This window comes from Psychromonas sp. L1A2 (assembly GCF_009828855.1).
In the GTDB taxonomy this organism is placed as follows: Bacteria; Pseudomonadota; Gammaproteobacteria; order Enterobacterales; family Psychromonadaceae; genus Psychromonas.
Genome location: NZ_WUAG01000001.1, coordinates 1,787,814 through 1,903,156, shown reverse-complemented (window position 1 = coordinate 1,903,156; position 115,343 = coordinate 1,787,814). Strand labels below are relative to the sequence as shown.

The window sequence follows — 115,343 nt, the reverse complement described above, 5'->3', positions numbered from 1 at the left end:
TCTTAGTAAATTTCTGCTTTGATCATATCTTATTCTTCTTGATGCTTACCTTTCGTCAACGCAAAATACCGCTATTAGATACGCTTCTCATAATAGATATGGCTTGAACTATTTACTAATTCACTTGATATTTTGCAGGAGTTACTCAAGGATTATAAAGAGTAGAAATTAAAGACAATTTTTAAATTATTAGAAATATCCCCATCTCCGATAATAATTAAGTTGTTAAAGCCATTACCAATAAACCTACTTTCAGAAAAAGGCGATGCTCCTAGTGATTATATTGAACACATACTTTGCTTAGCAACGAAACTTTGAGAAATTATAAGCTACCAAATAAACTATTAAACACCGAAATTCGTTATAAATAAAAGGGCGCTTGTTTCACATTTTCATCGTGCACTGCAAAAAGCACATTATTACGGGCCTTACAACAATACTGGTTAAATACGCAGTTGTTATAGGTGTTTAAACATAAGGGTACTTGTTATAATTTTTATATACACAGTCTGTATTCAATAAGCTATGAAATCTAGCCTTATTAAACTTTAACAACCAGTAACAATCCAATTCTTAATAATTTATTTTACTATTCTTAACCTACTTGAATAGTTAAATAACTGACTTGTCAGAATCTCGCTCAATTTAAGTCTAATATAATCCCTAGATAATTGTCTGCTAACAAATCAATGAATTGGAAACTAATAAACATATTGGATTAAAGAGAATCTTAAGCACCCATTAAATAATTTAATAAATAGTTGGTTAGGATATAAATTTCAGGTAAAAATTATAAGTGCTTAGTAGATAACTAAGTGAAGTTTTAAATATTGTTGGCTGGTTATATTTCAGTTGGTTAACAGATAAGTAACAAACCCAATTAAGTAAGTTAACAAAGTTAATAATATTTAATTAACTGTAAGTAAGAGGCAAAATGTTTAATGGTAACTTAGATTTAGAGATGAGTTTTCTGTGTAAAATCTACGGGTAATATCAACCACAAAAGTCTCAGATTTTACGTGACAGCATATAGTAACGAACCTACAAGTTAGCTCTGTGAAATCTATGGGTAATAACAGCTGTAACAAGCTTAGATTTTACGTAGAGGCGGAAAAGTTAATTATATGAAGATTAATTAACTTACAGAGATATGAATGTGGAAAGTAATCATTTATTTTAGAAAAAAAACTGCTAACTTTTCTGATTAAGAGAGCAATAAATACGAATAGAATTATTATTTCCACTTTAAAACAATGAGTAAGCAACAATGTTAAAAATCTCACGGTTGACGACAATCTCATATTGAATGATTTTTACCACACAGACCATGAATAAATAAATATTACACATAACTGCGCATAATGTATATTATGTTAAATAGAATATTTAAATAAGGAATCTTCTTTGCTATCTACCAAAATAACCTATCGTATTGAACATAATTCTATTTAACATAAAATGTATAATATACTATTATCCTTATTCGGCGGTTTTGCGTTAAATACAAAGTTATAACGCTTAGACAGATTGTTTGTTAAAGCTTATTTATTAAGTTATATAGATAAACTTATATCATATTTCAAAATATTAACGATTAAATGGATTTTACAAGCTATTGAATAAGCCAATAAAACAGAATATACCAGTGAATAAATAAAATATGACTACATTTTCATCATTATAGAGTTCAACACAAGGAATTTAAGTTCATTCGTTTTATATGAAAACACTCTGAATCCCTTGCTACATATGAGGTTTACGTAATTTTTAATTTAAAATAATCGCTGTACATTAAAATCTGTAAGCTTATTAAGGTAATCTAGCTTAAATATTAAAACTGGGTACGATTTTTTCTAAAAATATTACTAAATGTTAAAATAAAATATAAATATAACTTAAAAATGAATATAATTATAAATTCATATGGCAGATTAAACCTGAAGTGCCCTATTAAAAAGTATAATTCATTCACTAAGCAGTTTAATATATTTAGGATGTTTTTTTAAAATCTAATTTAAAGAGAGTTTCTTTTTTATCTTCTCTTTCCATTCAGGTGCAAGTTCTTTTAAGCAGTAAGCTTCAGACAAAACACTTTTATAATCTATATAACCTTTATCAAAGTAAGCTTGAAAAAGTTTTCTAATTGAGATGTTATGTGCAGCTTCTTTTTCAAGAATAACTTCGTCACCTGTCTTTGCTACTCCTGGCTCTATCACTCGAAAATAAATACCAGTACAATAATATTGAGTAAAAAGTTTTAAGATACTTTTATTATCGAGAGCTATACCAAGTTTAAAACAAGGCACTCTAGGTTGACTAACTTCAAGTAGTGCAGTACCTATCCTAAATTGATCTCCGATATAAATATATTCTTCAGATAAATTAGAAATAGTAAAATTCTCTCCAAACATACCAAATGATATATTTTGATTTTTAAGTTCTTTTTTCCAATGTTCATAATGGCCAGAAGAAAAAGCATAAACCGCTTTGTGTTCTCCACCATGGTTAATAAGATCAGCTTGTTCATCGCCAATGATATTAAGCTTAGTAATAGCAATTTCATTAAAGGTTGGAGATTTAAAAATACCTGTTTTAATTTCTTTTTTATTATGAAATATTGTTTTTGTTGTTGAAATGTTAGTGGAAATTATTTTCATTCTAAATACCTTGTGAGAATAAAGGTGTAAAAAAGACAAATAAAATTATTAACTAAAATAGTTTAAATGATCGAACCACCCTTTTAAATTTTATTGATTATTGGAAAGCATTCTAATTCTTTCAGCAGGTACTCTTAACTGCGTCATTAAATAAAGTTTAAAAGTATCTTCATAAGGTTGATTATCGACAGATTTTTTCATACATAAGAGCCATGCTTCAGTTTCTTCAATACCAACTTTTAAATGTTTATGCGCCATAGGAATGTTAATGCTTCCAAAGTGCTTAGCATATAGTTTAGGACCACCTAGCCAGCCAGATAAGAAATAAGATAACTTTATTTTAGAATCGGATAAGTCTTTTGAATGCATACTTCTTATATTTTTTGCTTTTGATAGCGTATCCATATTCATATAAAAATCATTCACCAGTTTTATAATGCCTGGCAATTCACCCGCCAATTTATAAGAGCGATCACCTACACCATATATTGTATTGTTAACTTCCACCATATCCCTCAACTTACACCTGAAACTAAGTCACTTATTCTACTAAAAATTAGATAGCTTATTTAATTTAATTGGTTTGGGTATTTTTAAAATACACCAAAGGCTATTTATTTATTATTTATTATTTATTATTTATTATTTGAATCCAAGTAATAAAACTAGTGAGTTATTCGATGCTATTTTTAATTTCTTGTTGTCTCATCGGCATGCTATCAACCTCTTCGAAAATGAAATTCAAATTAAGCTCGGCTCCTTTGGCTTTTATACCACCATCTTTACCGATCAGCAGTACTTTATTTCTTTCTATTGGAAACCTATTTTTAGTGTTACTTATAAACTCATTTGATAGTTTATTTGGGTAATTTGTCATTATTTCTGACTCTTTTATTATAAACCAAATGAGTTCTCGTTCATTTATTTGAGCTTTATATTTAGTTAATAACCTTTTATTTTCAATATCGTCGCCGTTATCTTCATTACTTAAATAAATTAATATAATTCTATTTTCCCAAAGTAATTGTTCAATGTTTAGAAGTTCCTCCTGGTCAGAGTAAACAAATGTAGAAAGTAAAAAACTCATTACTAATGTTATATATTTAAAATATTTTGCTTCAATCTTTAACATAAGTATCACACCTTACCAATATAAGTTTATAAATGAATTTTGGTTTAAAAGATCAATTAAAGAATATATAAAGGTCTAACAATACGTCTAACTATCACAGAATAAATAGATAAACCTCCATAATTTCTTCAAACTTACTACATATTTCACTTCTATAGTGTACTCATTGAAACGAAATCTTAAATAATAATTTAAAAGTGAGAAAATACAGATGAAAAATAAATTAACATTAGTAGCATCAATATTAGTACTAAGCTTTACGTTCACGTCACAAGCTAATGCAAATAACTATAATCATAACGACAACCATAACCAGAGTCATAAGCATTCACAAAATCACTCAAATCATTATTCAAAAAGCGCACATATAAATTCATATAAGCACCAACAAAATAATAAAAACCGAATTACGCATAAAAAAGTTATTCATCGAGTAGTAGATCAAAAATATCAAAATGTAAAATACAGGTCTTCAAATACAATAATCAAAATTGAAAAAACGCATAGCCCATTATTTACTATAGTACTTTGGTAAATAACTATAATAATAAGCTAAAGAAAAATGTTTAACTTAGTTGGCATATCCAAAATCATCACTAAAATGATTGTAGATATACCATTTTCTTTTATTGTTACCTGTTGTGATGGGTTATGGTGTTAAGAATATGATTATAGATTTAAAAGATAATGCAATGGCAATACTTATTAAGTAATAGAATTTTTACTAAGATTAAGCATCTTCTCTTGTCGTAATTTTTGTTGATTGGGATCGCATAATGAGTTTTTTAAATCTTCCCAAGATATTGGTTTGCAGAATAAATAACCTTGGATCATATCGCAGCCTTGTTCTAACAAAAATGAATATTGCTCATAATATTCAACACCCTCTCCTACTGTTTTTAATTTATATGACTCTGCAATCGAAAGAATAGCTTTGATCATCGTAGACTTAGTTTTGTCTGCTGAACTTAAGTTATCAATAAAAGTTTTATCTATTTTTAAACAACTCACGGGATAGTTTATCAACTGAGAAAATGCTGTATACCCAGTACCAAAATCATCTAATGTAAGATTAATACCTAATGCATTAATTTCTTGAAGTGTTGAGACACTCATTAAATCAGCTTCTACTAAACTAGTTTCAGTGACTTCTAGTTCAATTTGTTGAGGCTTTATTTGATATAATTCTAATAATTCTGTTAATCTCTTAACAAAATTAGGGTTATGTAATTCTACTGATGAAATATTAATACAGAATATTAAAGGTATTAAATTTAATAAAGAGAACTCATTTTTTATTTGCTTAAAAGTGGTTTCAATAACCCATAAGTCTATGTTTTTTATTAAGTTATATTCTTCTGCTATTGGAATGAACACTTCGGGCCCGATAGATTGTAATGTCTGATCGTTAGCCCGTAACAACACTTCAACACTGACCATATTCAAACTTTTAGCATCAAATATTGGCATGAAATTTAAATAAAACTTATCTTGTATGATGGCGTTTTTGATTTTTTCAGCAGTTTGTTTACGAAAAAATATATCTTGAGATACTGTTTGGTTAAAAACCTTAAATCGATTTTTCCCATCTTTTTTTGCATAATACATTGCTGAGTCAGCTCTTGCTAATAACTCATCAAATGTATTAATCTCTTCACTTAATTGTGCAATGCCTAAACTTGCTCGAGCATAGGTTTCATGTTCTTCAAGTAAAATGGGTGAGTCCCAAACACACAGTAAACTGGCGGCAAAGTTTTTTATTTGGCTTTCTTTTAAACCTAAAATAACTAATGCAAATTCATCTCCAGATAATCTAGCAAATGAGTATTGAATATTTTCAATACTGTCTAAATAGCTCTGAATATGTTGGGAAAATCCTATAAGTAATTGGTCTCCTACTTTATGACCATAGGTATCATTTACTTTTTTGAAATCGTCTAAGTCTAAATAAAACATGTATAGTTTTTGACGATTAACACGGTATGATATTTTTTTGTTAGTCCAATTGCTTATGCCTTGACGGTTAAATAACCCCGTTAAAGAGTCTGTAATTGACATACGTTTTAAAATATTATGCTGAAAAGTGACTAGAAATATAACAGTGATTAACCAAATTAATAATATAAGTTTAAGCAAATTTGCTTCTGTTATGAGTTGACCATATAAAACAATACTTTGTATTTCAATATGATAGTCACCAATAGTGTGCATGCCATCGGTTAATATTTCTAAATATGAAACGTTTGATAATTCGACTTGGCTGTTGCCAAAGCCAACTTTATATTGCTCTACCCACCAATTATCAACTTGTAGTGCATCGAAAGGAATTACAACAGGTAATTCATGTAAGCCAGGGGCATAGGCAATACTATTAAACTTGAGTGATACAGGATCTGTTAAATTAGAATAGGTATCATTAAAATTTCTAAATGTAATTTTTAATTTGGCTTTATCAGAAGGTGTTGTGTATGTGATTCTAGCAGCTAATCGGTTGAATTTATTTAAGTCTAAACCATTACTTCTGGTTCCATCAGTCAGTGGGATACCAATGCCGCAAAAGTTGTATCCCTCTTGTTTAGTTAATTTACACTGTATCGATATGCCCTGTTTTTCATCTACATCTGCATCTACGTACATGCTATTTATCAGGATTTTAGGCTTTTCGTTAGTGTTAATTAAAATGGGATATGAAGTATCTACTATGCCTAATCGATGTGATAAAAATGCCATGATAGATAAGCAGAATAAACCAATAATAACTTTAACATTTATATCTGAGAACACAGCCAATCCTTTTGCGATAATTGAATAAACTCTAAGATGGATCCATTCCTATACAGCTGCCATACAATAATAGTATTAAAGTAACATATTTATCAATATACATGAACTAAGATATTTTTAATATCAAACAGGTACTTATAAGGGAGTGTTTGTATTTCTACTTATTCTCAGTAGCGAAAAATAGTAATATAGATGAAGATAAATAAATGAAAGGAAAATATACAATACAATTAAGGTCTTGTGATATGTACAAAAACGGTGGATGAAATTTATATTGCTTGGTTTATAACTTGAATAATATAGTGTTTATATTTAGGACGTCTCACTTAAAAAGTATCTTATACTGAACCTTTAATAGCGACCTTTTATTATTTATAAAATCTCAGCAGTTGAATATTTATTTTTTGACTTTTTACAGGCTATTATTAGATATAATTTTACTTATAATATACATTCCATAAATATTAGCAGATACAAAAACAGCTATAGACAATAGTTTTTTTACGATTACTTCCAGGTGTCCAACGGTTATTTGATTCTGAAAAGATTGTTTAAATCTATTTTTATTACAAAAAGAGATGCCAATAACAACAAATATTAACCCAGCTCCAATAGTGATTAAAACAGTTTCTTCAGTTTCTCTACCTATTTTAAAAAACAGTAAGCTCATTGCCAATATTAACAAAGAAGTTCTAAACCAAGACATTAACGTACGTTCTGACTGCAAACCTGGATCTTTATTTATGGGTTTCATAAGAAAATAACAACAATAACGATTAAGCTAAATAAACAGATGAGAACACTCATTATTTGAATAAAACTTGTATAGTTAAGTTCTTCTTTATTCCTCATTGAGGCTTCATTGGATGCCCACCGACGATAAGCGAATATAGACAACACACCAGAACAAAGACATAAAAAAGCAGATAGAAAATGCCTTATCAATAAATTGCCTAAATCAGGTGTAAATTGGTCTAAGGCAACGGCTCCAGCTAATAAAGCAAGAGCGGTTCTAATCCATGCCAAATAAGTTCGTTCATTGGCTAAAGAAAATCGGTAATCTGGTGCTTCACCTACCTTTCTCCAATTAATATTACGTTTTGTTAATCTATTGCTCATTATTGCATCTGATATTTTATGAAAAAAAGTGAACGTAAACATAATTTAACATATAACTATTTAGCAGCCCTTACCTTATTTAACCTATTTGTTGATCATGGTATTTGTCTATATTGAGTAGTAGAAGTATCTAATTTAAGAAAATGTAAAGCCCTAACAATAACAATTTATTGTTAGGGCTAATATCATAGATTAAAGGAACTTTTACAATTTAAAAATTTAAAAAAATCAACATATTCAATGTATATTTAATAAAAGTATTAAGTATCTACATTTATTTACGCGTAAAATTAAATTTTTTATCTACCGTTTAAATAAAATGAAATTTAACTCAAATAAGACAAACTGTGACATTGTTTTATTAAAGACTAAAAAAACATTTATCGTGTAATTGACAACTATAATTATAACATTTCTTACAATTCAACTTACTATATGTATCTATCTTGATTTGTTTTATGACATCATAAAAAAGTCTTATTGTTCATTTATAAAAAAAACTTTTTGTTTAATGAAGTCATCAACTGGTTCACCAAAATTCATCGTTACGCTTATCCGACAAGGATTAATCTCTGTATTAACGTTTATTATTAAGAAATTGTTTTTACCTGCTAAACTAAATACCGTTTCTACTAATGCAGTATCATGTTTATATAATGGACCATCCCCTTCAATTAATTTATCCAGATAACTTGGCGCTGGTTTTCTAGAAATACCACTTGATGTAATATTCATTAATTTTGCATTAGGTTTGTCTTTAAGGTGTATTTTGAAAGCGCTTGCGCAATGCACATCTCCACTTAAAAAAGTAACCGGTATTTTATGTTTATCTGAAAAAGTCCCTAAATAACCTAGTAAAAGATTCCTTTCAGTAATGTTGGTATCGTTCCCCCATTCATCTTGTGCATCATCTTTTGTACCGCCTACAGCCAATAATAAATCGATACTATTCATTATTTTATCGTTCCAATGTACAACAGGAACTGGCGATACGACAAAAACAGCTTTCAGAGCAATCGTTTCTGGTTTTTTTAACCAAGCGATTAATCTAGCCATTTGTTGTTTACCTAATAAACGTTCACCATCATTATTTTCAACATCATGATGGCCTCGCATATCCAGCACATAAAAGCCTGTTTCACCTTTTATGAAACTATAATCCCATTGGTCAGTAGGTGTACTAGGATTATGGTTGTGTTGATACTCTAAATACACCTCACTTGCCGCTTTGAAAGCTAGTTGGCAAATTTTTTCATTTAGTTGATGATTATCCCATTGGAAAATATGGTCTAACTTATTTGCTCTTTCTGATTTAGTTAATGACCCCCAACCATCCATAATTTCATGATCGTCCCAAATCATATATTGAGGAAATTTCCTAAAAGTTTCTAACATAGCAGGTGTATTCCAATAAATTCTGTAATAGGTGCGATAAAGCTGTTTAAGATATTGTTTTATGCCATCTTCATCGATCGATTCATTACTCGCTGTATCTATATTAAATGCAGATGCCAATGTTTTTTTATGCTTAGCTAACCAATCCCATAAATCTTCTATTTGAGGCTTATTTTGTTGGTGACTAGATTGTTTATAGCGGCCATGCGTATCGCAATAAATTTGGTCTCCGCCTCCGATCACAAAGCTTGCATTTCGTTCTCTTAATTGTTCATCAAAATGTGGCCATAAACCTTCCGAAAAAGATCGATGTCCAAAGGGATCATGGCAGCTATAAAAGCCAAATGAAAATTGGGATAAATCAACAAGATCAGTTTTAAATACATAAGAAGTACGTATACCTAACTCTATTTTTCGCTCTATTGAAAAGTAGAGTTCACCAACAGCCATTAAATAATAATAATATTTTTTACCTGCTAGTAAATTATCAAACTTGAACGTATGTGTTTGTCCGGTGTCAGAAGAAATGAATTTGTCTTGGTACTGTACTGATGAGTTGCTACTAAATATAGGATCAGAAGGTTGAATACTATAAGGATCTATATCGAGGGGAATATCAGATATAAAAAGTCGCCAATCACCCTCTCTATAAACTCGAACCCATATATTTACTTCAGTAGTCGTTACATGGCCGACGAAAGAAGCTGAGCCTAATTTAGATTGCATTGATTCAAAGTTATCCGGATTAGCAAGTTTACTCATCGTTAAGTCCTTATAAAATATTTATTAATAGAAAAAATTAAATAAGTTCAGGATATATTACTTGTCATTTATTTTATATTTAAACTGCATTTTAAATACTTAAAGTGGGTAGCAACTCAAAAAACTATTTTATATCAATTTTATAGGGGAAATATAAGTCATTGTATATTAATAGTTTATTATGCCTTTATGAAGTAAGACTTATGGATTAACTAATTCATTAATAAGCCTATTTGTTTGGAGGTATTAACGGTAGACTGCATCTATTGTATGCCTCCTATTTTTTACGTCGACATCATTCAACCAACTATTTTAGGCTCCCTCTTAATTAGGATTAACAAATATGGCAGGTTTAAGCTTATTAGCATTACTAGATGATATTGTCGCTGTACTAGATGATGTTGCACTAATGAGTAAAATTGCAGCTAAAAAAACAGCAGGTGTATTGGGTGATGATTTAGCATTGAACGCACAGCAAGTCTCTGGCGTGCGAGCAGAACGAGAAATACCTGTAGTTTGGGCTGTTGCTAAAGGATCTTTTTTAAATAAAGCGATTATTGTCCCTATTGCATTAGTATTAAGTGCTTTTTTGCCAACGGCTATTACTTTTTTGCTTGTCATTGGAGGATTATATTTATGCTTTGAAGGAGCTGAAAAAATAATTCATTCGTTGTTTTCGAAGCATGATAATCAACAAGTTAAACAAGCGCGTAAAGAAGCTAATGCAAATCAGGATATTGATTTAGTTACCTTAGAGCAAAGTAAAATAAAAGGAGCCATTCGAACTGATTTTATATTATCTGCTGAAATTGTAGTTATCGCTTTGGGCACTATTTCGCAAGCTAGCTTTTTAACTCAAATATTGGTGTTATCTACTATTGCGATTGGCTTAACCATCTTTGTATATGGTCTAGTTGCGGTTATTGTAAAGCTAGACGATTTAGGGTTATATTTAATCTCTTCAGCGCAAAAAAATAATAATAAATTTAAAAGCATAGTTGGTGAGTTTCTTATCAAGACAGCACCACTATTGATGAAATTTCTGGTCATTGTTGGCACTGTTGCGATGTTCTTAGTGGGAGGAGGAATCATAGTTCACAATATTCCTTTAGTAACAGATTTCATACATTATATAGAGCAACCCTTCTTCAAATTAGGCGCTTCATTCGAGTACATTACATCAACAGTATTAACGGGATTAGTTGGTATTGCTGCAGGTGTCTTATGTTTTTTATCAGTAAAGTTAGCTTCAAATTTACTTTTGTCGTTGAAAAAATAATGAGTAAATAATGAAAACCTTACGAAAATTTCATAGAGCACCAATACGTGTTTATCGTATTAAAAGACTATCAACCAAGTTAAGAGCAAAGAGAACGATGCTCAAGCTAAAATTAGCCTTAGCGCAAGAGAAACAAGAAACAAAGGCGATGTTAGTGATATATAAAAAATATACACAAGGTCAAGCGACTAAAGAGGAAATGAAAATAGCTAACGAACAATTTGTCGATGTATTAAAAGGCATAGGGTTAGGTGTATTCGCTGTATTACCTTTTGCACCTATTACAATACCAGTGATCATTAAGCTAGGAAGATTAGTAGGCGTTGAAGTCATGCCAAGTGCATTCACTACTAAAAGGGACAATAGACGTATTATTAAAGAGGAAGACAAACAATAACAGTGTTTACCTTCCATCAACGTCTACTATCCTAAACCATTCCTTAATGTTAGTTAGCATCAATGAAAGTTTTTATTATAATATTTGGTATAAAAATAAACTTTGCCCAGAAATTATCTAAGCTTGTTTATTCAACCTATCATTAAGATGTCGTCAACAATATTGCCTGTATAAGAATCAAAAAATGCTATGCAAAATAGAAGAGACCATAGTATCTATAAGTTCTTTCTGTATAATGAACGAGTGTTCCATTAAAACTATTAAGATAAACAGATGAGTAAAGTTGCAAAATTCAATCGTGAAGAAGTCATAGATAAAGCCACTAATTTATATTGGAGTAAGGGCTATCATGGTACTTCTATGCGTAATTTACAGACTGCAATCGATCTTCGACCTGGCAGTATTTACGCTACTTTTGGTAGTAAAGATAATTTATTTAAAGAATCTATCAATTATTATGCAGACCAAACGGGTGAATTATTACAAACATGCTTAGCGCAATCTGCGAGTCCTCTGACAGGTCTTAAGTTATTTATCAGAAAACTTGTTATTGATAATTTGGATGGTAAGCCAAGTTGTATGTGCATGATCGTTAAGTCAATATCTGAACTAACAGAAGCTGATAATAAAGAATTATTAGATGAAGCAAAAAGACTACTGGCTAACGTAGAAAATAAATTTTCAGAAATCATAACTGAAGCGATGGGACAAGGTGAGATAGATTCTGAAAAAGATGCACCTGAACTCGCCAGTTATATACAAGTACAAATCATTGGCTTACGTACTTATGCCCGAGTTAACAATAATGAAGAGACGATCAATAAATTTATTGATGAAATTTTCATAGGCTCACCTTTCCATTAATCTATTGTTTTATTTTCAAAAAATAATCTTACCTAATTTAGCTTATTGCTCGTTTCTTCTATGAATCGAGCTTTCTGATCCCTCTAGTTATTTAGTTGTTAATATCTAAGTTTGTAAGTATCTATTTAAATACCTTTAAAATAATAATTAAACGAATTTTTTCATCGATTCTAAGCATTTAGCTGTTTAATATTTTTTCCCATTTCCTAATTTTATTTTGTGTAAAAATACAACCTTATATATTAAAAACTATTAACAACGTTAATTGAACGAATGTTCCAAAATAACTTGAACAATCGTTCATAATTAGTTATAGTAAATTCACTTAATGAGAAAGAGCTTCTCATTTCATGGCTAAATTAGAGAGAGTAATAATGAGCGAATTTAAAATCCATACAGTAGAAACAGCTCCTGAAGGTAGTAAACAGATTCTTGAAGGCGCAGTAAAACAAATGGGTGTTGTACCAAACCTTTTTGGAACAATGGCTGAATCTCCAAGTATTTTAAAAGCCTATACTCAACTTCATGAGCTTTTTACTAACACATCTTTTAATGCTGAAGAATTAACCGTTGTATGGCAAACAATCAATGTGGAGCATGAATGTCACTATTGTGTTCCTGCACATACTGGTATTGCACACTCAATGAAAGTAGACCCTGCTATCACAGAAGCATTACGTAACGACACGGCTTTACCTACAGTTAAACTACAAGCATTAAAAGACTTCACATTAAGCATGGTCCGTGAGCGTGGTAATGTTCCAGCAAAAGAAATGGAAGCATTCTTTGCAGCTGGTTACGGCCAACAACAAGTACTTGAAGTTATTCTAGGTTTGTCTCAAAAAGTGATCAGTAACTATGTAAACCATGTAGCTCAAACACCTGTTGATCCAATGTTTGAATCATTTGCTTGGAAAAAATAATTATTAATATTGATGCTGATTGAGTCCTGCAAAAATATTGTTTTAGGGCGGTTGTTAATATTAACAACCGCCCTTTTTTTATTTTTAAATTGACTAAAAGTTAGGTTACATTTTACCAGGTAATATTTCTATAAGCCTACTCATACCCATTACCATTCAGTTAGCTTGAAAACTAACTCTGCGTTGCAATCTTCGATGAGGACTCGTGATTGTCTTCATGTTTCGCTTCATGTCGAGTCCAAGCTAATGACTGAACAAGCACATTGAAAGGTAACGAGTATAGAATGTTAACCCTTCAAACTAGTCTATTAAAATCACATAGATAAATTTCATTACTATTTTCATATTATTTAACCTTAGTTCTTGATAAGCAAAGCGATACAACACCGCTATTTCCACGGATTTCTACGATAAATCACCTTTCAATAACCAGTTACCACCCCAATAATTCGCCTCACATTACGTAAAACTAATGACATATAGAGAAAAATATAACCTTATTATTATAAATGTATTTCCACTTTCATTAACCAGCATTAAGGTTATTTAGTATCAATACAGTATTGCATCGTATTGATGGAATATCCTTTTAATAAATAATGACCTGTATCGGCCGTCACTATATGTTAACTTAATGAATATATTTATTAGGCATATAGCCACTTTTAAAGCACTACAACCAAGTTAATTGTTTTGAAATGATTAATAAAGAAACGATTGCACTTATCACTTGAATTCAAGAAAGAATAAAATTGAAGGTTTATGATAAAAAATAATAAGCCAGTGAAAATAACATTGGCACATATAAATGATACACACTCTTACTTTGAACCCCAACCCCTGCAATTACAGCTTAATATTGATGGAATTAATTTCTCTCCCTATGTTAGTAATGGTGGATTTTCACGCATTGCAACAAGAGTTAAGCAACTTAAGGCTTTTGCTATACAAAATAATCGTGAGTTTATATTTGCACATGCAGGTGATTGTTTTCAAGGTACGCTGTTTTTTTCGTTGTTCAAGGGTAAAGCTAATTCGGATATGCTCAATGCATTAGGCATTGATTTGATGACCATTGGTAATCATGAATTAGATATGGGTAATGAACCTGTTGCCACTTTTCTAGATCGAATAAAATTTCCTTTATTAGCGGGTAACTGGGATTTATCTAATGAACTGAACACAAAATCACATCAGTTAAGTGGTCGTTCAAACTTATTTTCTTATCAGTCAAACGAACAAACTGCACGTTGGATGACACGTATTGTTGATAATGAACCTGTTGCCATCTTTGGACTTTCAATCGATAAAATGGCAGATATTGCAAACGTAGATATAGACACTCCTTTTGTGGACGCTTTTAATACCGCCATAAATACCGTTAAATCAATTCAAAAAACAGGTATTAACAAAATAATATTAATTAGCCATCTAGGGTTTGAAGGTGATTGTGATTTAGCCAATAAAGTAGACGGTATTAGCTTAATCGTCGGTGGTCATACACATGTTCTTCAAGGAGACTTTACAGACTTAGGGATTAAAAAAGAGTCTGAATATGGCCTAAGAATCAATGATACCTATATTGTTCAAGCTGGTTGTCATTCACAAGCATTAGGCCATTGCGACATTGACTTTAATGCAGATGGGTCAGTCAGTACTTTCAATGGTAAAAATGAACTTCTTATTGGCAGACGACTATGTGTTGATAAAACCTTATTAACGACTCACGATGATCAAGACTTTCAGAAAGCTAGACTTTATCTAGCCGAACATGACAATGTAATTGTTTGTAAAAAAGATCCTCAATTACAAAGTTTACTATTGGATAAATATATTCCAAAAGTACGGCAACTTCAAAAAACAGTCATTGCAACTATCACAGAAAATATGCGGCACATTCGTATACCAGATGTTAAAGGAGGCAGTGAAATTGCACCTTTAGTTGCTGAATCATTTGTACATATGATGAATAACAGTGGCCATCAAATAGACTTTGCAATACATAATGCAGGAGGTGTGAGGACGTCACTAAACACTGGTAATATTACTGTGGCAGATATTGCGGGTAAGTTACTGCCCTTCGTTGTTCCCATTGGGGTTTATCGCCTTAAAGGAAAACATATTGCTCAGGCTTTAGAAGGCGCGATTAATAACGCAACAAATAATGGAGTGATTGGAAGTGGCTCAGGGAGCTACCCTTATACACATAACCTGAAGTTTCATTATCAGGATGACCACCCTATTGGTAAACGTATTGTTGAACTTAGTATTTATACGAAAAATAATGGTTGGCAAAGTATTGATGATGAAACAGTATATTGCGGTAGCTCTTCGGCTTATACCATGAAAGGCAAAGAAGGTTATGATGCAATAACAATGATGGAAGATGAAGGTGTTATTACTCAACATTCAATGGCAGATTGTTTTATATATTTTATAAAAAATATTCCAAATAACTTGATCCTTAAAGTTTAAAGATAATAATAAATTAACGATTATCGTAAACAGGCAACACTAATAAGGCGTGAATTGTAGGAGATAGTTGTTCTCACTTCAAAACTCACAACGCAGTTAGGGGGGATTTTAACCAACAAGAATGATCACCTTATTAATTCTTTTGGTATTAGTAATATATAAAAAAGCCAAGTAGGATTAACACTTACTTGGCTTTTAGTTATTACTCTTAAATTGTAACCTATAAAATAGGTTAAATAACTTTAACTTATTTTGGTTTCTTCGCTAATACCACATCGATATCAGCAGCACAGTGTCGCTCTGGTGCTTGTTCCCACTCTTCACCAAAAGAGCGGTTTACAATGCGCCCACGTTGAACACCTTCACGTTGTTCTAACAATTTAGCCCAACGAACTACGTTTGTATAAGTATCAACTTGTAGAAATTCTGCTGCATCGTATAACTTACCAAGTACTAAATTTCCGTACCATGGCCATATAGCAATATCAGCAATAGTGAGCTCTTCACCAGCAACAAATGTATTGTTAGCTAATTGCTTGTCTAAAACATCTAATTGACGTTTAGCTTCCATCGCAAATCGATTGATTGGATATTCGAATTTTTCATCTGCATATGCGTAGAAATGACCAAAGCCACCGCCTAGAAATGGAGCAGAACCTTGCGCCCAAAACAACCAATTGAATGTTGTTGTACGAGCCGCCCCTTTTTCAGGTAAAAAGTGACCAAATTTTTCAGCTAAATGAACAAGAATCGATGCAGATTCAAATACATTAACATCTTCATCACCCGATTTATCGACTAAAGCAGGAATTTTTGAGTTTGGATTAACACCAACGAACCCAGATGAAAATTGATTGCCTTCACCTATATTAATTAAGTAAGCATCATATTCAGCTTCTTTAACACCTGCTGCTAATAACTCTTCTAAAAGGATCGTTACTTTTTGGCCATTCGGCGTGCCAAGTGAATAAAGTTGTAAATCGTGTTCACCAACAGGGAGTTCTTTATCATGTGTTGAACCAGAAACAGGTCGATTAATACTCGCCCATTTGTTTCCGCCATTAGTATCATGAACCCATACTTTAGGTGGTACATATTGCTCAGTCATTTTAATTCCTTACGCAAATAAAAAGTTAAACTTTAGGGTAGTTAGATGGGAAGAATGCGCGTTTTGCTTCTTCATCAAACTCTTTCTTGAAAGTTATATCTTGACCTATATTGCGAGCACGTTCAACTGCTGGTCGGCTATTAATACTATCAAACCAACGTTGAAGATTTGGATAAGGTGTCAAACCTTCTTCACCTAATACAACCGGTGCTTTATCTATCCAACCCCAAGCTGAAACATCAGCAATAGTGTATGAATCACCAACAATAAATTCACGTCCTTCAAGATGCGTATCTAATACTTCATAATGACGCTGTGCTTCACGTAAATAACGATTTACCGCATAATCTAGGTTAGCGGGAGCTGCATGTCTAAAATGAACTGATTGACCTGAATATGGACCCAGACCTGATGCGATAAACATTAACCAAGATAGCATTTCAGCACGATCTTCAGGTTTACCTGCTAACTCCCCTGTTTTTTCTGAAAGGTACATAAGAATCGCATTCGAATCAAATACACGTGTTTCGCCATCAACAATTGCTGGTGCTTTAGCATTTGGATTGATTGCACGATATTCAGGAGTATGTTGCTCACCTTTTAGAGTGTCTAATGGAATGAGTTCAAAAGGAAGCCCTGTCTCTTCTAGGAAAAGAGCAATTTTCATTGGGTTAGGTGTATGGTGAAAATAAAATTTGATCATATGACACTCCTTGTTAATTGAACACTTATTCAAACACGAAAGTAACGATCGTTCAAGTAAGTTTTTAAATAAACTTCGGAAATTCAATTATTGTGCTTCTAGGATGATTTTTTATTAGTCGTTTTTATTAATGGATTTGTCTAGTCGGCAAAATAAAATAAGAAAAAATTTTATTAATAGCCTAACTAACAGTAAACATTGAAGTGCCCTCTTTGCAATTGTTAGAATGCCCCCTTATTACTTTCTAAAAGAGAAACAATGGCAAACTTTAACGTTCACCTCAATACAGCCATCATTACCACCGGACTTGGCTCAGCATCTTTACTGTCCGCAGAACATATTGACCTTAACAGTGCACTTTGGTTATGGTTTTTAGGCACCATGGGCGGCTTACTACCTGATATTGATTCAGATAACTCTACATCATTAGATATGATTTTTAATTTGTTCGCGTTAAGTGCTGTTCTCATCGTGCTCAGTTTTCTTACCACTAACTTACTGATCCAAATTAGCTTCATTGAAATTATTCTGCTGCCGTTGATGGTTTATTGTTTTATGAGATACATAGTGAGACCTATCTTTGAAAAGATAACAGTGCATCGCGGTAGTTGTCATTCATTGTTCTTTCTCTTGTTTTCGGCATTATTAACCACACAGATAACATGGCAACTTAATGAACAAGAAACATTAACATCTGCCACTTTTGCTTGGCTTTCTGGTGGATTTATTTTATTTGGGGGCTTGGTGCATCTATTATTAGATGAAATGTATAGTGTCGACTTGAGTAATATTAGAATTAAACGATCTTTTGGAACGGCATTAAAATTAGCGGACTTTAATAATAAAATATTAACCTTGATAACCATAATAGCGATTGCTGGATTAGTTTATATTGCTCCACCCACAAACGAAGTTATCATTGCATTAAGTGATTGGTCTAAGTTTAAATTGTATGCTCTCAACTTTACCGTTTGAGTCTTAAAAATGTAGATAAGAATTTATATGACGAAAGATCAGAATAAAAACTTGAAACAATAAAACGGTAAACAACAAAAAAGCGAACCAATTAGATTCGCTTTTTTAATTATTGGTACTGATGTGGCTTATTTAAATTTAATCATCTCGTTTTAATAAGCTAAGTCATTGTCTATATAAGCTTTTATAGACTCATAAAAGCTTATAACCCTTCAAATTTAACTAGTATGTATCAGACACCAATATAAGTGAACACGCTGATTCTTTATACTAGCTCAGTCAGCATCTCATCACTGTATTCAACCAGTGTATCACCGCTTGTTACTTTACTAATGTAGTCTGGGTTAGCAATAAGAGGACGTCCAATCGCAATTAAGTCAAATTTATCTGCTTCAATTGCTGCTTTTGCACTGTCATAGCTATAACTACCAACACCCACTAGTGTCCCCGTGTAATTAGCACGTAGATATTCAGACGTTGTTTTACCTTCTAGCGAATCGAATTTTAAGCTGTCATCAAAAATCCCGCCATGAACGTAGGCAAGCTTTCTCTCTGTTAATTGCGGCAATAGGTAATCAAATACGGCTTTATCACGAGCATCTTCAGTCATATTGAAGTACGCGCCCGGTGATAATCTAATTGATGTGCGATCATTACCTACCGCTGCAATAACTGCATCAACAATCTCTAATGCAAAACGAGCCATATTTTCAGGTGTTTGCCCGTATTGGTCAGTACGCTCATTCGCTGCATAATGTAAGAACTGATCAATTAAGTAGCCATTTGCACCGTGAATTTCTACACCGTCAAACCCTGCTTCGATTGCGTTTTCTGCCGCTTTTGCAAAATCAGTGATTAATGATTTAATATCATCCAATGTTGCTGGTTTAGGCGTAATGTAAGTTAATTCACGCATACGCGGTACTGAACCTTCAACACCAATAGCCGATGGTGCTAATACATCGCCATCAAAAAAATGAGGATGTGCAACACGCCCTACATGCCAAAGTTGTGCAAATATTTTACCTTTTTTTGCATGAACGGCTTCAGTGACTTTTTTCCAACCTTGTATTTGTTTTTGTGTAAATAATCCCGGTGTGTTCGGGTAACCTTGGCCATCTGGTCTGATAATGGTTGCTTCAGTAATAATTAATCCTGTATCGGCACGGCGTGCATAGTAGTCTACAGAGGCCTGTGTCGGTACTAAATCTTCATCGCTCATACAACGAGTTAAAGGCGCCATCAATATACGGTTATTAAGAGTAATTATGTCATTCAGTTTAAATGGAGAAAGTAATGCGTTAGTCATTTTATAAATCCTTGATTGGTAGAAAATCAAATTGCTTTATCGTACTTCAATCGGCTTGTATTTGTGCAACTGAGGATATAGAACTGAGGACTAATTTTTTTAATTCAAGGCTTATTAGACCGATCGTTCAAATAAAAGTAATTTAACTGTATTTTGCAGCTATCACTTTAATTCAAAAACACAAAAGAATGAACGAAAGACATTTATTGATAGCAAGGTTGTTCAAGTCATAGTATAAGACAGGCAAATTTCTTTTGTTAGTCACTAAGTGGTGCGTCTATGTGAAAAAATATATTTTTAAAATCAGTGAGATAAAAGTTATTTTAAAAATAATAGGCATCAATAATAAAATGCCCATCTACTTTTTAGCAAATGGGCATAAGATATTTTTTGATATAGTGCTCGTTGTGCGCTTATTAATTAAGAGCCTACAACATCAAATGATAATGACTTGTAACGAATTACAGCTGTGCCTGCATCTTGAATATAGGACCCTGATTTAAAGAAGAAGCCATCTTCTGGCCAGTCACTATCAATTTCATGATCACCATCGCTATTAGTATGCTCTTTATCTCCACTGTCGCAATTAGCAGCAGCATATTCACCACTTTTTTGGCACATTAACGTGCCACTTAATCCATCCATTTTCATTTCTATTACACTGTCTTTTACTTGTACATAGAAAGAACGAAATTGATTTGTACTCACAGTAGGATTTCCACTACTGTCTAACCATCGATAAGTATCATACTCCGCATCACATGTATCTTTATCACAAGCGGATAACCTGACCTTAGCTTCATAGAATTTAGTACCCTCTTCTACTATTTGAGCAATACGCATTAACGGTGCTCCAATATTTTCACTATCTGAATTATGAACTTGCAATACGGTTACTTCGTCTAAACCATCCGTTGTTGAATTTACTTTTATAATCCCTTCCATAGTATTCGTATCTGAACGATTAAAATCAGTTAAATGACGAAATTCAGTTCGTGAAGATTTGACTCCTTCATGGGTAATTTGCATATAATTTTCACCACTAGGCACTCTAAAATCATCTGTTACGTAACCATCAAAAGAAAGATCAGGATCGCTCGAACTAGCATCAGCAAGCTTTTTAGACCCATCAGGCGATGTTAATTTAACTTGGTCAAGAGCAGATTGGAATATGGCTGTACCTGAGCTATTTTTATAGTTATAAGGCGCTGTATCTGCAGCAAGTACACTGCCACTGAATACAGATAATGCTAGAACAATTGATTTATTGAGAGTAGTTAATTGCATTGATTTATTTCCTTAATTTTAGAATTACTATTAATTGGTTGTAAAGTAAGTAAAAAAGGAAGTTATAAATATTTGAGCTAATCGTTTGTATTATCCACAAACCAATCTCTTCTATTTAAAACGAACCTATTATTCAACTTTTAGACAAAGTAGTTGTTCAAAAACGGTTATTCAGAAATCACATTAAAATATCAATAAAAACAAAAAGTAATGGTTATTCCTTCCTGCTTTATGACACCTGACAACGAAAACCTGCAATGAAAATAACACCTATAAAGAAGTAGAAAAGAGAACGAGTTTAAATATGAAGGGCTACAGACAATATAGATAAATATCATCAGTATTATGTGATTAAAGTATTTTTATCAATCGTTTGCGCTTGACTTTACTTTGATAATGATTATCAAAATCAAATAAAAAGAATTATAATGACAAAATAACAACTAAATAAAGGCCTATTAAAGACCAAAATTGAGTATTTAATGTGATGGGCATTAACATTTAGCATATAGGAAATGATGAGGAACTAATTTATACTGCTGGATGAATTATTTAAGATTACGATGAATTTTAGAGGTAATAATGGACATTAATGGTAGTGTAAATATACATGCTCAAGCAGTAACTGCATTGAGAAATGATCCAAACACCTCTGATGCCCATCATCAAGCGGCAAGAATACAAAAAGAAACACAAAGTATAGATAAAGTAACAGCTAAACAGCCTTCCCCAAAAACGACATCTGTAAGTGAAGATGTGGTGAGTGCTCGGTTATCTGAATTTCGATCATTTTCAGCTGATAAACCCATAGCAGAAAACGAAACTATTGGCAGTTTAATAGACATGTCTGTGTAACAGCGTGTTCTAAGTATCAAGCACATCTCAGGCTATTTTATATTATGTGGGCTATATATGTGACTTAATACCAATGGAATTAAATAAGGGATCAGAGATTGCGCAGGAAAAATTAACAGTAATAAGGCGTGAGTTTTAGGAGATAGTTGTTCTCACTTCAAAACTCATAACGCAGTTAGGGAGTATTTTAACCAGCAAGAATGATCACCTTATTAATTCTTTTGGTATAAATTGTAGGGACAGTATTCCTGTATTTACATTTCTTACTGCTAAGTAAAAGTGATTAACCTAACAATAAGATATTGGGCAATTAACAATAGAACGTCTATGAGCGTAGCTTATTTGAAACTACTTTAATCAATATTATAAATCTACTACATTAATTACCCTAGATGATTTAAACACTTCAAAAAATAGAACACTGCGTTTTAGACGTCAGTGCTTCAAGCACTTTCATTCCTTTATAAGAGTTCCCATTAGCATTTAATTTAGGGCTCCAAACCGCAATACAAAATTTACCTGGATGAATCGCAACAATACCACCACCAACCCCACTTTTCCCTGGTAAGCCGACTTTAAATGCAAAATCCCCTGCTTCATCATAGAAACCACACATTAACATGACTGAATTAATACGCTTTGCTCGCGTTGGACTAATCACTCTCTCATTAGTCATTGGATTAACACCACCCGACGCAAGAAACATAAAAGACTGAGTTAATTGTTTACAGGTCATTTCAATTGAACAAAGATAAAAATATAAATCTAAAACAATGTCGACGTCATTATGAATATTACCAAAATCCTTCATTAAATTAACCAACGCATAATTTCTATAACCACATTTTTTCTCTGATTCCGCGACTTGAGATGAGTAGTTGATGTTATCGATACCAGATGTTTCACGAATAAATGTTAGTAGATCTTGCTTAGGTTTGTCTAAACAACTGACTAAGATATCGCAAATAACAATAGCACCAGCATTAATAAACGGATTTCTTGGAATACCTTTTTCATACTCTAATTGCACTAAGGAGTTAAAAGCAGATCCTGATGGTTCGACACCTACTCGCTTCCATAACTCTCCACCCATAATTTTCAAAGCGAGTGTCAATGACAATACTTTAGCGACACTTTGAATTGAAAAAGATTCCTCTGAGTCACCAAATGCATAATGCTGGTTATCAATAGTCGTTAAATGAATACCTAACTTTTTCGGATTTACTTTTCCTAATTCAGGTATATAAGTTGCTATAGTGCCAACATCATCAGTTTCTTTAAAATCAGATGTTATTTCAAAAAATATGTTTTGATAATCTATGGTATTTATCATTTATTCAATAATCCAAAATAGTGGTAGTTAAGGTTGTTTATATATAATGATTAAGTAATCAGCAGGGAGTTTTTAATATTACATAGGAAATCATTTAATAAGATAAACAATATACTTATTAAATTTTTTATAAACAGATTAATTATCACAAAAACAATTATTTTTATTAGCTTATACTGTTCATATATCGTTTATTTTATGAGTTTAAAATAATGAGTAAAACTTCTTAATAACAGTACTAATATTTGACTATATTTAGCTTTGATATATGCAAATTCAACTACTTTAAAAGTATCTATTACTTATTGATTTAGAAAACAAAATCGCTGAATTTATTTACCGATTTTATATCTTAAAGTATCATAGACATTTAATTAATTCATTTCGCGTAAAAGGTACTCCATGAACGTTTTAAATCAGCAAGGCGAAGTGATTGAGTTAGATACAGGTTTTCGCTTTTCGGAAGCCTTTTTTTCTTTGTTAGAGTTTGTAAAAATCCCCTGCCCTGATGATGATTTACGTTGCACAAGTGAACTGCAATGTGACCTTTTTTACCGTGACACCATGAATTATGCATTTATAGACTCTCACAATCAGCATCTTGCCGATGGACGAATCGATTTAGCCGCTAAAAATTTAAATGCCATTAATGACTTATCATTAGATCATCTCACTGGTTTAAAGAAAAAAGAGTTTTTAGATCGAAAATTATTAAGCTTAGAAAATGAAATATACCTTGGTCTACTTACTGATTTCTCCATGATAATGTGTGATTTAGATAAATTTAAAACAATTAATGATGAATTTGGGCATTCTGTAGGTGATGATACTCTAGCTCTTTTTGGCTCACTTTTAAGTGAAACATTACGACCGTCTGATTTTGGTTATCGTTATGGAGGTGAAGAGTTCATAATTTTACTTCCCAACACCAATTTAGAAAATGCAATATTAGTGGCAGAAAGGTTACGATCGGTTATTGATGAGCGTTTACAAATAGGAAATTATGGCCTTAATCAAGTGACTGCCTATGATCTTTCAAAATCGAAAATGTTATCTGACGAAGCAAATATTAATGATGCGTTTTTTTTCGCTCGTGATGTCACTTGCAGTTTTGGTGTTGCTAATTATTTAGAAAATGACCAATCAGCAGAAGTATTATTTGATGCTGCAGATGCAAATTTATATATTGCAAAACAAAATGGTCGAAACAACGTTTCAGCATAAAAATACATGACCAAAATACTTATACACTTTTATGACCGCCTTTTTGACTTCCTTCTCTTACTCTGCCCTAATGCCTTTTTCACATAATAAACACGGTATTTAACGTCTTCTTTTCCAATAACGCCTAAATAGGTTAAATAATTCTATTTATTGATATTTCATTTAACGTATTAATGTTGTTAAATACTTTATTTTTTACTTTTTAATAAAAATATTAGCTTAAAATTCAATGTTCTGTGTTTTGGTTATTATGTTAGCCTGAACCGTTTCGATTTAATTAACTCAAGCTTGTATAAATAAGTTAAAATAGAAAGCTATTATTTTTAGCTTTGAGCCTTTTATATTAATGACCTCTGATACCACGAATTTTACAACCGATACAACTACAGCCAACTTCACTGACCTTGGCCTTATTTCACCTTTGCTAGCACGATTAACTGAACTTGAATATCTGCAAGCCACCCCTATTCAAACCCAAGCTATTCCAAATATATTAGCGGGACGTGATTTAATAGCAGGCGCCAATACGGGTTCTGGTAAAACGGCAGCGTTTGCACTACCTCTTTTGCAACAACTGTCTTCACATTCAGATACGACTAAAAAAACTAATAGTAATAATGGTGAAGGAAATTATGTATCAGGGTTAATTTTAGTACCCACTCGAGAACTTGCTAAACAAGTTGCCGATAGTATTAAATCTTATGCAGTGCATTTTAATGGTGCAATTAAAACGGTTGCTGTATTCGGCGGTGTTTCAGCTAATACTCAAATGCTGGCGCTACGCGGCGGCACAGATATATTAGTGGCGACACCTGGACGATTATTAGATTTGATTTCAAGTAATGCAATCAAACTCGATAAAGTAAAAACCTTAGTCTTAGATGAAGCCGATCGTATGTTAAGTCTAGGCTTTACTGACGAATTAACTTCGATACTTGCTTTATTACCAGTACAAAAACAAACTTTATTATTTTCAGCAACCTTTCCTGAACAAGTAAAGTTATTAACCGAAGCATTACTTAATGATCCAATTGAAATTCAATTACAAAGTGCTGACTCAAGTACCTTAGTACAACGAGTATTTACAGTAAACAAAGGCCAGAAAACGGCTCTATTAGCACATTTGATTAAATTACATAACTGGCAACAAGCTTTAATATTTGTAAATGCTAAAAACAGCTGTAATCATTTAGCAGATAAACTCGCTAAACGTGGTATTACTGCTGAAGTTTTTCACGGTGACAAAGGGCAAGGCGCTCGTACTCGTGTGCTTGATGCTTTTAAAGCTGGTGAAATTCAAGTATTAATTGCTACCGATATTGCTGCCCGTGGTTTAGACATCGATAAACTACCTGTTGTAATCAACTTTGATTTACCAAGAAGTCCATCGGATTATATGCATCGTATAGGGCGAAGTGGCCGTGCTGGTGAAATCGGCTTAGCGTTATCTATTATTGACCATGAAGATTATCATCACTTCAACGTAATTGAAAAAAAGAACAAATTACGCCTTGAAAGAGAACAAATTGCAGGCTTTGAAACGGTTGAGTTTGTTAAAGATGTATTTGCTTCAGGTGATAAACCGATGGCTAAACCTGAAGGTACGGGTAAGAAAAAGAATAAAAAACAACCGCAAATTAATGCAGATATTTGGCTAGGAAATAGTTAATTTCTACTAAATTGAACCGATAGACAAGGATAGGATTTTATGAAATTTCTTTCCTTGTCCTATCTACCCTATTGAACTATTAGAATGATTCAATACAAAAAATGAAATCAAGAATAATACAAATTCTTTAACTGCTTACTCGAAGTGGTTTTATACTATTTGTTCTTTTATTAATTCATATGAAATAACATATAAATGGCGAATACCTGGATAGATTTCTTTGATGACATTTTTTAGTTCTGATAGCGTCATATTCTCTTGTTTTGCATGACTATCTGATAAATCAGAAAATAAAATAGCTTCAACTGATTCTATTTTTAATGCACAAAACCATCGATTATGTTCATAAGTTGAAACTTGCACAATACTTCCTGGTAGATAATCCTTCTCGGCATCATCTCTAATAGTTAAGGTTTTTTTACCAGATAAAATATCAGCTTCAAAACGCTCAAAAAAAGTGATTGCCGTTAGACTCAAAATTAATACCTCATATTTTAATATCGTCAATAATACACTAGTGGGTTGTATCATCACATTATTTGATGCTTTAAAGTTATACCCATTACATTAAATAAGCGTTCTAAATTTGTAAGAGAATTGAAGAATAAAGTATGCACTGCATTAACAGTGCATACTCACTACCGTCTTCAACTATTTTTATTTATAGTCTTTTTATATAATTATGAAGTACGGTAATGGGCTAATATTCGTCCTAAATTCTCAGTGCCATTTGATAAATTGTTAGTGCCTAATGAAGACTGATGTGCAAAATCACGAATAGAGTTCGATTGATCTCGAATTCCACTGAGTTCGGATGAAATATTATTAGCTACGGAGCTTTGTTCTTCTGACGATGTCACAATATGAAATGTCATTTCGATTACAGCTTGCGAAGACTCTGCGATGGCGTTGATATCAGTGCCTATCTCTTTGATCAAAGCAGTACTGGTTTGTGCCTGTTCGACTGTATTATTAGTAATGTTTGATATGTTATTCGTTTCAGACTGTAGGTCACTGATCATCGCCTGAATCTCAACTGTCGCATCTTGTGTGCGACTTGCTAGCGTTCTAACCTCATCGGCAACGACAGCAAATCCTCGACCCATTTCGCCCGCTCGAGCGGCTTCTATAGCAGCATTAAGCGCTAACAAGTTAGTTTGATCAGAAATTGAGTTAATCGTTGTAATCACTTCATCTATTTTTGTCGCATTTGCTTTTAATGTAGCCACTGAATAAGACGTTTCTTCAATGTAATTCGATAATTGTTGTATCTCACTAATAACAAGTCGAACTCGGTTATCGCTCTGTTTGATATGGTCAGAATTTTGTTCAACGTGTTTTGAAGCACTTTGTGAAATACTAGTCACTTCTTGTGAAGAAGCAGTCATTTCTTCCATTGCTGTTGCTACTGAATCTAATGAAGTATATTGCTGATTAATTTGTTGTTCACTTTGTTTGCTATGTTGTGCAATTTCAGACGAAGTATTATGTAACATTGATGTATTTTCTTTTACCGTATCAACGAGCTCAGATAACGTATCCATTGCCTTATCAAGTGAAGCACCAATAGTACCGAATTCATCGCGCCCTTCTATGAAGCCTAAACGAGAAGTTAAATCGCCTTTTATAATCTTTAACGTCGTATCCCACAGAACCCATAATGCACCACTGAGGAATGTTGCAGTCCAATAAAGAATGAGCCCTAATGGTAAAACCCACAAAAATGATAAAGCTAATGAATATAAGGCTTGTTGCTTCATTTCTTGTTCTAAAGAAGAAACAGATTCCGTGAGTGATGCAAATTGTTGAGATGTAATTTTAGTAACTGCAGTGACTTGCTCTCCTTGACGATATGACTCTTTAGAAGCTGATGTTAGTTGAACGCCTAATGACGTTAATTTGTCGAGTTGCTTGGTTGCTTCTAATGCCTGTACCATTCCCGTTAACCGTTGTTCAACAGTTGTCATAGATTGCCTTTCTATTTGCGTTAATGTTTTCTGATAACTATTGATAGATACACTACTTAATACGATGAAAAATAAGCCAAAAATAACCCAAAACTTATCGTTAAGAGACATTTTAATAAATAATTTATCGACATTTCTAAACTGAACTTCTTTCATAATATTTCCATATATTGATGTAATATTGTCGCTTCAGCGAGCAAAAAAGTAATTATCCAAATTAAATTAAAGTTATTGTTAAATGATAATTTGGAACTTAACATGCTGATTAAGCGAGAAAAACGGTATGTTTCTATGATGCTAGTATATTCAGTCTAATCATCAATCTACCTCTAAAGTGTGACTTTAGTCACTGTGGTTAAATTAATAATTATTTCATCCTGCTTGCTAACAAAATATGTTGTTATTCACTTTATCTTGCTCATTTAAAGTTTATAACTAGCTAATTTTATTGTTTTTTATTAACACAAAAGCGTTGCTTCAATGGAGGGAGTTGTTTTGTTTTCAATTATTACTTTGACCAAAGGTGACTTTCACTACTAAGTAAATTAATAAAATATTGAATTAGTAAATTAGTGAATTAGTGAATTAGTGAATTTCGAAGAAGTAGTATCAAGATCATCAATGAGTATCGTGTTTGAAGCAGGTAACAATTCTTCTTAATGTAAAATTTAACCCGAATAAATACTTTAAAAGGTATATAGGAAGATATTTATTGATATAAAGCCTCTCGTTTGGACACAAGACAAATTGAATCACCTTGAGGAGTAAGATAAATATTTACCGCACCAGATTCATTTTCAAGTAATAACGTTTTATCGTTCATCGTACCTTTGTACTTAAATCCTTGAAAGGTATCTTCACGAGCGACCAAGCAGGCTTTAGGTAGAGCATATGTTTCTACATAAAATACATCACATTTACCTGATATAGTCTGTGCCGCAGCGATTGTGACATGGGAATCGCCGTCACTATAGCCTTTTGATGTCAAACTTGAGTACATACGTTGATCTGCTTTATCTGTGTTCCAATAAGCATGAGTTGTATGTTTTTTATTACCAATTATAAAATCTGAAGCAATTTTAAGTTGTGGAAGACAAGTATTGAAATTATTTTCTTTTGCGATATTAACAATTGAGGTTTCTTGACCTGCCAACACGGTGGTTGAGACCAATAATGCAAGGCAAACACACAAATTTTTCATTATTACTCTCAGTATAAAACCAAATAAATAGACTCGTTTTATTGAGCTAATAGTTAATTTTTCAATGTTTAATGTTTAGTAGGTCGTATAGAAGACGAGCAAGGGGATTAAAATTCGATATTCAACACCTAACTACAAGATTACGTTAAATATATTCCCATATCAACAACATAAAATAAAAATAAACATTAAACCATAGAAACACAAAAACAAGATATTAATAACGACAGTTAATTTAATTATTAAGAAAGGTGTTAATGTATTAGTTATCTGATTTTTAATACCGATTATATTAAATAAAGACTCATTTATAGTTTAATGAATATCGCTTAATAGCATTTAGTTTGCAGTACGCGAAGTTTATAAAACAGGACGGTGATTTAATTAAAGTATCTTTACTTATTCATTGAATATCTACATCAGCAACTGCATCACTCAAAGGATCTGCTATACCAATAAAGACGAATAATAAAATACAAGGTTTTCTATTTATAAATATCATTTGATTTTATTTTTAATTGGGATAATAAATTGCTATTGGTAATGAAAATACTAACTAATAAAATATCTTATTTATCTGGATATTGAGCAAAAATAGCTGAGATAAAACAATATTAATTTTCATCCTGTTATGAAGTTTTTAAGGCCTCCTATTTCTGCTTTTACTATAAATAAACAAAGGTTAAAATAAGGTTAAATTTATAAATACATTTCTTGAGCGTTTTTATTATATTGCTTACAATGACGCACTTTTATTTACTACAGGCATAAATATGAACGATACTAAATCAAAACCAGCTCTACCTGATCGCTTTTCTGGCAACCCACGCAGCCCTCACCATATCGCTGAAATTTTTGAATATGAGGTTGGTATTCGTTTTAATGGAAAAGAACGTTTTGATGTTGAAGAATATTGTATTAGTGAAGGTTGGGTAAAAGTCGCTGCACATAAAGCACTAGACCGTCGTGGAAACCCACTACTAGTGACGAAAAAAGGGACTGTTGAAGCTTTTTATCGTTAGACGTTATTAAAAACGAATATTAATTATTTTCATTTTTATCAATATATCGTTTATCTTATTCAAAACTAACAAAGGTGCTGACTACAGTACCTTTGTTAATTAAGACATGATTAATGATCAAATCTTAATACGGAACAAATCACTATCACTACTATTGTGGTGGCCCTGCGTCAGTATTACAACCACCTTCAGATTCTGAAGCGCCAAGGTCACGTATTTTCCAACCACTAATCGGTAATTCACCATTACTTTCATATGAACCATATAATGCATCCACATCAGCAGCAAAACCATAAATAGATGAATGCTCCTCTCCCGTATCATCTAATAACAGCTAGTATAGAAGTGATGATGGTATGTCCCATTTTCTGCGTGCCCTCCACACATGTCGACATCATATTGCTCTGCTATAGGTGCTAAAGTATACCATTGGTCAGTACCTAAACTCATGGCGTCACCCAGTTAAAGACAGCAACACCGTTAACCATCAATCCAAGTGTATTTAGTCCTATTTCAAAACCTCATCATCAGATAGATCAGTTGAGATTGCAGGTAAATAAGCTTCATAAATAGAGCTCAATAATATGACAGAATAAAAGTATATTTTTTAAAAAGCAGGTTGATTAAATAGCTTTTAAATAAGGAGTTTTGCCAATATATTTTATTCTATTTCTCACGATTCTGCAGTGCTTTAACAGCAGAATAAGTTGATACCCCATAAGGAACACAGTAAGTCAGTATAATTTGAACAAAGCGATTAAGATCTAAATCCATTCGTGAAATAGCACTGCCATGATTTATTAAAGCAAGTAAAGTTCCTACGAACAATGCAACTTTCAAGGCTGGTTTAACGATTTTTGGAGTAAAGGCTAAATCTAGAAATCCAGAAGCTTGTTTAGTCATGATCAATATTCCTAATTATTTAATATTTAAGAATAATACACAAAATATTCTAAGCAGCTACCATTCATATGGTATTCATATGGTATTCATATGGTACTCACATAGTATTCTTGTAGTTTTTATTTAGTTTTATAAGCTCAGAAAGTGAAGTACCCAGGCCCAAAAGAGTAGAATTACTTGTAGAAATAAGAGAAAGAACAGAAAATTTAGAATAAAAAATTAAGTTAATTTCCTTACACATATGTCCGTTATACTAATGGAATTAAATAAGTGATCAGAGATTGCGCAGGAAAAATTAACACTAATAAGGCGTGAGTTGTAGGAGATAGTTGTTCTCACTTCAAAACTCACAACGCAGTTAGGGGGATTTTAACCAGTAAGAATGATCACCTTATTAATTCTTTTGGTATTACCGTTCAAGGTGATTTGTTCAATAGTTAGCGAGTCAAATTAAGGTGCAACCTGATGGCAATAACTAGTCCTTACCAAAGGCTTCAACAAATAATTGCTTTTCAAGCTAGCAATCTAGAAGGAAAGAAGTGAAGTAAACATCTTAGTTGTTAGAAAGTGTCGATTTATCCGTTAGATCTTCCTCTTTATGCTTAGAATCTCTCCTCTTCACTCTTTGCTAATAACTGTTTGCTAATAACTGTTTGCTAATAACTGTTTGCTAATAACTGTTTGCTAATAACTGTTTGCTAAATTTTACAGCTTGAATGGTAACGGGTACCTAGAATCATTACTTAAATAAACTAATTTGTATTTAACAACTTAAGAAAGAGCAAAACCTAAACCTGCGATAATAAAAGTAAACAGAAGTTGAACTCCAATACTGATCCCTGCAAGTACAAAGCCGGTAACCGTATTTGTTTTGAATAACCAAGAAAAGAAAATACCTGTAATAATAAAAGCAATAACACTTGGGAAGATACCTTCACCAATAAAAAGTGCCACTAAGATACTGGCTATAATTGAAAGAACCACTGCGATAAAGCAAACGCCTATCGTAGCACCTTCAATTTTTAAAATATGTGCACCAATTTTTATTGGTATCGCCGTAAAAAAAAAGAGCATAGCAAATAAAAAAAGAATAATGATAATATCCATATTTAACCTTATATGAAGTAAATTCAACCAATAAAAATAAAGTCAAACTTATTGAACACTTCTATCACAGAATTTATGTAAACAACAATAAAACCAATGGTATATTAGCAATAGAATTAATTTAGTTAAAGATATAAATTTGACATTTATCATATAAGTGAAAGGTAGAGCCTATTAAACTCTCTCTCTACGTCAATTTTAAAAGTAAAATTAAACACATAAAAAAACCGAATCACATAGATTCGGTTTTTAATATTCTTTATATTAAAATTGGTTATCTTAATATAGTGTTAATCCAGCAAATTTAAATGCACTGTAACCACCTAATATACCGGATGGACGAATACTCAGATTTAACTCACCTTCAAATTCAATATCCACTTTCATTTTTTTCCATGAATAACCTGAACTTAATTCTATAAACTCACTTTGATCGTTAATGATAACTTCTATCAGAGCAGTTTCTCTAGACCAAGCACCGGCAGAAAAATATAACGATACAATATTGATTTGCGATTCACCACTTTCTAACTTAATCGTGACACCATTTTCTTCATTCCAACTCATTAACTTATAACCTGAATGGGTCACATCGTTTTGTATAATAAATTTATAAGTATTAGATGACGTTCTGTTAGTACCAAAATATGAAATGCTTTCTACACTTGCATCTGAAAATTCATCATTACCTTTTTGCATAGCATATGTTGTAAACTCAACGCTTGAGACATCAATAGTGGTGTCAACACCTGTGTCTACAGACAACAAAGATGCATATTGAATCGGTTCTTCAATATCAACTTCTTCAATGAATACTGGATCATTAATGACAATACCTGCAAACATTAAACCACTATATCCACCTTGGTCTTTATCAGTTGTTATTGTTATCGGCACGGTTCCATCAAAAGTAATGTCAACACTAATATACTGCCATGAGTAACCTTTTGGTAAGGTAATATACTGCTCAGTATCCCCTACTGTTACAACAATAGATGAAGTTTCGTTAGTCCAAACACCAGCTTGCATATAGAGGGTTGCAACTTGTTTCCCTCCATTAGATTTCATATCAAATGACAGTTTGTTATTACTATTAAACCCCATATAGGTATAGCCATTGACTAAATCATTCCCATTTTTTTGAAATACAAAATAGTCGCGTGAATACTCTTTAGCTTGCCCATTATCGACATAAAACTCAGTATTGTAGATGCTACTATCACTGTAGAATTCATTATAAGTTTCATCATTTTTAAATGAATAGAATTTTTTATCATCAAGCTCGATAGTTGTTGGTTTACTGATAAATTGATGGGTGATTGATATATCAGTATAAGAATATATTGGATCAGTTGATTTACTTGGTATTTTAGGTGTAATGATGTCTGTTTCACTTTCATCTATCACCGCTAAACAAGATTCTTCCGATGGACTTTCACCAGCTTGATTATAAGCAATGATACGATAACAGTAAGTTTCATCGAGAATTACATCTGAGTCAGTATAAGAACTAACATTTGCTGCCAGTGTTGAAATACTTTCAAATTCGCCATTCGCTAAAAGACGTTTTTCTACAATGAAACCGTCCTCATTTGAAGAACTATCAGACCAGCTTACTTGTAATGTTTCTGCCAAAATTGGGGCATTCATTAAGAATGACAATGATGTAGCTACAATAGCATTTTTTATATTAAAGTATGTTTTATTCACTTTCCTCTCCACAGGATTATCATTTGTTAATGCGGTATGGCTTATATTTTAAAGTGGAGGAAGATAACGATCATCGCCTCGGTAACTCCGCTACCATAGACATTAAAAAGTCGATAGGCCGGTGGTTTTGCGTCATAAGGTTTCCCTTATTTTGCCTTTTTCAAGCTATAACATGCAAATATTTAAATGATTTATTTTTTATATTTAAATTTATTGGCAGCTAATTAACTACCTCTAAAAAGGTAGTCTAGTAATTTTAATTTGTACAATTAATTATTAAATTAAAAACGATCCTAATTAATACAAATAGTTAAATTCACATCTAAACAAATATAAATGACGTTAACGTCGACAATGAATCCGAAAATAAAGTTAATGAACAAATAATCTTAAGGTTTATCTTGAAATATTTTTTATAAAAAACTAAAAAAATATAAAATTTAGACCTAAAACTACAGTTTTTTGAGTTTAAAATAGGTGAAATTAATAAAAAATTTAATTGTTAAGCACTTACCAAGTGCTACACTACCCCCTAATGGCTAGTTTTGTAAAAGTGACAGTTTTTGCTCAACTAACAGCTAATTCCAAGATTGCTCAACTATGACCACTTATTAAGGCTTTTATGCGTTCTTTATCTATAAAAAATCGATTAATTCTTAGTATTCTACTGACTGTGTTTGTCTCTACAGGGATTATTGCCTTTGTTTCGCAAATGAAATCTCGAGAGTTATTATTAAGTAGACTAGAAAATTCTGAATTACCCAATTTAGTTCAACGGGTATCACAGACAGTTGACGGCGAAATTTCTGAAATGAAAGCAATTACAAAAGCGATTGCAAACAACCCTTTCATTTATAGATTAATTGATAATAATAATTCTATAGAAGCAGATCGTTTACTTACTGAATATTTACAAGGCATTGCTAACAACAATTCCTTGAGCAATGCTTCGTATATAGAAAGAGATTCAGCTAAATATTGGAATCAAGATGGGTTTCTTCGTGAATTAAAAGATAATGACCATGATGGATGGTATTACAAATTTAAAAATAGTGGTTTATCAGTATCAGCAAGCACTTATACTGAAAGTGATGGCACCATTAACGTATTTGTAAATTATCAGCAAGTTAATGGACGCGGGTCTTCAGGCGTATCAAGAACATTTTCTGATATATCTGAATTATTACGTCAATTTAAAATAGAAAAAACAGGATTTGTTTACTTAGCTAATCAAGATGGTTTAGTTAAAGTACATAAAAACCGTGACTTTGCAGAAACTAAAAATGTTAGTGATATTTATCCTGATCTAGATAAACAAATATTGTTTACAAAAAAACCTTTTGCCTTCCAACAAGTAGGAGACTTTGTAATATCGACTAGTTATATTGAAAGCTTGGGTTGGTATATCATTGCTGAAGTTCCTAAAGCAGAGTTATATGCGCAACTTAATGAATCACGTAACAATATAATCATTATATTTATCGTCATTATTTTCATATTTGTTGGCCTTAGTATCATTCTTGCAAATCAACTCGTATTACCCATTAAAAAAATGGCTGATAACTTTCGTGTATTAGGTGAAGGAGAAGGTGATCTTACGAGTAAAGTTGATGAGAATGGTGCTTATGAGATTTCAGAATTAGCTAAAGGTTTTAACGCTTTTGTAGGCAACATTCGCACTGTAGTTGAAGATGTTAAATCAACGTCTTCAAATATCAAAGATGCTTCTGAAAGCGTTTATCAAGATGCAAACATATCAAAGCTTTCACTTGATAAACAGCGTGATGAAGCACACCAAGTTTCTGTTGCTATTCATGAAATGGGTTGTACGATTGCTGAAATTGCTAACAATGCAGCTGTTGCAGCACAGACAACGAATGAAGCAACAAACATGACATCACAGGCTCAAATAGTAGTTAATGAATCAACCCAAACTATTAGTCATATGGCAGATGATATGGAAGATGTTTCATCTAATATTGAAATATTAGCAAAACGAAGTGACTCAATTAGTAGTGTGCTTGATGTTATACGTGGTATTTCAGATCAAACAAATCTACTCGCGCTAAATGCCGCCATTGAGGCCGCTCGCGCAGGGGAATACGGTAGAGGTTTTGCTGTTGTTGCCGATGAAGTGAGAAACCTTGCTAAGAAGACGCATGATTCAACTGATGAAATTCATAAAATGATAACAGAACTACAAGATGGTTCTAAAATGGCAGTCGATTCAGTACATAAGAGTCGTAAACAAGCAATTCTTGGACTTGATGCCGCAAAGAAAACAAATGTAGCTTTAAATGATATCGTACAAAATGTTCAACATATCTCTGATTTGAACACTCAAATTGCAACGGCGACAGAAGAGCAATCTGCGGTTATCAATGAGATTAATGTACATGTTGTTAATATCAGCGATCGAACTGAAGAGAGCGCAGAAGCCTCGAAAAGTATTGAATCTTCGACTGATTTGTTAAAATCAATGGCTTCAAGTTTAGACAATTTAGTTAATCGATTTAAATCTTAATATTAAAAAATAATGCTTTAAACTTATGTAACTCTAATGAGAGTTGAAGTAATAATAAGGCTAATAGATAGGTATTGAATGACTAACGTAGCCAATTAAAAATGAACGGCTATTTAGCTAAACATAAATCATAAAAAAGCTTTGTTAATTATCGACTTAAGCTTAATTTCTAGGTCGATAATATAAACAAAGCTTTGACATTGAGTACTTTTATTTATTTGTTCATTCATTACTTATGAATCAATACATACCCATCAATACATACTCGCCAATATTTATTCATCGATACTTATGAATCAATTAATGTTCTTTTAATGCCAGGGTTTATAGCAAAAGCTATTTACGTTTTTCAGTTAAGAATAAGAAAACACCTAATGACGTTAACAGGAATGCAGTACTCATTATAATGGCCACGGGATAATAAAGATTGCCAGCTAAATCTAACTGGCTATATTTAATCACCATGATCAACCCTTCTAGTGCTAAAGCGACGCACACAGTACCAATAAAACGAGGTAATGTTCCACGCAACGTTTCTATCGCATCTTTTTTATTCTCGTCTTCAGGTTCTGAATATTCTTTATGAATAATTAACGCTAATTCAAAAACGGCCAATGCAATAATAGCGGTATTAATCCCCTTTAATAAAAGCTCAGTAAGGTCAACTTGGTTAATAATGCCATCTATAAGATGTTGGAATAAAGAGAAAATAATCGCTGCAGCTAGCCCAAAAAAGATAATAGTAAGTACTTTTGAGAAAAAATTTCTCATAAATGTAGCAATCGTATTGTTCATTGTATCCTCTAGTAAAACATAAAATGTAAGTTGCCGTTAATACACGTGAAAAGCATTTAATGAGTTCTTAAGTAGTTTTTATCTTCTTACTCATTTGTTTTTCATAAATATTTTTATTTTAAAAATAACTTGTTATCAGCCTGTATGACTCCTCCCTCCTGTTTTATCAAATAATGAAGTTATACCAATCACTCACATTAAATATGTTATTTAAATTTTACGCTGGGAAAAGAGTTCAACTCAAAGCGTAAATTGAGCCTTTCGATGAATTACAATGAGTAGATGGGCTGTTTTAACAAGTAAAATAGATAAGCTATTTATTGTGATTGGTATTATGTACCTGACTTGGACGAACAAGTAGCAGATAGGTTCATATTAATTGTTTAGTAATACCAATGGAATTAAATAAGTGATCAGAGATTGCGCAGGAAAAATTAACACTAATAAGGCGTGAGTTGTAGGAGATAGTTGTTCTCACTTCAAAACTCACAACGCTGTTAGGGGGGATTTTCACCAGCAAGAATGATCACCTTATTAATTCTTTTGGTATTAGTAGCCCAGCCCGTCGTGAACTATAACGACATCCGATATCTTGCATAAAATTCAATGCATAAGGTTTTAGAGATAAAAAATAATTTAGAAAGAGAATGGTATTTTAATCGTTTATAGGTATTTTAGCTCTGGTCATATAACGACAAGTAGTATTTTTAATAATAAAAACTAGAATGAATACATCGACTCGCTATTGGTTCGCTGACTCCTGTCTTGGTAAGTAGAAAATGAAGAATAAGCGACTTTCAAACAATATAAAACCGTTTAAAAGCTGCTTATTAAAGATCTAAGATTTATTACTCACTTATCCCGCCTTCAGTTAATTTAGTCGGATCCAATAACACCATCAACTCTTCTTTTGACAAGTCAGTGTGTTCATCAGCAACGTCTATGATTGGACGCCCTTCTGCATAAGCAATTTTTGCAATTTTTGCTGCCTTTTCATAACCAATAACAGGATTTAGAGCGGTCACTAAAATAGGATTTCTGGTTAATGTTTCTTTTAATTTTTGTTCATTAACAGTAAACGTTTTAATCGCTTTGTCTGCTAATAAAACACTTACGTTGGCCAATAATTCAATACTAGACAATAAATTATTAGCCACTAATGGCAACATAACATTTAATTCAAAGTTACCTGACTGACCCGCAACTGTAATTGCAGCATCGTTGCCTATCACCTGTGCTCCGACCATTGCTGCAGCTTCTGCTATTACAGGGTTAACTTTACCAGGCATAATTGAAGATCCAGGTTGAAGGGCTTCTAACTCTATTTCGCCCAAACCTGCTAATGGCCCAGAATTCATCCAACGTAAATCATTCGATATTTTAATGATGGAAACAGCCGTTGCTTTTAATTGCCCTGACAACGAAACGGCAATATCTTGAGTACCGATATGAGTAAAAAAGTTATCTGCAGGCGTAAAATGAATACCAGTCATGGTTGATAAATTTTGATTAAAAAGTGTCGCAAATTGTGGATCAGCATTAATCCCAGTTCCCACCGCTGTTCCACCTTGAGCTAAACTTTGAATGCTCGTTTGTAATCCTTCCAAATGCGCTATATTAAGTTCTATTTGTGAAGCCCAAGCATTGAGGCTTTGACTTAAGCGAATTGGCATAGCATCCATCAAATGAGTTCGCCCAGTTTTAATATGATGATGAACACTCTTTGCTTTGATGCGAGTAGTAGTAGCTAACCGCTGCAATGAAGGGATTAAATGTTCATGTAATGCTAATGAGGCACTCACATGGATAGTAGTCGGTATCACATCATTACTGCTTTGACTGCAATTAATATGGTCATTAGCCCCTACTTTTTCTCCATAGATGACACTAGCAATAGTTGCTAACACTTCATTTGCGTTCATGTTAGTGCTTGTGCCTGAACCAGTTTGATAGATATCAACGGGAAAATGTGACATTAATTGAGGATCATTTAGTAACTGTTTTACCGCTTGTTCAATGGCATCCCCCATTTTTGGCGGTATTTGCCCTAATGTGACATTGGTTTTTGCTGCAGTCGCTTTAATTAATAATAAGGATTTTATAAATGATTTGGGTAATTGATTACCACTGATTGGAAAGTTGTTGATTGCACGTTGTGTTTGAGCGCCGTAAAGCGCTTCAGATGCGACTTCTAGCTCGCCCATACTATCATGTTCAATACGTGTATTTTTCATTTTAATGGTCTCTTATGGCGATGTTTCGATAATATCGTTTATTTCTTTCATTACGTTAATAGCTTCAATAAGACTAAAAATGCTTCATTAAATTCAAAATAATTCATTAAACACAAACTGAATTATAAATGGTTATTTTAAACTTAAAAGTTTATAGACGATGTAATAAAGATTGATTAATCATTTTAAGTTCAGTAAACAAATCTCTAACTTGTTCTGCACTGTTTTCATCATCCACTAATCGCTGCAATGTAAATAAAGGTTTATTAATATGATCTAAGCATTGAAGACGCCAATGCATGGGAATACTTTGATCTGATAATGTCACCAATAGCAATTCAAATTGTGCTAATAAACAGGATCTTTGTTCAGTTTTAGTGACTATACACTGCTCATGCGTACCGGTATTGTCCAGTTCAACATTAAAATGAGTGCTGAGAAAATGTGAGAATAGTAATGGGTTATCTGCTTCTTCTGCGTATCGAATCTTTCTATGAAGTGCGTCCATCTAACAAACTCCTTTATGATAAATAGCTATCTATTGATGCATTAAAATAAGTAACTTAACGATTAGTGCATAATAGATGATTTATTATTTTCACTGTAAAACAAGGCTTGCTCACAAATCTTTCGTTGTTTGTCACTTAACTGTAAGCCATTCTTCCAGTAGCCTAATGTTAATGCAGAGCGAAATTCTTTGCATATTTCATGAGGTAAATTTAAAGACAATTGTTCAAACAAACTTAACCGCCCTATGCTTTTTTTTCCGATAATGTTTCATGTTTTATCCAGTTCAATGAATTATTAACAAAACATTAATGCAATTGATTATCATTTGCAAATATTTTTTAATTACAAAAATCGTGACAAAAAGAGAAATACGATAATAGAGTGAGCGTTAAAAGCATTACATAAAATTAAAGATAACGTATTAACAGACATGATAAGCAGTAAAGTTGGAGCAGCAGTTATTGATTTAGCTTTAAAAAATCAGTAAGAGGTGAAAAAATCCACCTCTCACATTAAAAAATTATGCTTCTAATGCCATTTTAGCCATTTTCATAGTGCTTTCAAAAGACTCACAACCAGCAATAAATAAGCCGTTATGACAAAACATTGCATCATCAATGCCAGTCACATCTTTAAGCGCTTGATCAGAGAGTCCAGCCCAAGGAGCGGGTAATGACTTTCTATCTTCAAATGACCCTGGCTCAACAGGGACAGTTTGAATTCTCCATTGTCCTGTTGATGAAGGATAAACCATATACAGCGCTTCTTTAGATAATGCGTGTACTGTTCTTTTCCAAGGAATATATTTTTCTAGCACAATAACTCTTTGATCTTCCGCATTATCAATAGCAGCTGCTACAATTGTTTTCGCACTTATACCACCACTTGCAGAAGCGATGAATCGAGCTAATACACGCGATGCAAATTCAACCGCTTCATCAAAGCAAGTATCGAAATGACTATCTTCTTGCCATGTAGGATTAAACATTGAAATAGTTTGGCTAAGACTGATACCTTGAGCAACACCTTCTACATGTCCACAGTCAATCGCATCGATCGTAGACACTAAACCTGAATCAATAGATTTAGCGACCTCTTCGTTTCCTTCACAGATCTCGACACCATATTTCTGCCAAATAAGGCCGAATGATGAATACGGAATACCATTTTCACGCTGACCCGCTCCGCCACGTTGATGATGATCAAAACGTCCTGCATCAGCGTCATATATTCCGCCAACATCGATTACAAGATCCGCTTTATTGATAACCTCTAAATCACGCGTACGTATTAGTTTAATAGAAGGAAATATGTTTTTAAGTGCCGCGATGCTAAATACATCATCAGCATGAAAATTACCGTTATGCGTTGCTATAATTGTTTGAGTCATTTTTTATATCATTTTAGAAAGAGGTAAGAAGTAGTCTCGAATATTGAATTGATGGTTTTTAAATACTTATACCAATTACATTTAATAAGTGACCTGAATGTTAAGCAGAAGAAATAACTTATTTTAACCTGTAAAATAGATCAGTTAATGAATGCGATTGGTATGAATAAATAAAAATTACAAAGTGAATTCTATACTATGATAGCGAACAAAAATAGGAGGCTGTCGTAATCAACATAACTGCTTTAAATAAGTCATATTTATTTAGTCTGTTTAATATGTGTATGTGTTGATTGGTACCAAATCAAACTAAACTTTGATTTAGAGACACATAAACCCTTATGCAAAAGCTCAAAACGAGACGAGCATAGTGCTTTAAGCCTATTTATAATAAATAAATCTATGTAAGATAAGCACCTTAATTTTATCAAGGAGTTACAAATGAATATGCTGGATGAGGTAATTAAGATCCTAACGTATTACCATGGGGAAAATAACTTTAACATGAACCCTCTTGTACCGCGTGAAATCGAGCATTATGCACGTGCTGTGCTAGACATACCCGATGATGAATATGTATTAGCGGCAATGCGAACTTCTTTTACCCAATTCCACAGAGGTTTAATCATCGGTCGTGATGCGCTTTATTGGAAAAACGATCATAAAATTGAAACCACGGTTAATAAACTAACATGGAAAGAATTAAGTGAACGTAAAAGCCAATTCCGTCCTCGCCGTAGAATCGTCGAATTAGGTGATGGCGCGGTCTTTGATAATATAGGCTCACACAATAAACCCAGTACTATCATTAATCTACTTGATTTGTTAATCGATAAATATGAATCACAGGAAGGCGAAAGTGACGGATTCATTTTCGAACAAGAAAGCTTAACAGATATGATCCGTGCAATTCCAGAGAACAAAGAAGTAATTAAAGCAGAAAGCGCTGCTAGTTCAGCAGATGCTGAAACAGTCAGTTTTATGTCGATTATTAGCAGTTTATTGAAAAAGTTAGTAGGTAAATAGATAAATTGATAAATAGAGAAATAGCAGTCAGATTGATTTAAAAAAGTAATGAGCTGTCGAGGCAACAAGTAATTAAATGCTTCCCTAATCATTGCTGTTATTTAAAATCCTCTCTATTTGCGTAGAGGGGATATTCTCAACAAAGTATAAGCCCTCGTCAATAAGCACTTCACTTCTTAAATCTTATGCAAAATATTAAACGCGGTAAGCAAACTCTTTCCATCATCAACAGTGACAGTTAATACTGCATTTTCAAATAGCTTTGCATAATGGTACTCGTCGTTACTATTTTTGTTATTTATAATTGAAGCCATGTCGATATGGTCAAACTAATTTAACGTTCAAATAATAACGATAAAGGCCCTACTTCGCCTCTTATCAATAATTAAATAACCTCAATCTGGTTAATGAAAGCGGAATTACCTTTAAAGTAATAAGGTTATACTTTTTACTATACAGTGCCGTTAGTTTTGTGTAGTTCAAGGGGAATTATTGAAGCAATAACGGGTTATTGAGAGATAATTTAACGCAGAAATCCTCAGAAATAGCGGTGTTGTATCGCTTTGCTTATCCAGAAATGAGTATACACTTATGATCTCAATCTAAAACCTGATTGATGATTAATGATTAATGATTAATGATTAATGATTAATGATTAATGATTAATGATTAATGATTGAAATCAGTATTTAGTTAAAAAGCAATACCGATCACCTAAGTGAACGGTATTACAAAAAATAGAGAGTTTTATTTGTTAGCAGAATATTAACCGAGCGGATTAGGTACCAACAACTTTAGTCTTATTACGTTTATCATGATAAGGAAGATACCCAAATGCGACGAACTGTGCACCGCTGTAAAACATATAGACTCCAACAGTCGCAATGCACAAGACGATTTTTTCAAGTTCTCTTTTCAAATAACGACGACTAGTCATCTCCCTGCTATCGGTAGAAACCACTTTCAAATGGAGAAAATACCTTGATAATGAATTCCCCAATAGTTTATAACAGACCCAATGATAACCAACATAAATGCCAATAAACACCAATAACGAAACTACAGACAATAGCAATAATATTGGTAATACCGTCCAGCTTTCAGGGGAAAGAGACAATCCAGCCCCTTTACTCAAATAAGCGACAACACCTAAATAAATATCGATGCCAACTTGAGCAAACATTCTGACGATCGCTAAATCAATCATAAATGAGCCTACCCTGCGGTATTTGAAACCAATATTCATTGCTTTCCTAAACGAGCGTTAATTTGTGATTTATATCCAGCTGCTTGTGCACCATAGACTACTTGAATACCTGTATCACCTACTTTAACTAAGCCTTTCGCGCCAAGTTTGGTTGTCCAATAGTGATTATCTTTTACAAGTGAACCATCTTTCACAGTAATACGCAGGCGTGTAATACAAGCATCGACATCGATCACATTATCTTTACCACCCAGAGCGTTAATCATAGCATCAGCCATTGCGGTGTCACTTCCGCCAGATTTTGATTTTGAATCATTAAAATCTTTTTTAGAGATAACAGCAACGTCACTACCTTTGCGACCAGGGGTTCTAATATCGAATTTAACGATAAACCAACGGAAAGCAAAGAAGTAAATAAATGCATAAAAAACACCAACAATCGGGATATAGAACCAGTTATTATCAGCACCTGTCACCCCAGGCAGGATGCCAAATAGACTGAAATCGATAAAACCACCACTGAAAGTCATCCCAACTTTAACGTTCAAAATATCCATTAGCATAAAACTAAGACCGGCAAGCGGCACATGAATAGCATAATAAAGAACTGGTGCTAAGAACAAGAATGTAAATTCAATAGGTTCTGTAATACCCGTTAAAAATGCGGTTAATGCGATTGAAAAGAGTATTCCTCCAGCTGCTTTTTTATTTTCATCATCAGCTAAGGTATACATTGCATAAGCTGCTGCAGGTAGACCAAACATCATAAATGGAAATTTACCAGACATAAAGTTGGTAGAAGTGAATTGAGAGAAGTCACCACTGCCTAGTGATGCAAAGAAGATATTCTGTGTACCTTGAACCATTTTCCCTGCAATTTCAGCAGTACCACCAATGTCGGTCTGCCATAGTGGTAAATAGAAAACGTGGTGAAGTCCGGCCGGAATCAATGAACGTTCAATAACCCCGAAAATGAAAGAAGCAATATAGCCATTTCCAGATGCAGTCATATCACCAAGGGTAACGCCAATCCACCCGAATACCGCACCAATAAATGGCCAGATAAACGTTAAAACAATACCATAAAATAGTGCTGAGAATGCACTTACGATAGGTACAAAACGAGCACCACCAAAGAAGCCAAGGTAATCTGGTAATACGACATCATGATATTTATTATGTAGTACAACAGTCAGCGCACCGGCAATAATACCACCGAAGACCCCCATACTAAGTGTGCCATCAATACCGAGTGTACTGGTTAAAAGACCGTCATATGCATTACCAAAAAGAACAACGGCACCTCCTTTAACTAAACCACCCACAACCAATGTTTTAGCAATAGCAACATTCATGACTAAAAATGAGATTAATGCCGCAATCGCTGCTGCTCCTTTCTCGGATTTAGCAAAGCCAACGGCAATAGCCAAAGCAAACATAACGGGCAGATTGGCAAAAACGATACCACCAGCTGCAGTCATAATCTGCAAGAAACTATTTAACCAGGTACCATTTTGCAGTATGTCAATTTGGTATGCGTTGATCATCGTTTCATTAGTGAAACTACCACCAATGCCCAGCATAATACCCGCAGCAGGTAATAAAGCTATCGGCAACATTAATGCTTGAGATAACTTACTAAAAAAACCCTTCATATTGTTGCTCCTCATTATGTAATTAGAATGTTGAAACGTAATGGATTATAAGATCTCTAATATTAGATATTTAAACTTACTTGGAGCATAGCCATCATGATCTAAGATAAATAATAGAGATCTAACTATGTTATTAGTTCTATTGTGAAACATGATCAATTTTGATCAATTCATCGTCAAAACTCCGCCAAACTTTTTGCTTGCAGCAAGATTATTGTTGTTTCTGGAATCCTCATTGTTCGCCAACTAAAACGATCAATTAATGAAAACCAAAACATCTGTCATAACACTTTTTATTTTGTAATTACTTTAAGTAACCTATTGATAAAATTAATTATATTTTAATTACTATTTCCACCTATACAGGCGCATCTAAATAGATGCGCCTGTATATCGAAATTAATGGAACAGAACAAACTAACGTTATTTATCAGATTCAGTTACTGGATCTAATATGTGATAAGCCAAAAGTTTCACACGGTCAGTCACAAGGAACCAAACTAGTGCATAGCCCCAAACAAATAACGCCCAACCCCAACCAAGTGGCGTCATGAACACCCCGAACACAGCAATCAATGTCGCTAAAATTTGTGTGCCAATCACTGCGTATAAAAGAATGTTTGCGGGACGAATCGACCAGAACGGTCCTCGCGTCCTAGTCAAAAAGATAGTCAGATGTCCTGCAACAGATAACATTAAGTACATCAGCGTCTGTAGGTGTGGGTGATCAAGTTGAAAGATACTGTCGCCAAGATAAAAGAGTCCAAAAGCAGCAATTGGACCGAGCACCCCAAGCACCGTTGCGACACCAATAACCAAACGCATATTCCAGATCTCGGGCTTGTTTTGATAGCGTACATTATCGTAAGCAATAGATAGGATCGCACCATCGTTGAGTAGCGCTAACATCACAATCATGACAGCGGTTAATGGATAAAAATCAAAAACGAGAATCGCCAGTGTCATGAACAACAGCACACGCAGTGTCTCTGCTATTCTATAAATAGCGTAACTGTTCATCCGTTGAAATATCTTACGACTCTCTTTAATGGCATCGACAATCACTGAAAGCCCAGGTGTCATAAGTACGATGGATGCCGCTGCGCGAGCTGCATCAGTTGAATCAGATACGGCAATACCACAATCAGATTTTTTCAATGCTGGCGCATCATTTACACCATCGCCAGTCATTCCAACAATATGTCCTCGTTGCTGTAAGACATCCACAATGTGGTACTTATGTTCGGGGAATACTTGCGCAAACCCATCTGCATTTTCGATGGTTTCTGCAAATGCATCTGACTCTTGATGTTTTGAATCAGTAAAACCACTAGCATCGAGAATATTACTTCCCATTCCTAATTTTTCAGCCGTTTCTTTGGCGATTGCAACTTGATCACCCGTCAGCATTTTAACCTGAACACCCATTTCTTTGGCAGTGGCAATGGTCGATTTAGCTTCTTCTCTAGGTGGATCAAACATAGGCAGAACACCGATAAACTCCCAAGCATCATTTGCATTGGTCCGTGCAACACCTAGCGACCGAAAACCACGAGATGCAAATTCATTAATAGCTTTATCAACTTCTGCTTCGATTTCCTTTGCATTAGCTGACAACTTTAAAATCACCTGTGGAGCGCCCTTAGTTGTCTTCAATTCCTTTCCATCGCTATTCTTTACGGTAGCTTCAGTACGTTTATTTATGGGGTCAAACGGCTGAAAATGAAGTACTTCCCAATCAGCCATTTTTTGGTCTTTTCCAAGACCGTCAAGTACGGCTTTATCGATAGTGTCTTCATCTTCAGCACGTGAGGCAAGCGCAGCACAAAGAATCAACTGATCAGCCGATACCTCATTTATGCAGAACGGTTCCCCAAGCGTGAGATTGTTTTGTGTCAGTGTCCCGGTTTTGTCGGAACATAGAATATCAACACCCGCAAGCTCTTCAATAGCCGCCAACCGCGTTACAATAGCCTCTTTTTTAGCGAGTAATCTTGCTCCAACAGCCATGGTTACAGACAATACCGTCGGCATAGCAACGGGAATCGCTGCCACGGTTAATACTAAGGCAAACTGCAACGTAGTTAGGATGGGGTCACCACGGAAAATAGAAACGACAATAATGACAGCCACCAGCACGATAGCCAGAATAATCAGATAGTTACCAATCTTCAGTACAGCACGCTGAAAATGACTTGTGGTTTTCTCTTCTTTCATCAGTTCAGCTGTTTTTCCAAAGAAGGTGTTTGCGCCGGTACCGTAGACTAATGCATCAGTATTACCTTGCCTTATGATTGAACCTGAAAATATCGGATCGCCCTGTTTACGTGATACGGGAAGTGACTCACCTGTCAAAGCCGATTGATCAACCTCCACCGATGATTCATCAAGCAACCGAGCATCTGCTGGCACAATATCGCCAAACCGAAGACGAATGATGTCGCCTGGTACCAACTCGCGCGCAGCCGACACAGTCCACTTACCATCACGTTTCACATGCGCATTAGTAGCCAGTTTATCTTTTAGTGCAGCAATGGCATTACCGGCTTGATGCTCTTCCCAGAACCCAACGACGGAATTAGCTAACAGTAGAACGAGAATAATAAAAAAGTCGGGCCAATGCTGAGCAACAGCGGATAGGATCACAGCAACTTCTATCATCCATGGGATTGGTCCCCAGAAATACGAAAGGAATTTAAGAAAAGCATTGGTCTTTTTTTCTTCTAGCTCATTTGGCCCGTATTCCGCTAACCTTTTTTCTGCTTCTGACTGATGAAGGCCATCTGGTGACGATGTTAATTTTTCCTTTAGGTCCCCTAGAGGCATAGATTTTAAATCGTTATTTGGATCACGTTTGTTATCTGATGTATTTTTCGTATCAGAAGCTGTAGATTGGTCATGGTTATTTTGCATGACAAGTGTCCTTTCATAGAATAAATTTTTAAAATTGGGTGTTCCTGTAATCAAACTCTAAGCGAGTCATTATTTCATTAGTCATACCAAGTCTTCACAAGCTATACCAAGCTAAGATCTAAGCGAAAAATATGTTAAAACACATTAATTTTTCAATACAATAACAACGAACTCTAAAGTGCTTTCAGACTGGCTAAATAGCAGAACGAAGGTTGATAATCTTATGCATAATTAATTTTTTGTTCGATTACAGTACAAAGTTGCAGTGCTTAGGCTTAATTGATTACTAAGCCCAAGAAAGTAAGATGAGAAAGCCTTACAAACTAGCTCGTTAACGGTACACAATACCACCATCGATGAGCGGTGCTTGACCTGTCATATAATCAGAATCAGAACCCGCTAAGTAAGAAACAAAGTTGGCAACATCCTCTGGTGTTTGTGCACGACCAAGCGCAATACCATCGACATATTTTTTATAGGTAGCACCTTCAGCCGCGCCAGTAATTTCTGAGAAACGTTTATCAATGTCGATCCACATATCGGTTCCAACAACACCTGGGCAGTAAGCATTTACGGTAATGCCTGCGCTGGCATATTCCTGCGCCGCTGATTGAGTTAAAGCACGCACAGCAAATTTAGTCGCAGAATACACGCCCAATAAAGCAAACCCATTATGACCAGCAATAGAAGAAGCGTTGATTATCTTGCCTTTTTGTTTGTTATCAATGAATTTTTTTGCAGCGGCCTGAATCCCCCAAAGCGTACCACCTACATTAATTTTTTGAATGTTATCTAATTCATCTTGGGTGACGTCAGAAAGGGCTTGAACTTGTGCAATACCAGCGTTATTAACCATGATATCGAATCTACCTAGCGTTTTTTCTACATGGTCAATAGCAGAATAAACTTGTTTTCTATCACTTACATCAGCTTTAAAAATAGCTGTTTTACGCCCTAATGCTTCTAATTCATGGGCAACCACCAACATTTTATCTTCGTTTAAATCGACGATACCAACATCTGCTCCATCTTTTGCTAAACGCGTTGCAATAGCTCGTCCAATTCCTTGAGCAGCACCGGTGACCAACGCAACTTTACCTTCTAGTAACATAGTAAACACCTTTTGATAATAGGATTAGGAAGACAGTTAACTCATCTTCTTGAAAAATAATCAGTTTCTCTCACGGCATTGTCTATAAAGTATGCAAGGCATAAAACTCAGTAAGTAGAACCAATCAGAAGATTAAACGGTATCGCCAAATGAGCTCATCGTCGGTGCGCTGGCACACACAAAATTATCAATAATTATCAATAATTATCTTCCAGTAAAAAACTAAAAATTTAACTAACTTAAATAAAGGAAAATTAATCAGGCATCATCAATAAAATTTAACCAATAAAACTTAACTAATAAAACCAAACGATAAAACAAGCGCTCAGCTGTTTTGTGGAGGCGGAAATAGAGATGGTCATCGTTAAACCTTATAGGCTAAAGACGGAAAAAATATAATTAAAGGAACGATTCTATTAACTGAAATGAAGGATATTAATTTAAATTATCTAAAGCTGCCCTTGCTTTATAACAACCCAAATATCAACTCACTTTTGTGTCAATAACGAATTAGAAATAGAAAATTTAAATAGAAATAGAAATAAAAAATAATTAACCAAAAGTTAAAGTGAATGAAAGGAAAGTCTGTACGCCAACGAACTGACATCAAGGATGTAAGAGGCGTAACTTAATAGATAAACGAGGATAAAAATCAAACCATCAACATAATATTAATTATATTAAATAAGAGATCTAAATTTTCCGAAGAAAAAATGACTTAGTTTAAAGCATAAGTTGAGGTAAATACTTATTCCCTTTACGAAACTGACAACGAAGAAATAAGTTATTTTAACAAGCCAAATAGATCAGTTAATTAATGTGATTGTTATAACAAAAGGATAATCTATTATGTTACGTAGTATGCACGATTTAGAAAATTACAGCATTGCCGCCACAGATGGCGATATAGGTAAAGTAACTGATTTCTTATTTGATGATAAAGAATGGGTCATACGTTATTTTGTTGTCGAAACAGGCAGTTGGTTATCAAGCCGTAAGGTATTGATCTCCCCTATTGGCATACAAAAAGCAAATGGGCTAGAACAAGTCCTTCCAGTCTCTATCACACAAGAGCAAGTTAAAAACAGTCCAAATATTAACACTAATAAAACAGTGTCACGCCAACACGAAATTAACCTACTTGATTATTACAGCTACCCATATTATTGGGGCAACACTGGTTTTTGGGGCAAGGGAATGTATCCACACTTACTTGTTTCAGGCTTTGGAGAACCCGCACAAACAAAACAAGAAGCCGCTGATGTAGCGATAGTACATAAAGAAGCGATTATTGAGAGACATGAAAATGATGATCCAAATTTACGTAGTTGTAAAATCATCATGGGCTATGATATTCATGCTATTGACGGTGATATTGGACACGTAACAGATCTACTAATTGAAGAAGACACAATGGCTGTTCGCTACCTTATTGCGAACACCACTAATTGGTTTGGTGGACAAAAAGTACTCATTTCACCAGAATGGATTGAAGATATTAATTGGCTCAAAAATTCAGCCATTATCAATTTAACTCGCCAACAAATAAAAGAAGCGCCAGAATACCAACCCAACAAAGAACTAAACCGAGACAACGAATTAGCCGTTTATAAACATTACGGTTTCGCAAGTTATTGGGATGTATATTAAAAGCTAAACCTGTCAATAAGGGGCAATTGAAAAGGGGTAATTGTGAAATAGCTTCCTAGTAAGAAATACTCATCAGCCTACTCTTACAAAGAAAAGGTCAGTCTTAGTAACATAAAAAATAAGTGCTGAATGATATCCAGCGCTTATTCAACTCTAGTTTAAATCAATATACAGCATGATGTTTTATGGAATCACTTCAGTCCAGCAATACTAACAATATAGCTATCAAGTGATTCACTTAACAGATATATAATATGTAACATCACAACAAAATGTTGCATGTGCTTTGTTATTACTGATACATAGAATTCTGCATTCAAAATAACTTAAAAATCTTTACCGGGAGTAGACAGAAGAGCATAAAATTCAAAGAGGCTTCGATAACTATTAACCTTGGTTCAAATAATGATCATAAACTACAATTATTACGATGTAATTCTAAAAAATTCTTGTTAGGTTTGAAGGTATTTGGTAGGTTTATTTTCATGCCTTGTTTTTTAATAAAGTACTCATTTACGCTGTTCGAAGTATAATAATCCTTGATAGTCTTACTTGTAATTATTCGGTAATCGTCATCTAAACTAATTAAATGTTTATCAAACGCAGCGTCGTAGGTTGCTGATAAACAAAGGCCATTAGCAGGATCTAAGCGTATTGTTTTATCTTCAACCCAAGGCACAATATGACTCGCTCTATTTACTTCTGGCATATTTAAGCCTGTAATACAGCAAGATTGATTATAAATATTAAGTATTAACTTTCTGAATACATTTTGGTTAGTACGTACATTGACTTCTCTAACAACATCACGCCCTTCTGCATGACCAATGCCATCTAGCAAACAACGTGGATATTTTAGCGTAATTGGAACCTGAATCCCTTCTGTATTTACATTATTCAGTAAGCGTTGCTCAAACTTGAATTCAACCAAGAATGTCATAAAAGACTTTAATGCAGCAGAGCAAAAACCATTGGCTAAATAACTTTTAGCAATACCATCGATCACCCATAAATTATTATCTTTCTTTTTACTCCGCTGCAAAACGAAAACATAAAGCTAATACAGGCGTTCAACAGATTCGACCTTCCAAATATCTTTACAATCATTAAAACCATACGGCTCGTGTTTGAGAAGCGAGCTTAGAATATCTAACGCTTTAATATACGAATTTGCTTTTTGGCTACCAGTGAGATTAGTTGCTTTAATATAATCAGTGAATGCATTTTTAATCATAGGTTGATCACTTTTCTACATTTTGGAAAATTAGTACATCCCCAAAATTGATTGCCAACATACTTGCCTTTTTGGGCTTGTCTTAATGCCATTTCAGATCCGCACTTGGGGCAGGATTTTACTACGCCTTCTTGTATTTCAAGTACCCGATTGGGTATTTCTTTAGGCTCTACTTTACTTTCATATACTTGTTTGGTAATTTCTCTAGGCTCCGCTTTACTTTCAACAATAGTTTTCACATGTTTATTATGCGCTAAGTTTGTTTTCAAACTAGGTGTCAAACGCCCCGTTTCAATCTCAGAGATAAGGCTATTAACTTGTTCTTTCGTAAAATGAACGACTTGTTTAGTTTTAATGTACTCCACACACCCTCTCGCGTAGGTAACATTCTCAGGCATTTTGGTTTTAAAAGTACTATCACCAATAAAAACAACCACTGAATAAATGAATTCATTAGGGATAGTTAAACAACTTGCTAACGTTTGTGTGTGTTTATAGTTCTGGTGTAGTGGGTTTTGAAATTTCCCTGAGTACTTGAAAATCTTTTGCGTCCACTGCTTTTGATTGGCACTGCCAAAAATCCAGCCTTTCATATTTTTAGTTTCAATCACAAACAAGCCAAACTCAGACACCACAATATGGTCGATTTGTGTTGTGCCATCATCAGTCGGCAAAGTAATATTTTTGATTAAAGTATATTGTTTCTTTGGCAAGAACTTGGTGAGTAAGAAGTTAACTAAAAATTCGCCTAATATGCCTTTAAACCAAGCCGACTTTAATACCACAGGTAAAATAAAAAGTGGCAGAATAAACCAGTAGACGGATAATGCGTTAATAATTTGGGTTGTTAAATCCATTTAAAACCTTTTTTGTAGCTCGGTATTTTTGTCAAAATATTCTTCTAAAAAATTTAGGTGGGTGACAGATAAAATTATTTCTTTTACTTACACGCTAATTTTTTTTCTGCAATGAGATCTTTATTCTTATTCCCCATTGTTTTTAATATCAATAAATTGCACTTTTTCTCTCTGTCACGTTCTTCTGTTGTAGCTTTAGGGTTAGATATACTAGCAACGAAAGGTTGGTAACTAATAGAGGCATTACAGTACATTCTTTTTAACTTTTTCATTTTCCAATTTGAATGATTTCTCTTAGTCAATTCTTTACACATATCAGTAAAGAAAGCTTTCGCTTTGATTGTACACTTAGAGTAATTTGGATCTCCTTGATTATAAGAAGTACATATCGTCTTATTTTTTATATTCCATATTTGATGCTGAAATGAAATATTCATATTTTCGTACTGAACAAACTCAGTTTTAAGTTCGGTTCCGTATATATCTGAGACCTTTTCATGTACGTTTGAATTTACAACCGAAAGGTATGAAGCAATAAAAATTGAAACAGGGTCGATCATATATTTTTCTCTATAAAATGCTTAATGTTCCATCACTACCAAGCCAAGAACTCATAGTAAGCGCTCTGAGCTTTCACAATCACCACAATCCAGAAAATAAGTTTCTCCTGATTTTGATACTTTTGCATTTGTGCTTTGGCAATGACCACATGACATTTTCATAGCAGTATTTGTTTCACATTTTCTGCATTTTATATAATAACCATAGCGACCACTTAATGCCGAATAATCCGATGTTTCACCACACCTTTTGCACTTTAAAAGAGATGTAAATTTTGTATGAGAGCTAATATACTTAGGTGTTTTTTCTTCAACCAAAAACTCTTTTTCTATTCGTTCTTTTGGCTGCATTTTAGCCTGAGACATTAAGAACTCTGTAATAGAAGTTAATTCATTGGCGCTAAATTTAGGTCGAGTATCGCTAATACTCAAAAGCCTTCCAACAATATTTTTTATATTCATTACCTGATTTAATTTATCAACTAAAAACTCACTCTTCACTAATTGCTCAGAAACGTCTTTTGGCATAGATTCTCTATCGATAATTGCATTACTAGAAACAACACAAATATTATCCCAACGCCTAAAGCCAAAATATTGTTGAAGCCCTAAGACTTTAGTTAATATTTTATGACTATTTTCAAACAATATTTCTCGAAGCAACCTTTGTTGTAATTCAACTTGTTTGATTGGAGATGCCATACCACTCCATTTTCCATTAAAACTACGAGCCCATTCTCCGAAGCTATTAACCTTCACTTCACCAGTAATACTTTTAGACTCCACTAAAACAAAACCAAAAGGATAAATAATTAAGTGATCTATTTGAGCAGTTTCATCATTGTGCGTAAACTTAAAATCATTAATAACAAAAATGCTAGGATGATCTTTAAATGCTCTTCTTAAATAAAATGCAACATTAGTTTCCTGATCTTGTCCTGCTTTAGCTGTTGGTGAAATTGTATTTTTAAAAATGACGTCTTTAAGGATCATGATAATAATTTTCCAAGTAATATTATTTCTAAATCTCATACGTAAAAATGACCAAACTGTAAGTTCCCATACTCTGTATACGAATTCAGAGTTATCAAGTTTGTGTGCAATCAAGTGCTATGCATTACCAAGCAGAGCCTGAGAACTAGTTCTTATCTAACGCCTTAATATACGAATTTTATTTTTGACTTCCAGTGAAATTAGTTGTTTTAATATAAATTAAACCAATCACCATTCTCTCAACTGCTGCATTTCTTTCAATCTTCCTCTTTGTAGTAATAAAGCTTCAAAGAGGTCATCGACTGAATCATTACTTGATTCCAAATCTGGTAAAGCGATGTTAGCTTCAGCGAAAAATCGTTTTTGATTCAACTGGCTACTAATATCAATTGAGTCGTCTGCTAACCAAGCTTCTTGCCACCAGTCTGTAATGCGTTGTTTTGCCTTTCTCATTTTCTGCTCTGTGGGTAAACGATCGCTTTTTTGTCCGTTCGCAGTGACATCGCTAGGTAATAAATTCCATAGGTCGTTATTAGGCCAACGTGCAAATGGCATGCAATGATCAATTGCGTATTGTTTATTTAAAGTTTTATTAGTCCAAACACAGTTGTGCTGGCTATTGTTCTGTTTTTTAAGCGTTTCAAAACGGTTTCGGACTTCGGTGGTACTGCGCTTTGCTTCTAACCAATTTAATGCATTCACTAATTTATGTTGTTGCTCTGGCGCTTGATATTGTCGATTACCTTGATAACCCGCCATGGTTTTAGTCCATTCTGAAACTAACACAGGTTCAATCCAACAGGCATAACGGCTAAAAGCAATCCATAGGTGTTCAGGTAATGAAAATTCGCCCCAATGGTTTAAGGTGGTTAAGTCTAAAAATAAACTGTCTTTAGCGCGTACTGATTTACTGCTCACTTCGAATACACTTTCTGCACTATTAGGAAAAGTGATGAACTTACAAGGCATGTTTTTGATGTTAGCGACACTTGCAGATAGCATTTTATGCATTGCTATTGCTTGATCGCCTTGGAACAAGTTCCCAATACGGTAATCTGATGATGATAGATGTGTTAATTTATGCCAACCATCTTCCTTCATGAAGCCCATGTTGCTATTTTTATTAGGGGTTTGATATAACTGATATTTATCAATTAAGTCTTTATATTGATGTGCCCAATAGAGAGCAACTAAGCCAACAGGTAATATAACTCTATTATCTTCTCGTCGAATGACAGCACCGGGGTGTCCGTCAGCTATACGTAATAACACGCGCATTAACGCGAGTTTATGTGTTGCAGATTTGCCATCGTTCAATGCAACATGACGAATAAACGGAAATGCTCCGCTACCATCATCAGGTAGTTTGAGTACAACCGTTTGCCATGAGACATCAGCTCTGCCGATCACATCAGGCTTTTTATCTGTGATTAATAATAGAGATAGGCCGAGCTTTGTAGACATTTGTACTAAAGCATCACTAGAAACCTCATACATATTTCGTTCATCGCCACTTTCACCATGGCGTAATGAAATAACTAATAGGCCACCGGGCTTTAATAAGTTAGCGAGCTTTCGTAATGATCTAGCGCGTTGCGCATCTGGAATGTGCATCCAAACAGCACTTAATAGAATGAGGTCGAAACTGATTTCTTTACGAGTGACGGCGGTGAGATCGGGAAGTGAATCCTGCAACCAATTAATATTCAAACCTTGAGTATGCTTTTTACCAAGCTCAGCTAACATTAATGCGGGTTCAATCGCGGTAACAGAAATGTTATTCGCAGCACCTTGTTGTGCAAAGTATTGACTATCGCGCCCTGCGCCAGCCCCTATATCTAAAATACGAGCCTCTTTTTTATTCAAGATAGGCGTTAAGTAACTAAGCCAGCTTTCGTGTACTTGCTCAAAGGTTTTTGACAGATACATTTCAGCTAGTTTACTGGCATTTTTATTATAAAAATTAGCCGTCATACCCATCCTTGTTTAAGGTATAAAAAATAGATGAAAGAAACTATGTCAATTTGAAAGTGTTTAGGTATTAAGTGGAGAGGATAAGTACCTAATATTTAAGATATTAACACTTAATAGTTATTAATTAAAAGCATAGTCTTGATGTTTTTGAGTTTATATTCTCATTTTTTAGATATTATATTTTTATTTAACTATTAATTACTTACGGATAAAGTTAACTATCTTAAGATTTTTTTTATTAAATTTTATCAATACGACAATACAAGAGAAATATTTAACGGTTGTTAGGTAAAGTTGCCACCTTAATACTGCTCGAGCGACAGCTTAGTGCTTGAGTATATCTTTAACTACTCATGGTATTTTTAAGAAAATTAAAGACGCAAAAAACGCTTAACTGTCTCCAGTAAAAGCGGTTTTAAGGTTCTCCAAGGATAGACTGTCAGCCCTTAAAACAGCCCGCGGCTCTATGACTCTTTAACAGTTATTAAATTTTAAAAATTCTTACGAAAATCTTATCTGAACCGCGAATAATATTTTGTCCATCACCTGTATATATCCCCGTTACCATTCAAGTTGCTTCGTTCAGACGCTAACTTAGACTCCAAATCAAGGCTTAGTAATGTGGTGACAATAGCTGTTTTTATCGAAGGTGCTTATATAAGGTTACTTATAAAAGGTTGCTTATAAAAAGTTTCTCTGAGTTGGTTTAAAGCAAACGCCGCAGAGGGTGAGCTGTGAAGCAAACATCTCCGTTATTATAAAGTGTCGATTTAACCCGTATTTATTTCTCTTTTTGCGAGTATCTGCTCACTTCACGGCTTGCTGAATTTTTTACCTTGAATGGTAACGGGTTTATTACTTATTCAGTTATATTGACTTCAAGCAATTCAATCATCTTTTTAGCAATATCGCTAAACCCTTGATGCTTTAAACTAAGCTCTTTAATCATTGGCAAAACCTGAGATTTAGCTTGTTCAAGTTCATCAACAATTTTAGTCATTTCTTTATTTGATAATAAACAATGTTGTTTGCCGAATTTAATCAGCACTTTCCATTTTGGCCAACGTTTAGAGCCCGTTAAACTTAGCGCCATCGTATCATTTTCGATATAAGGTGTTGTGCTTACAATATCAAATACAGGCGAAAATAAGACAGAAGTCTTTGGTAGTTCACCTAATTTGTAAGCAGCTAGATTTTCATAAAGAACACCATAATTTTTTAAATGCGCATCACCGTTTCGTAAAGTAATATTCAAAATGGTCAGTTTAAAAAAATCATATAAGGCAGTTTTACGATATTCTGGTGAAACAAACTGACTGATAGTATTCGCACAAGACTCTAAACTTGCATCATATTTTTGTTTAGTCGATCGCCCCTGTAAGACACAAAAGTCTTCGAATCCTATTGGCTTAACTTCGTCGTTAATATCAAAGCGTTTAGTTATCAATAACTGCCCATTATCACTCAAATAAAAAGGCGAAACAGTTAACCCCGCAGCTTTAGCCATGCTTAAGCAGATAAACTCATTACACGCTAATTCTGGGTATTCTTCACCCCAACTTTTCACTATATATGAATCGATTGGATAGGTCGTTTTAGACCTTATTTTCTCATGACTGGATTGTTTAAGATCTAACAATACTTTTGGTTGTACCCCTGCAACACCTGAACGCAAAGCAAACCTTGATAACAGTTCAGAAAAAAGATCAACATCATCGCTTTTAATAAGATGCTCTAGGCTTAAATCAAATTCGCTTTCATCTACTAGTAGTTTATCTTCCAATGCATATCGCACAGAACCAATTTGATTATTTCCTAACAATGCCAGTACTGTTAAATCATTGCTGCCATAGAGCTTTGCAGTTGCCTTCTCAATGGCTAGCCGTAATCCACCTTCTGGCATATTCATCTGAAAGAAGGGATGTAACCCATCGTATGTATAGGTTTCCAATCGAATGGGCATAGTAAGGGATAATGCAGTTTTTGCATTTAGGTCATATGAATAATGATGGACTACATTTTTTCTGTAACCTCCCTACTCTATTTTTATGGATCTAGACATCAACATTAGCCATTATTAGTCTCTTTTAATTGGTCTAAAATCGGTAAACCTGTATCTGTAACTATTAACGATTTATTGAATAAGTTAAGGATCCGCTCAATCTTTCTTAATCCAACATCATCGTAATCTCCACGTTCAATTTTGCCAATCGTTGTTCTATTAAGCCCTGCATAATCAGCTAATAACTGTTGGCTCCATTTTCGCTGCTTTCTTTCAGATAAAATAATTTCTGAAATTTTAGATAAAGACTTCATACAAACCTCAACATTGTTCACTATAATCACCAAAATCCTCATATAAACAAAATAAGGTGACTTTAATCACCCAACCATATCGTTATAAGTCAACATATGCAAAAGAGTTAAACTAAAAATACTCATGCCTGTTATTTGAATCCAAGCCCTATGAAGCTCTTAGCTGTTTAATTAGATAGTCATACATTTAGAGGGAATGGCCACTGTCAAATTAAGTTTTTTTACTATTTTTGAAGCAAAAAAAACTTAACAGCTTCCAGTACAAACGGTTTTATTAATGCAGTTGGTGATAATGATTCGAACTTCTTCCAACTCTTTTCCAAAACAATTGAGATGTGCTACCAAGCTCCGCTAATCACCGATATTTTTAATATTTAATAAGTTAGAGATTGAAATTAACTAATTAATATTATTGTTTAAATGTTTCTAAAGAGAGGACTGTTAAATAGATAGGAAACTATACCAATCACACCAATTAACGGATCTATTTTACTGATTAGAATAACTTATTTCTTCGTTGTAAATTTCGTAACGGAAGTAACCATTAAAGCATTAACCTCTTTTAGTTAATACTCCGACAGATGATTAACTAAGTTAATCTTCGAAAGGCCTGAGTTTACACCTTTGACTAAGTCTTTTTTCCAGTGAAAAATTTAGATATCTTATTTAATGTAATCGATATTATTGGCGAGGTTTGTTGTTCTTGGTAAGTAATACCAATCACACTAATTAACTGATCTATTTTACTTGTTAAAATAACTTATTTCTTTGTTGTAAATTTCACAAAGGGAACAACCATTTAGCTCAATTTACGCCTCAAACTAAGTCATTTTTCCTGCGTAAAATTTAGATCACTTATTTAATATAATCGGTATAAACAAGTTTACCCATATTTATTATCCTCAATATGATTAATGTCTATGAGGGTAATAATATAAACGCCACAATATTTGTGGCGTTTATAAGCTTGTGAAGTTTGTAGGGGTATTAGAGAAAGTAAAACAGAGCGGTAAAACTAAAAAAACCACATACTTAAGCCGTTATGCGGTTTAATATTAGTATAACTGACATATCAATTAAGAATAATCAAAGAGAGTACCATTCTAGATTTACACAAAGTATTTTTAAACTAACGTTAATTAATAGTTAATTCGCGAGATGTACTTTCTCCATTAATATCAATTGTCACCTTTAATATATCGCCCGATACTACTGATTCACCTAAAGTAGCATTGTAATTAAAAGAAGATTGTGTTGATAAGCCATCAAAAAAACCTGACAGGTCAGATACATCAACTACCTCTAAATATTGACTCCCCGTATCTGTTGCAATTGCTTCCATTCTAGAAGCATCAGACGATGAAATACCACCACCTATAGCTAGAACACTAATTGGTATATTTTTCTCTTGTGCTTTTGTAATTACGTCAGTATATGAAACAGAGCTGCTATTATCATCGCCATCACTTAACACGATAATTTGTGGATTTGTGATTGATTCATCAAATTCATCAAGACCTACATCTAAACTATCGTAGAAGGCCGTTGCGCCACTAAATCGATAATAGGAATTAATAAGGGCAATATCGTCATCTCTCTCTTCATGCCTTTCAACTGCTGGTGAAGATGGATATACGTACATCTCTGAGTGTGGATTATAAATATCAATTAAAGTGTGCACAGTCGCACTATCTTCAATAAAACCATTTTCTCTTTCACTAACAAATTCTATTGTATCACCATCAGAATTCTCTAACGATAAGCTATCATTAATGTAATCATCAGTGAACGAATATACATAACTTGAAAAAATAACCATCGAAAAACTCGCTTCTTCATCGTTATCTTTTGTTGTTTCTACAAATTGATGTGCTGATGCGGCAGCGATTAAATATCTTGATTGATAATTACCATCTTCATCTACAACATAATTATAATTTTCATCTTGAACATAACCAGACATCGAACCACTTGAATCAAGTGAAATAAGAATTGAAGCTGCATTATCAGCAACACTTTGTGAACCAATTAAAGTTGTAAGGTCGACCTCAGCATCATTTTTTTCAACTGTAAATGCTGATGAATCTAGTCCTATTACTGCTTTATGAGACTCAGAGTCTGTGATGGTAATGTTTACTTCATTATCAGACAGTTGTCTTAAACCTGAAAAATTATATAAAGCATTACTCGATATCGTCGAAGCAACCTTTAACTCACTATCTTCTAAAAAATTTTCAACATTAGACTTTATTGTTTTATACCCTTCTTTTTCAGCAGTCAACAATACAATTTGTTCTGCAAGATCTTGATCAACAGCTACATCAAATGATCCACATTCATCTGTTTTAATATCGTCTTTTAAAATTTCACCGTTTGAGTCTTCTAAATTAACAATCGCATTTGATAATGCTGCATAACCTGATGGGATATCTGAACAAGCTGAGTTACGTTGAGCCACTGATTTTGTAGCTGCGCTTTCACTAAGACTTTCTGGAATAACTAAAGAACCTGAGATTGACACTTGCTCACGATTATCAGCAACTACATTAGAGCTATCACTTGATGAGCTATCACAAGCAGCAAGACTACTCACTAATATTGCAGCTAATGTCAGTTTAAAATTTCTATGCATCATTACTTCCTTATATATGAAAAATAAAGAGATAAAAACACAATTAAATATAAAAGTAAACTGAAATCATAAACTTAAGGGTAAAAAAGGCAAATTTAAGTCTAAAAAATAAATAGATAATTTTTCTCAGTTAACAAAATAAATCTAGGCTTGCAGTTTAAAATTACTGACTTATTATGCATACCAATAAACATTTTATTCAGTTAATAAGAAGTGAACTAATTTGTAAAAAAGTTAAGGTATATACATTAAGAACCCAACAGCCACCTACTAAGTATGTAGAGGAGGTTTATGGATTAAAGACTCGTTTAATTAACTTCCGTTCTAAAATGAACGTCACTTCTAACTGGTACTGTAGATATTCTTTAATCATTTTTCGGTTACCTCTCCTAATACTACACAGAAATATCCTTTAGATCAGAAAAGCCCTCCCCCCCCCCTCCCAAGATCTCTTTTTAAGGTCAGGGAAACTTTCCTGATAAAGTTAAGTAGTTCATTCAAATATAGTCGGTGATAGATGGTGCGAATAATCGACAGCTTGGTGTATGAGCAGATCTTTAACTATTAACAAAATCTAAACAAAAAAACCGATGTTGCATTTAAGGATAAAACGGTTTTCTTAATGTTGTCGGAGATAGATGGAGCGAATAAGCGTGAGCTTAGTGTCTGAGCTATCTTTTCAACTAATGTCGTATTTTCAGAGCCATAAACGAAAAAATCCGCTTTTGCGTTTAAGCATAAAGCGGTTTTCTTAATGTGGTCGGAGATAGATGGAGCGAATAAGCGGCAGCTTAGTGTCTGAGCTATCTTTTCAACTAATATCGTACTTTCAGAGCCATAAACGAAAAAATCCGCTTAACTATTTCTAGCTAAGCGGATTATTCTTAATGTGGTCGTGATAGACGGAGCGAATAAGCGACAGCTTAGTGTCTGAGCTATCTTTTCAACTAATTTAGATTTTTAATAGATAAAACGAAAAAATCTTCTTAAGTTATAAAGCTAAGCAGATCTTTAACTATTAACAAAATCTAGACGAAAAAAAACCGCTTCTGTATTTAAACATGAAGCGGTTTTCTTAATGTGGTCGGTGATAGACGGAGCGAATAAGCGACAGCTTAGTGTCTGAGCTATCTTTTCAACTAATTTAGATTTTTAATAGATAAAACGAAAAAATCTGCTTAAGTTATAAAGCTAAGCAGATCTTTAACTATTAACAAAATCTAGACGAAAAAAAACCGCTTCTGTATTTAAACATGAAGCGGTTTTCTTAATGTGGTCGGTGATAGAGGATTCGAACCTCTGACCCTCTGGTCCCAAACCAGATGCGCTACCAAGCTGCGCTAATCACCGAAATTGTTAATATCTAATTAGTCAGGGATTGTAATTAACTAATTGATATTATTGTTTAAATGGTGCGGAAAGAGAGACTTGAACTCTCACATCTTACGATACTAGAACCTAAATCTAGCGCGTCTACCAATTCCGCCACTTCCGCAACTACTTAAACATTTACTCTTTTTAACTATTATCATCTTTAAAAAATGGGGCGAATGACGGGGTTTGAACCCGCGACAACCGGAATCACAATCCGGGGCTCTACCAACTGAGCTACATCCGCCACTGCACTTTTAAAAATGGTACGCCCTACAGGATTCGAACCTGTGGCCTACGGCTTAGAAGGCCGTTGCTCTATCCGGCTGAGCTAAGGGCGCAAAAGCTGGACTTATATCTTACAACGATTACTCATTGTTTTCAAAATGTGGTCGGTGATAGAGGATTCGAACCTCTGACCCTCTGGTCCCAAACCAGATGCGCTACCAAGCTGCGCTAATCACCGAGTATTTTTTGTATTCTGTAATAGGAAGTCAAACCCTCTGGTCCAACTCTTTTCCAAAACACTGGAGATGCACTATCAAGCTGCGCTAATCACCGAGTATTTTTTGTATTCTGTAATAGGAAGTCAAACCCTCTGGTCCAACTCTTTTCCAAAACACTGGAGATGCACTATCAAGCTGCGCTAATCACCGAAACGTTGAAACACTTAATGCTTGTCAACGAGGCGAGATATTACTGAGTTGAGTGGACATCGTCAAACTTTATTTACATATATTTTGTTGCTTGCTGAATAATTAGTCGCATTGATTAATATTAATTCATATCTCGCTATTATTTGTTCTTTTCTGTTGTTTTTAATACGCATTTGTATGTTCCACAAAATGATATTTATTATATTAAACAGAAATATGTACACAATTTGTTCTACAATTCAGATATAGTGAATTAGTTATTGATTTAATATAACAGATCAGCAAGTTAACTACTTTTATTAAGGAGTAAATTATCCATGGCTTATCCCGATTTACCTAAAGAAAAACCTTATTCATGGCTTAATATCATTCTCATCGTAATTTGTTTTTCTATGTTCGGTTATAGTATTTTTTATTTCACCTATCCTAATGCACACCATCGACTAATGGAACGTTTAGGCGTTGCCAGTGATTTTAATTTCGATTTTCTCAAAAAATCCGAGATGACAGATGAGCCAGCTATCGACAATAACGTTATTGAAGAAAAGGTTGAGGTTATCCCGACGCCTGTTATTGAACCTTTATCTACGGCACAACCTACTGAAGTTGTTGAAGTAATAGAAGAAGAGGAAAACCCGTTACCAGTATTAGAGGAATCGGATGACCTTGTTCTGTCGACTATCGAAGAATTTAGTGAAACGGCATTAGTCCCAGGCAACCTATTACAAACTGGTTTAATAGCGAGTACGGTTGTTTTTATTGACAATTTTAGCCGGGGTGATTTTATTGCCAGCTTTAGTCCTTTGTTTCCATCTAAAGAACCTTTTAAAGTAAAAAGAAGTGATGGAAAAATTTATGTCTCAATATACAGTTATCAACGATATGACGATTACAGTAATTACATCGCTTCACTTGATAGTGAAAAGTTAGTACATGCATATAAAACATTTAAGCCGTTGATTGATGAGTCTTATGCTGAGATTTCACGTGAAGGAACTCTATTTGACGATGTATTGAATAATGCGATTGAAATGGCATTGAGTGTGCCGGTTATTAATGGGCCGATTACCTTAAAGTCCCCTTCTGTTATGTATTTATTTAATAACCCTGCATTAGAGGAATTAAATGATGCACAAAAGTTATTGTTAAGATTAGGGCCTGATAACTTAACTAAAGTGCAAGACAAGTTAAGAAGTATTCAAGCGGAGTTAGTTAAACAGCGTATGGAAAGTGATAAAGTTTATTCATCGTCAGCATTAGAAAAGACTGGTGAGCCAGCGTTATCAAGTCAAGAAGACTAAATTATTAAACAATAAAATGCTGTTGATAAATACTCAGTAAAAAAGCCACTATGAGTTGATATCTAATAGTGGCTTTTTTTATGAAGTAACCTAATTGAAGTAGCCTAATTGAACTAACCTAATAAAAAATCTAATAGAAACGATTATTTATGAAATACGTTACTTATCCAAACTGTTTGGTAAGGCGCTAATGTGATCATTTCTTGTTGCATATCTAACTCAATACCTGAAATTAGTTCGAACCAATTATCCGTCATGATTAAGTTTAAATCATGAATAGCCAGTTCCATCTCATGATCGGTAATATTGCTGATACAAAAGATACTTTGCTTTCTATCTTGACTCTGTCTCCAGAAACCAAACATTTGTAGACCTAAATGTAAGGTAAACTGGGTTGCATTAGGATGGAAAGCAGGTTGTTTAATACGTATGTCAAGCAGGCCTTTAAGCGAACTTAACACAACAGCATGATGATTCTCACTGTCAGCTAATTTACTTTGCAGCTCTTGATACTCCCAACGATGACGATTAATAGAACGATTTTGTTGGGTGTTTGCTACTTTTTCATAATCATTCTGTGTACCTAATAAACTATGAATATAAACACCTGGAATACCTTCCAATCCAAACATGATCGCATGTGCACATATAAAGCGTTGAAGACCTAAACTGTCTCTGCCTTTGGTTGTGCCCTGTAGTGCGTCATATAAGGCGATATTGATTTCATATGGTTTAGGTTCACCGGTTTCAGTTGTACGCCAAGAAACTTTACCACCGAACTCCTGCATTGCTTCGACTAAGCTATTTAGCTCGTAATCATTTAACAACCCTTCTGCAGGTCTCAACCCGATCCCATCATGAGAAGCGATGAAGTTAAAGTAGAAGGTACCATTTTGCGATGGTGGCATACTCATTAACCAACGTTTTAGGTATAAACAATTACCCGTCACTAAGCTGTTAATTAATAAAGGAGGCAATGAAAAGTTATAGATGGCATGTGCTTCATTGGCGTTACCGAAATAAGTGAGGTTTTGTGTATTCGGTATATTGGTTTCTGTGATAATAACCGCATCGCTGACGGCATGTTCTAATAACGTTCTGAGTAAGCGCACTACTTCATGCGTTTCTGGAAGATTGATTGAGCTACTATTCAGTTTTTTCCATAAGAAAGCAACGGCATCAAAACGCAGTATTTTCACCCCCATGTCGAGATATAAACGAATGATTGAAACAAAGCTTTTTAATACTTCTGGGTTTCTAAAATCGAAGTCGACTTGGTCATGACTGAAAGTACACCAAACATGTTGTGTGCCTTTACCTGTATCAGTTTCTCTTAATAGGTCTGAGGTTCTTGGTCTAACTACATCGGATAAATCATCATCTGGTGATGCGGTATAGAAAAAGTCATAGCCAATACCTTCGCCTTTAATGAAGTTATCAAACCAAGCACTCCTGCTTGAACAATGGTTAATGACCAAATCAGACATTAATCGACGGTCTTTGGCTATGCTTTGGATCTCGTCCCAGCCGCCTAATGATTCATTCACACTTGAATAATCGATGACTGAGAAGCCATCATCTGAACTGTAAGGAAAGAATGGTAGGATATGAACACTATTAATGCTGTCGCCGATATGATTATCAAGAAAATGTTTTAACGTTTCTAATGGCTTTTCATCGGCGTTGAGTAAGCTGTCACCGTAGGTGATCATAATGACGTCTTTTTGTGACCAATGGTTTTGATAAGCAATAGGTGTATAACAGTTTTCATCCAGTCGCATCAGTTTTATTAACTGGTCGCTGAGTTCTTCATAATCAATGGTTTGGTCGACGTCTTTGTAAATGAAGTTAAGCTGTTGTATTAATTTATTTTTTAGTACTAACAACTCGTTTTCTTCGGCATTCAATTCTGCCATAACATTCCCCTTATTAATTGCCAATCACTCACTTTCAGTTGAATAATTGGCAATACTTTCTTATTTACAATTCATTATTTACAATTCGTCGAATAGATCAATAATTCTTTAAAAGAATACATGTTTATTCACTGAACTCTTGATGATCTAATTCAACCGCTTCTTTTAGTTGCTCTAATACATCTGGCATAGCACTAATTACACGGCTCCAAGAAGGAATGAATGGCGTATCCATTGGCTTATCTAAGAAAATCTGCCCTGCTGTCATGACGTTTTCCGCAAACATTTCTATGGCTTTTTCTTCATTATGAATATCAAGATTCAGACCATTCATCATGGCATCACCACGATACATTTCTAAGTAATCAAGTGCGATACGGTAATAAGTGGCTTTTAACGTACGGATACTTTCAGTGCTGAATGTTTCACCTTGTGTCGCTAATTTACGGATAAATGCCTTAGTGATATCAACTGACATTTTCGATAAACCACCTTCCACATTATCTAAAGAAAGATCTTGGTGTTTATGATCGTAAGCGTCTGAAATATCTACCTGACAAGTGCGGTTGCTCGCATAGTTACGATGCATTTCAGACAGCACGCCAATTTCTAATCCCCAATCGCTTGGAATACGTAAGTCGGTTAATACGTCTTTACGGAAAGAGAATTCACCCGCTAACGGGTAAAGGAAGCTATCAATAAACTCAAGGTATTCGTTGTGACCTATAGTCTTTTTCAACGCTTTAACCAGCGGAGTAACGAGTAAGCGCGATACGCGGCCATTGATTTTTCCATCAGCGACGCGAGAGTAAAAACCTTTACAGAATTCGTAGTTAAACCCTGGATTAGCAACGGGGTAAATTAATCTTGCTAATAATGCACGATCATATGTGACGATATCACAATCATGTAATGCCACTGATTCAGTCTTACCAGAGGCTAATGTATAGCCCATGCAATACCAAACATTACGCCCTTTACCAAGTTCTTTCGGTGCAACACCTAACGCCTGTAATTTAGCGTCTAGTGCTTGTAATCTTGGGCCTTCATTCCATAGAACGCGGTGATGTTGAGGTAATTTTTTGAAGAATTTTAGGGCGTGGCGATACTGCTCTTCACTTGCTCTATCTAACCCGATAACGATTTCACTTAGGTAAGGCACTTCGCTAAGATGATCAACGATATCTGGGAATGCATCTCCTTCTAATTCAGAAAAAAGAGAAGGCAAAATTAGGCCCATCGGACGCGTCTTTGAAAATGTCTTTAACTCTTCTTCAAGGTTTTCATTACTGCGTTGTCTTAAATTATGCATTGTAGTTACAATGCCATTTTGATAAAAATCAGCCATTAGTAAGCTCCTTGATTCAATAAATTAATTTCGATGATAAAATTTCGTTTAAACATTCCGCCCATCCAGCAGGACCATATAGGTTGCTTTGAAAAACATGTTCTTTCCTGGTTAATTCAGGGAAATCATGAACAGGTGAGCGGACTTGTACCGCGATAGTTGCTTGTTCAAGCATTGCGATATCATTCTTGCCATCACCTAAAGCGATGGTCACAATGTCATTAGGTTGAGAACTTAAATCGATAGACATTTGATTTTGCTTATACTGTTCAGTCAACCAAGCTTGCGCCTGACCTTTATCACAGTGTCCGCTAATGTGTAGGAAACGCCCTCCCTGTAAAACATTGGCTCCTAACTCAACCATGATGTTAGTAAATTGTTCTTGCTGCTCTTCATTTCCCAGCCAATTTAAGGGTTCCCCGTATTGGCGTTGTTTAGATAATGCTGCATTTTCAAGACTTAAACCGGTGAGTTCTGCTAGTTGTTCTACAGACATATCAGAGAAACTTTGAAAAGCTTCTTTGAATGCATCTGCGTTGTCTTTTAATAAACCTAACCAATGGTCTTTATTTGGGCAAAAAGATTTAACCCAGAATCCATTTTCTAAGTGAGTACCATTGGGTTGTGTTGGAAAGTAATTAACAGGAATGTAAATGGCCGCGCCATTTTCAATAATAAAAGGAGAGTTTAAGTTAAGTTGCTGACGAATTAATTGAATTTCAGGAAGTGTTTTACTGCTGTTAGGTATTATCGCAATATTGTTCTGCTTTAACCTAATTATCATTTCTGTTGCGTCATCAGTTTGATAAGTATAATGGTCCAATAATGTTCCATCTAAATCGGTAAACACCAATAATTTTTTATTCATCTATATTCCGTTTATTTGATGAGATACTTCGAGTTCTTTTACCTAGTTCTATATATTTATAGCACACTATTTTGTACAAATTTAAATTATTTACTTTTGTTTTTAACGATTTAAAAAACTAAAGGTTATATCATTCATTACGATTTAATATTAATTCCATGCTGTGTATTAGTACCAATAAATATAAAAAATATAATATTTAATTTTTTATTAAGTCCAATAAATTTAGCTAATAAACAAAAAGTAAGCTTTTCTACAATACATTAATTACGCAAAAATTACACAATTTGTACTAATTTACTACATTTTAAAATATCACTTAATGATTTAGATGTAAAAAAGACTAAGGAACACCCAGTTAAAAACACAGAGGCATCACTTAGTCTTTTAAGGTTAACACTAGAGAAGGTGAAGGGTTTCTTAAACTCATTTACATCAAAAAATAAATTAAAAAGAATAAACTCGTACTTGATATCACCGTGGCACTGACTATTTCATTGATATTAAATAAACGCTTAATTGTCATTGTTTCAATAATTGATTTGTTCATTTTAATCTCCTTAAAGTGAGTAGTCTGTAGAAGACACTAATGCCCATATGTTAATTATTGATGACACTTGGGCACTTTCTATTATTGTGTCATCCACCTCTTTTTTATTGTTCACTTGTTCATCTGCATTGAGTTGATCTTTGTTTGTTCTTAATTGATCATTTGACTCAAGTGTTGTCGTTTCATCTACTGTTTTAGTCGTGTTTTGATTTGATTTAGGCTTAGTAAATATAGGTTTAGTAAATTTAGGCTGTGTTAAGTTAGGATTGTCTGAATTAGAACGACTTAAGTTAGCTTCAGAATTATCCTGCTGACCAAAACCTAAGTTAATTTCATCTAGCAGCAAGTCTGTATTCACTTGTACGGTATCAGGATCATTAACGTGCATATTAATAGGTGTGTTTTTCTGATCATGACTGGTTACTTTTTCTTGCTGTTTAGCTAACAAGTTTGTTTTTTCTTCCTGTTTCCTTTGCTTCTCTAGCTTCATTTGCACAATTCGCGCAACACGTCTTTGTTCCATTTGCTCGTTACGCTTTTGAACAGTGATTGCTAGTTTTTGTGTTTCTGGTTTGTATTCCATAACACGCACTTTTCTTAATCCATAGTTATAGGTACTGTTATCTAGTTTCATCGCTTCATACTCACCTAAAGTTAATAATGTGATCTGCTCTTCTGCGACGCCTTGATTAACTAAAAAATCAGCCACCTTTTTTGCACGCTCTTTAGCTAATTTTAGGTTGTACGTTGCACTACCTGATTTATCTGTGTGCCCTACTACTTGCCACTTTTTATTCGTTGTTTGCGATTTAATGTGTTCAGCTACTGATACCAACTCCAACTTATATTCAGGCGCAATCACTGAAGAAGATAGAGCGAAATATACATCTGCTACATCAGTTTTATTTTCTTGTGATGCATTGATATTATTGTCTGCACTTAATTGATTAACCTCAGATGAGTTTTGTAGAGGCTGCACTTGCTCGGTTAATAGATTTTGCTCTGCTATCGTAGCTTGTTCATTTACGTCTGTTGTTAATAAGCTACTGTCTTGAGTTCGTTTAAAGAAAGCGGCATTATTATCCTTAGTTTGAGTGCCGTTATGATTTACTTTTACCGGTACCGTATAACGACTTAAGTGTTCAGAAAACTTCATCGCTTCTTTGTTCGAACGGTAATCTTCTAATAACAGTAATCCTCCCGTTAAAGCAGAAAGAGCAACGACACCAACAATAGTGTTTTTAAGGTGAGACGATTTTTTTGATGGTCGAGTATTCATAATGTTTATCCCTTTTGATATTGATAATGCAACTTCGGCTGCTGTTTAGATGTCAGTATTACAACAAACCTAAATGGCCAAATTAGGGAGCAAAAAAGGCAAACTAGTGATCAATTATGTTCAAATAATGGCAAAAGGGTTATTTGATTGTTTTTAAGCTCCACCAGCGCCACAATGAATAAATGAAATGAGCAGCAAACTAATAAACAGGAATTAAAGCGAACATGAAACGTATTGCCATTATTGAAGATGACCAAAGTATCCGAGAAAATTATACCGATCTCATGACGCGTTATGGCTATCTCGTAGAAGGTTATGAAGGTAGAGAGCAAGCAATGCAGGCGTTTACTCTCCGTTTACCTGATTTGGCTATTATTGATGTTGGTTTAGGGCATGAATATGATGGTGGTTTTTTACTGTGTCAGCAATTGCGCCAATTATCGGCAACTATTCCTATTATATTCCTCACTGCTCGTGATAATGACTTCGATAGCATTTCAGGGTTGCGTTTAGGAGCAGACGATTATTTAAGTAAAGAAATTGGCTTAGAGCATTTAATGGTGCGTATTAGTGCTTTATTCAGACGTACTGAGTTAAGTCAATCAGCCCACACTACTGAACCTTCTATTTTAACACGCGGTGCTTTAACGATTGATAATGACAAAATGCAGATTAGCTGGAATAACCAATTGCTTGAAGTGACTATTACAGAGTTTTGGATCATTCATGCGTTAGCCAATAAATCTGGTGTTGTCAGAAGTCGTCAACAATTAATGACCGACGCAAATATGGTCGTTGATGACAATACCATTACTTCTCATATCAAACGTATTCGCAAAAAGTTCATACAAATAGATTCAGCCTTTGATGAAATAACCGCAATTTATGGCATGGGCTATCGTTGGGATATCACCCCAGAGGCACAAGCGTAATGAGGTTTAAGTGGGGATTGCGTAGTAAGTTATTAACACTCAGTAGCTTATTGTTATTACTGCCTTGGTTTGCCTACCAGTTTGTTATTGAAATGGAAAATTTTCTGCGTTTAGGGCAACAACAAACCTTACTCGGTACAACCAGTGCGGTAGCAACTGCATTGCATGAGCGTCCTAGCTTATTTAATGAAGATGACACTCCTCTCTCTGATTTTAAGAAAGGCCATGATCTTTATGTTTATGATTTAAAAGCTCCGATTTCGCTCGATGCCAATATAGGTGATTGGGCGGCCATTAAAACGCTAAACAATGCTTACCCAGACACTGCTTATTCAGACAACACTTATCCAGACAATAATTACCAAGACAGTAATGACCCAGAAACTAATAAAGACTCAACTACAAATAACCAAAATAACCAAAATAACCAAAATAATCATGTACATTTTAATCAGTGGTTAGGTAAACAAAACGGTTATTTATATGCCTTTTTTCAAGTGTTTGATCCTCAACCGGTAAAACGTGAAAATACTAATTCAACCATAACCGACAACGATCATCTGATTATTGCCATGAGCTCCCCTCAGGGTGAGTTACAACGTTACATTATTTCTGTCGCTGAAGATGGTTGGTTCAATGGTTACCGATATCCACAACATAGTATTTATGCCACCAATGTAACTCGTGAAAAATCTATCCAAGGTATTTGGAAATCCACTCCACAAGGTTATAACATCGAATTACGTCTACCTTTGTCTTTATTGGGCAATAAGCTAGGTTTTCAATTAAATACTAGCTCTACTCCCAACAGTCGCAAAATAGATAACAGTATCAGCACCTCTAACCTATTAGATATCGACAAACTAGGTAGTGTGTTAATCCCTTCTCCAGAAATAGAAAATATTTTATTAGCGATGAGCCATACCCGCTCTCGTTTATGGGTGGTTGATAGACAGCAACGCGTGATAGCAAAAACCGGTGATATTCACCAAGCGACAGGCACATGGCCTAGCGACTACTACTCTGATGACAATAATGAGACTGAAAACTATAATAGGACTGAAAAAAACAATAATTCTGATGGCAGCGGTTCCGTTTCCAATAAAAGTGAAGAAATAAATGCCCCTTCCAGTTTTTGGTCAAAGATAGAATCATTAATATTATCGCCACTCTATGATTTACTATTAGACAAACCCGATAACAGTTTTATAGATACAGCAAAAAATGCAACACAACTCGATTATGCATTAATTGATGAAGCCCTCACAGGCAAAGCAGCCACACAATGGCGATTGAACGCGGATCAAAAAGTGTCGATTTTAAGTGCTGCTCATCCTATATTTATTAATGGACAAGTCGTTGGTGTTGTACTTGCAGAAGAGACAAACCACGGGATTCTAACGTTACGTAATCAAGCCTTAGAGAAGATGTTTAATGTATTAATTGCTATCATATTGATTGCAGGGATTTTGCTATTTTTGTTTATTTCTACCGTAGTGAAACGCATTCGATTGTTACGCGATCAAAGCGAACATATTCTCGATAACAATGGTCGTTTAAACGGGCAATTCAAACCAAGCCAACACAGTGATGAAATTGGAGATTTATCACGTAGCATGGCAGACATGGTAAAACGATTAGGTCAATACCATCATTATGTTGAGCAATTATCAGCTCGTTTATCCCATGAATTACGCACACCTGTTGCAGTTGTCAGATCTTCACTTGAAAACTTAGCCTCATTACCAGCAAACGATGAACAACAAAAGTATATACAGCGCTCTCAACAAGGAATAATCCGACTTAATAAGATACTCACCAGTATGAGTGAAGCGAGCCGAATTGAACAAAGTTTAGAGCAAGGCGAAAAACAAACTATCGATCTAAAAATGCTGATTAATAGCTGTTTACAGGGTTATGACATGATTTATAAGCAATCAAACTTCATTGAAGATTTAGGTGAACACAGTTTATTGGTTAATGCCGATCCTGATTTTCTGGTTCAATTGCTAGATAAAATCATCCATAACGCCGTTGAATTCTCTACTGACAATAAAACAATTAATGTTAGTTTATCTAAAAAAGACAGCTCTGCTGTGTTAACCATTGAAAATACAGGCCCGTTATTAGCGACAGATCAACAGCAAGACTTATTTCAATCGATGGTTTCTATTCGCCCTTCATCACAACAGCATGATACGCACTTAGGCTTAGGTTTATACATTGCTAAGATGATTTGTGATTATCATCAAGCCACATTATCTATTGATAATAATCATCAATTAACTGGTGTTATCGTCACTATTCGCTTTCCCTTACTGGCGCTATAAATTAATATGTTCGGTTAAAGAGATTAATTACATTTATAAAGCTAGATATTTTCATAGCTAAACCTATATCAATACAGGATTATCAATGCGCGTATTCGCCACCTCAGATGAAGCTCAATTTGCATTAACTCAACTCAGTAAAGTACAATTTTATTTTGTAGAAAAATTAGAAAAACTATCCACTGGCACCAGCTTTAAAGGTGTGGAATGGCTACGTGATAACGGCTCTCATGGTGGTGGTAAGCGATTTGAAGCGAGCACTAATACCATATTTAACCGAGCGTCTGTGAATGTATCGCAAGTACAATATGAAGATAGACCTGACAAAGCTTTTCTATCTGCTACTGCATTATCAACCATTATCCATCCTCAACATCCGTTAGCGCCTTCTATCCATATCCATGTGAGTTGGACAGAACTTAAAAACGGAAAGCAATTCTGGCGCTTAATGGCAGATTTAAACCCAGCTGTTGAAGACACAAACGATAATGTTTTGTTTAATGATATGTTGAAGAGAGTCAGTAGTGAGTGGTTTGATAGTGGGATAGAGCAAGGCGATCAATATTTTTATATTCCTGCATTAAATAAACACCGTGGTGTAAGTCACTTTTATTTGGAAGGGTTTACTGGGAACGAACAAACACCCAAAGACTTTTCTATTGATTTCGCCACTGAAGTGATTGATTGTTATATCGCATTGCTAACAGAGAAATTTAGTCGTTTAGCACCCCCTTCTGATAGTGAATTACAACAACAACTTGATTACCATACTTTATATTTTTACCAGGTATTAACTTTAGATAAAGGCACTACTGCAGGCTTACTAATACATAATCAAAATGATGTAGGCACCTTAGGATCTTTACCTGCTTATATAAACCGAGACTTGCTAGCAAGTTGGGTATCATTGTCAGATGAAACACAGCAACCATTAGTGCAATCCTTAGTTGATGTTCTACCTAAGCAAAAAAGCGTGCACATCACACCAGAAATAAAAGCAAATATCGCATTAGCCATCCGCCAACATTACGCAACTTTGAAGTAATCATACTTTAACAAAGAGTAATGTGCCTGTGTTGATCTTTTAACTTTGTGGCACTGGCTTTAGCCTGCAGGTTTTGTGTGTTGACTTTAGTTCTTTGACTTCGGGGCGCTGGCTTTAGCCTGCAGGTTTTGTGTGTTGACTTTAGTTCTTTGACTTCGGGGCGCTGGCTTTAGCCTGCAGGGTTATGTGTGTTGATGTTGATCTTTTGACTTCGGGGCGCCGGCTTTAGCCTGCAGGTTTTTGTGTGTCGATGTTGCTGATCCTTTGACTTCGGGGCGCTGGCTTCAGCCTGCAGTTTTTGTTTGTTGATGTTTGTTCCTTTGACTTCGGGGCGCTGGCTTTAGCCTGCAGGTTTTTGTGTGTCGATGTTGCTGATCCTTTGACTTCGGGGCGCTGGCTTCAGCCTGCAGTTTTTGTTTGTTGATGTTTGTTCCTTTGACTTCGGGGCGCTGGCTTTAGCCTGCAGGTTTTTGTGTGTCGATGTTACTGATCCTTTGACTTCGGGGCGCTGACTTTAGCCTGCAGGTTTTTGTGTGTCGATGTTGCTGATCCTTTGACTTCGGGGCGCTGGCTTCAGCCTGCAGGTTTTTTGTGTGTTGATGTTTGTTTTTAAAAAGACAAAAAACATAAACCCTAACACCAAAAACCCTGCAAGCTGAAAACAGGACTCACAGAGCTCCTCCGCCCATGGCACGACGCTTTAGACTAATTCACGATACGCCCCAAATCAAAACCAACACAATAAAAAATGCAGATTTAAAATATTTAGTTAATTAATTACTTTCAAGAAAAACTCTTTCCTTACTTAATGTTTTATAAAATATTTCCTCTTATACTTTATCTTTTACGACCCTCTTTTGCTTACATTCCTCCTATATCTCCAACAACTCTAACTAGGCCTTTACTTAACCTTTTGATACTTCTAAAATCGTTGCAATTCTTTTCCCCCCTTATTATGCGGAGCACTTTATGAGCAGCAAACTAACTATTACTCGTCCAGACGATTGGCATGTACATTTACGCGATGGTGAAGTATTAAAAGATACCGTGCGTGATACCAGTCGTTATATGGGTAGAGCCATTGTGATGCCTAATTTAGTGCCACCAGTAATGACAACTGAAAGCGCATTAGCATATCGTGAACGTATCTTGGCAGAAAAACCTACAGCAACATTTACGCCATTAATGGTTATCTATTTAACGGATAATACAAGTGCGGAAGAGATCAAAAAAGCCAAGGCATCTGGTCACATTTATGCGGCAAAACTTTACCCTGCTGGCGCAACGACCAATTCTGACTCAGGTGTAACAAATGTAGATAATATCAAAGCTGCGTTACAAGTAATGCAAGAAGTGAATATGCCATTACTAGTACACGGTGAAGTGACTTCACATGATGTCGATATTTTTGACCGTGAAGAAATTTTCTTAAAAGAAGTATTGGCACCAATTGTAGCTGATTATCCAAATCTTAAAATTGTACTTGAACACATCACCACTGCAAACGCAGTTGATTTTGTAAACCAAGCAAGTGATAACGTGGGTGCAACTATCACTGCTCATCATCTAATGTTTAACCGTAACCACATGCTGGTAGGCGGTATTAAGCCTCACTTCTATTGCTTACCTATTCTAAAACGAAATACGCACCAAGCAGCATTAGTAAAAGCAGCAACAAGCGGAAGTAAAAAATTCTTTTTAGGGACAGATTCTGCTCCGCATGCTATTGGTGCCAAAGAATCAGCATGTGGATGTGCAGGATCATATACCGCATTTGCTGCCTTAGAATTATATGCGGAAGTATTTGAAGCAGAAAATGCATTAGATAAGTTAGAAGGTTTTGCTAGTTTCAATGGTCCTGATTTTTATGAACTACCGCGTAATACTGATACCGTTACTTTAGAAAAACAACCTTGGGCTGTACCTGAAACATTAGTATTTGGTAATGATGTGGTTGTGCCTATCAAAGCAAACGAAGAGATGGCTTGGAAAGTGCTTTAGTTAGTAAACATTTTAGTTAGAAAGCACTTTAGTTGGAAACTAGTTTAGTAATAAGCCGTTTAAAATCTTTTATTTATTAACCTCAATTCCAGATAAGCAAATCGATAGCGTATCGTTATTTTTCGCGTATTTCTGTGGTAAATCATCTCCCAATAACTCGTTATTGTTTTGATGATTTACCTTGAACGACATAAAACGAACGGCATTGTTCGATATAAAAACTTACTGTATTAATATTTAATAGTATTACGCTTTCATTATTCATTGTTCATTGTTCATTACTCAGAACTCAGAACTCAGAACTCAGATTAAGTAAAACCAGCTAATAAAAAAGGTCCAATATTACACGATGTAATATTGGACCTTTTTGTATTTCACGCTCCCCATTGACTGGTTTAGCGCAAGACATGCTTATTTATCTATTTATCTTCAAATAATGGCATTTTCTTTAAATAAGTCGTTAACAGTACAATACGAACACCATTAACACGCCCTTCAATATGCTCAGGGTTTTCAGTTAATGAAATATTACGTACTGGCGTGCCACGTTTAGCAGTGAAGTTACCACCTTTCACTTCTAAATCTTTAATTAACGTAACATTGTCACCGGCTAATAAAACCACACCGTTTGAGTCACGAGTTGGTGCAACAGCTTCTATTTCATCTGCAGCTACACCATATTCAGCCCATGCTTTCTGTTCGTCTTCCATGTACATCATATCTAATAAATCTTGAGCCCAAACTTCGCCCGCTTTACTTAATCGTGTTAATAAACGAAAAGCAGTGACTTGTACGGCAGGCACTTGGCTCCACATACTATCGTTAAGACAACGCCAATGGTTATTATCCATCTCTGCTGTTTTTTCAATTTGAGGTAAACAAGTAGAACACACTAATACTGATTTATCTGAATTAGGTTCTTTAACAGGTGGCACTTCAAAAATAGACAGTTCACTGGTAGATGCGCATAATTCACAGCATCCGTTACTACGTTCTGTTAAAGCGGCATTGATCGGCATAATATGACCTTATAGTTAGTAGGGTAAATAAAGGGCGCTATTATGCACCCTTTTAACCACAATAAAAACCATGAAATAGTAGGCTTATTATTAATAGCAATTAATCACAAATATCATTCGGTCCACCGGCGACTTGCCAATCAACAGCGGCTAATATCGAATAAAAATCGCCTTCTTCAAAATAGTCTTGTTCTAATGAGGATAATATGACGCCACCTGCAAATGACTGTGCATATTCAGTTTTATCATTAACCGTTGGAATGCCGTTATAGTTAATATCATCAAACCGATTACCATCTTCATCTTCAACGTTAACGGCTTCATCAACACAAACATTATCAAGATCATCATCAGCTATTTCACGAAAACTTAATTCGCCGTCGCCATCTGAATATAATGGAATAGCTAATACTAGCTTATTCTTTACCACACAACGATCTGTCCAATACTCTATTGCGTCTTCAGCATCTTCTAGAGACGAGTGTAGGTCGTCATTGTCTGTTGTATTTAATGCCATCACATTAATAAAATCTGGGTAATCTAGCGTATCATCTTGAACCCCGTCATCTGTTGCATCATCATCTTGGCCTGTATCAACAACAAAACTAAACAGTACGCCTTGATCTTCCGCTACCTCAGAAATTTCTTTAACGAGATCTTCAAAAAGGTCACCTTCATCATCATTTTCGGGAAATTGCCAATTAATATCAATACCATCTAAATCGTATTCTTTAATCAGGTCTTCAACATTATCGGCAAAGTTATCTAAAGCAGTATCACTCGCCGCAATCGCATTAAAAGCAGAGTCACTTGAATTACCGAAAGAAACCATTGCAAAGACACCTGCATCTTGTGCCAATTCAATCATCTCTTCAAATTCATCTAAATCGTCACCTGTTGGTAAAATCAAATCACCATCAGACTCCACCCCTATTTTGCTATAGATAATATGAGTAAGCATGCCGAAATCTATATCATCAAGTGTTTCTTCATCACTAACAGACCAATAAGCAATTTGCTTGAAATTAACGGTTGTAACATCCTCTCCACATGCAGTTTCATCTGTGCCATCAAGAATATCTTCTATTATGTCATCAACTTGGTTACCACAAGCAGTTAAAGTGAACAATGGAATACATATTAATAGTGTTTTTATTAATTTATTTGAGCTTATAATTTTAGTCACGAAGCGTCCTATTCTTATTCATTTTAGTTATGGTCGATAATATCACTTACCTTAAGTGGTCAAGCAAGTTAAAATGGTAAATTAACTCTATATAAATTACCAAATTAGGCAAAAGCTATGAATGAAGCATTAATAATTGCAGATCAAACTTTAATTTTACATCGTCACCCGCGCCGTAAGAATGAAACATTACAAGCGTGGGACTCAGCAGATGAATACCTGATCAATCATTTCAATGAAAATGAATTAGGTAAATACATTGCTGAAGATGGGCAATTATTAATCATCAATGATGGTTTCGGTGCATTGAGTTGTTATTTTAGTGAAATTGAAAGAACCGTTGTTTCAGACTCTTTCTTATCAGTTAGTTCAATTAAGCTAAATATGCAACGCAATCGTTGCACTCCTGAGACACTATTAATTCAAGATAGTTTGCAAGAACTACCAACGAATGCAAAAGTTGTATTAATTAAAGTGCCTAAAACATTGGCATTTTTAGAATATCAACTACAACAATTAAGTGCGGTTATCGATAAAGACACGATTATTGTTGCAGCAGGTAAGGTTGATGTAATCCATAAATCTACATTAGCTTTATTTGAAAAATATATCGGCACGACTAAAACATCACTAGCGAAGAAAAAATCGCGCTTGATCTTTAGCTTACCAGATCAGAATGAAATCCCAGAAACTGAAGTGGCTATTACGTGGGAAATAGAAAGCCTAGAATGGAAAATTCATAACCATGCGAATGTATTCTCTCGTAATCATTTAGATATTGGCGGTCGTTATTTAATGGATAACTTACCTGAAGGCGACTTTACTAAAGTGGTTGATTTAGGTTGTGGCAATGGTGTTGTGGGTATGGCAGCGGCTGAAGCTTACCCTGAAGCACAAATTACTTTTATCGATGAATCCTACATGGCAGTTGATTCTGCACGTATCAACATGTTGAAAAACTTCGAAGAAGAACGTTCTGATAATACACGTTTTGTTGTTAATAATGGTCTAGTAGGTTTCAAAGCACGTAGCTATGATCTGATTTTATGTAACCCTCCTTTCCACCAACAGCATGCAATCACTGACCATATCGCATGGAGCATGTTTAACGACGCTCATTTTTGTTTAGCAATAAACGGTGAGTTGGTTATTGTTGGTAATCGTCATTTAGACTATCAAGACAAATTAGATCGTATTTTTGGTAACTGTGAATTGATTGCTGAAAACAAAAAGTTTGTTGTCTTACGTGCAGTAAAATACGATTAATCTTGTCGTAATAAACAGCCGTTATAAGCTGTCTTTATAAAATAAAAAGGCTGTACTCGTTTTAGTACAGCCTTTTTTAATTCACTCTTATCTCAACCGACTTATCATCTGAATCCAAATAATAAAAATTAATTAGTGTCATTGGTATCAGCTTTTCAATAAGTGCATACATTCAATATGCCGCGATTAGAGCATAAGCTTAACTTCGAGTTACTACTTTTCCACACGTATACATTTCACCATAAGAGGCAGATTTAACTTTAAGTGTTGTTTGCGTTAATGCCATTATTGTTCCTGATTCATTAACCGTCGCTGGTAAGATCTTTTTTAAATTTAGAAGTGCTTCTAATTCAGGATGACTTACATTTTTAAAATTAACATCTTTAGATTTAATATTGAGTTCATTCCCTTTAAGCGCCCAGGTAGAATTATCAGTCACACTGTACTTAAGCTCAGGCATACCATTAATTTTAAAAAACAAATAACCACTGCCGTTAGATTGACCATTAGCTAGATAATTAATTTTATAATTTACCTTAATCGACATTTTAGTATTAGGCTCTTCTACTTCATGTTGACATAACCAAGTACCATATAAGTTCTTTTCAGTAATTGATGACACTGTTGGAGTAGATTCAGCCGTACTGACTTCTGCAGCAAAACTCGGCATTGAATAAATAAACATTAATGTTGGCAGTACTTTAACTAAATTCATGTTTTACCTTATAACAAACGAAATAAAAAAAGTGTTAGGCTAAAAGCCCGATCATTAAACCTATGCAACTCTTAGTCAACATTCTAAACAAATAAATCCTTTTCTCTTATAAAAATTATTTTTATTTAACCATTGTAAAAATGAGTCAGGACTAATGCCATACAAAAAACACTACTCATTGGCTGAAAGCATATTTAATTATTCTCATTTAAGGAGCTCATTTTAATTGTTTTTTTATTTAAAATAAGAAAACTGACTAAAGTCAGGGCTAGGCATAAAAAAGAAAACAAAATAACAGGTATAAAAAAACCTCACTTAAAGCGAGGCTAAATCATAAAACGGTTGGGCAAGCTAATCACTAACCCATCATATTTACGATAGATTATAGCTGGCGGTGACGACGCAAACTTAAACCGATAATCGCAAGACCTAGTATCAATAGCGTACTTGGTTCTGGCACTTGTACTGTTAAAGTAGAAGTACCAACTCTAACACTAGTAAATGGGCCTGCATAAACAAACACATCTAATAAGCCATTACTATTAAGAGCGGCTAATGCATTAACTTCAAGATCACCTATAAAGCCACTGCCTAAAGTAATGGCACCCGAATCAAAATCAAACTCCTCAATTTGAAATAACAGAGTCTCCCAAAAACTAAGGTTATTAACTTGAATAGCTAAATTTGCACTTGTTGCACTTCCGAATGTAAATCCATCATCAGTAATATCATGTTGATAAGAAATTGAGTTCCCAAGGCCACTAAGCGCTTGATCTTGATAAACAACATCTACAATCAGACTTGCAAAAGAGCTTGTACTAAACAACAAGCCTAGTACCAATCCTATTTTTCTAATATTTGAAAATTTAAATATGTCCATATTTCACCTCTATCCTATTTAATGTAAAAAATAAAAAGTTTAATAAAATGAAATCATAAAATATAAATATATCAATGATATGCAGTTATGATTTTGCATCAAGCGTGCCACTATAACTTTTACTTTGTTTAACAGTTAGATAGGATATGAAAGAACAACAAGGTGAAATTACTGTAAAAAACATCAACACATTAAGAATTTATTATCTTAATTTAAATCAATTTTAAAGAAAAAGTTATCGCTTTCTTATGAGATCAATAGTTATGTAAATGACCTAAACTTTAAAAGTCATTTTAATATATACAAAGAAATGTTTTAAAAAATCAAAATAGGTATAAATTCACTTATAATAAAATAGGCTTAAATTAAAACAAATAATTCGAGATACAAAAATAACAAAAGTAAATAATAACCAGATAATAATGCATAGTATCTCGACATATCTTATCTGCTTTATAATGTTGATTACGATCTCAATAACTATCGAATCCAATTTCAACTAGCCATTAAGTCGTTTTCACGCCAGTATCTCTTCATTTTTTAAGGTATGAGATATCAATTGATTGTCGAAAATTGTATCGGGACACAAGTTTTAGCCTGCAGTCAGTTATATATCAACGTTGATCGCTTGACTTCGACACGCGAGCTTTAGCTTGCAGATTTTTGCATCCTAATGTTGACCTTTTGACTTTGAGGCGCTGGCTTTAGCCTGCAGATCTTTGCGTCTTGATGTTGATCTTTTGACTTTGGGGCGCTGGCTTTAGCCTGCAGAGGGTTGTGTGTCGATGTTGATCTTTTGACTTTGGGGCGCTGGCTTTAGCCTGCAGGGGGTTGTGTGTCGATGTTGATCTTTTGACTTTGGGCCGCTGGCTTTAGCCTGCAGATCTTTGCGTCCTGATGTTGATCTTTTGACTTTGGGGCGCTGGCTTTAGCCTGCGGGGGTTGTGTGTTGATTTTATATACGAAATCAAAATGACAACCCCCAACACAAAAAACCTGCAAGCTAAAAACAGGACTCGCAGAACTCTTCCGCACATGACACTATGCTTTGCCTGATTCGCCATGCGCCCTAAGTCAAAAAATGAAACACTAATTGATTGTCGAAAATTGTTTCGGGGCGCTCGCTTTAGCCTGCAAAGGGTTATGTGTTGATTTTATGATGAAAAATAAAAACCACACATAACCCAACACCAAAAACTCTGCAAGCTGAAAACAGGACTCGCAGAGCTCTTCCGCTCATGACACTAGGCTTTGCCTAATTCGCCATGCGCCCCAAATCAAAAAATTATTGATATATTGTATTCATTAAAAAATAAAAACAGGACTCGCAGAACTCCTCTGGTCATGACACTAACTTTAACCTACAGTCAGTTATGTGTCGATGTCCATCTTTTGACTTTGGGGCGCTGGCTTTAGCCTGCAGGGGTTGTGTGTTGATTATTTATTGAAAAGACAAAAAACATAAACGTCAACACCATAAACTCTGCAAGCTGAAAACAGGACTTTCAGAGCTCCTCCGCTCATGACACTAGGCTTTGCCTAATTCGCCATGCGCCCCAGCTAAAAAATTATTCATCTATGTATTCAGAAAAGCTTGCGGGCCAGCAAGCTTTAAATTTATCTTCAGTAGTTTCTATATTAGTGTACTAAAACACTAGCCAAGTTAACTACAGCATAAACAACAGGCATAAAAAAGCCCCGCTAAAAGCGAGGCTTGGTGATTAGCACTCTGTTAAGAGTTTACCAACCAGTGATTTCACGTAGCGCACTACCGATTTCAGCTAGCCATTGAGTCGTTTTCACGCCTGCGGCTCTTCATTTAAGGTACAGCATTTTAAATTTATCTTCAGTAGTTTCTATATTATCGTGTTAATAGACTCGTAAGTTAAATTAAAGTTGAAACAACAGGCATAAAAAAGCCCCGCTAAAAGCGAGGCTTGATGATTAGCGCTCTGTTAAGAGATTACCAACCAGTGATTTCACGTAGTGCGCTACCGATTTCAGCTAGCCATTGAGTCGTTTTCACGCCTGCGTCTCTTCATTTAAGGTACAGCATTTTAAATTTATCTTCAGTAGTTTCTATATTATCGTGTTAATAGACTCGTAAGTTAAATTAAAGTTGAAACAATAGGCATAAAAAAGCCCCGCTAAAAGCGAGGCTTGGTGATTAGCACTCTGTTAAGAGTTTACCAACCAGTGATTTCGCGTAGTGCGCTACCGATTTCAGCTAGCCATTGAGTCGTTTTCACGCCTGCGGCTCTTCATTTAAGGTATAGCGCTTTAAATTTATCTTCAGTAGTTTCTATATCAGTGTACTAAAACACTAGTCACATAAACAATAGGCATAAAAAAGCCCCGCTAAAAGCGAGGCTTGGTGATTAGCACTCTGTTAGAGTTTACCAACCAGTGATTTCGCGTAGTGCGCTACCGATTTCAGCTAGAGATTTAGTCGTTTTCACGCCTGCATCTTCAAGAGCTTTAAATTTATCTTCAGCAGTACCTTTACCGCCAGCGATAATTGCGCCAGCATGACCCATACGCTTACCAGCTGGTGCAGTAACACCGGCAATGTAAGAAACAACAGGCTTAGTTACATTTGCTTTGATATAAGCAGCCGCTTCTTCTTCCGCAGTACCACCGATTTCACCAATCATAACGATTGCTTCAGTCTCTGGATCTTCTTGGAACAATTTTAAGATATCAATGAAGCTTGAACCTGGGATTGGGTCGCCACCGATACCAACACAAGTTGATTGGCCGAAACCTTCATCAGTCGTTTGTTTAACTGCTTCGTAAGTTAATGTACCTGAACGCGATACGATACCTACTTTACCTTTCTTATGAATGTGACCAGGCATGATGCCGATTTTACATTCATCCGGTGTGATAACACCAGGACAGTTAGGACCGATCATCACAACGCCTTCTTGGTCTAGTTTGATTTTAACTGCAACTAGATCTAGTGTTGGGATACCTTCAGTAATAGTAACGATTAATTTAATACCTGCGTCAATCGCTTCTAAAATAGCATCTTTACAAAATGGTGCTGGTACATAGATAACTGAAGCTGTTGCGCCAGTTTTTTCTACTGCTTCACGTACTGTATTAAATACAGGAAGACCTAAATGTGTTTGACCGCCTTTACCAGGAGAAACACCACCAACCATTTGTGTACCGTACTCAAGTGCTTGCTCAGAGTGGAAAGTACCTTGACCACCAGTGAAACCCTGACAAATTACTTTAGTATCTTTATTAATTAAAATGCTCATTATTTTCCACCTACCGCTTTAACAGACTGCTGCGCAGCATCTGTTAATGATGTTGCTGCAATAATATTAAGACCTGACTCAGCTAGAATCTTACGACCTAACTCAGCATTATTACCTTCTAAACGAACGATAACAGGAACAGATACACCAACTTCTGCAACTGCACCAATAACGCCGTCAGCGATTAAATCACAACGTACGATACCGCCGAAGATGTTAACTAAAACAGCTTTAACTTTATCGTCAGAAAGAATGATTTTAAATGCTTCAGTAACACGTTCTTTAGTTGCGCCGCCGCCAACATCTAGGAAATTAGCCGGGTTACCGCCATGTAAGTTAACCATGTCCATCGTACCCATAGCAAGACCAGCACCATTAACCATACAGCCAATGTTTCCGTCTAGTGCTACGTAGTTTAATTCCCACTGTGCAGCATGCATTTCACGTTCGTCATCTTGCGTTGTATCGTTAATCGCTAGAAGCTCTTTTTGACGGTACATTGCATTTGAATCGATAGAAATTTTACCATCAAGACAAATTAGGTCATCAGCACCAGTAACAACCAATGGATTGATTTCTAATAATGATAAATCTTTTTGTTCAAAAATAGTCGCTAAGCCTAGGAAAATTTTAGTAAATTGACCTACTTGCTTACCAGAAAGACCTAATTTAAATGCTAATTCACGACCTTGGTACGCTTGTGCGCCAACCAATGGGTCAATCATAGCAGTATGAATAAGCTCTGGTGTTTCTTCAGCAACTTTCTCAATTTCAACACCGCCTTCTGTAGAGGCCATGAAAGTAACACGTTGTGAAGCACGATCGATAACCGCACCTAAATAAAGCTCATTAGCAATGTCACTACATTCTTCTAATAATAATTTATTTACTGGCTGACCATTTGCGTCTGTTTGGTAAGTTACTAAGTTTTGACCTAACCATTTATTAGCAAACCCAAGAATTTTTTCATTTGAATCAACTAATTCTACGCCACCCGCTTTACCACGACCGCCCGCATGTACCTGACATTTAATAACCCAACGTTCACCACCTAATTTAGATGCCGCATTCACAGCATCTTCAGCGGTATCACAAGCGACACCATTAGGAACCGGTAAACCGTATTCTTTAAATAATTGTTTTGCCTGATATTCATGCAAATTCATGATTTATTTCCATCTGTTTAGTTAAACTTAATAGCCCGAAAGCCGTGAGTGTAAAAACAATTTTTTGTGGCTGTTTAACGGTGTAAACAGCCAATCGATTAATACTTAAAAACCAATATTAAACGTCTAGTAATAGACGAGTTGGATCTTCAAGTAGTTCTTTGATTGTTACTAAGAATCCTACTGATTCTTTGCCATCAATTAAACGATGATCGTATGAAAGTGCTAGGTACATCATAGGTAAAATTTTCACTTCACCATTAACAGCCATTGGGCGGTCTTGGATTTTGTGCATACCTAAGATAGCCGCTTGTGGTGGGTTAATAATTGGCGTTGAAAGTAGTGAACCAAATACACCACCGTTAGTAACCGTAAAGTTACCGCCCATCATTTCATCAACAGTTAATTTTCCGTCACGACCTTTAATAGCAAGCTCACGAATACCTTTTTCAATGTCAGCCACACTTAATGTATCTGTATCACGTAAAACGGGTGTTACAAGGCCACGTGGTGTTGATACTGCAATGCTGATATCGAAGAAATTGTGGTAAACAATATCTGTACCATCGATTGCTGCATTTACTTCAGGGTAACGTTTAAGCGCTTCTGTAACCGCTTTGATGTAGAAAGACATGAAACCTAAACGGATACCATGTTTTTTCTCAAACACTTCTTGGTACTGCTTACGAAGATCCATGATTGGTTTCATGTTTACTTCGTTAAAAGTCGTTAACATTGCCGTTGAATTTTTAGCTTCTAATAGACGCTCAGCAACACGCTTACGTAAACGAGTCATTGGTACGCGTTTGTCGCTACGTGCAGCAACAGCCGCAACGATATCAACTTTAGGTGCAGTTTCACTTTTGTTCTTAGAAGTACGGAAGTTATCTACGTCTTCACGCGTAATAACACCGCCTTTACCAGACCCTTTGATATCGCGTGCATCAATGCCTTCTTCAAGCATTAAACGACGAACAGATGGACTTGCATCAGCAGTTGCTGCTGGTGCTTCAACTGGAGCCGCTTCTTCTTTAGCTGCCGCTGGTGCATCACCTTCTTCTAATTTAGCTAATAATTGCTTAGAAAGTACGGTTGCACCTTCATCTTCAATGATTTCTTTTAAAATACCTGATGCGGTAGCAGGTACTTCTAAAACAACTTTATCGGTTTCGATTTCAACTAATACTTCATCACGCTCAACGAAGTCGCCAGGTTGTTTGTGCCAAGTTGCTACAGTTGCATCTGCAACTGATTCTGGAAGTTCTGGAACTAATACTTCAATCATAATTAACGCTTCCTACAATAATAATTTTTATTCAATAAATTTAATTTTGATTACTGTTCATCAAAACCAAGTGCTTCGTTCACTAATGCTTTTTGTTGCTTAACATGAAGAGACATATAACCTACTGCAGTTGATGCTGATGCAGCACGGCCTGCGTATTGCAGCGTAGCGCCTTCAGGCATTACAGTACGGAAATTATGTTGACTACAATACCAAGCACCCTGGTTTTGAGGCTCTTCTTGACACCAAATAAACTCAGTTACATGTGCATACTGCTCAAGCAAATCATTTACTTCATCCGTTGGGAATGGGTAAAGTTGTTCGATACGTATAATAGCGACATGGTTTAAACCTTCAGCACGACGTTTTTCTAGTAGTTCGTAATAAACTTTACCACTACATAGAATAATACGAGTCACTGCTTCTGGATCTAACTCATCCACTTCACCAATTGCATTTAAGAATGTACCTGATGCTAATTCATCTAAGCTAGAAACCGCTAATGGATGACGTAACAATGATTTAGGTGACATAACAATTAATGGACGACGCATTGAACGAATGACTTGACGACGTAACATGTGGTAAACCTGAGCAGGTGTTGAAGGAACACATACCTGCATATTATGCTCAGCACATAATTGTAAAAAACGTTCTAAACGAGCTGACGAATGCTCAGGACCTTGACCTTCGTAACCATGCGGTAATAAAACAGTAAGACCACACATACGGCCCCACTTCTGCTCACCTGATGATAAGAATTGGTCAAATACAACTTGAGCACCATTTGCAAAGTCACCAAACTGTGCTTCCCAAATACATAAACCTTTAGGTGCACCAGTCGAATAACCGTATTCAAATGCTAATACCGCTTCTTCAGATAATACTGAATCATAAACATCGAAATGACCTTGGTCATCGGAGATATTTTGAAGAGGAGTGTAACGTTTAGCTTCAGTTTGCTCATGTAGTACAGCATGACGATGGAAGAAAGTACCACGTGCAGAATCTTGACCGACTAAACGAATATTATACTTAGAGTCTAATAACGTTGCGTAAGCTAAGTTTTCAGCGAAACCCCAATCAAGTAGTTTTTCACCACGCGCCATAGCAACACGATCGTTATAGATCTTAGCAATACGAGAATGTTGTTTCTGATCTTCTGGGTAATGACTGATAGATTCAGCTAATTCCACTAAGCGTTGTTTTTGGAAACCCGCTTCGTATGGTAAATCCCAATCATGTTTTAGATAAGGAGACCAATCAATTGAATTCCCTTGCATCGCTTGCCATTCTTTCACTACACATTCGCCATTATCTAAGGCATCACGGTAATCAGAGACTAGCTGCTTAGCAAAACCATCTGCAATAACACCTTCGCTTTCTAATTGCTTACTATAGATTTCACGAGGCGTTGGATGTTTTTTGATTTTTTGATACATCACTGGCTGTGTTGCACTTGGTTCATCAGCTTCATTATGACCATGACGGCGATAACAAACTAAATCAATAACCACATCTCGCTTGAATTTATTACGGAAATCGATAGCAATATGTGCGGCCTGCATGACGGCTTCAGGATCATCACCATTAACATGGAAAATAGGCGCTTGGACCATTTTAGCAATGTCAGTACAGTAACGAGTTGAACGTGTATCTTGAGGATCTGAAGTAGTAAAACCAACTTGGTTGTTGATGACGATACGAATAGTACCACTTACTTTAAAGGCACGAGCTTGCGACATATTGAATGTCTCTTGCACAACACCTTGACCTGCAATAGCGGAGTCACCATGAATAGTGATAGGCAGAACACTTTCACCAATACTATTCAAACGTTCTTGACGTGCACGAACCGAACCTAACACAACTGGGTTAACAATTTCTAAGTGTGAAGGGTTAAACGCTAGTGATAAATGAACATTACCTTTCGCTGTTTTAAAGTCACTACTAAAGCCTTGGTGATATTTAACATCACTTGAACCATCGATGTTGGCATGTTTACCAGCAAACTCATTAAATAAGTCAGTTGGTTTTTTACCTAATACGTTTACTAAAACATTTAAACGTCCGCGGTGAGCCATTCCGATAACAACTTCATGTGCGCCTTGCTCACCAGAACGTCTAATGACTTCTTTAAGCATAGGAACAAAAGAGTCACCACCTTCTAGAGAGAAACGTTTTGCACCAGGGAATTTCGAACCGATATAACGTTCTAGACCTTCTGCTGCGGTTAACTCTTCTAAAAATCGATTTTTAGCTTCGTTACTGAACGATGGACTGCTTTCACATGATTCAATACGGTTTTGGATCCAACGCTTTTCATCAGTATTAGTGATGTGCATGTATTCCACACCTAACGAGCCACAATAAGTTCGTTTAAGCGATGCAATAAGATCCTTTAATACCATCGTTTCATTGCCAGCAGCAAATGAACCGACATTAAAGTTAGCATCTAAATCAGAACCCGTTAGTTCATGATAAAAAGGGTCTAACTCTTTAACTGATTCTGTTTTAACTAAACCAAGAGGATCTAAGTTAGCAATTTCATGGCCACGGTTACGATAAGCACCGATTAATTGTAACACTTTGACTTGTTTTGCATCATTGTGAACAGCACCATCTGGTGGTGTGAAACATTTTGGCCCTTTGGCCGCAAGCTTCATCTGTTCACGGATAATTGAATGACGCTCCTCAGGAGCATCAGTCACGCTTGGTAACTCATCAAAGACTTCACGCCAATTAGCGTCCACAGCAAGTGGATCCTCTAAATACAATTCGTAAATGTCTTCGATATAAGTAGAATTTGCCCCGGAAAGATGCGATGAGGCTAACCAAGTTTCCATAACATTAGTTGGCATTAACATTCCTTATACTTTTATTAATTGCTTAATTAGTAATGTTTAGTTAAAAATTAAACAGCGCGCTGTAATAACATAGATTTAATTTTACCAATCGCTTTGGTAGGGTTTAATCCCTTAGGACAAACACTAACGCAGTTCATGATACTGTGACAACGAAAAACACTAAAAGCATCATCTAAATTCGACAAGCGTTCTTCAGTCGCACTATCTCGACTATCAATAAGAAAACGGTAAGCAGCTAATAAACCAGCTGGACCAATAAACTTATCTGGATTCCACCAAAATGAAGGACATGAGGTTGAACAACATGCACATAAAATACATTCGTATAAACCATCAAGTTTTTCACGCTCTTCTGGAGACTGTTTAAACTCTCCAGCAGGCGGTGTACGATCGTCATTAATTAAAAACGGTTTCACTTTTTCATACTGAGTATAAAACTGTGTCATATCGATAACTAAATCGCGTATCACTGGCAAGCCTGGTAGTGGACGGATAATTACTTTTTTGCCTGTTGATAACACGTCAGACAATGGCGTAATACATGCAAGTCCATTTTTACCATTCATATTAACGCCATCCGAACCACAAACACCTTCGCGGCATGAACGACGGAATGAAAGCGATGCATCTTTTTCTTTAAGTAAAATAAGCGCATCAAGTACCATCATGTCTGAACCTTCAGGCACATCTAATGACGTGTCTTGCATATAAGGTTTTTTATCAACATCTGGGTTGTAACGGTAAATTGAAAAATTAATATTCATATCTATAAACCTTCTAGTAAACACGCGCTTTAGGTGGGAAAGCTTCACGTAGTACTGGCGCCATATTAACGTCACGTTTACACATACTTTCTGTTTCTGCAATGTACATACTGTGGTGTAACCAGTTAGCATCATCACGGTCAGGGAAATCGAAGCGACTATGTGCACCACGACTTTCTGTACGGAAGTTAGCAGACTTAGCGGTTGCTAAAGCTGTTTCCATTAAGTTATCTAATTCTAAACATTCGATTCGGTCAGTATTAAACTCACTGCTCTTATCGCTTAATTTTGCATTTTTAAGACGTTCGCGAATTGCTTCAAGTTCAGCAAGACCTTCAGCCATTGCAGGACCATCACGGAATACACCAAAGTTATTCTGCATACATTCTTTTAAATCTTTACGAATTTCGTTTGGACATTCAGTGCCGGCACCTTTTTCCCAACGATTGTAACGTTCTAATGCAGCTTCAATATTGGCTTCTGTAGGCTCTTTTGCAGTATTTTCAAGGCTTAATACTTTACCAAGATGTTTACCGGCAGCACGTCCAAATACCACTAAGTCTAATAAAGAGTTACCACCTAAACGGTTGGCACCATGAACAGATACACATGCGATTTCACCTACCGCAAACAACCCTTTCACTTCAATATCTTTACCGTCTGCATCAAGTTTTAATGCTTGACCATTAACCGTCGTAGGAACGCCACCCATCATATAATGACAAGTTGGAATAATTGGAATCGGCTCATGCACAGGATCAACATGTGCAAAAGTACGAGATAATTCACATACGCCAGGTAAACGACTTTCTAGAACATCTTTACCAAGGTGATCTAGTTTCAATTTAATGTGTGTTCCCCAAGGACCTTCACAACCACGACCCTCACGAATTTCAATCATGATAGAACGAGCAACAACGTCACGACCGGCTAAATCTTTAGCATTCGGTGCATAACGTTCCATGAAGCGTTCGCCATCTTTATTAAGCAGGTAACCACCTTCACCACGACAACCTTCAGTAACCAATGTTCCCGCACCCGCTATTCCGGTTGGGTGAAATTGCCACATTTCCATATCTTGAACAGGCACGCCTGCACGTAATGCCATACCAACACCATCACCAGTATTAATGTGTGCATTCGTTGTTGAAGCATAAATACGACCAGCACCACCTGTTGCAAGAACAGTTGCTTGCGCTTTAAAAACACAAACTTCACCAGTTTCAATTTCAATGGCTGTACAACCAACAACATCACCATCGTCATTTTTAATTAAATCAAGTGCGTACCATTCAGAGAAGATAGTTGTTTTGTTTTTAATGTTCTGTTGGTAAAGCGTATGTAGCAAGGCATGACCCGTTCGGTCTGCAGCCGCTGCAGTACGAGCAGCTTGCTCACCACCAAATTCTTTAGATTGGCCACCAAAAGGACGTTGGTATACAGAACCGTCTTCAAAACGAGAAAAAGGCAATCCCATATTTTCTAATTCACGAACCGCTTCTGGTCCTTCATTACACATATATTCGATAGCGTCTTGGTCACCGATAAAATCAGAACCTTTAACCGTATCGTACATGTGCCATTGCCAGTTATCTGCATGTGCATTGCCCAATGCAACAGTAATACCACCTTGAGCTGATACAGTGTGTGAGCGCGTTGGAAATACTTTCGTAATCAACGCACAGCTTTTGCCTTCCTGCGAAATAGAAAGTGCCGCGCGCATACCTGCACCACCAGCACCAATAACAATCGCATCAAATTCACGAATAGGTAAACTCACCTTAAACACCCCACAAAATTACAAAACCAAAAACAACATACGCGAATGCAACTGTCGTTAACACAAACTGTAATGTGCCACGTAATAACGTACATTTAACGTAATCTGTTAACACTTGCCAAATACCAATCCAAGAATGAACAAGCATTGAAACCAACGCCATTAACGTCAGCACTTTAGTAAATGTTAAAGAGAAAAAGCCTGTCCAGACCTGATAAGTTAGATCAGTCGAAGCAATGAAGCCTACAAGATATAAAATGTAAGCTAGAAGAATGACGGCACTGGCGCGCAATAAAATGTAATCATGCACACCACTTCGTCCAAAAGTACCTGCAACCTTTACCATACTAAAATCCCCGCTAATATTGATAGTACAGCAGTAATTGCAAAACCTACTTTTGCACTTAATGAAGCACTCTCTAACTCTTCCCAATGACCTAAATCTTGTATCATATGTCTAACACCAAAAACAGCATGGTATGCAAGACCCGTTAACGAACCCCAAAAAATAAATTCTACGATGAACAAGTCAAAATATCCTTGTACACGTTGAAAATCTTCAGCGGAGGTTAGCGAACAATTTAGGAGGGTTAAGAATATTGCCAAGGCAATAAAAACGATAATCCCAGAAATACGATGCAGAATAGATGCTGTAGCAGTAATGGGAAATTGGACCGTGGATAGGTCTAAATTTTTTGGTCTCTCTTTGCGCACAATTTTTCTCTTTATTAATGGCTAAAAGTAAGGGGTTGTTTTCACAGGCACTATTGTTAGCATAATGTTAACACTTTGTGACAAGTAAAATATTTCTTTTGTGAACCAAACACAATTAAAAATAAAGTTTGTGACTTATTAGACATAAAATAAACACAAAAAATTTCAGCTCACTCAAGACCCAGATTACCAGAGACCGCGCCAGACTTGTAGTGCTAATTGAGAAAATTTTCTTTTAATATTGATTGTACTTTTTCTCTGTTCGGAGTAATTTTAATTGTTAACAACTTCAGCTCTCAAAGTTGAAATGTTAAATTTGACAAGGTCAATGTTAGACTGTAAAAATATGCCATCAAAAAAAAGAGTATAAATAATTTTAAGTCAAGGGAGAGAATAATGTCGGATAAAGTCGCAATACTTCATTTACCAGGTCAGGATCCTGTAGAACTACCAATCCATCAAGGATCGGCTGGTAATGATGTAATTGATATTCGTAGCTTAGGTAAAACTGGTTACTTCACTTACGACCCTGGATTCCTTGCTACAGCTTCTTGTGAGTCTGCAATTACTTACATCGATGGTGACAAAGGAATTTTATTACACCGTGGTTACGCAATAGATGAATTAGCAGATAAATCAGATTATTTAGAAGTTTGTTATCTGTTGTTAAACGGTCAATTACCTAGCACAGAAGAATTTGCAAAATTCAAACATACTGTACTTCACCACACTATGTTACATGAGCAACTCGTTGCTTTTTACCGTGGATTCCGTCGTGATTCGCACCCAATGGCAATCATGGTTGGTGTTGTTGGTGCCCTATCTGCTTTCTACCACGATTCATTAGATATTTCTAACGAATCTTGTCGTGAAATAGCAGCATTTCGTCTTATTTCAAAAGTACCAACACTTGCAGCAATGAGTTACAAATATTCTGTAGGCCAACCATTCATGTACCCAGATAATACATTGTCTTATGCGGGTAACTTCTTGAAGATGATGTTTGGTATTCCTTGTGAAGAATATGTGGTTAACCCTGTTTTAGAAAGTGCAATGGATAAAATTTTAATCCTTCATGCTGACCATGAACAAAATGCATCAACGTCTACTGTACGTTTAGCGGGTTCATCTGGTGCTAACCCATTTGCATGTATTGCAGCGGGTATTGCTTCTTTATGGGGTCCTGCACATGGCGGCGCTAATGAAGCATGTTTAGAAATGTTAGAAGAAATTGGTTCTGTTGATCGCATTCCTGAATTTGTTGCAAGAGCGAAAGATAAAAATGACCCATTCCGTCTTATGGGCTTTGGTCATCGTGTTTACAAAAATCACGATCCACGTGCAACAGTAATGCGTAAAACATGTCATGAAGTACTTGAAGAGTTAAACATTGACGATCCACTTCTAGATGTAGCAATGGAACTAGAGCGTATTGCGCTTGAAGACCCATACTTCATCGAGAAAAAATTATACCCGAATGTAGATTTCTACTCAGGTATCGTTTTACGTGCAATGGGTATCCCACGTACTATGTTTACAGTAATCTTTGCTGTATCACGTACTGTTGGTTGGATTTCACACTGGAAAGAAATGCTAGATCAACCAGGCCAAAAAATTGGTCGTCCTCGTCAGTTATACACTGGTGAAGTAGATTTAACGTACCCAGAGAAATAAAAATAGCCATAAAACGCTGAATCAACCCTCACCTTAGTTTGTGAGGGTTGATATTTTTTTAACTCGACTGTTTAGACCATTGCATCAATTTCTTCTTCGGATACTTTTTCATTAGTTCTCTTTGAACCTTCAAACTATATTCATTTTTAACATCATCTACTTTTAGTAATGTCTTCGCATACAGCATTCGGGCATAAGTCTGTTTTTTAAGGGTAAGGTGCTTCAGTGTGCAAACCTTAGCGTAAACTGCAGCTTTAACTAAATCTCCCTCTTCAGTTTCTTTATCAAAATTAATCCCATTTTCAACATCATTTATATGTGCAAGTTCATGCATCAGAAAAACATATCGATAGGCCTCGTTCATTATATTTCCATTACAATCTGAGCCATACGGAATAAATTCATTTTGAATAAACACAGCAGCTTTGTCTTCATTATTTAACGTATAAAACTGTGTCGAGCTACCCATTTTTTGGGCTACATCACTGCCACACTCTGTGAACGCTTTAAAATTAATAGCAGTATCAAACTTAACACGATGTCTGATCATCAAATCATGTGTTGGAATACTTAAATCTGGCGTTAAAATAATGATAATTTTTCCATTCGCTTCTTCTTTTTGTTTTAGCACTTCAAACAAATTTTGATAATTTACGTCACTCATACATATTCACTTAATTTTTTATTACAATAAAAGAAATTTAAACACACTAATTCAACTTAAGATAACAAATACATAAGTTAAATAGGTTTAATAACGATTAAATATATTTGTAACCTACATCCTTAAAGGAAAGATAGGTGAATTGATGGATACACTTTAATAACATACTGTTTCTTTTATTAAATTCAAAAGACAAAATAATTTTTGGTTTATCATTTAGAAAGCAACTTAAAAGAAGACCTAATCAGATACTCGTATCGATTTACGATAAGTTAAACATAATGAGAGCAACACCTTAAAAACCTTAACTTACTGACATATAACACTAATACTTAACATAGACATTTAAAAAATCATCACTAGCAACAAACTCATCACACGACACCACTTTGCAGCACCACTAAGTATCACAACTATAAAGCAAAACTAAGCAGCACAGTTAATCAACATATTTAAACAACGTCGCTAAACAATAAAATTAAGCAACTTATCCAAACAACATGGCTAAACAATACAGCTAAGCAACTTATCTAAACAACATGGCTAAACAATACAGTTAAGCAACTTATCTAAACAACACGACTAAACAACATGACTAAACAATAAAGTAATTCATATTACAAAATGATTGCTTTGCATTGACGCTACATAGTAACGTTTAACAAACACTTATTTAATAAACTGGCTATATGCGAGTTATCAAAACAACTTTAGAGATCCCATGTCAAAACAACTGTTTGTATTGTCTCCTGACGATGTTTATTTTCCTGATCCAATCAACTCAATGGAAGACCCTGAAGGTTTATTGGCTATTGGAGGCGATTTATCTACCACTCGTTTACTTCAGGCTTATCAACAAGCCATCTTCCCGTGGTTTTCTGAAGGTGAGCCTATATTATGGTGGAGCCCTATTGAGCGTGCAGTCATAAACCCCGCACAAGTACGTATTAGTAAAAGTATGGCAAAGTTTATTCGTCACACTTCGTTAACGGTAACAATTAATCATGCCTTCACAGAGGTTATCAATGCTTGTGCCCTTCCACGTAAAACACAAGCAGAGACATGGATAAGCCCTGCAATAAAAAATGCCTATAAACAATTACATCAAAAAGGAGCAGCGCACTCAGTTGAAGTCTGGGATAAAGATAAATTGGTCGGCGGTTTATATGGCGTTAATATTGGCTCAGTATTTTGTGGAGAATCGATGTTTCATCAACAAACCAATGCATCAAAATTGGCTTTTATTGCCTTGTGTCAACATTTCAGTCGTTATCAAGGTCAAATAATTGATTGTCAAATGATGACGCCGCATTTAGAAAGTCTAGGGGTAGTCGCTAATACAAGAGACGACTTTATTGAGCAGTTAACACAATATAAAAATACGATTATTGCTAAAAGCTGTTGGGACAAACAGGAAATCACGGTACTTTGAGTACTTTTCGTTACCATTAGCAGAAGAAATATATAAATGAATTAATGTTAAATCCAATATATTTAGCAAACATAAATGTGCAACCTATTGCACATTTATAGATAGACTTCGATATGATTGGTAACCATATTTGGAATACGTTATTTAAGTTGGATGATTTAAAAAACCAGCGATAAAAAGTAGTAAGCAATAAGTCACTGGTAATAATTAAAGATGATAATTAAAGGTGATAGTAACTAAAGTTGATAGTAACTAAAGTTGATAGTAACTAAAGATGATAATTGGAGTTATAACTGAGTTTTCATCGCCCCTAACACCATTTTACGCGTGATTAAACCAACGTAAACATTATCTTCATCTAATACCGGATACATTTTTGGTTTCTCATGTATCATTTTTTGCGCTAAATCCACAATACTAAGCGTCGATGGGATACTCAACGGTGAGTCAGACATAACATCTTCGACTAATGCAGAATGGTCACTGTAATAGCTAGCCTCAATGATTTTAGCTAAACAATCTTGCTCTGATAACCACCCAACAACATGGCCTTCACTATTAACGACAGGGCCACCAATTAAGTTGGAACCTAATAGTTTTTCCACTGCAGTTTGTAAATTCATCTCTTTAGTAAATGCAATACTTTTACCTGACATGAATTGTTTCACTTGTAGATTTTTTAACATATTCAGCTCCTTTTATTATTTTGTGTATATTTTATACATGATTTCAATCTAAACCATTTTAATAACAAAGTCGATATTTCGAATAATATAGTGTGATAAACTAATTCCTTTATATATCATCACTGAAGGGTTTCAATATGGCTTCATTACAAGACCAATTAATGAATTCAGGTTTAGTTAATAAACAGAAAGCAAAGCAAGCACAAACAGACAAACGCCGCCAAGCAAAACAAAAGAAGAAAAAAGGCACTGTCGTAATCTCAGACTTGCAACTTGCAGTACAACAAAAGGCAGAGCTCCAAAAGCAAAAAGACCTTGAAAATAATCAACAAACACAACAAGAGTTGGCAAAACGTGCTGCTCATGGGAAATTAATACAAATGATTGCCCAACATTGTGAAAAAGATTATCAAGGTGAATTAGACTACCACTTTACTTATGACAACAAAGTAAAACGCATTGCCGTTAAACCCATTATTCAAAAAGGCCTAATTAAAGGTGTTTTTGCAATTTGTGTATTAAATGAAGAGTTTTATCTAATCAATAAAGAAGCGGCAGAAAAATTACGTGCTATAGATGAATCAGTGTTAGTGGCTTTACACGATCAAACTGAAGTTGAACCTAAGAATGATGAAGATGACCCTTACGCAGAGTTCGCAATTCCTGACGATTTAATGTGGTAAACCACAAAAATCCATATAAATAAGTGACTTATCGCCAGCAGGATCTAAAATAGCTTTACGGGCATGTATTTCAGTCTGGCAATATTCTATCCATAACAAGAGACGCCTATATTTATGAACGTAAAGGACTACCAATCACAAATCGAAACGCTTATACCATTTAATAATACTGCTGACTTTAATAGTATGCTCGATAAGGTTTTTTTTGGTGAAAGTAATAGCGATAAATTTCTCATTAAAATGGAAATAAGTCGCATTACACAACCTTGCACAAGAATTATAGATCTGCGTGAAAAAGTAACCGATATAACAAAGCAATACACCTACTTTGATCAAACACATTACCTAACGGTCGGTGCAGACAAAGCACTAGCATCAGCAATCAAACTCTACGGTGAGTATACCATTGGGGCTTACGAGCAAGTTTTAGAGTATGTACAAACAATAAAACAACAGCAAAGTGAGCAAGCTACTAAAGTAATCAAAACAGCCACAAATGAAAACATAACTGAAAATATACAATTAAATAATCATCGTAAGCAAGCAGCTGCACGTATGTTTTATGTTTCAAAAATCGAGGTTACATTTGAAGACGGTGTGGTACATCAAGCATCCACATCTAATATTTCTATTTCAGGCTTAAAGATAAAATTACTCGAAAAACGCAGTCACCTTGATGGTCAATTAATTAAAGTTAGTTTTACAACGCTAAGTAAAGAATATAAAGATAAAGCGATAACCGATCAAAAAATCAATTATCGTTTAGTCAAACAACAACAAGAAAACACAGGTTTTTATCTTTACCTTAATCTTGAAGATGACAAACCACTGTTCGTTAATTTCATTAGATCTTTTATCAGATCTAACCAGCATAAATATAAACTCGATGTACTATATTACTTTCGTCTTGCTCGTGAGAAATGCTTAAAAGACAGCACGTTCATGGCCATGAACAGTCTGCCCATTTATCTAAATGCAGATAGTAATAAACCTATTTTATTTATGCTAAGGAATGCAATAAACAAAGAAATATTAAATGATTGGCGTTGCAAAAATTCCAATCAATTACCTTTCTTATTTAGTAAAGAACGTCTTGCTAATTTGTTAACATTTGCGAAACCCAAATTAGTTACAACGGTTTATAGTTTTACCTACATAAGCGAAGGGGAAGAATTCTTATTGTCTGCAACGGAAGAAGAGTTGCAACAGGACAATTTAAAACACTTATTCGTTGAATACGGTAGAAGTAAGTCAAATTGGCGATGCTACCACCTAACGTTACAAAACTATCAATATCAAGCCATAAAAAGCTATGAACTAACAGACATTCGACCACAGATATTTAGCGAGATTACACATCTAGCAACGTTAACGTCTATCGCAACCAAAGAAATAATAAAAATAGATACGCGCTCAGAAAAAGGCAATCCGAACTTATTAAATAAATATGTTCACCGCCAAAAAGAAGAGGGATTTACGCCTGTATACGATTTATTTCCTGAAGAGTTACGTAAAGAAGAACGTTACCGTTATAACAGTGCTATCAGTTTAAAAACGAATGATGCGAGTTTAACAGGTAAAATTATTGATTTTTCTAGCTCAGGTTTAAAAATACAACTTGATGCGACGAAGCTAATCTCAAGACGTAGCTTAATCAAAATAGACTTTATTGACCTACAAAAAATATCGACTCAATTTGAATTAACCAATATCGAATATCGTGTTATTTCATCCAGCCCAAATAGTGTCTATCACTTACAAGTCGCTTCGCGTGAAAGCTATATGGCGATGTATCAATTCTTTTCAGTCTTAGTCGCGAAGAACCCAACACACTTTAAAGAAATCCCACTAAAGTCATACAAACAACCTGTAACAACACGTTTACACGAAGTAGCTGAACCTGCCCTATCCCAAGCTTTCTTTTATGTGTCATCTCAAAGTGGACGACCTAAGATTAGTTTCTCATCGATAGCTGAAGACGCTAAAACGCTTAAACAAATATTTAGTTTTGGCACCAACAACGAAAATCAAAACAACCATATTGCACTCTCTAATAAAAAATTATTAGACAGGTTATTAATCGCACCACTCAGAGCGGCTTGTACGCAACAAGAACCACTCAATTTTGAGCGTACTATTTACGTGAATAAAATACAAAGTGACAATAAAAAGTGGTCAATTGAAAGTTATTTAGATGAGGACTTTGAATCTCAAAAAAGTAAAAGAGATTTTATTTTAAAGCATAAAAAACTCAATCAATTACAAATACTACATTACCGTTTAACGCCAATAGCAGCGCCTAGCCTAAAGGTGATCAGTTCAGAACTAAACGTCATCTCTTGCTATGCAATGCATTTAAGTAAACGTATCGAAGATGAAATGTTAAACATCAATGCGATCATTGAAATAACTGACCGTACCGAACAAATCTTAGGTGTGTAATATCAACAAACGACCAAGGAATTGAATAAAGCTAACCTTCTTCAAAACGGTTAGCTTTATTGATAAGTAAAAGATTATCGTTAAGCGTTATAGTTAAAAGTCATGGCCAAAAGTAATAGCTAAAAGTCTTCGTTAAAAGCATAGCTAAAAGTCATAGCTGAAAACATTCACTAAACGGCTTTTAGTTAGAAACTGAACCCGATTTTAACAAACACAACGCGCCATCTAAATCCAAGTTATTTAATGCAACAGATGCTTTCTCTTGCACAATCGGCTTAGCATGAATAGCAATGCCTAAAGAAGAAGCCGCCATCATCACTAAATCATTCGCACCATCACCAATCGCAACCGTTTGTGACATTGGAATATTATAGCGAGTGGCTAATTCCTTTAAAGTACGCGCTTTAACATCCGCATTAACAATCTCACCGGTTACTTGACCTGTTAACGTATTATCAATAATCTCTAAGGTATTAGCATAAGCCGCATCAAAACCATGATCGTCTTTTAATCTATTAGCAAAATACGTAAACCCACCAGACGCAATAGCCACTTTCCAATTGGCTACTTTTAAGCCTTTAACCAGCTCAACTAAACCAGGCATTAATGGCATATTATCCGCCACTTGTTTAATCACGCTTTCAGGTGCGCCGGCTAACTTTCCAACACGAGTACGTAAGCTTTCATTAAAGTCTAACTCACCACGCATAGCAGCCGCTGTAACAGCAGAAACTTGTTCTCCTACCCCATATAAACGCGCAATCTCATCAATACATTCCATCTGTATCAGCGTCGAGTCCATGTCTAATAAGACTAAACCCGGCTTATCAAAATCAGGCAGTTTAGCGACTAATGCAATATCACAACCCTTTTCACTAGCAAATAACTTGATGTCATTTTTTAACATCACTTCAGACGTATTAAGAGATAATCGAATAAATTCAACGCCTTCAATACAACCTAAATGGGTTAACTTAGCTTGTGTAACGTCGTTTTCAACTAATAATGAAGTTAATTCAACCAACAAATCAGTATTCAGGCCTTTAGCCATCACCACTAATTCTGATTTAGGTAAAAATGGAATGGTAGACTCTTCATTAATTAAGAATAATGCATCACTTTTTTCAAACTCTGATTGTAAATCAGAATGCCATTGCATAATTGAAAGAGAGTTTGTAGGAAGTTGAAGTGCTATAGTAGTTTCCACTGTAATATGCCTATGGGTTAATTGCTGTAAATTCTGTGATAAAAATAAGACTCACAAGATAGCGATTGCTAATTTATAATGCAAGCATAGATAGAATAACTGGAAGGTAAAGCATATGAGTAATAAGTTTTTTTGGTTTACACGTACATTACAAATATTAGCTATATTAGTATTATTTGCTGTTATTGCTTATCAATTCATTAGTTTAGAAAATGAATCTAACGCTGTGCGTTATCAACAAACCGAAAAATTCTCTTACTCTTTAACCAATTTAGCCGCCGCTGAAGCATCTCGTTACCTCTCTCAAAAGAAAGAAAAAGACTTACAGTTACTTATTGATGACCTAAGTGGTGATCCAATAGTAAGAGATGCCACTATTTATGACGAGTTCGGCAAAATCATGTATCAATCAAAAGAAACATTACCTTTACCGGTACTCTTAAAACTTGGCGATAAAGAAAGCGATGATGCAGAAGGCGTGATCCCTTATATTGCCGAATTATATTCTGAGGACACTAAGATTGGTTATATACGAGTGACATTAGAGCAAGATCGTATATTAAGCTTAATCCAAAACTATCAAGAACGTGGTTTATCTATCTTAGGGCTATTACTTATTTTAGCATTCATCGCTGGTGTACTATTAATGGCCGTATTTTATAAAAAATTAAACCGTTTTTATGAACAACTTGTTTCTGAAGTCCCAAAATTAATCGAACGTACCAAACAAGAAGCCGCAAAACTGCAAAAAACGGAGCATAAATAAGCATTCAAACTCCACAGTGCACAAAAATACATCAAACAAACTAATGTTAGTAAAGTTTTATTGACAGCGTCATCGATATGCAGCAAAATCACTTCGCTTTCAACAGCTTCTATATAAGCTCGCTTAACTCAGTTGGTAGAGTGCCGCCATGACATGGCGTAGGTCACTGGTTCAAGTCCAGTAGCGAGCACCAAATTATAATAAAAGAGCCCACTTAATGTGGGCTTTTTTATATCCAAAAATTGTACATAATAAATAATACCAACCACACTAATTAACTGTCCTATTTTTAAAATCAGTTATTTAATATAATTCCTAAATTCGCATAAACGATTGCACTTATCACTTGAATTCAAGATTGTATTATGAATATGTTTGGTTCTTTATCTAAGATTGTAACGCTTCGGTATATCGGAATTACTAAAGATGATGTTAATAAAGACTTTGTTGAGTTGGAGATTTAGCCTTCTGGATTATTTCCACCAACTGCACAAAACCCTAAGGCACAAAGTGTGCCTTAGGGTTGTTGGTTTAATGTTTAATGTTCCATTGCATTAATATATGAAATCCACTTATCTGCGTTCTCTCTAAATTCAACAGAGATACGTTCTTCATTTTTTACTTCACCCCAAAACGCTAAACCTAGATTTCTACCAACAAGCCAACTCTCTTCATCAATATTTTTCGGTTTCTTGACGCTAATATCAGGTTCAGGAAGGTCTCCTTTGGTAGGCATATATAACATCGGCAAAATATCATAGGCAGGTGTTAAACCAGCAAGTTTTAGATCTTTTAAAAATAATGAAACATTCCCATTATGCGTGTCACTATTACCAATAAAGCGACTATAAGCTAACCAAGTATTCAGTAGCTTCATATCTTCATCACTCAATAACCCTTCTCTATTAAGCTCCGTTCCAGCTTCAACCCAGTCGCCAACGTATCCAACAAATTCAGCAATTGCAGTTTCTAATGACACCATCCCAACTTGCCCTTCGTTGCCATTTACAACTAGACGATCAAAGCGTTGAACTTCCAAATATGCCCTTTCCTCACTAATTAACAATTCAGTCTTAGCGGCATGCCCATTGTAATTGCCCAAGATAGATAATGCGATATGTTCACAGACCAATAAATCTTTAATTCTCAATGCAACAGGATTATTAATGTTAATTGTCGGGGAATATTTAACTAAACTAATGCCACATTCATTCCCATTGCGAAAACGGCTGTGAAATTTAGGTTGTTCACCACCTGCAGAACTCCCTAAATTGGCGCCTTTCGCTAAATCGATGACATATTTATCATAGTTCTCAAGCCTTACAGACGTTTTTAGATCATTTACGTTGAATTCTTTTGCTGCAGAGAGCTTAGAATACAGCTCAAAATTTCCCGATGAATCATAGGAAAAATGAACAAGATAACGAAGTAAATCATCGCTTTTCCATTGTTCTGGTTTAGCAGGTACGTTAATTTTAGCGCTAACATTATTGGCAATCATGCGACCAATAAACCCCTGGGGTTTTAAATCAGAAAAATACCAAGGTAGATCATCATATTCAATGATTGAATCGTCTCTTTCTAAGATCGTTCCTGAATGTGTTACCCACAATTTCCCTGTGATTGATACTTTCGCATTTTCATCAACTTCACGTACTACTACTGGTTGTTCAATATCTGCAATTTTTCTCAAATAGGCATATTTAGTATTTTTCCCTAAACCTAAACGTACTACTTTCCCCTCTTCTATGTACAAAGATAACCTTCTCGTCATTGTAGAAGGGCTAACCTTGAAAAAATCAGCTAATTCAGCAATAGAAACAAGCCCAGACATTCTAAAATATGTAATTAAACGGTCAACCATGATGAGAACCCTGAGCCTATGAATGCCCGCTATTAGTAGTTAACTGGCAATTTAAAGGTAAATTATGAAGAGAAAAACAAGTCACTATCGTAATCTATATATTTATTTATATCAAAGTAATTATTGTTCAGCTCCATACGTTACTTTCTTGAACCACTTTTATGAATTCCCTTACAGAGAAGCTCTGCGGATATAATGTTGTCAGTTCATTATGTTTTACTTTGCTTTCATCCAACGCCATAAAATCCACCAGCATTTCAGCTTCATCTCTTAAGGCAATATGCAACTCTTCAACGGATACTTTCAAATACCCATTAAAGTACTTGTGATCATATTCGAGGCTGGTGTCTGCTATCCACCCTATTACGTGACAATCCATTGAACTTTTAATACCGAGAAACGCCCGAAAGCTCTCATCCGTTTCTAGCAAACTATTCACGGCTTCGGTTTTTCTTTTTATTTGCTGACCCGCTTTTCTTAAGGTGGAATGCTTATAGCGTATCGCTTCTCTTTTACTCGTTCTTCGATAAGTCGATTTGACTTCAATAACAAGTACGGTGCTATCTAGTACACAAATTAAGTCTATTTCACCAGGGTTAAAGGTATCAGTTCTCTTTGGCTCATAACCTACAATAACTGTAAATCCTCTTTTTTTAAATTGCGCACCTAAGCTTGTTTCTATTCTGCTTGTTTCGCTTTTTAGCTCTGCTCGCTTATTTGCAAAGCGACGTAGTGTATTTATCACATTTACGCTGGTTAACTGCCTAGCCATCATCCAAGGTAACTGAACACTGTAATGACCAAGTTTAAAGATTGGTCTTTCAGTCAGTTGCGGTATGTTGTCATGATTGTTGGATTGTTGGATTGTTGGATTGTTGGATTGTTAATCAATATTAAAAATACCCCACTGGGTGAGGTATTCATTTAATAATAAAAAAATGACGAGATTATAATAAAAATGGTTACTTAGTTTTAAACATTTTGTCGTTGCGTTTATCGGCATCTGACCAGAAGTTTAGGTTGAATTGTGCATCATCGCTGAGTTCTACACGGTGCCAATATTCAGATGGGCTGGTTGCAAACTCCCCTGCATTGATAATCACTTTTACCTCGGGTTCTGTTGCTTTAGCATCTGCAAAACCATAATAAGTAACGGTCCCTTCCATGACACAAAGTTGACCAAACACGTCTTTCGCAGTGCAATGATGACTGAGTAGATCTGCTGGGACGTTCTCTTTAGTAAAAAAAGGAGTTGAACGTTGGATAGTCCACTCTTTGGGGATTCTTAAATGACTCATAATATACTCCTATACCTATACTTATTCATGATGAATAATGATGCCAAATAACTATTAATAGCGTTGGTCTATTACTAATGTTGGACTATTACTAATTTTAGACTGTTAATAGTTACCAGTAATTTTCACTGCTAAAGTGACCTGGTTTACGCCTTAAATGTTTACTAAAACCGAGTTCAATCAAGCTATCGCTGCTATCCCGAACCATATTGGGATTGCCGCATAAATACACAAAACTATGACTACTTTCCAATGGAACACCAGCGGCTTTTTGTAAAGCTCCACTTTTGAGCAGCATTGGTATTCTTCCTGACAAAGCTCCGCTGACCGGTTCTCTAGAAACAATTCGTACATAAACTAACCTCTCTTGATAATGCAGTTTAAGTTGTTCAATTTCTTTTTGATAACTCAACTCTGCCTCAAATCTAGCTGCATTCACTAATACAACTTTGTCGAATCTCTGTTCAATAGACTTATCATTTAACATTGCTAAATAAGGACCTATCGCCGTTCCCGTGCTCAATAGCCACAAAATACGTGTATATTCAGGCACTTCATCTAGGGTCATAAAGCCAGCAGGTTCATGGCCTACTAATAACTCATCACCTACAGCCAGCATGTGTAAACTTGGAGTCAGTAGACCATCGGGATCCGTGACAATTAAAAATTCCAACTCCCCTGTCGCTTTATGGTCGATTGGATGATTAACAATCGAATAAGCACGACGAATAAGTTGCTGGTGTTCATCGTACTGAGCCAGCTTAACGAACTGTCCGGCCGTATAATTTATCAATGGTGCTTTTACGCGTAAGGAAAACAAGTTCTCTGTCCAATCGATACGTTTTGTAACGACTGCTTGATTGAATCCGATATAAGGTTGGAGCATAGTGCCTCTCCTTTCTAGTCTAACTATTTAATAGATTGCACAAGTCGTGCCATGAAATATAGACAGGTATATCAATAGGTTAGTTAATCGACATTTTGCCTATTATCATAATGATTAGTTAATTCATTATCTCAAAGACAATAAATTATCTTTTTGATAACAAATAAATGCAAAAAAATACGCCTCTAAAATCTATAAGTCGTATTAATGATTAATATTAGAATTTGAGATTAAGTTTCGATTGAAGATAGGTGATCTTTCACATTAAGATCCATTGATTACGATACGATTCAACCTTGAATCTGCCTTGTCTTAAATCGGCTTTTAAGGTTATTACCAAGTTTATTTGGCTACTAATTTATTAGACTACGACGAATAGAAATAATTCATCATTGTGAATATGGATTTTCTATTGAGAAATGACTAACACTTAATGCCAACATTCATTATGGTTTTGGGGATAGGTTTAAATTTTGACTGAATTAATAATTAATATAGTAACAAACTTACACATCATTATGACTGGGTTGAGTTTTTTACTAAATTAATGACAGTTTCAAGATTATGGTTATATCGATATAAACCAGCCTTTACACATTAACCCCTCATCAAATCCAAGTTATGCCTGCATCATACATACCGATCTAAACAGGTTGATGTTTTTAGCATGTTATTGGTTAAAATCCACAACCAATACCTCACCCAATATATATACACTTTATTGCTTCAATAATTCGCCTTGAGCTAAGCAGAACTAACGACACTGATTAGTAAAAAATAGTACCTTATGATTTTAAATATAATTGCGCTTTCATTAATCAGAATTGAGGCTAAGGAGATAAAAACTGAATGATTAATAAAAAACAACGGTTAACTATTGATAAATTACAAGACAAAATACTATACAAAAATCTATACAAAAATCTAACTTTACCCCCTCCAAAAAATAGCTAGCTATCAGATTGCAATTGCTAGCAATCCTGTTAACATTAATTGAAACACTTATTTATGTATCATATTAGATGACCGATAATACCAATGGAATTAAATAAGTGCTCAGAGATTGCGCAGGAAAAATTAACACTAATAAGGCGTGAGTTGTAGGAGATAGTTGTTCTCACTTCAAAACTCACAACGCAGTTAGGGAGGATTTTAACCAGCAAGAATGATCACCTTATTAATTCTTTTGGTATAAGACATAGTAATATTCAAATAACCTTAAAAGGAATTAAAATGACTGAGTTAGAAAAGGCAATCGACCTTGTAAGTAAGTTCCTTGAAGCTTCAATGGAGCCTAACCCTGAACTTGCTGCAACCTACATGGACGATGATGTAAAAATCATCTTTACAGGTCGCCGTGAAATGGCTAATGCACAACAAATAACAGCATTTAATAAAAGTCGTTATGAATGGGTTAAAAAATCCATAAAACAATATGATGCAATGCAAAAAGAAGATCATTGTGTGGTTTATTCAATAGGTTTTTTATATGGCCAATGGCAAGATGGTACACCATTTAATGGTAATCGTTACACTGATCGTTTTGAAGTTCGTCAGGGTAAAATAACAAAAATGGATGTGCTTAATGACAGTGCTGAATGGATTCTAACACCAGAAATAAATCGAGAAGCTGAGTGAAAATTAAATAGCCAATGAACTATTATTATTGTTGGTTATAACGATTAAAATATTTAGATAACTTACGCTTACATTCAACGAGCAATATAAACGTAAGTATCTGTTTTTTTTAAAAAATCAGTCGTTTCTGGGTTTAATTAGTCGTTATAACTCTTTTAAGGCCATTACTAAGTCAGTCGCAGTACTTTGTGTATTGTCTAGCACTAATTCAGACTCTAAATGTTGTAAATGTTGTAGCATGACTTTTGCTGCTAATGCTTGATTTCCTTCTTTTAGTGCATCAATAATATCTTGATGTTCATTATGTTGACAAGAAGGAACATCATTATGTTGATACAAGGCAACGATAAGCGAACTGCGTACCATTAGATTTTCAAACATTTCTTTTAATACTGTATTACCGCACATTTCAGCTAATAACTTATGGTAATGACTCAAGGTACTAACAATCGCTCGTCTATCATTCCCTTGAGTAACTTGTTGCTCGCTTTCCATATGAAGTTCAATTTTTTGCCAGTTATCTTGTATTGTTTGTTGAGTAATATTTTCTATAATCCCACGTTCAACCACACGTCTTGCAGCAAATATTTCTCTAGCTTCTTGTGCGCTTGGCTGAGCAACAAACGACCCTCTGTTAGGTTCGATAGTAACAATATGTTGAAGTGCTAATCGTTGTAGTGCTGATTGCACATGATTTCGGTTAGCATTCAAAGCTTCAACAATTTGTGCTTCCACTAAACGTTGACCTGGTTTTAATTTATGTTGAGCAACTGCTTTAGAAAGCTTACTAATAATTCGTTGTATTTCTTGCTGTTTGTTAGTCGATGCTTTAGTTGCTGTTTTTGTCATTTTATTAATACATCCTCAATACCTAGCTATATTGCTAGCGCTATAAAATATAATACTGCAATGTGGTTAATGAAATCAAAAGTAATATCACTAAACTAGAGATTAAAATGATTATATTTCATGGTATTACAGTATTCACGACTATAAACAAAAATGATTACGCCTCCCTAGCCAAATACATCATAACTGGGGACGTTTAAGTATCAACAAAATAGAATGATAAATTTAAAGTCAAATAAATAGTTGGTCCAATAAGTCACGCCAAGCATTTTAGGTCATTTACCTCTATGTCAGGTATATACACATCACCTATCAAGATGTAAAAATCAGCAAGTCGTGAGATAAACAGATTCTAGACATAAAGGTAATACCCATCACACTACTTAACTGATCTATTTTACTTGTTAAAATAACTTAGTTTAAGGCGTGAATTAAGGTCTTTCGAAGATTAACTTCGTTATCGTCAGCCGTAGAATTAAATATAAAAAGTATCAACATGTTCATATTCTAGACGCTAACAATAAATGACGGCCTATTAAGGTGGATAAAGAGTTGCATCATTACGCGAAAAGGTGACCTTTCCATTTTTAATACCTAAACTCGGAGATTGAATGGTCGCAATTATTTCAGCACGATCACTAACGGGGAAAAAAATAGCATCCGCAGACATATTAAGTGCAATACCATAATGTTCAATTCCCATTAATTTTGCAGAATCAGAAGAAACCCAATCTAAGCATTGTACTAACTCATTTTTAGTCGCTAACTGCGCAATGTTTGCAAATAGATTAGCTTGTCTTACTTGTGAACAATCACCATAAGGAGTAAATGGATTTTCGATATTATTACTTGAAATAGAGCAATTTACCCCGGCTTTACTTAACGGCATTAATGGCGCGACACCTCTTGGAATATTATGGTCAAATTCTCTTCCCATAAGAAACAAGTCAGTACTTGGCAAAGCCGTTAAATGAACGCCAGCTGAAGACATTCTTTCCGCAATAATTAATAATTGATCCATTGGTAATGTAGATAATTTTGTCACATGACCCACAGTCACTCGTTGCTGATAATGATGTTTTATCGTCATTTCTATTACATGGGGTAATAACATGTGTCGAATATCGAGATCGAAATCTAAATGAAAGTCTAAATCTACGTCATATTTAACAGCGAGTTCAAAAAGTGTTTCAATTTGTTTTTCCGGCAAGCTATCAGTGTAAGGGCATCCTCCCAACAAATCTGCGCCCAATTGCAAGGCCTGCTCTAATAACTCATAGGTACCCGCGTTGTTATGTAACCCTTCTTGAGGGAATACGCATAATGATAACGTTATCCCCCAAGCATAATCTTTTTTTAACTGCTGAATAGCTCGAAAACCAGTTAAACCAATAACAGGGTCAATTTCTACATGGGTTCGCATGTAACTTGTCCCTTGTTTGATTGCTTTTTCTATGACTTTCTTTCCTCGGTTATAAACATCGTCATAACTAAAATTGGCTTTTGCATTGGCTGTCTGTTCGATAGCTTCAGATAACGTGCCTTGATGTAACTCACAACGAGAAAATATACAGGCTTTATCTAAATGTACATGAGTCTCTACTAAAGGGGGTAACATCAACAACCCTTTAGCATCAATGACTTTAACATTGTTTAATTGCGACGATAATAAACTGCTTTGGTCTAAAAATTTTACAAATTTACCCTTTTCAATAAATACACAACTTAATTCTTCTTTGCCCTCAAGCAAACAATTAATAATGATAGTATCGATAATCATTAATTCACCCCCATATAAGCTTCTTCTAACTTAGGATCAGATAACAACTGCTCTGCTGTACCCGATTTCACTACTTGACCTGTTTCTAACACGTAAGCTCTGTCTGCAACTTGTAACGCTAAATTTGCCATTTGATCAACTAATAGAATAGTTACACCGTCATCTCGTAAGTCTGCCAAGGCATCATATAATTCGCCAATCATCGCGGGAGATAACCCTAAAGAAGGTTCATCAAGTAATAATATGCTTGGCTTTGCCATTAATGCTCGACCTACAGCCACCATTTGTTGCTCTCCACCGGACAGAAGACCAGCGGGACTATCAATTCGGTCGTTGAGTCTAGGGAAACGCGTTAAGATATCGTTTAATTCTTGTTCTTCATCGACTTGATCAGACCTTGAATATGCACCAATCAATAAGTTATCTTTAACCGACAACTCTCCAAATAACTGCCGCCCCTCAGGAACTAATGCTAATCCTTTTTTAGCGATATCATTTGCATTGAGATCTTGTATGTATTCATCATGTAATCCAATGCTTCCTTGAATAGGTCGTTTTAAGCCAGCTAAAGCTTGTAAAATACTACTTTTACCTGCGCCATTAGCCCCTAATATTGCAACAAGTTCCCCTGGATTAACTTCAATGTTAACACCTTCAACAACCGGTGAAGCGCCATAATCTATCGTTAAATTTTTAGTAAATAACACCGCTTGTCTTTTTGCTTTCCAAGCCTTTTGTCTTGGACTTGCTTGATAGCTTGTTCCACCTAAATAAGCAGCGATCACTTTTTCATTTTGTCGAATATCACTAGGGTCTCCCATGGCAATGGGTTTACCTGCATCTAACACTAGAATTTTATCACTCACATTCATCACTAATTGCATATCATGCTCCACAAGTATCACGGCGATACCAAAGCTAGCTATCGTCTTTAATAACGCGGACAACTTATCTGTATCTTGACGGCTTAAACCTGCTGCTGGTTCATCTAATAGTAAAACCCAAGGGCACGTTGCTAATGATCTTGCAATCTCAACAATACGACGATCCACATGAGGCAAGTCTTGTGTCGGCGTATGTATCCCTCCTTTGTAACCCACCAGTGATAACAAGTTCAAAGCCAGCTCTTTCTGCCCAGGTTTACTTGAAAAGAATGGATGTCCTAGTTGACCTTTTTGCATTGCCGATAATAAGTTTTCTAATACCGACATATCATCAAATAATTGACTTGTTTGATATGTTCTTGCGACGCCACAACGTGCTACTTGATATGCACTTTTACCTGCTAATTGTTCGAACAGTTCGATACTTCCTTGATTGGGTTTATAAAAACCACTGATCATATTTAATACGGTGGTTTTACCTGCGCCATTAGGACCAATAATGCTGGTTACTTTCCCTAATTCAGCTTCAAAGCTGACGTTTTGAGCGGCTTTAACGCCACCAAACTGAATACCAATATTTTCCACTTTTAGGGCTTTTAGGCCGTTACCCGCTCGGTCATAAAATTGTCCGATTAAATCTCTGTTAACTGATTTTGGCGGTAATTCTTTTTTATAACGTGCGAACCTCCTTTCTATTTCTCCTAAAATACCTCTCGGAGCTCCCCATAAAACAATTAATAACAATACTGCAAAAATCAATAATCTATACTCAGCTAACGGCGATAACACCTCTGGAAGTAGAACAACAATTATGGCCCCTAAAATTGGCCCCCATAAGGTGCTGGTCCCACCAATAATAACCACTAATACAAATAAAATTGATTGAGAGAATGGAAACGTACTAGGGCTAATGAACATCATCAGTGGAGGTACAATTGAACCCGCTAACCCTGCGAAACAAGCCGATAATGCAAATGCTAATGTTTTAGTTTGAACAGGATTGAAACCCAACGAACCAGCTGCAATAGGACTTGCTTTCACTGATCTCATTGCTTTACCCCAACCACTGTTATAAAGGTAAGCATAAATAACTAAACAAATACTCAATGCAAAGGTAGCGATGATGGCTAATAATTGGTTAGGATCCATTTCACCGAGCATAGGCATTGGGATCCCCATTAAACCGTTACCACCACCAGTCAAACCACGCCATTCAATCAGTCCATGATGCACAACAAAGGCAAACGCAATAGTGATCATGGCTAAATAAGGACCACTGACTCGCATGGCAGGTATCGCCAGGAGAGCCCCTACCAAACCACAGCAAAATGCGGCCATCAGTATGGCTAATATAAAGGGCACACCATTCATCAATAATAACGCGCTAACATAGGCACCAATGGCATAAAAAGCGATATGCCCAAAGCTGATTTGTCCGCTCAAGCCCATTAAAATATTAAGTCCAATACCAACTAGTGCTGTTAATACACAGAGAGTAAAAACAAGTAATGAATAACTATCTAAAAGAAAACATAACGTAAAATTTATGAGAGTCAGTAGCCCAAGAAATGCTAGCGATCTGTTGTTGGCCATATTCATACTTTGACCTCCTGATTCTTACCAAATAATCCATTCGGTTTTATTGCCAGAGCCACAATTACCAATGAAAAAGTTATAATTTGAGTGAAAGCTGAACCAAAATAAATAGTAATAATTGCTTCAAGTAGCCCAAATATTAATCCAGCCATAAACACACCGTATGCGCTAGCAATCCCACCGAGTATTGCCACTGCAAATGCTTTTAATCCAAACAAGGTTCCCATGTCTGAATGCACTGCGAATAAAGGCGCGATTAAGATGCCGGAAATGGCTGCAAATACCGTTGAAATGGCAAAGCTAATCGCCACCACACGACTCACATTGATGCCCATTAATTGTGCTGATTGGGGATTTTGAACACATGCTTGTAACACTTTACCAAGGCGAGTGTATTTACCAACTAAGACCAAAGAAACCGTAATAGCGACACCAACTAATGGAATAATGATTTGTAGTGCAGAAATATTACCGTTAAAGATATCTACATTTAAACCGGCAAATTCACTGACAAATTGACGAGGCTCTTTACCAAATGAAAACAATGCTAAATTATCCACTAATATTCCACCCGCTACCGTCGCCATTAACCACGCTTCAGAGCCTTTACTCGCAAAAGGGCGAACTAAAAATCGTTCAATAGCGAGTCCATAAATAGCGCAAATAATGAGTGTGATAAAAAAGGCAACCCAGTATGGGAAGCCCCATGTAATGCAAAAAGTGTATGCCACAACAGCACCAACCA

The 115,343-nt window shown here is 35.1% G+C and carries 90 protein-coding genes, 6 tRNA genes, 1 pseudogene and 1 riboswitch (1 of these 98 only partly in view); of the genes and pseudogenes, 27 read left to right on the top strand and 70 right to left on the bottom strand.

Annotated elements, in window-relative coordinates; genetic code table 11:
- Window positions 1–2,009: 2,009 nt before the first annotated feature.
- The 7 genes from GQR59_RS08165 to GQR59_RS08135 form a co-directional block, all read right to left on the bottom strand.
- Window positions 2,010–2,657 carry an MOSC domain-containing protein gene (locus GQR59_RS08165; RefSeq protein ID WP_160061502.1) on the bottom strand — a complete coding sequence of 216 codons (648 nt, stop codon included), beginning with the start codon at window positions 2,655–2,657 and terminating at the stop codon, window positions 2,010–2,012.
- A gap of 90 nt (window positions 2,658–2,747) precedes the next feature.
- Complete coding sequence (locus GQR59_RS08160; protein WP_442966182.1) at window positions 2,748–3,164, bottom strand: group II truncated hemoglobin; 417 nt, start codon at window positions 3,162–3,164, stop codon at window positions 2,748–2,750.
- 166 nt (window positions 3,165–3,330) lie between these two features.
- Entirely contained in the window at window positions 3,331–3,789 is a 459-nt protein-coding gene (locus GQR59_RS08155) for a DUF4174 domain-containing protein (protein ID WP_160061498.1), read from the bottom strand.
- 705 nt (window positions 3,790–4,494) lie between these two features.
- Window positions 4,495–6,573, bottom strand: a complete 2,079-nt coding sequence (locus tag GQR59_RS08150) for a putative bifunctional diguanylate cyclase/phosphodiesterase (RefSeq protein ID WP_160061495.1) — start codon at window positions 6,571–6,573, stop codon at window positions 4,495–4,497.
- 412 nt (window positions 6,574–6,985) lie between these two features.
- A complete protein-coding gene (locus GQR59_RS08145; protein ID WP_160061493.1) occupies window positions 6,986–7,300 on the bottom strand; it encodes a DUF202 domain-containing protein in 315 nt (104 codons plus the stop codon).
- Window positions 7,301–7,323: 23 nt separating this feature from the next.
- Window positions 7,324–7,692, bottom strand: coding sequence for a YidH family protein (locus tag GQR59_RS08140; RefSeq protein WP_442966181.1), 369 nt, complete (start codon window positions 7,690–7,692; stop codon window positions 7,324–7,326).
- Window positions 7,693–8,169: 477 nt separating this feature from the next.
- On the bottom strand, window positions 8,170–9,849 hold the full coding sequence (locus GQR59_RS08135; RefSeq protein WP_160061491.1) for an alkaline phosphatase D family protein: 1,680 nt from the start codon (window positions 9,847–9,849) through the stop codon (window positions 8,170–8,172).
- Between the two features lie 343 nt (window positions 9,850–10,192).
- On the opposite strand from GQR59_RS08135, the gene GQR59_RS08130 reads away from it, so the two are divergent.
- From GQR59_RS08130 to GQR59_RS08110, 5 genes are all read left to right on the top strand, one after another.
- Window positions 10,193–11,128, top strand: a complete 936-nt coding sequence (locus GQR59_RS08130) for a DUF808 domain-containing protein (RefSeq protein ID WP_160061489.1) — start codon at window positions 10,193–10,195, stop codon at window positions 11,126–11,128.
- Window positions 11,129–11,225: 97 nt separating this feature from the next.
- Window positions 11,226–11,525 (top strand): hypothetical protein, encoded by a 300-nt coding sequence (locus GQR59_RS08125; protein ID WP_442966180.1) that lies wholly within the window; start codon window positions 11,226–11,228, stop codon window positions 11,523–11,525.
- Window positions 11,526–11,798: 273 nt separating this feature from the next.
- On the top strand, window positions 11,799–12,389 hold the full coding sequence (locus GQR59_RS08120; RefSeq protein WP_160061485.1) for a TetR/AcrR family transcriptional regulator: 591 nt from the start codon (window positions 11,799–11,801) through the stop codon (window positions 12,387–12,389).
- A 374-nt stretch (window positions 12,390–12,763) separates the two neighbouring features.
- On the top strand, window positions 12,764–13,312 hold the full coding sequence (locus tag GQR59_RS08115; RefSeq protein ID WP_160061483.1) for a carboxymuconolactone decarboxylase family protein: 549 nt from the start codon (window positions 12,764–12,766) through the stop codon (window positions 13,310–13,312).
- A gap of 762 nt (window positions 13,313–14,074) precedes the next feature.
- Complete coding sequence (locus tag GQR59_RS08110) at window positions 14,075–15,787, top strand: bifunctional metallophosphatase/5'-nucleotidase (RefSeq protein ID WP_160061481.1); 1,713 nt, start codon at window positions 14,075–14,077, stop codon at window positions 15,785–15,787.
- A 247-nt stretch (window positions 15,788–16,034) separates the two neighbouring features.
- Here the strand turns inward: GQR59_RS08110 and yghU are convergent, their stop codons facing one another.
- Together yghU and GQR59_RS08100 are read right to left on the bottom strand one after the other, a co-directional pair.
- Window positions 16,035–16,895, bottom strand: a complete 861-nt coding sequence (yghU, locus tag GQR59_RS08105; protein ID WP_160061479.1) for a glutathione-dependent disulfide-bond oxidoreductase — start codon at window positions 16,893–16,895, stop codon at window positions 16,035–16,037.
- Between the two features lie 25 nt (window positions 16,896–16,920).
- Window positions 16,921–17,598, bottom strand: a complete 678-nt coding sequence (locus GQR59_RS08100) for a glutathione S-transferase family protein (RefSeq protein WP_160061477.1) — start codon at window positions 17,596–17,598, stop codon at window positions 16,921–16,923.
- A 258-nt stretch (window positions 17,599–17,856) separates the two neighbouring features.
- Between GQR59_RS08100 and GQR59_RS08095 the strand changes: the two genes are divergently transcribed.
- Complete coding sequence (locus tag GQR59_RS08095; RefSeq protein ID WP_160061475.1) at window positions 17,857–18,573, top strand: metal-dependent hydrolase; 717 nt, start codon at window positions 17,857–17,859, stop codon at window positions 18,571–18,573.
- Window positions 18,574–18,838: 265 nt separating this feature from the next.
- Here GQR59_RS08095 and GQR59_RS08090 read toward each other — a convergent pair whose 3' ends face one another.
- Window positions 18,839–19,882, bottom strand: coding sequence for an alkene reductase (locus GQR59_RS08090; RefSeq protein ID WP_160061473.1), 1,044 nt, complete (start codon window positions 19,880–19,882; stop codon window positions 18,839–18,841).
- A 420-nt stretch (window positions 19,883–20,302) separates the two neighbouring features.
- A complete protein-coding gene (locus tag GQR59_RS08085; RefSeq protein ID WP_160061471.1) occupies window positions 20,303–21,169 on the bottom strand; it encodes a polysaccharide lyase family 7 protein in 867 nt (288 codons plus the stop codon).
- A 582-nt stretch (window positions 21,170–21,751) separates the two neighbouring features.
- Between GQR59_RS08085 and GQR59_RS08080 the strand changes: the two genes are divergently transcribed.
- On the top strand, window positions 21,752–22,024 hold the full coding sequence (locus GQR59_RS08080) for a hypothetical protein (RefSeq protein ID WP_160061469.1): 273 nt from the start codon (window positions 21,752–21,754) through the stop codon (window positions 22,022–22,024).
- A gap of 406 nt (window positions 22,025–22,430) precedes the next feature.
- Here the strand turns inward: GQR59_RS08080 and GQR59_RS08075 are convergent, their stop codons facing one another.
- Entirely contained in the window at window positions 22,431–23,357 is a 927-nt protein-coding gene (locus GQR59_RS08075) for a glutaminase (RefSeq protein WP_160061467.1), read from the bottom strand.
- A gap of 402 nt (window positions 23,358–23,759) precedes the next feature.
- Here GQR59_RS08075 and GQR59_RS08070 point away from each other — a divergent pair, with 402 nt between their 5' ends.
- Window positions 23,760–24,581, top strand: coding sequence for a GGDEF domain-containing protein (locus GQR59_RS08070; RefSeq protein ID WP_160061465.1), 822 nt, complete (start codon window positions 23,760–23,762; stop codon window positions 24,579–24,581).
- Between the two features lie 346 nt (window positions 24,582–24,927).
- Window positions 24,928–26,250, top strand: a complete 1,323-nt coding sequence (locus GQR59_RS08065; RefSeq protein WP_160061464.1) for a DEAD/DEAH box helicase — start codon at window positions 24,928–24,930, stop codon at window positions 26,248–26,250.
- A 150-nt stretch (window positions 26,251–26,400) separates the two neighbouring features.
- Here the strand turns inward: GQR59_RS08065 and yqfB are convergent, their stop codons facing one another.
- The 3 genes from yqfB to GQR59_RS08050 form a co-directional block, all read right to left on the bottom strand.
- Window positions 26,401–26,727, bottom strand: a complete 327-nt coding sequence (gene yqfB / locus GQR59_RS08060; protein ID WP_201288036.1) for a N(4)-acetylcytidine aminohydrolase — start codon at window positions 26,725–26,727, stop codon at window positions 26,401–26,403.
- Window positions 26,728–26,930: 203 nt separating this feature from the next.
- Window positions 26,931–28,373 carry a methyl-accepting chemotaxis protein gene (locus GQR59_RS08055; RefSeq protein WP_160061463.1) on the bottom strand — a complete coding sequence of 481 codons (1,443 nt, stop codon included), beginning with the start codon at window positions 28,371–28,373 and terminating at the stop codon, window positions 26,931–26,933.
- Between the two features lie 553 nt (window positions 28,374–28,926).
- On the bottom strand, window positions 28,927–29,418 hold the full coding sequence (locus GQR59_RS08050; protein WP_160061462.1) for a hypothetical protein: 492 nt from the start codon (window positions 29,416–29,418) through the stop codon (window positions 28,927–28,929).
- A gap of 773 nt (window positions 29,419–30,191) precedes the next feature.
- Here GQR59_RS08050 and GQR59_RS08045 point away from each other — a divergent pair.
- Window positions 30,192–30,440 (top strand): DUF3297 family protein, encoded by a 249-nt coding sequence (locus GQR59_RS08045; RefSeq protein WP_160061461.1) that lies wholly within the window; start codon window positions 30,192–30,194, stop codon window positions 30,438–30,440.
- A 151-nt stretch (window positions 30,441–30,591) separates the two neighbouring features.
- Here the strand turns inward: GQR59_RS08045 and GQR59_RS18840 are convergent, their stop codons facing one another.
- The 5 genes from GQR59_RS18840 to GQR59_RS08030 all read right to left on the bottom strand — a co-directional run bounded on the left by GQR59_RS18840 (window position 30,592) and on the right by GQR59_RS08030 (window position 34,160).
- A complete protein-coding gene (locus GQR59_RS18840; RefSeq protein WP_268892978.1) occupies window positions 30,592–30,717 on the bottom strand; it encodes a hypothetical protein in 126 nt (41 codons plus the stop codon).
- A gap of 47 nt (window positions 30,718–30,764) precedes the next feature.
- Window positions 30,765–30,890: a hypothetical protein gene (locus GQR59_RS18835; RefSeq protein WP_268892977.1), complete on the bottom strand. Its 126-nt coding sequence runs from the start codon at window positions 30,888–30,890 to the stop codon at window positions 30,765–30,767.
- Between the two features lie 216 nt (window positions 30,891–31,106).
- Window positions 31,107–31,343 (bottom strand): nitrate/nitrite transporter NrtS, encoded by a 237-nt coding sequence (nrtS, locus tag GQR59_RS08040; protein WP_160061460.1) that lies wholly within the window; start codon window positions 31,341–31,343, stop codon window positions 31,107–31,109.
- A gap of 771 nt (window positions 31,344–32,114) precedes the next feature.
- Complete coding sequence (locus GQR59_RS08035) at window positions 32,115–32,450, bottom strand: hypothetical protein (protein WP_160061459.1); 336 nt, start codon at window positions 32,448–32,450, stop codon at window positions 32,115–32,117.
- 279 nt (window positions 32,451–32,729) lie between these two features.
- Window positions 32,730–34,160: a fibronectin type III domain-containing protein gene (locus tag GQR59_RS08030; protein WP_160061458.1), complete on the bottom strand. Its 1,431-nt coding sequence runs from the start codon at window positions 34,158–34,160 to the stop codon at window positions 32,730–32,732.
- A 77-nt stretch (window positions 34,161–34,237) separates the two neighbouring features.
- Window positions 34,238–34,326: riboswitch (cyclic di-GMP riboswitch) on the bottom strand.
- A 456-nt stretch (window positions 34,327–34,782) separates the two neighbouring features.
- Here GQR59_RS08030 and GQR59_RS08025 point away from each other — a divergent pair.
- Entirely contained in the window at window positions 34,783–36,684 is a 1,902-nt protein-coding gene (locus tag GQR59_RS08025) for a methyl-accepting chemotaxis protein (protein ID WP_160061457.1), read from the top strand.
- A gap of 336 nt (window positions 36,685–37,020) precedes the next feature.
- Here the strand turns inward: GQR59_RS08025 and GQR59_RS08020 are convergent, their stop codons facing one another.
- The 5 genes from GQR59_RS08020 to GQR59_RS08000 all read right to left on the bottom strand — a co-directional run bounded on the left by GQR59_RS08020 (window position 37,021) and on the right by GQR59_RS08000 (window position 41,613).
- A complete protein-coding gene (locus tag GQR59_RS08020) occupies window positions 37,021–37,479 on the bottom strand; it encodes a hypothetical protein (RefSeq protein ID WP_160061456.1) in 459 nt (152 codons plus the stop codon).
- Between the two features lie 848 nt (window positions 37,480–38,327).
- On the bottom strand, window positions 38,328–39,713 hold the full coding sequence (locus GQR59_RS08015) for a class II fumarate hydratase (RefSeq protein WP_160061455.1): 1,386 nt from the start codon (window positions 39,711–39,713) through the stop codon (window positions 38,328–38,330).
- Window positions 39,714–39,864: 151 nt separating this feature from the next.
- Window positions 39,865–40,221, bottom strand: a complete 357-nt coding sequence (locus GQR59_RS08010; protein WP_160061454.1) for a hypothetical protein — start codon at window positions 40,219–40,221, stop codon at window positions 39,865–39,867.
- 62 nt (window positions 40,222–40,283) lie between these two features.
- A complete protein-coding gene (locus tag GQR59_RS08005; RefSeq protein WP_160061453.1) occupies window positions 40,284–40,454 on the bottom strand; it encodes a DUF1315 family protein in 171 nt (56 codons plus the stop codon).
- A 289-nt stretch (window positions 40,455–40,743) separates the two neighbouring features.
- Entirely contained in the window at window positions 40,744–41,613 is an 870-nt protein-coding gene (locus GQR59_RS08000; protein ID WP_160061452.1) for an MYG1 family protein, read from the bottom strand.
- A gap of 441 nt (window positions 41,614–42,054) precedes the next feature.
- On the opposite strand from GQR59_RS08000, the gene GQR59_RS07995 reads away from it, so the two are divergent.
- Complete coding sequence (locus GQR59_RS07995; RefSeq protein ID WP_160061451.1) at window positions 42,055–42,639, top strand: hypothetical protein; 585 nt, start codon at window positions 42,055–42,057, stop codon at window positions 42,637–42,639.
- 778 nt (window positions 42,640–43,417) lie between these two features.
- Here GQR59_RS07995 and GQR59_RS07990 read toward each other — a convergent pair.
- The 4 genes from GQR59_RS07990 to GQR59_RS07975 form a co-directional block, all read right to left on the bottom strand.
- Entirely contained in the window at window positions 43,418–43,885 is a 468-nt protein-coding gene (locus tag GQR59_RS07990; RefSeq protein WP_160061450.1) for an RDD family protein, read from the bottom strand.
- Complete coding sequence (locus GQR59_RS07985) at window positions 43,882–45,501, bottom strand: PTS transporter subunit EIIC (protein ID WP_160061449.1); 1,620 nt, start codon at window positions 45,499–45,501, stop codon at window positions 43,882–43,884. The genes GQR59_RS07990 and GQR59_RS07985 overlap by 4 nt, the downstream gene beginning before the upstream one ends.
- Window positions 45,502–45,924: 423 nt before the next feature.
- A complete protein-coding gene (locus tag GQR59_RS07980) occupies window positions 45,925–48,414 on the bottom strand; it encodes a plasma-membrane proton-efflux P-type ATPase (protein ID WP_160061448.1) in 2,490 nt (829 codons plus the stop codon).
- A 331-nt stretch (window positions 48,415–48,745) separates the two neighbouring features.
- Window positions 48,746–49,525: an acetoin reductase gene (locus GQR59_RS07975; protein ID WP_160061447.1), complete on the bottom strand. Its 780-nt coding sequence runs from the start codon at window positions 49,523–49,525 to the stop codon at window positions 48,746–48,748.
- 849 nt (window positions 49,526–50,374) lie between these two features.
- On the opposite strand from GQR59_RS07975, the gene GQR59_RS07970 reads away from it, so the two are divergent.
- On the top strand, window positions 50,375–51,175 hold the full coding sequence (locus GQR59_RS07970) for a PRC-barrel domain-containing protein (RefSeq protein ID WP_160061446.1): 801 nt from the start codon (window positions 50,375–50,377) through the stop codon (window positions 51,173–51,175).
- A gap of 409 nt (window positions 51,176–51,584) precedes the next feature.
- On the opposite strand, the gene GQR59_RS07965 is transcribed toward GQR59_RS07970, so the two are convergent.
- The 14 genes and pseudogenes from GQR59_RS07965 to GQR59_RS07905 all read right to left on the bottom strand — a co-directional run bounded on the left by GQR59_RS07965 (window position 51,585) and on the right by GQR59_RS07905 (window position 63,578).
- Window positions 51,585–52,217 (bottom strand): HNH endonuclease, encoded by a 633-nt coding sequence (locus GQR59_RS07965; protein ID WP_160061445.1) that lies wholly within the window; start codon window positions 52,215–52,217, stop codon window positions 51,585–51,587.
- 188 nt (window positions 52,218–52,405) lie between these two features.
- Window positions 52,406–53,266: an NERD domain-containing protein gene (locus GQR59_RS07960; protein WP_160061444.1), complete on the bottom strand. Its 861-nt coding sequence runs from the start codon at window positions 53,264–53,266 to the stop codon at window positions 52,406–52,408.
- Window positions 53,267–53,349: 83 nt separating this feature from the next.
- Window positions 53,350–53,826 carry a hypothetical protein gene (locus tag GQR59_RS07955; RefSeq protein ID WP_160061443.1) on the bottom strand — a complete coding sequence of 159 codons (477 nt, stop codon included), beginning with the start codon at window positions 53,824–53,826 and terminating at the stop codon, window positions 53,350–53,352.
- 51 nt (window positions 53,827–53,877) lie between these two features.
- Window positions 53,878–54,819 carry a nuclease-related domain-containing protein gene (locus tag GQR59_RS07950; RefSeq protein WP_160062502.1) on the bottom strand — a complete coding sequence of 314 codons (942 nt, stop codon included), beginning with the start codon at window positions 54,817–54,819 and terminating at the stop codon, window positions 53,878–53,880.
- A gap of 228 nt (window positions 54,820–55,047) precedes the next feature.
- Entirely contained in the window at window positions 55,048–56,793 is a 1,746-nt protein-coding gene (locus GQR59_RS07945; protein WP_160061442.1) for a class I SAM-dependent methyltransferase, read from the bottom strand.
- 859 nt (window positions 56,794–57,652) lie between these two features.
- Window positions 57,653–58,588 (bottom strand): type II toxin-antitoxin system HipA family toxin, encoded by a 936-nt coding sequence (locus GQR59_RS07940; RefSeq protein WP_268892995.1) that lies wholly within the window; start codon window positions 58,586–58,588, stop codon window positions 57,653–57,655.
- Between the two features lie 3 nt (window positions 58,589–58,591).
- A pseudogene (locus GQR59_RS18830) lies at window positions 58,592–58,792 on the bottom strand (HipA N-terminal domain-containing protein); the annotation flags it as partial.
- A 68-nt stretch (window positions 58,793–58,860) separates the two neighbouring features.
- Window positions 58,861–59,130 carry a helix-turn-helix domain-containing protein gene (locus GQR59_RS07935; RefSeq protein ID WP_160061440.1) on the bottom strand — a complete coding sequence of 90 codons (270 nt, stop codon included), beginning with the start codon at window positions 59,128–59,130 and terminating at the stop codon, window positions 58,861–58,863.
- A gap of 1,114 nt (window positions 59,131–60,244) precedes the next feature.
- A complete protein-coding gene (locus GQR59_RS07930) occupies window positions 60,245–61,741 on the bottom strand; it encodes a vWA domain-containing protein (RefSeq protein ID WP_236546689.1) in 1,497 nt (498 codons plus the stop codon).
- 1,273 nt (window positions 61,742–63,014) lie between these two features.
- Window positions 63,015–63,091, bottom strand: a tRNA-Pro gene (locus GQR59_RS07925).
- Between the two features lie 60 nt (window positions 63,092–63,151).
- Window positions 63,152–63,236, bottom strand: a tRNA-Leu gene (locus tag GQR59_RS07920).
- 47 nt (window positions 63,237–63,283) lie between these two features.
- A tRNA-His gene (locus GQR59_RS07915) sits at window positions 63,284–63,359 on the bottom strand.
- 17 nt (window positions 63,360–63,376) lie between these two features.
- Window positions 63,377–63,453: transfer RNA gene (locus tag GQR59_RS07910), tRNA-Arg, on the bottom strand.
- A gap of 48 nt (window positions 63,454–63,501) precedes the next feature.
- Window positions 63,502–63,578 (bottom strand) — tRNA-Pro (locus GQR59_RS07905).
- A gap of 507 nt (window positions 63,579–64,085) precedes the next feature.
- Between GQR59_RS07905 and GQR59_RS07900 the strand changes: the two genes are divergently transcribed.
- The gene (locus GQR59_RS07900; protein WP_160061438.1) at window positions 64,086–65,069 is read left to right on the top strand and encodes a DUF3014 domain-containing protein; all 984 of its coding nucleotides are present in this window, start codon (window positions 64,086–64,088) and stop codon (window positions 65,067–65,069) included.
- Window positions 65,070–65,212: 143 nt separating this feature from the next.
- Here GQR59_RS07900 and GQR59_RS07895 read toward each other — a convergent pair whose 3' ends face one another.
- From GQR59_RS07895 to GQR59_RS18825, 4 genes are all read right to left on the bottom strand, one after another.
- Window positions 65,213–66,985 carry a sugar phosphorylase gene (locus GQR59_RS07895; protein ID WP_160061437.1) on the bottom strand — a complete coding sequence of 591 codons (1,773 nt, stop codon included), beginning with the start codon at window positions 66,983–66,985 and terminating at the stop codon, window positions 65,213–65,215.
- Between the two features lie 124 nt (window positions 66,986–67,109).
- On the bottom strand, window positions 67,110–68,333 hold the full coding sequence (locus GQR59_RS07890; protein ID WP_160061436.1) for a glycosyl transferase: 1,224 nt from the start codon (window positions 68,331–68,333) through the stop codon (window positions 67,110–67,112).
- Window positions 68,334–68,349: 16 nt separating this feature from the next.
- Window positions 68,350–69,201 (bottom strand): HAD-IIB family hydrolase, encoded by an 852-nt coding sequence (locus GQR59_RS07885; RefSeq protein WP_160061435.1) that lies wholly within the window; start codon window positions 69,199–69,201, stop codon window positions 68,350–68,352.
- A 560-nt stretch (window positions 69,202–69,761) separates the two neighbouring features.
- Complete coding sequence (locus GQR59_RS18825; protein WP_160061434.1) at window positions 69,762–71,030, bottom strand: OmpA family protein; 1,269 nt, start codon at window positions 71,028–71,030, stop codon at window positions 69,762–69,764.
- A 224-nt stretch (window positions 71,031–71,254) separates the two neighbouring features.
- Between GQR59_RS18825 and pdsR the strand changes: the two genes are divergently transcribed.
- From pdsR to pyrC, 4 genes are all read left to right on the top strand, one after another.
- On the top strand, window positions 71,255–71,962 hold the full coding sequence (gene pdsR, locus GQR59_RS07875; protein ID WP_160061433.1) for a proteobacterial dedicated sortase system response regulator: 708 nt from the start codon (window positions 71,255–71,257) through the stop codon (window positions 71,960–71,962).
- Window positions 71,962–74,292, top strand: coding sequence for an ATP-binding protein (locus tag GQR59_RS07870; protein ID WP_160061432.1), 2,331 nt, complete (start codon window positions 71,962–71,964; stop codon window positions 74,290–74,292). Before pdsR ends, GQR59_RS07870 begins: the two co-directional genes overlap by 1 nt.
- Window positions 74,293–74,377: 85 nt before the next feature.
- Window positions 74,378–75,337, top strand: a complete 960-nt coding sequence (locus tag GQR59_RS07865; RefSeq protein WP_160061431.1) for a coproporphyrinogen III oxidase — start codon at window positions 74,378–74,380, stop codon at window positions 75,335–75,337.
- Window positions 75,338–76,306: 969 nt separating this feature from the next.
- The gene (pyrC, locus tag GQR59_RS07860) at window positions 76,307–77,338 is read left to right on the top strand and encodes a dihydroorotase (RefSeq protein WP_160061430.1); all 1,032 of its coding nucleotides are present in this window, start codon (window positions 76,307–76,309) and stop codon (window positions 77,336–77,338) included.
- A gap of 419 nt (window positions 77,339–77,757) precedes the next feature.
- On the opposite strand, the gene GQR59_RS07855 is transcribed toward pyrC, so the two are convergent.
- Both GQR59_RS07855 and GQR59_RS07850 read right to left on the bottom strand, forming a co-directional pair.
- Window positions 77,758–78,357 (bottom strand): PhnA domain-containing protein, encoded by a 600-nt coding sequence (locus GQR59_RS07855; protein WP_160061429.1) that lies wholly within the window; start codon window positions 78,355–78,357, stop codon window positions 77,758–77,760.
- Between the two features lie 100 nt (window positions 78,358–78,457).
- The gene (locus tag GQR59_RS07850; RefSeq protein ID WP_160061428.1) at window positions 78,458–79,543 is read right to left on the bottom strand and encodes a glycoside hydrolase family 18 protein; all 1,086 of its coding nucleotides are present in this window, start codon (window positions 79,541–79,543) and stop codon (window positions 78,458–78,460) included.
- A 117-nt stretch (window positions 79,544–79,660) separates the two neighbouring features.
- Here GQR59_RS07850 and GQR59_RS07845 point away from each other — a divergent pair, with 117 nt between their 5' ends.
- Window positions 79,661–80,809: a methyltransferase gene (locus GQR59_RS07845; protein WP_160061427.1), complete on the top strand. Its 1,149-nt coding sequence runs from the start codon at window positions 79,661–79,663 to the stop codon at window positions 80,807–80,809.
- A gap of 199 nt (window positions 80,810–81,008) precedes the next feature.
- Here the strand turns inward: GQR59_RS07845 and GQR59_RS07840 are convergent, their stop codons facing one another.
- The 10 genes from GQR59_RS07840 to sdhC all read right to left on the bottom strand — a co-directional run bounded on the left by GQR59_RS07840 (window position 81,009) and on the right by sdhC (window position 94,249).
- Window positions 81,009–81,524: a hypothetical protein gene (locus GQR59_RS07840; RefSeq protein ID WP_160061426.1), complete on the bottom strand. Its 516-nt coding sequence runs from the start codon at window positions 81,522–81,524 to the stop codon at window positions 81,009–81,011.
- Window positions 81,525–81,906: 382 nt separating this feature from the next.
- Entirely contained in the window at window positions 81,907–82,404 is a 498-nt protein-coding gene (locus GQR59_RS07835) for a PEP-CTERM sorting domain-containing protein (RefSeq protein WP_160061425.1), read from the bottom strand.
- A 2,396-nt stretch (window positions 82,405–84,800) separates the two neighbouring features.
- Window positions 84,801–85,673: a succinate--CoA ligase subunit alpha gene (sucD, locus tag GQR59_RS07830; protein WP_160061424.1), complete on the bottom strand. Its 873-nt coding sequence runs from the start codon at window positions 85,671–85,673 to the stop codon at window positions 84,801–84,803.
- A complete protein-coding gene (gene sucC / locus GQR59_RS07825; RefSeq protein WP_160061423.1) occupies window positions 85,673–86,839 on the bottom strand; it encodes an ADP-forming succinate--CoA ligase subunit beta in 1,167 nt (388 codons plus the stop codon). The genes sucD and sucC overlap by 1 nt, the downstream gene beginning before the upstream one ends.
- Before the next feature lie 118 nt (window positions 86,840–86,957).
- Window positions 86,958–88,124 (bottom strand): 2-oxoglutarate dehydrogenase complex dihydrolipoyllysine-residue succinyltransferase, encoded by a 1,167-nt coding sequence (odhB, locus tag GQR59_RS07820; RefSeq protein ID WP_201288034.1) that lies wholly within the window; start codon window positions 88,122–88,124, stop codon window positions 86,958–86,960.
- A gap of 50 nt (window positions 88,125–88,174) precedes the next feature.
- The gene (gene sucA / locus GQR59_RS07815) at window positions 88,175–90,985 is read right to left on the bottom strand and encodes a 2-oxoglutarate dehydrogenase E1 component (RefSeq protein WP_160061422.1); all 2,811 of its coding nucleotides are present in this window, start codon (window positions 90,983–90,985) and stop codon (window positions 88,175–88,177) included.
- A gap of 53 nt (window positions 90,986–91,038) precedes the next feature.
- Window positions 91,039–91,755: a succinate dehydrogenase iron-sulfur subunit gene (locus GQR59_RS07810; RefSeq protein WP_160061421.1), complete on the bottom strand. Its 717-nt coding sequence runs from the start codon at window positions 91,753–91,755 to the stop codon at window positions 91,039–91,041.
- Between the two features lie 13 nt (window positions 91,756–91,768).
- A complete protein-coding gene (sdhA, locus tag GQR59_RS07805; RefSeq protein ID WP_160061420.1) occupies window positions 91,769–93,535 on the bottom strand; it encodes a succinate dehydrogenase flavoprotein subunit in 1,767 nt (588 codons plus the stop codon).
- A 1-nt stretch (window position 93,536) separates the two neighbouring features.
- A complete protein-coding gene (gene sdhD / locus GQR59_RS07800; protein WP_160061419.1) occupies window positions 93,537–93,881 on the bottom strand; it encodes a succinate dehydrogenase, hydrophobic membrane anchor protein in 345 nt (114 codons plus the stop codon).
- A complete protein-coding gene (gene sdhC, locus GQR59_RS07795) occupies window positions 93,875–94,249 on the bottom strand; it encodes a succinate dehydrogenase, cytochrome b556 subunit (protein WP_160061418.1) in 375 nt (124 codons plus the stop codon). Before sdhC ends, sdhD begins: the two co-directional genes overlap by 7 nt.
- A 396-nt stretch (window positions 94,250–94,645) precedes the next feature.
- Here sdhC and gltA point away from each other — a divergent pair, with 396 nt between their 5' ends.
- Window positions 94,646–95,923 carry a citrate synthase gene (gltA, locus tag GQR59_RS07790; RefSeq protein WP_160061417.1) on the top strand — a complete coding sequence of 426 codons (1,278 nt, stop codon included), beginning with the start codon at window positions 94,646–94,648 and terminating at the stop codon, window positions 95,921–95,923.
- A 58-nt stretch (window positions 95,924–95,981) separates the two neighbouring features.
- Here the strand turns inward: gltA and GQR59_RS07785 are convergent, their stop codons facing one another.
- Window positions 95,982–96,587: a hypothetical protein gene (locus GQR59_RS07785; RefSeq protein WP_160061416.1), complete on the bottom strand. Its 606-nt coding sequence runs from the start codon at window positions 96,585–96,587 to the stop codon at window positions 95,982–95,984.
- 721 nt (window positions 96,588–97,308) lie between these two features.
- On the opposite strand from GQR59_RS07785, the gene aat reads away from it, so the two are divergent.
- Entirely contained in the window at window positions 97,309–98,019 is a 711-nt protein-coding gene (gene aat, locus GQR59_RS07780; RefSeq protein WP_160061415.1) for a leucyl/phenylalanyl-tRNA--protein transferase, read from the top strand.
- A gap of 287 nt (window positions 98,020–98,306) precedes the next feature.
- On the opposite strand, the gene GQR59_RS07775 is transcribed toward aat, so the two are convergent.
- Window positions 98,307–98,705, bottom strand: a complete 399-nt coding sequence (locus tag GQR59_RS07775; RefSeq protein WP_236546688.1) for a CBS domain-containing protein — start codon at window positions 98,703–98,705, stop codon at window positions 98,307–98,309.
- A gap of 137 nt (window positions 98,706–98,842) precedes the next feature.
- Between GQR59_RS07775 and GQR59_RS07770 the strand changes: the two genes are divergently transcribed.
- Together GQR59_RS07770 and GQR59_RS07765 are read left to right on the top strand one after the other, a co-directional pair.
- Window positions 98,843–99,388 carry a DUF2058 domain-containing protein gene (locus GQR59_RS07770; protein WP_160061414.1) on the top strand — a complete coding sequence of 182 codons (546 nt, stop codon included), beginning with the start codon at window positions 98,843–98,845 and terminating at the stop codon, window positions 99,386–99,388.
- Between the two features lie 114 nt (window positions 99,389–99,502).
- Entirely contained in the window at window positions 99,503–101,830 is a 2,328-nt protein-coding gene (locus tag GQR59_RS07765; protein WP_160061413.1) for a PilZ domain-containing protein, read from the top strand.
- A 181-nt stretch (window positions 101,831–102,011) separates the two neighbouring features.
- Here GQR59_RS07765 and serB read toward each other — a convergent pair whose 3' ends face one another.
- Window positions 102,012–103,037: a phosphoserine phosphatase SerB gene (serB, locus tag GQR59_RS07760; protein WP_236546687.1), complete on the bottom strand. Its 1,026-nt coding sequence runs from the start codon at window positions 103,035–103,037 to the stop codon at window positions 102,012–102,014.
- A 115-nt stretch (window positions 103,038–103,152) separates the two neighbouring features.
- Between serB and GQR59_RS07755 the strand changes: the two genes are divergently transcribed.
- Entirely contained in the window at window positions 103,153–103,803 is a 651-nt protein-coding gene (locus GQR59_RS07755; protein WP_160061412.1) for an AhpA/YtjB family protein, read from the top strand.
- 117 nt (window positions 103,804–103,920) lie between these two features.
- Window positions 103,921–103,996, top strand: a tRNA-Val gene (locus GQR59_RS07750).
- A 345-nt stretch (window positions 103,997–104,341) separates the two neighbouring features.
- Here GQR59_RS07750 and GQR59_RS07745 read toward each other — a convergent pair.
- Together GQR59_RS07745 and GQR59_RS07740 are read right to left on the bottom strand one after the other, a co-directional pair.
- Window positions 104,342–105,667, bottom strand: a complete 1,326-nt coding sequence (locus GQR59_RS07745) for a HipA domain-containing protein (RefSeq protein WP_160061411.1) — start codon at window positions 105,665–105,667, stop codon at window positions 104,342–104,344.
- Between the two features lie 127 nt (window positions 105,668–105,794).
- Entirely contained in the window at window positions 105,795–106,412 is a 618-nt protein-coding gene (locus GQR59_RS07740) for an NERD domain-containing protein (protein WP_236546686.1), read from the bottom strand.
- A 51-nt stretch (window positions 106,413–106,463) separates the two neighbouring features.
- Between GQR59_RS07740 and GQR59_RS18820 the strand changes: the two genes are divergently transcribed.
- Complete coding sequence (locus GQR59_RS18820; protein ID WP_268892976.1) at window positions 106,464–106,595, top strand: hypothetical protein; 132 nt, start codon at window positions 106,464–106,466, stop codon at window positions 106,593–106,595.
- 34 nt (window positions 106,596–106,629) lie between these two features.
- On the opposite strand, the gene GQR59_RS07735 is transcribed toward GQR59_RS18820, so the two are convergent.
- Window positions 106,630–106,965: a DUF1971 domain-containing protein gene (locus GQR59_RS07735; RefSeq protein WP_025565535.1), complete on the bottom strand. Its 336-nt coding sequence runs from the start codon at window positions 106,963–106,965 to the stop codon at window positions 106,630–106,632.
- A 112-nt stretch (window positions 106,966–107,077) separates the two neighbouring features.
- Window positions 107,078–107,851, bottom strand: coding sequence for a ferredoxin--NADP reductase (locus GQR59_RS07730; protein ID WP_160061409.1), 774 nt, complete (start codon window positions 107,849–107,851; stop codon window positions 107,078–107,080).
- A 1,233-nt stretch (window positions 107,852–109,084) separates the two neighbouring features.
- Here GQR59_RS07730 and GQR59_RS07725 point away from each other — a divergent pair.
- Entirely contained in the window at window positions 109,085–109,489 is a 405-nt protein-coding gene (locus GQR59_RS07725; protein ID WP_160061408.1) for a nuclear transport factor 2 family protein, read from the top strand.
- Window positions 109,490–109,633: 144 nt separating this feature from the next.
- Here GQR59_RS07725 and GQR59_RS07720 read toward each other — a convergent pair whose 3' ends face one another.
- The 4 genes from GQR59_RS07720 to GQR59_RS07705 form a co-directional block, all read right to left on the bottom strand.
- On the bottom strand, window positions 109,634–110,338 hold the full coding sequence (locus GQR59_RS07720; RefSeq protein WP_160061407.1) for a GntR family transcriptional regulator: 705 nt from the start codon (window positions 110,336–110,338) through the stop codon (window positions 109,634–109,636).
- 535 nt (window positions 110,339–110,873) lie between these two features.
- Complete coding sequence (locus GQR59_RS07715; protein ID WP_160061406.1) at window positions 110,874–112,118, bottom strand: amidohydrolase family protein; 1,245 nt, start codon at window positions 112,116–112,118, stop codon at window positions 110,874–110,876.
- Window positions 112,118–114,595 (bottom strand): ATP-binding cassette domain-containing protein, encoded by a 2,478-nt coding sequence (locus tag GQR59_RS07710; RefSeq protein ID WP_201288081.1) that lies wholly within the window; start codon window positions 114,593–114,595, stop codon window positions 112,118–112,120. Before GQR59_RS07710 ends, GQR59_RS07715 begins: the two co-directional genes overlap by 1 nt.
- A 2-nt stretch (window positions 114,596–114,597) precedes the next feature.
- Window positions 114,598–115,343: the 3' portion of a branched-chain amino acid ABC transporter permease gene (locus GQR59_RS07705; protein WP_160061404.1), read on the bottom strand. Its footprint extends 124 nt past the window's final position; 746 of the gene's 870 nt are visible here — the last part of the coding sequence; the start codon falls outside the window, past its right edge — the gene reads right to left on this strand; its stop codon occupies window positions 114,598–114,600.

What these genes read in the sequence shown, in the direction of transcription:
- GQR59_RS08165 (WP_160061502.1), bottom strand. Translation starts at nt 2,657, where the DNA reads ATGAAAATAATTTCCACTAACATTTCAACAACAAAAACAATATTTCAT.
- GQR59_RS08155 (WP_160061498.1), bottom strand. Translation starts at nt 3,789, where the DNA reads ATGTTAAAGATTGAAGCAAAATATTTTAAATATATAACATTAGTAATG.
- GQR59_RS08140 (WP_442966181.1), bottom strand. Translation starts at nt 7,692, where the DNA reads ATGAGCAATAGATTAACAAAACGTAATATTAATTGGAGAAAGGTAGGT.
- GQR59_RS08135 (WP_160061491.1), bottom strand. Translation starts at nt 9,849, where the DNA reads ATGAGTAAACTTGCTAATCCGGATAACTTTGAATCAATGCAATCTAAA.
- GQR59_RS08130 (WP_160061489.1), top strand. Translation starts at nt 10,193, where the DNA reads ATGGCAGGTTTAAGCTTATTAGCATTACTAGATGATATTGTCGCTGTA.
- GQR59_RS08125 (WP_442966180.1), top strand. Translation starts at nt 11,226, where the DNA reads ATGCTCAAGCTAAAATTAGCCTTAGCGCAAGAGAAACAAGAAACAAAG.
- GQR59_RS08120 (WP_160061485.1), top strand. Translation starts at nt 11,799, where the DNA reads ATGAGTAAAGTTGCAAAATTCAATCGTGAAGAAGTCATAGATAAAGCC.
- GQR59_RS08115 (WP_160061483.1), top strand. Translation starts at nt 12,764, where the DNA reads ATGAGCGAATTTAAAATCCATACAGTAGAAACAGCTCCTGAAGGTAGT.
- GQR59_RS08110 (WP_160061481.1), top strand. Translation starts at nt 14,075, where the DNA reads ATGATAAAAAATAATAAGCCAGTGAAAATAACATTGGCACATATAAAT.
- yghU (WP_160061479.1), bottom strand. Translation starts at nt 16,895, where the DNA reads ATGACTGAGCAATATGTACCACCTAAAGTATGGGTTCATGATACTAAT.
- GQR59_RS08100 (WP_160061477.1), bottom strand. Translation starts at nt 17,598, where the DNA reads ATGATCAAATTTTATTTTCACCATACACCTAACCCAATGAAAATTGCT.
- GQR59_RS08095 (WP_160061475.1), top strand. Translation starts at nt 17,857, where the DNA reads ATGGCAAACTTTAACGTTCACCTCAATACAGCCATCATTACCACCGGA.
- GQR59_RS08090 (WP_160061473.1), bottom strand. Translation starts at nt 19,882, where the DNA reads ATGACTAACGCATTACTTTCTCCATTTAAACTGAATGACATAATTACT.
- GQR59_RS08085 (WP_160061471.1), bottom strand. Translation starts at nt 21,169, where the DNA reads ATGCAATTAACTACTCTCAATAAATCAATTGTTCTAGCATTATCTGTA.
- GQR59_RS08080 (WP_160061469.1), top strand. Translation starts at nt 21,752, where the DNA reads ATGGACATTAATGGTAGTGTAAATATACATGCTCAAGCAGTAACTGCA.
- GQR59_RS08075 (WP_160061467.1), bottom strand. Translation starts at nt 23,357, where the DNA reads ATGATAAATACCATAGATTATCAAAACATATTTTTTGAAATAACATCT.
- GQR59_RS08070 (WP_160061465.1), top strand. Translation starts at nt 23,760, where the DNA reads ATGAACGTTTTAAATCAGCAAGGCGAAGTGATTGAGTTAGATACAGGT.
- GQR59_RS08065 (WP_160061464.1), top strand. Translation starts at nt 24,928, where the DNA reads ATGACCTCTGATACCACGAATTTTACAACCGATACAACTACAGCCAAC.
- GQR59_RS08055 (WP_160061463.1), bottom strand. Translation starts at nt 28,373, where the DNA reads ATGAAAGAAGTTCAGTTTAGAAATGTCGATAAATTATTTATTAAAATG.
- GQR59_RS08050 (WP_160061462.1), bottom strand. Translation starts at nt 29,418, where the DNA reads ATGAAAAATTTGTGTGTTTGCCTTGCATTATTGGTCTCAACCACCGTG.
- GQR59_RS08045 (WP_160061461.1), top strand. Translation starts at nt 30,192, where the DNA reads ATGAACGATACTAAATCAAAACCAGCTCTACCTGATCGCTTTTCTGGC.
- GQR59_RS18835 (WP_268892977.1), bottom strand. Translation starts at nt 30,890, where the DNA reads ATGAGTTTAGGTACTGACCAATGGTATACTTTAGCACCTATAGCAGAG.
- nrtS (WP_160061460.1), bottom strand. Translation starts at nt 31,343, where the DNA reads ATGACTAAACAAGCTTCTGGATTTCTAGATTTAGCCTTTACTCCAAAA.
- GQR59_RS08035 (WP_160061459.1), bottom strand. Translation starts at nt 32,450, where the DNA reads ATGGATATTATCATTATTCTTTTTTTATTTGCTATGCTCTTTTTTTTT.
- GQR59_RS08025 (WP_160061457.1), top strand. Translation starts at nt 34,783, where the DNA reads ATGCGTTCTTTATCTATAAAAAATCGATTAATTCTTAGTATTCTACTG.
- GQR59_RS08020 (WP_160061456.1), bottom strand. Translation starts at nt 37,479, where the DNA reads ATGAACAATACGATTGCTACATTTATGAGAAATTTTTTCTCAAAAGTA.
- GQR59_RS08015 (WP_160061455.1), bottom strand. Translation starts at nt 39,713, where the DNA reads ATGAAAAATACACGTATTGAACATGATAGTATGGGCGAGCTAGAAGTC.
- GQR59_RS08010 (WP_160061454.1), bottom strand. Translation starts at nt 40,221, where the DNA reads ATGGACGCACTTCATAGAAAGATTCGATACGCAGAAGAAGCAGATAAC.
- GQR59_RS08000 (WP_160061452.1), bottom strand. Translation starts at nt 41,613, where the DNA reads ATGACTCAAACAATTATAGCAACGCATAACGGTAATTTTCATGCTGAT.
- GQR59_RS07995 (WP_160061451.1), top strand. Translation starts at nt 42,055, where the DNA reads ATGAATATGCTGGATGAGGTAATTAAGATCCTAACGTATTACCATGGG.
- GQR59_RS07990 (WP_160061450.1), bottom strand. Translation starts at nt 43,885, where the DNA reads ATGAATATTGGTTTCAAATACCGCAGGGTAGGCTCATTTATGATTGAT.
- GQR59_RS07985 (WP_160061449.1), bottom strand. Translation starts at nt 45,501, where the DNA reads ATGAAGGGTTTTTTTAGTAAGTTATCTCAAGCATTAATGTTGCCGATA.
- GQR59_RS07980 (WP_160061448.1), bottom strand. Translation starts at nt 48,414, where the DNA reads ATGCAAAATAACCATGACCAATCTACAGCTTCTGATACGAAAAATACA.
- GQR59_RS07975 (WP_160061447.1), bottom strand. Translation starts at nt 49,525, where the DNA reads ATGTTACTAGAAGGTAAAGTTGCGTTGGTCACCGGTGCTGCTCAAGGA.
- GQR59_RS07970 (WP_160061446.1), top strand. Translation starts at nt 50,375, where the DNA reads ATGTTACGTAGTATGCACGATTTAGAAAATTACAGCATTGCCGCCACA.
- GQR59_RS07960 (WP_160061444.1), bottom strand. Translation starts at nt 53,266, where the DNA reads ATGGATTTAACAACCCAAATTATTAACGCATTATCCGTCTACTGGTTT.
- GQR59_RS07955 (WP_160061443.1), bottom strand. Translation starts at nt 53,826, where the DNA reads ATGATCGACCCTGTTTCAATTTTTATTGCTTCATACCTTTCGGTTGTA.
- GQR59_RS07950 (WP_160062502.1), bottom strand. Translation starts at nt 54,819, where the DNA reads ATGATCCTTAAAGACGTCATTTTTAAAAATACAATTTCACCAACAGCT.
- GQR59_RS07945 (WP_160061442.1), bottom strand. Translation starts at nt 56,793, where the DNA reads ATGACGGCTAATTTTTATAATAAAAATGCCAGTAAACTAGCTGAAATG.
- GQR59_RS07930 (WP_236546689.1), bottom strand. Translation starts at nt 61,741, where the DNA reads ATGCATAGAAATTTTAAACTGACATTAGCTGCAATATTAGTGAGTAGT.
- GQR59_RS07900 (WP_160061438.1), top strand. Translation starts at nt 64,086, where the DNA reads ATGGCTTATCCCGATTTACCTAAAGAAAAACCTTATTCATGGCTTAAT.
- GQR59_RS07895 (WP_160061437.1), bottom strand. Translation starts at nt 66,985, where the DNA reads ATGGCAGAATTGAATGCCGAAGAAAACGAGTTGTTAGTACTAAAAAAT.
- GQR59_RS07890 (WP_160061436.1), bottom strand. Translation starts at nt 68,333, where the DNA reads ATGGCTGATTTTTATCAAAATGGCATTGTAACTACAATGCATAATTTA.
- GQR59_RS07885 (WP_160061435.1), bottom strand. Translation starts at nt 69,201, where the DNA reads ATGAATAAAAAATTATTGGTGTTTACCGATTTAGATGGAACATTATTG.
- GQR59_RS18825 (WP_160061434.1), bottom strand. Translation starts at nt 71,030, where the DNA reads ATGAATACTCGACCATCAAAAAAATCGTCTCACCTTAAAAACACTATT.
- pdsR (WP_160061433.1), top strand. Translation starts at nt 71,255, where the DNA reads ATGAAACGTATTGCCATTATTGAAGATGACCAAAGTATCCGAGAAAAT.
- GQR59_RS07870 (WP_160061432.1), top strand. Translation starts at nt 71,962, where the DNA reads ATGAGGTTTAAGTGGGGATTGCGTAGTAAGTTATTAACACTCAGTAGC.
- GQR59_RS07865 (WP_160061431.1), top strand. Translation starts at nt 74,378, where the DNA reads ATGCGCGTATTCGCCACCTCAGATGAAGCTCAATTTGCATTAACTCAA.
- pyrC (WP_160061430.1), top strand. Translation starts at nt 76,307, where the DNA reads ATGAGCAGCAAACTAACTATTACTCGTCCAGACGATTGGCATGTACAT.
- GQR59_RS07855 (WP_160061429.1), bottom strand. Translation starts at nt 78,357, where the DNA reads ATGCCGATCAATGCCGCTTTAACAGAACGTAGTAACGGATGCTGTGAA.
- GQR59_RS07845 (WP_160061427.1), top strand. Translation starts at nt 79,661, where the DNA reads ATGAATGAAGCATTAATAATTGCAGATCAAACTTTAATTTTACATCGT.
- GQR59_RS07840 (WP_160061426.1), bottom strand. Translation starts at nt 81,524, where the DNA reads ATGAATTTAGTTAAAGTACTGCCAACATTAATGTTTATTTATTCAATG.
- GQR59_RS07835 (WP_160061425.1), bottom strand. Translation starts at nt 82,404, where the DNA reads ATGGACATATTTAAATTTTCAAATATTAGAAAAATAGGATTGGTACTA.
- sucD (WP_160061424.1), bottom strand. Translation starts at nt 85,673, where the DNA reads ATGAGCATTTTAATTAATAAAGATACTAAAGTAATTTGTCAGGGTTTC.
- sucC (WP_160061423.1), bottom strand. Translation starts at nt 86,839, where the DNA reads ATGAATTTGCATGAATATCAGGCAAAACAATTATTTAAAGAATACGGT.
- odhB (WP_201288034.1), bottom strand. Translation starts at nt 88,124, where the DNA reads ATGATTGAAGTATTAGTTCCAGAACTTCCAGAATCAGTTGCAGATGCA.
- sucA (WP_160061422.1), bottom strand. Translation starts at nt 90,985, where the DNA reads ATGCCAACTAATGTTATGGAAACTTGGTTAGCCTCATCGCATCTTTCC.
- GQR59_RS07810 (WP_160061421.1), bottom strand. Translation starts at nt 91,755, where the DNA reads ATGAATATTAATTTTTCAATTTACCGTTACAACCCAGATGTTGATAAA.
- sdhD (WP_160061419.1), bottom strand. Translation starts at nt 93,881, where the DNA reads ATGGTAAAGGTTGCAGGTACTTTTGGACGAAGTGGTGTGCATGATTAC.
- gltA (WP_160061417.1), top strand. Translation starts at nt 94,646, where the DNA reads ATGTCGGATAAAGTCGCAATACTTCATTTACCAGGTCAGGATCCTGTA.
- GQR59_RS07785 (WP_160061416.1), bottom strand. Translation starts at nt 96,587, where the DNA reads ATGAGTGACGTAAATTATCAAAATTTGTTTGAAGTGCTAAAACAAAAA.
- aat (WP_160061415.1), top strand. Translation starts at nt 97,309, where the DNA reads ATGTCAAAACAACTGTTTGTATTGTCTCCTGACGATGTTTATTTTCCT.
- GQR59_RS07775 (WP_236546688.1), bottom strand. Translation starts at nt 98,705, where the DNA reads ATGTTAAAAAATCTACAAGTGAAACAATTCATGTCAGGTAAAAGTATT.
- GQR59_RS07770 (WP_160061414.1), top strand. Translation starts at nt 98,843, where the DNA reads ATGGCTTCATTACAAGACCAATTAATGAATTCAGGTTTAGTTAATAAA.
- GQR59_RS07765 (WP_160061413.1), top strand. Translation starts at nt 99,503, where the DNA reads ATGAACGTAAAGGACTACCAATCACAAATCGAAACGCTTATACCATTT.
- GQR59_RS07755 (WP_160061412.1), top strand. Translation starts at nt 103,153, where the DNA reads ATGAGTAATAAGTTTTTTTGGTTTACACGTACATTACAAATATTAGCT.
- GQR59_RS07745 (WP_160061411.1), bottom strand. Translation starts at nt 105,667, where the DNA reads ATGGTTGACCGTTTAATTACATATTTTAGAATGTCTGGGCTTGTTTCT.
- GQR59_RS18820 (WP_268892976.1), top strand. Translation starts at nt 106,464, where the DNA reads ATGACCAAGTTTAAAGATTGGTCTTTCAGTCAGTTGCGGTATGTTGTC.
- GQR59_RS07735 (WP_025565535.1), bottom strand. Translation starts at nt 106,965, where the DNA reads ATGAGTCATTTAAGAATCCCCAAAGAGTGGACTATCCAACGTTCAACT.
- GQR59_RS07730 (WP_160061409.1), bottom strand. Translation starts at nt 107,851, where the DNA reads ATGCTCCAACCTTATATCGGATTCAATCAAGCAGTCGTTACAAAACGT.
- GQR59_RS07725 (WP_160061408.1), top strand. Translation starts at nt 109,085, where the DNA reads ATGACTGAGTTAGAAAAGGCAATCGACCTTGTAAGTAAGTTCCTTGAA.
- GQR59_RS07720 (WP_160061407.1), bottom strand. Translation starts at nt 110,338, where the DNA reads ATGACAAAAACAGCAACTAAAGCATCGACTAACAAACAGCAAGAAATA.
- GQR59_RS07715 (WP_160061406.1), bottom strand. Translation starts at nt 112,118, where the DNA reads ATGATTATCGATACTATCATTATTAATTGTTTGCTTGAGGGCAAAGAA.
- GQR59_RS07710 (WP_201288081.1), bottom strand. Translation starts at nt 114,595, where the DNA reads ATGGCCAACAACAGATCGCTAGCATTTCTTGGGCTACTGACTCTCATA.